Below are 115343 nucleotides of genomic sequence, written 5' to 3'. Positions count from 1 at the left end.
GCTGGCCTTGATGCGCTTCGCGCCGCTGCCGCTGAATCCGGTGCAGTGATCGGTGGCGAGACGATCGCCAAGATGGCTGCCCTCAAGGAGCAGATGGATCTGTCGAAGGCGAAGATGGACGCCTTGACGCTGAGCGCGAAGGCCCAGCTCCTGCCGACGATCATCAACCTCACCAATGCGCTGAGCGGCAACGTCGCGATGAAGCCCTTGATGATGGACTTTTACAACGCGGTAGGCGTCGTGATGAAGGCCACGGCCTCCGCGATCGCTACCGTCGTGGTCGGTTTCGAGCAGGTATCCGAGGTCATCGCGACCACTGCGATGGTGACGTATTACGCGTCGTCGGGTCAGTTCAAGATGGCCTACGACTCGGCGAAGGTCGGGTATGAAAACCTCAAGAAGCAGGGCGAAGGCTATTCGCAATTCATGCGTAAGTTATGGTCGGACACGACCGCGCCCGATGCGCATTTGCCGGGGCAAACGGGTACCAACCAGATCAATTTCGCGAAGGGTGAGAACGGCGCGCATCCGAAGGCGTATCACGACGACGCTGCGACGAAGTTCCTGCAGCAACTGCGAGATCAGGCCGCAGAACTGCAGTCGCAGTTGGCCACGACCGACAAGTTGACGAACGCCGAAAAGGAGCTCGCCAAGTTCAACCAGCAGATCAGCGACTGGAAGGGCAAGACGCTCACTGAGGATCAGAAAAGCCTGATCGGGCATCAGGTCGAGATTCGCATTCAGTTGCAGAAGAACATCGAACTCGAAAAAGAGGTCAAGCACCGCGAGGATGTGGCGAAGCTCCAGGAGCGTTCCGCGCAGCTGGCTCAATCCATTGCGGCATTCCAGAAAGGCCAATCTGAGCAGTATTCGCGCGAGCTGGGCGCGATCGGGATGGGTGCGGACGCCCTGAAGAACGTCCAGGCCATCAAGTCCATTTACAAGGAATATCAGCGCCTGCAGGAGCAGCTTGATAAGGCGACGCCGAAGGAGCTGATCGGCGGCCCGGATTACCAAAAGGCGGCCGGCGAGATTCAGGCCGGGCTGCAGCGGTCCCTGCAGGACTACGACGAGTACTACGCCGCGCTGAAGCTGAAACAGGCGAACTGGATCAACGGCGCGTCGACCGCGCTTGCGAACTATATGGACGAGTCGCAAAACAAGATGAAGCAGACCGAACAGCTGTTCAATACCGTAACGAGCGGGATGGAGTCTGCCTGGGTCAACTTCACGCAGACCGGGAAGCTCAGCTTCACGTCGCTGGTGAACTCAGTAATTGCGGACCTCGCGCGCATGTCGGCAAAGGCGGCGATCAGTGGGCTTCTCGGAAACTTCGCGTCGATCGGTGGCTCTCTGATCGGCGGCTTCTTCGGGGCGAATGCCGGTGTTGCCGCACCCGTCTCGAGCGCGTTGCCGGGTGACTCACTCGACAACATGATCAACCTGACGAACGGATTCGGCACCGGCCATGCGGACGGCGGATACATCACCGGGCCTGGCAGTGGCACTAGCGACAGCATCATTGCTCGACTGTCGAATGGCGAATTCGTGGTGAACGCAGCTGCGACGTCGAAGTACCGCGGCTTGCTCGAGGCGATCAACGGCAAGCAGCCGGTTGCGGCCGCGCCGCGATTCGCGACGGGTGGCTACGTCGGTTCCTCGACGCCGGTTTCGGGTAGCTCCGGCAACGGCATGACGGTCATCGTCGATGCCCCGGTCACTGTAACGGGCGGCAATGGCACGTCCGCCGCCGAACAGCAAAACAGCGCCGAGCTGTCCAAGAAGATCAAGCAGGCCGTTCAGGCATTGTTGCAGAACGAGCGTAGGCAGGGCGGCGTGCTGTGGAAGCTACAGAACGGATTGAATTAAATGCCGGCCACCTTTATTTGGATTCCCACCGTCGCGCAGTATGCCGGAACGACAAAGCTGCGCGTGCGCAAGTCGCAATTCGGCGACGGGTACGAACAGACGGTGCCGGATGGAATCAACAATCGTGTGCTGTCGTACGCGGTGCAGTTCGTCGGCGGCGCCGACACGATCTCGGAGATTGTCGCCTTCCTCGATGCGCACGTCGGCGTCGGGTTCTATTGGACTCCTCCGCTGCGGCAGCAGTCGCTTTTCAAGTGCGACACATACGCCGACTCCATCCCGGATAACGGCACGTATGCCGTGACGGCGACGTTCACGCAGACATTCGACCTCGGATCATGACAGCACTTCAAAAAATTAATCAGGGCACGGCGCCGGCCGGCTCAGACGGCGATACCGTGCGCTCGGCATTCTCGAAGGTAAATTCGAACGTCGACGTGCTTAATACGCAAGCGGCGCTCACGTCGTCTGCGGTGATCACCGCACCGCAGGCGCTAACGAGCGCGTACGTCGGAAAGCGTGTGAATATCAACCTGACGAGCGCTGGCACGATCAACATGCCGGCAGCCTCGACATGCGCCGCTGATCAGGTGACGCTTCTGCGCAATATCGGCACGACCGTCGTGACGCTGGCGATCACAACAGGGTCCGGCGATACTGTCGCGCTATCGAAGCTGAATCCGGGTGAGATGGCTCTGATGGACACCGACGGCGTTCACGCATGGAACGTGCTAATGCGTGGTCGGACGAACAGCGACAATGAAGTTGTCAACGGTAGCTGCACGGTCGGTGGAGCGCTGTCGGTTGCCGGTAACGAAACCGTCGGCGGAACGTTGGTAGTTGTTGGGGCTATAACTGCGTCCGGCGGATTTTCTGCGCGTCCAACGTTCGCGGGGGCAACTCCATGGGACTCCGCGAATCTGAATCCGGTTTCCATAACCGGATCTCAGACAGTGACGGGGGCAAAGACATTCTCGAACACGTTTACGCTGTCGCAAGCAGCAACCGTTAGCCCGTCTCTCGTGCTAAATGCGAACGGCTATGCTCCGTCTCTTAGAAGTATTACGAGCACCTTCTCGACTGATTTTGTGAACAGTGCAGGAACCGCAGTCAATTTTTCTGTTTTCGATTCTGGAGCATCGTCTGCACGAGTGGCATTCTCGGTCGGTGATGCCAGCAACGTCGACAAGGTAACAGTCAAGAATTTTGGCATCAGCCAAGGCAATGGAGTTGTTTTTCTTCCAAGCTCGAGCGCCAATACTCCGCTGTTGTTCGGAACCTATGGTGGAGGCGTATCGGGTTCTGTCTCCGTTAGTGGTGCAACGACTGCGTTCAATACGAGTTCCGACTATCGCCTTAAGCAGAATTACAGGGCGATCGAGAATGCTCGGGCGTCTATTCGAAAGATTCGCTTTTACACTGGTGAATTCAGGGCTACTCCGGGCGAACAGCATGACTATGTAATCGCGCATGAGTTGCAGGAGATTATCCCGACCGCGGTGACAGGCGAGAAGGATGCGATGGGAGATTGGCACCCGGTATATCGCCAAGGATTCAATCCGACTACGCAGACGCTCATCGATGTGCAGGTTGGTGAAGGAGAAGATGGAGAGCCGATCTTCGAAAAACAGGTGGTAGCCGTGCCGACTCCTGTCGAGCCTGGTGACGTCATCGACGTGGTGCAAGAAATTGCTCCGCAGGCAGTCGACTACTCGAAGTTGGTTCCACGCATTGGCGCAGCCGTACAGGAGATCGATACGGATGTCGAAGACATTAAGGGGAAGTTCGCCGCTCTGCTATTGCGTGTTGAAGCCTTGGAGGGCAAGTGACGATTGCATCCGACATCCAGAAACTCGTGCCCGGTGCACTGATAGAGCTATTCGAGGTGGATTGCACTGCAATCGGTGGCGATATGCTGCGCTTTCACGGGCATCTGCAATCGACCTCGATCTGGTGGCAGGGAAACGAGTACAAGCCGTGGCCGATTCAGGCAAGCGGATTCGAGCACACGTCTAGCGCGCAGCAGCCGTCGCCGACGCTTTCTGTCGGAAACGTCGGCGGCACGATCTCGGCGCTATGCGTCTTCCTTGGCGACATGGTCGGCGCGAAGGTGCGGCGCCGGCGCACGCTGACGAAATATCTGGATTCGGTGAATTTCCCGTCCGGCAACCCGACTGCAGATCCGACGCAAGAGATGGCGCCTGAGCTTTGGTACATCGAGCAGAAGACCGGCGAGACGAACGCGCAGGTCGATTTTATGCTCTCGTCGGCGCTCGACTTTGGCGGCCAGCAAGTGCCGGCTCGGCAGATCGCGTCCGGCTGCCAGTGGCGGTATCGGGACGCAAATTGCGGCTACACCGGCACGGCGTATTTCGATGCCAAGGACCAGCCCGTGAGCGATCCAGCGCTCGACCGATGCAGTAAGAAGATGAGCGGCTGCCAGTGTCGCTTCGGCGTCAACAACCCGCTTCCGTTCGGGGGCTTCCTCTCCGACACGCTGTCCTGACCTTTCCTCAACCTGCATCCACATACCCGCCTCGGCGGGTTTTTTTATGGACGAACGAATCAAGGCTGCGATCGCTGCGCACGCACTCGCTGAATACCCGCGCGAGTGCGTCGGCTTCATCGTCCAGACTGACGCCGGCGAAGTCTATTTGCCATGCATCAACCGCGCACCGAAGCCGGAAGACGACATGGCGGTGTCTGGCGAGGACTACGCGCGCGCCGAAGATATGGGCGAGATCGCAGCGTTCGTTCATTCGCATCCAGGCATGCCGGCGCGCCCGAGCGGCGCTGACAGGGCGATGTGTGAGCAGAGCGGTATCGCGCGCTGGATCATCGTTTCGCTCGGTGTGCAGGCCGATGGCTTGATCGCCGTCGACGACTGGTGCGAATTCGGGCCGTCCGGTTTCATCGCGCCGCTCATCGGGCGCCAGTTTGTGCATGGCGTGCACGACTGCTACGCGATTGTGCGCGATTACTACCGGCTCGAGCGCGGCGTTGATCTCCCTGATTTCGAGCGAAGCGACGAGTGGTGGGATGACGGTCATTCGTCGCTATATCTCGACAACTACCGCGCCGCAGGGTTCGAAGACGTGGGGCACGATGCGCCGCTCGAAGTCGGCGACGTGCTGCTGATGCAGATCCGCAGCCGCAACGGCGTGCCCAACCATGCCGGCGTCTATCTCGGCGACAGCCAATTCATCCACCACATGCACGGGCGCCTGTCTGGCCGCACGGTGTGGGGCGGCATATGGGCGCAAAGCCTGCACACGGTGTTGCGCTACAAGGGGTAATCAATGAGCGACACGCTTCGTACCGTACGCCTCTATGGCGTGGCGGGGACCAAGTTCGGCCGCGTGCATCGCATCGCCGTCTCGTCGACTCGCGAAGCCATGCGTGCGCTGTGTGTGACGGTTCCCGGATTCGAGAAATTCATGATGGGCGCCAAGGACAACGGCCTGACATTCGCCGTGTTTCATGGCCGCCGGAACGTCTCGGAAGACGAGCTCGAGCATCCGGTCGGGAGCGATGAAATTCGCGTTGCGCCGATCCTGATCGGCAGCAAGAACGGCGGCCTGTTCCAGACCATCATCGGGGCCGCGCTGATCGTGGTTGGTGCATTCACGAGCGCATATGGAGGATCGACGCTGATCGGCCTTGGCGCTTCGATGATGCTCGGCGGCGTCATGCAGATGCTGAGTCCGCAGACGAGCGGGCTCGCCGGCGCTGGCCCGAACAACGGAACGTCGTACTACTTCAATGGGCCGGTCAACAGTGCGGCGCAGGGCGAGCCGGTGCCTTTGGTGTACGGCCGCATGGTGGTCGGCTCGAAGGTAATCAGCTCTGGAATTTTTGCACAGGACAAGAACTGATATGCGCATTCGAGGCTCGAAGGGCGGCGGATCGAGCGGTACGCCAACGCAGTCGCCGGATAGCCTACACTCGATCGCCTATGCGAAAGTGCTCGACGTTCTGTCCGAGGGGCCGATCGGCGGTCTTGTGAGCGGGTTGCAGTCCGTGTATCTGAACGGCACGCCAATCCAGAACAGCGACGGCTCGACGAACTTCGCGAACTACAGTTTCGACGCGCGTACGGGCACGCAGGATCAGACCTATCTCGCCGGGTTCCCCGCCGTCGAGAACGAGATCGCCATCAGCACGCCGCTGACGTCGGATGCTCCTTGGGTTCGCCAGGTGCAAAACACGCAGCTCACGGCCGTACGGTTGCGGTTCGGCGTCCCAGCGCTGCAGGTGTCGGACGCGACGACCGGCAATGTCACGGGCTACCGAGTCGAATATGCGATAGATCTCGCCGTCGACGGCGGCTCGTACTCGCAGGTCGTTTCCGGTGCGTTTGATGGCAAGACGACGTCGCTCTACGAGCGCAGTGTTCGCATCGAATTGCCGGCCGCGACTTCGAGCTGGCTTGTGCGTGTGCGCCGCATCACGCCGAACGCGCATAGTTCGCTGATCGCGGACACGATCAATATCGAAGCGATTACCGATGTCATCGATCGCAAGTTGCGTTATCCGATGAGCGCCCTCATCGGCCTCACGTTCGATGCGCAGTCGTTCAGTTCGGTGCCGACGCGTTCCTACGACATCTACGGTCTGTTGATCCGCGTCCCGACCAACTACAACCCGGTGACGCGCGCATATACCGGCGCTTGGGACGGTACGTTCAAGACTGCATGGTCGAACAACCCTGCATGGGTCTTCTACGACCTCGTGCTGAACGCGCGCTATGGGCTTGGCAACCACGTCGACGCATCAATGGTCGACAAGTGGGGGCTGTATCAGATCGCGCAGTATTGCGACGTGATGGTCGCAGACGGGAAGGGCGGCCAGGAACCCCGGTTCACGTGCAACTGCGTGATCCAGTCGGCGGCCGACGCGTTCAAGGTGCTGCAGGATCTCGCGACTACGTTCCGCGGCATCGCGTATTGGGGTCCGGGATCAGTCGTAGCGAACGCGGACATGCCGTCCGATCCAGTCTATGTGTACACCGCGGCGAATGTCGTTGGCGGCCAGTTCAAGTACGTCGGCTCTGCACTCAAGACTCGCTACACGACTGCGCTGGTGAGCTGGAACGATCCAGCGAATCAGTACAAGCAGGCCGTCGAGTATGTGCCTGATGAGGACGGGATCGCGCGCTACGGCGTCACGAAAGCGCAGATCACCGCGTTCGGGACAACGTCGCAAGGGCAGGCGCACCGATTGGGGCTCTGGACACTGCTGACCAGCAGGTACGAAACGAACACGGTTTCGTTTTCGGTCGGACTCGACGGTACGCTCTGCGCACCTGGGCAAATCATCGCCGTCGCGGATCCGGCGAAGGCCGGCAAGAGAATGGGTGGCCGCATCCGCGCGGTGAACGGCGCCGTGATCACGCTCGACAAAGCACCGAGCGTCTCAGCCGGTGACGTGTTGACCGCGATCCTGCCCACTGGCGTAGCGCAGAGGCGCACCGTCAGATCGTCTGCTGGCGACGCAATCACGGTGGACAGCGCCTTCGATACAGATCCGGTCGTCGGGGCCGTGTGGATGCTTGAAAACACGACCCTCAATGCGCAGCTGTTCCGAGTGATCAGCGTGCAGGAGGCATCTGACAACGACCAGATCACGTACACGATCAACGCTGCCCAGCATGAGCCCGGCAAGTATGCGGCGATCGACAATGGTGCGGCGATTCAGGTTCGGCCGATCACGGTCATCCCGCCCTCGGCACAGGTTCCGCCGGCTAACGTTCGGCTCTCGACGTACTCGGTGATCGACCAGGGCATCTCAAAGGCCGTCATGGTCATCGCATGGGATGCTGCTGCGAATGGTGTGAGCTACCTTCCGGAGTGGCGCAAGGATAACGGCGAGTGGGTGTCAGCTAACCAGACGGGCGGCCTGCAGGTTGAGGTGTCGGGCATCTACCGCGGCACCTACAGCGCGCGCGTCCGTGCCGTCAACGGGATGGGGGTGACCTCTGTTCCCGCCTATTCCGCTGACACCACTCTTACCGGCAAGACGGGGCTCCCGCCGGCTGTAGCGTCGCTCTCGACCGCCACGCAGGTGTTCGCGATCGAGGTTGACTGGACGTTCCCAGCCGACGGGACTGCTGGCGATACGCAGCGCACCGAGATTTGGTACAGCAGGACAAACGATCTCAGCACTGCGACGAAGCTCTCGGACTATGCGTTTCCGCAAGCGCGCGCGAGTTTGATGGGCCTCGCAGCAGGCCAATCGTTCTTCTTTTGGGCGCGCCTTGTTGATACGTCCGGGAACATCGGTCCTTGGTATCCGTCTGGCGCTGGTGTGAATGGGCAAAGCAGCAGCGATGCGACGCCGATTCTTGAGTACCTCACTGGGGCTATCACGAAGACACAGCTGGGTACTGATGTCCTGACTCCCATCGACGCGATTCCCGGTTTGCAGCAGGACGTAAGCGATAACGCGGCAGCGATCACGATTGAGCAGCAAGCACGGTCCACTGCTGACGCAGCGCTCTCGACGCGGATCGATCAGGTGAGTGCTCAGGTCGTTATCCCACCAATGGCTGGCGACAGTGGGGGATATGCCGGATCGACAACGGTCTATGCCGGGGTGTGGTCTGAACAGTCTGCGCGGGCTGAGGCGGATTTGGCGCAGGCGCAGAAAACGGATACCGTTACCGCTCAGATGCAGTCATCCGTGGCAGCGCTGTCTGCTGCCGTGCAGACCGAGACCACGGCGCGAATTGCGGCTGACTCAGCCACGGCGGCACAGATTACGACCGTACAGGCGCAGGTCAATAGCAACACGGCTGCAGTCCAAACGAACGCTGCTTCCTATGCCGACATCAACGGCCGAGTCGCTGCCTCCTATCAGATCAAGACTCGGGTCACGACAGGGGGGCGCACGTACATGGCCGGTATCGGCGTTGGCGTAGATAACACTAGCGGCACGGTCGAGTCCCAGGTGCTGGTGGCAGCACAGCGCTTTGCGATCCTCGACGACGCCGGATCGACGGTGTCGTCGCCGTTCGTGGTGCTGGGTGGCCAAGTATTTCTGTCGCAGGCGTTCATCGGTACCGGCTGGATCACGAATGCGATGATCGGCCAGACGATTCAGTCGACAGCCGTGGGCGCAAACGGTCAGCCGCTCTGGATTTTGGATAAGGCCAATGGCATTACGTTCAATGGCCCGAACGGCGGAAGTGGTTATCTGAACATCAACTCGAGCACGCTAACGGTCTACGACAGCAACGGCACGCTGCGCGTGCGCCTGGGGATCTGGTAATGACGGCAGGTTTGCAAATATGGGATGGCTCTGGCCGCTTGCTGCTGGATGCCACATCGCGCGCGGGCCGAGTGATGGGCATTGTGCGAGCGGAGGGCGTAGCGGGCAGTGCGTCCGCCGACCTGTCGAGCGGGACGCCTTTCTGGGCGTTCATGCCCGATTGGATCTTCAAGCGGGTATCGGGTGCCGAGCCGTCTCCCATCGTGTCAATTGGGTCAAGCGGAATCAGCTGGACATACAGCCCGAACTCTGGCGGATCGAATGCCTATAACCCGGTTCCGGGATGGCTTGTATTTGGAGTGTATTAAGGATGACTGCAGGCTTTCAGGCATTCACGGATACCGGGCTGTATCAGATCGATGGAATGACGCCGAACTATCAGTTGGTCATGTCTTCGTCAGCTGCATCGACAAGCACGACATTGCTGTTGGCGAGAAACGACGCTGGAAATCCTTTTTATACGACGCTTCCAGCGGTGTCGTTTACGTTCACGGCGAATCAAGCACCGATGTACGGTGTATATGCCGAAGGTGGAGTGGGAATAACCCTCTGGAATGCAACGGCATCTGGCAATACGTACACGCTCACATTCATCACCGAGCAGCCATGCACCGTTCACTTCTTCATGTTTGACAAGGTTCCTCCGCCGAGCGGCAATTTCGGTCTGCAGGTATTCAGCTCGAATGGAACGTTAATCGCGGATTCGTCGAGGCCGTTTCTTCGGGTTATCGATGTCATCTATAAGGAGTATTTGCCTGGAACTGGATGGGTTGTTACTGGTTCTCCATATCCGACGTGGGAATCAAAAACGTACAGCACTCCTATTATTGTGTCAGCCATCTATTCAGTGCATAAGGCTTGGAGCTATGACCCTGCCGGCGTTGAGCTGACATCTATTCGAGTTAGTGGTAACACAGTGTCGTGGGGGACGACGATGTACGGGGGTGGCAAGACATCAAACTTCTCGGGGTTCAGTGAGCAATATCACTCGCGCTTCATGGTGTTGGATGGAACTGGAATCGTGTGATTGGCCGCTTTCGAGCGGCCCTTTGTTTTTTGGGGGAATGGATGCAAGTTAGTCCGACGGAGGCAGCAAGCTACGCCGGTAGCGGCGTGGCTCTTGGAGCGTCGCTGACACTTACTCAAGTGGGTGTGATCGTGGGTATCGCAACAGCAATCCTGACGTTCGCGTCCAACTTGTATTTCCAGTGGCGAGACGACCAGCGCAAACAGCGCGAATCCGATCTGCGGATCGAAGATATGGAGAAACACGATGGCTAGTGCGCCGAAGAAAACTCTTGCGGGTGTTGTTGGGGCTGCTGCGGCAGCCCTTTTGCTTTCTATCGTGCCGCGATTTGAGGGGCAGGTGCTCGTCGCGCAGCCGGATCCGATCGGCATCGTGACTGCGTGCAACGGCGATACGAAGGACGTGAAGCTCGGGCAGCGCTTCACGCCGGAAGAGTGCCGCGCTCGGCTCGAGCAGCGTTTGATCGAGCATGCCGATCCGGTGTTGAAGTGCACCCCGGCGCTGAAGGGGCACCCGTACCAACTCGCGGCCGCGGTGAGTTTCGCCTACAACGTCGGGCCGCGCGCGTACTGCGCGAGCACAACTGCTCGCCGGTTCAATGCGGGCGACTTGCGCGGCGCGTGCCGCGCGATGAACGAATCGGACAGCGGCAGGCCGCAGTGGGTGACGGCCGGCGGTCGCGTGCTGCCCGGATTGGTGAAACGGCGCGCAGACGAGCGCGCGCTCTGCGAGAGGGGGCTGTGATGCTGAGAATCATCATTCCGTACCTGATTGCTGCGATCCTCGGCGCGTCGGCTGGGTTCGAGGTCGAGCACCTGATCAGCGCGCGGCGGATCGCCGATATGCAGTCCGATGCGGCGATCGCACAAACGAAGGCGGTCGAGGCCGCCCGTATAGAGGAACAACGCCGCACCACGGCGCAAACGGAGATCGCAAATGACGCGAACCAAAAACGTACGGCCGCGCTCGCGGATGCTTTTGCTGCTCGTGCTGCCGCTGGCAGCCTGCACCAGCGCGTCGATCAGCTCGTCGCCGGCGCCCGCCATCCCGCCGCTACGACCGGAGGCGCGCCAGCCGGCGACGCCCTCGATCTGCTTGCCGACGTGCTCGGCCGCGCTGACCAGCGCGCGGGCGACTTGGCAGAGTACGCTGACCGCGCCCGCATCGCCGGCCAGCAGTGCGAGCGCGACTACGACGCGCTGACTGTGGGGACCGCCCAATCGAAGAACTGACGTAGCGCAGGATTACTTGCGCGCAGTGCGGCCGGCGATGTCCGGCCGCAAATGGATTGTGTGGATCATGAAAAGCTCTGTAAACTTCATATAAACGAAGTGAAGTTCATCAACTAGCGCCTGAGACCGAAAATGAAAAAAATCCTCGCAGCACTGGCATTCCCACTTTGCATTTCCATGGCCGCATGCGGTGGCGGAGACGGTGATTCGCCCGCGGCACCCAGCAAGTTTGCGGTGAGGCTGACGTTCTCTGGTGTTCCGCTCGTCTCGGCGCCGAAGACGGCGCGCATGGCGGCGACTGACGTGGCATCTGGCGCAAGTGCGACTGACTCGTCGTCCGCCGGCCAGGCGACGGTGAACGCCCTGCAGCAGAAGTTCAGCGACGCCGGTACCGGCATCACTGTCTACCCCGGCGTGATCGATGGAACGACGCTGCATCAGATCGTGATGTCAGTGAATAACGGCGTCGGCCCGACCGATGACGAGATCAAAAATGCGAAGATTCCGGTCGTGAGCTCGGAATGGATGGTCGTAAATTTCCAGCTGGATGATATGCAAACGGGCCGCAATGACCCGGCTCAAATCGCTGCGCTGGATCAGTTCAAGAAAGACCTCATCGTCTTTCAGAATCGCGCATATATCGAAGGGAAAAACATCTACAAGGTTGCGCCGATCCGCACCTGCGACCTCCCGGCCGGGCAAACCGCTGCCGATGGCCTGATTGACGTCCTTCTCGATGTTCCTGGGAGCGGGTATGTCATGGGTGTCGACAGCGCTCCGGATGCATCGCATATGGGTGCGGACTGCCGGACGCCGGATCAGGCAACGCTGGACGCACACGTCAGCGCGATCGTGACGCCGATCGTCGCCAGCTACAACGCGGTCAATGCGTACGTGAACGACTGCCGCGCCCATCCGGAAAACCATCCCGAGGGTTGCAAAGGGCTGTAACACATCGGGGGCGTTTGCCCCTGATGGTTGTGAGATCAGGGGTGCCTCCTTGTAGGCTCTCGTGACGCACCGGATCTATCAAGCGGGTCATCGGTCCTACGTCCTTCGCTCCTCGTCCTGCAACAGCCGACGCAGCTTGTACAGCGCGACGAGGTGTGCCCCTCCCGTATCCTCGTTCCAGACCGTCTGTACGATCTGGCGGTATTCTTCCGCTTCTGCGATCACCTTCCGCATGCGCACGATCTCGATGATGAGCGTGCGCACCTCGTGCCCGTCGGGATACCGGCGCCATATTTCCCGGAGCTGGCGCGCGGTTGGCGACTGGATCGAGGGCAGCGGCGGCTTCGGCATGACGGCGTAAATACTGTATGGATATACAGTTTATCGCGGAGTAAGATGGGGCCGTCAACTCGAAAAAGTGGGGACAGCATGTGCACCAACTACGTGGCACCAGGCGAAGACCCCGGCTTGAGCGAGCTGCGGATCGACAGCTTCGTCGACCTCTATCGGCGGCACCCATGGAAGCCAGAGATCTACCAGGACTACGACGCCCCGATCGTCGGCTATGTCGACGGGCAGTTCAAGCCGCTGATCGCCGGTTTTGGCTTCTGGCCGCGCACTCTGCAGCAGGCCAACATCGAGAAAGCGAAGGAAGAGGGCCGGAAGCCGCCGATCATGCGCAGCACGATGAACGTGCGCGACGACAACCTCGGGAAGTCGCCGCTGTACGGGCCGGCGTGGCGCGCCGGCCGGCGCTGCCTGATTCCGGCGAAGTGGATCTACGAGCCGAACTGGGAGACGGGCAAGCACGTCCGGTATCGGATTGGCCTAGCCGACTGGCGGCCGCTGTGCGTTGCTGGTATCTGGCGCACGCTGCAGCGCCCAGATGGTACCGAGCACCACACCATGGCGATGATCACGGTCAACGGCGACGAGCATCCGGTCATGAAGCACATGCACAAGCCAGGCGACGAGAAGCGGTCGGTCGTGATCCTGCGCCCCGACGACTGGGAGGAGTGGCTGACCACGTCGAACGTCGAAGCCGCGCGCGCGATGTTGCAGCTTTATCCAGCCGACGATATGAATGTTGAGCCGGTTTCGGACGCCGTTTCTTGAAATCTGATCGATTTTAGACGCTGTACTTTCCCTAAGCGTCGGTATCATCTTGGCCGTTATCTTTTCCTTTATTAAAAATCTGTCTATTGATTTCGTCTACAGCATTTTGACGGGTTTTTGCGCGAAATGCTTCCATTTCATGGTCGGTCCACTTGTATTTTTTCCCGTCGGGCGCCACGATATCGCCTTTTGAATTAACATATAAATGTTTGATATCTGCTTGGATTGCCTTATTGAGTGCAGAAATCGATGGTCTTATTTTTACGGATTCTTCGATTGCATTTACTCGACCGGTGAGTGAGCGGGTATTTTCTAGTATTTCAGAAAGGATATCCTTTTCGTCTCGCTCGGGAACGTCAAAAGCAGGCTCGTTTTCGTCTAATGATTTTTTGAATTCTTGGGTGAATTGTGGCCAGTAGGTCTCAAAAGATCGTTCGAGTACCTGATGAGATAGCATTTGGTCAACTGGAAGGCAACCATTGAGGGTGCGAACCAGCTGCCACATGCTTTCTTTTTCCGGGATCGTGTGATTGAATTGTGCGAGTGGATTTTCGACGTCTGCCGGTGTAAGGTCTATTAAAAAAGTGCAAACCCGGCTTGCGGATAGCCCTTTTGCTAGGGCGCCGGACTCGAAAAGTATCCACGGCTTGTTTTTATTTTCTTGCGTGAGACAAACAATACCGATTGATGTGTCTTGGAGCTGCGTTTGAATCTCGTTAAACCAAATCGCGCCGCGATCGATATTTTGGGTGGATACCCAAGGGCGAGCAGCTTGGATGACGCATCTAATCCATTCGTCCAAGACCTCTGCAACTGCCCTGCTGCGCGCACCAGACCAACTGATAAATATTTTCATGACTTCGATGCCCCGAATGGTCGATTATGTAAGTTTTCTGAAAATTTGACGACGCTCGACCTTGTACGCTTGTTTGAGCGGCATCAGGTTAGGATCATAGCGCGGACGCGCGTACGGCGCCACGCGCAGACCCTGGCGCGGACATCTGGTGGAAGGCCTGTTTCGTGACAGTCTAAGGGGCGACGATTTCGGTACGCTGACGCCAGACTAGGGCAAATTTCTTGGAAGATGGGCTAAAGGGGCATTGCCGAGTCTAGTTCGGACACTACTATAGATTCCAATGTTCCTCCCTAACCTTTTGATTTGTATGAATTATGTATAAGGATTGTGATTCCTGTTGTCGTGGGTTCGAGTCCCATCAGCCACCCCAAAGAATTCCTAGCGGTATCAAGTTGTTGAAAACGGCACTGTCCTTCAGGACAGTGCCGTTTTTGTTTTGGCATTCCCGAATTGGGAATTGCGCGCGGTAACGCTTTACGAGCTATGTGAAGTCGCAGGGGCGGGCAGCCGTCGCCGGACGCATGCCGATCCCGCAACGCACTGGGTCCGCCTTTGCCGGGTCACGAATACGTGCGCCGGCTCCCAGTGCCGAGTCCGTCGCGCGGCAGCGGTGCGCTGCCGGAAACGGCTCGCGGCCGAGCAGTCGCTTCTCGTCGCGCCGTTGAAGCCGCGCGCGTCAGCCGACGCAAGCCACCCGAACCCGGCCCGGGACCCGCGGCGAACCCAGACAGCGTCCCTCATCGAGCGGAGTTTGACCCGCGGCGGTCGCCGTCCTAGTTGTCTTGAACGGCCGCGTCACCGGTCTGGGCAATCTTGGATAGCACGCGCTTCTGATATGCATACCAGGACATCAGGCAGTCTTTATCGCGGCAATTTTTTTCTCGAAAGTTCCATTGCCGCCTCGTTCTATTATTGAACGCCGTTTTGTCTACCGCGGCCTCCTTGGCCTGACGGTACGTGTCGGCGAGGTCGCGGTCAGCTGCCGCCAAATCCGGATCGTGACAGATCAGAAACTCTGGAATCGACTTCGCCTTGCTGCAGTCGAAGCTCGTTTGCTGGACGGGGCCGTTGGCAGAGTCATGCTGAGCGTCGGTGGCGGGTGTGGTCGTGGTCGGTGGTTGCAGCACTTGCGATGACGATGTTGCACCGACCGGAGCTTGGCTCACGGTCTGACTTGGCGCTCTCTGGCCGAACGGAATCAGTTGCCCGGCTACGGCATCTTCCACCATTCCATTCAACAGGGATCCCGGCGCAACACGTATGGTTTCCGTCTTTACCACCATATCTCCGGCCATAGTCTGCGATTTTGCGAATTCACAGGGCGCTTGACACGCGACGCGCGTCGAAAAATTCGGATTATCTTCGTCGATCAACAGCAGGATGTACGTGCCGTCGCGAAGGCCGACGTATCGCATCATGACCAAAGGCTTGGCCGTCTTTCCGGCACGAATATCATCTTCGCTTAGGCCCGGCTCGTAACCATAAGTCCCGTCCTGATTGATGGCGTAATTATGCCGAGGCGCGGGCGGGGCAGTGGTGGTCGTTTGCGTCGGAGAAACCTGAGAGGCCGGGGCAGTGTCACTGGCCGCGGCAGGTGCCGCCGTTGTGGTTGCCGAATGAGTGTTGTCCTGCTTCGAATTACATCCCGCGAGAGCTGCAACGACAAGCAGCACAGGGCCAATATGTTTCATGGTCTTCCTCGTTTCTTGTTTGATTTAGTATTTCCATTGCGACTAGCAGATTTCGCTGCACGCACATGCGCCTAAGGTGCGCTTGCGAGTCGATCATGTCAGTCGGCCGCGGGCATCGCAAGCGGCCCATCGCATAGCCGAGCCCGCTACCTACGGTCTGGTTCAAGGTTATTTGTTTTGTTAACTAATTTGATGCTAAATCAGTATGCCGGTGTTGACTTGGATCAGTCGGTGGCTGAAGGTGTCAAATCAGCATTTTTTTCTGATGGACACAAACGGGGAAGCAGCACGATCGCTTTTGGCGCCCCTATTTTCAGCATGATTACCGCCGCAATATCACCGCCAATTCGACCGCGGTTTATTCTGTCGATATCCGACACAAGGTTTATGGAGGAACGAGCGCCTTGGAATATGCCGAAAACGGACCGAACGGCGGGCAGCCGAGCGAGGCGATCGCCATGGTTTCAGCGGAGGAGCGCTACCGCTCGCTGGTCGACGCAATCCGCGACTATGCGATTTTTCTGCTGGACCCGACTGGCCATGTCGCCAGCTGGAACGCCGGCGCGGAGCGTATCAAAGGCTATCGCGCCGACGAAATCATCGGCCAGCACTTCTCGGTCTTTTACCCATCCGACGCGCAACAGCGCGGCTATCCGGCGGAAGAACTCGCTCGCGCCGTCACGCTCGGACGCTGGGAGGACGAAGGGTGGCGCATACGCCGCGATGGTTCGAGGTTCTGGGCCAACGTCGTCATTACGCCGCTGCGAGACCGCGACGGCATGCTGGTCGGCTTCGCGAAAGTCACGCGCGACCTGACCGAGCGCCGCAGCAATGAAGAGAGACTGCGTCAGAGCGAAGAGCGCTTGCGTTTGCTGATGGACGCGGTCGAGGATGCCGTTTTCATGCTCGACCCGGACGGTCACATCACCAGCTGGAACGCCGGTGCGAAGCGGCTCAAAGGTTTCGAACCGGCGGAGATCATCGGCCACCACGTGTCGCGTTTCTATCCGGCGGAAGACATCGCGGCGCGCAAGCCGGAGAGGGAACTGGCGACCGCGGCCGCACAGGGCCGGGTGGAGGACGAGGGCTGGCGGCTGCGCAAAGACGGATCGCGTTTCTGGGCCAACGTCGTGATTACGGCGGTCTACGGTCCGGCCGGCAAATTGCTGGGCTTCGCGAAAGTCACGCGCGACATGACCGAGCGTAATCGCCTGAAGCAACTGGAGTACGCAAGCGAACTCGCGTCGCGTATCGAGACGGCCCGCGAGGAAGAAAAGAAGCGGATCTCGCGAGAACTGCACGACGACCTCGGCCAACAACTGACGGCGCTGAAGATGGGCCTGAACAGGCTCGTGACGCAGGATGACGCGACGCCGAGTGCCCAAGCGGCCCAGCTCGCCGACAGCATGCGCGCCGCGCTCGACCGCGCGATCCTGTCGGTGCGGCGCTTGTCGGCCGGCTTGCGGCCGGCGATCCTGGACGATCTCGGCCTGCTTCCCGCGCTCGAGTGGCTGGTGGACGACTTTCGGCAACGCTCCGGCTTGCGGGTGCTGTTCCACACAGAGCGTTGCGATGTGAGATTCACGGACGCCGCGTCGACGGCGTTGTTCCGCATCGTCCAGGAGGCGCTCACGAACATTGCGCGGCACGCATGGAATCCGACCGAAGTCCGGATCGCATTCCGTTGCACGGAATCGCAATGCGACCTGTCGATCGAGGACGACGGCGAGCCGGCCCCGTCAACCGAGCGCCCGCCGGCTGCGGTTCACTCGTCGGGGCTCGCCGGCATTCGCGATCGCGTGCGACGGCTTGGCGGCACGAGCGTCGCGGAGCCTTTACCGTCGCGGGGCTTCGGCATCAGTCTGTCGGTCCCGCGCAGATCGGTCACGACCGACTGAGGCCAACGGCACAACGTCGTCGTGCCGTGCTCCAGGACGTCGAGATCGAACCGGCCGCCACTACCGACCCGATCGAACGTCACATACCGCAATAGCGCGCGAGCAAATCCGCTTCCGTCTCATGCACCTCCACCGGCACGCGCGTCGCGCCCGCGTGCGCCAGATAGCGCGCGCGATGCTGCCCGTTCCGGAACGACGCAACGCCGGTCTTCGACAGACTCGGGATGCCGAGCAGCGTCCGCGGCCGCGTCTCGCGGAACGTGATGAACGGCATGTCCGGAATCCGCGCCTTGTCCGGGTCGAGAAATTCGCGAATGCCGGCCGCCTTGCCGGGCGGCCAGTCCTGAACGGACGGCAGCACGTAATCGGTCGTGTCGCGGTCCGCGCACGCGAGCAGCCGACGCAGGTCGATGGTCACGACGCGATGTCGCGAGTCGTCGGATCCGAATACCCGCTTGAGGTGCGTATAGGCGTAGGCGGCGTGTCCGGGCAACGGAACGATCCAGACGTCGACGCCGTCGTGTTGTGCCTGAGCGAGTGTCATGGTTTGCATCGTATGGCGGTGATTTCTATAGCTCGACTGTCGCAGTGCGGCGGCCTCCGTCCGCAGCGGAATGCGGCGACAGGGGCGCACGAGCAGCTAGCGTGCAATCCGCGCCGCGCTCGTCGACGCGTTCGCGATCATTCCGAGAATAACGGCACCGTGCGTCCGGAATTTATTCCCACGAGCGAAATTCACACAAGATTCACGCGGTGCAGCGCGCATCCGGACGCGCCGGCACATCGCGGACGCGGCGCGTGCCGCGCGGAGGGAAGCAACGGAATTCGCCGACGAAGGGTGCAAGCGTCGCTGTCGCCGAGTGCGATCGACACTGGCGCTTGCCGGTTGCAAGGGTGAGTTGTCGCACAGACGGTTGCGCGCGCCACGATCACAATCCGACGAGTTGACCGTTCTCCCCGGCCCGGTCAACGTTTCCCCGCTCGCTCGTGCAGGAGCGGGGACTTTTTGCAGGCCGGATGCGTCAGTGGCTGTCAGGGCTCGAGCGAGCGCTCGGGACGACCGCGTCTATAGGTTGATGATGCCTATTTCCGCCGATGCGCCGCCGGGGCGTCTCGGCCCGCCAGCCGTCAGCGCGCGCGCTACGCTCCGGCCCGCTCACCCAGCCTGTTCGACGCTCGTTTCCCAACCGTCGTAGTTGCCGCCGAGCGCGCGCACCTCGCGGTTGATCTCGAGCGTATGGCGCGTGATGTCGGCCAGCGCCATCGTCCCTTCGTGCGCGAAGCGCACGGCCGATTTGCCGTCCTCGGTCGGCGCGACCGATTCGACCAGATAGCCCTTCGATTCGGCCCAGTCGGCGAACTGGTGCGCGTCGCTCGGATCGGGGAAGTAGGCCCAGTGCGCCACGCGCCGGCTCACGTCGCCGACGTCGCCTTTTTGCAGCAGGGCGTCGAGCCCGCGCATGTCGCGCATCAATTGCCAGTCGTCGTCGGTCGGGTAGAGCGTGCGCCAGTAGGTCTCCTTGTCCGGATCCTCGTGGTATGCGTATTGAAGTGCGTAGGCCGTCTGGTCGGCCAGCGCGTCGACGATCCCGGCCGCGGTGTCTTCGTCGAACGACACGTAAAACAGGAAATCCTGGTTGTTGTCGACGGTGATGCGGCCGACCTGTACGCCGTTGCGCCCGGTCACCGCGGCGTCCAGCAGCGTCTCGACGCGCGTGAGTTCGGCGAATTCGTCGCTGCCGGGCAGGCCGTCGGGCGTCGGATGCGCGAGCGCGACGCGCACGCTGAGCAGCGACGTGCGCGGGTCGGTCTCGGCGATTTCCGCGAACGCGTGATTGAAGCTGATGAAAGCCTGATGGTCGCCCATTCTGGCCGGGAAGGTTCCCCAGGCGTCGGTCATGTGTTTCTCCGGTGCACGATGGTCTGTTGACGGTTGCAAAGCGTCTCAATGTATCATCGAAAATCGCGTCGGCCGAAGCCGCGCGCGCGGCCGGTCGCAACCGTTTCGAAGGAGAGGTCGATGTCGATGTTCGCGGTGAATGGTGTCCGAATCGATGTGCGCAGCGCGCGGGTGACACACGTGCGCTGGGCGGCCGTCAACCCAACGGACCGCTCGTGGGCCGCGGCGCCCAGCGAGGCGACGGTCGCGGAGGTCGCCCGCGCGCTCGCCGCCGGCGCCGACGTGTTGGCCGTGTTCGACGAAGCGGACGCAACGGCCGTCGGGCCGAGGTTGAAACGCGTGCTGTACCGCGACGCATCCGAAGGGATCGAGCTCGACATCGACGCGACGAACGAGTCGCGCACGCTGCGCGACCTTCCGCAAATCTGACGGCAACTGCGGTGCGCGCCCGCACTGCGCAGCGCCGCACGACGACCCATCCCGCCGCGGCAGCAAACGCGATGCCGCCGGTCTCCAGCGCGCCGTTGGCGCCGCACCGCGCTCGCTGCCCGCGTACGTTCGTGCCGGTCCGGCACGTCGCAAAAAAATTTCCGAACCGATGTCGATTTCAGTCGAGCCCGTTCGTCGTGTCATCGGCGGCGGATGCATCGCGCGTCCGTTCCGTTTCCGATACGACAACTCACTGAAGGAGCGACACCCATGACCACGTCCGTCAAACCGATCCCGGAGGGGATGCGTACGCTTACGCCGCACCTGATCTGCGCCGGCGCCGCCGATGCGATCGAGTTCTACACGCGCGCGTTCAACGCCACCGAACGGTTCCGCCTGATGCTGCCCGACGGCCGGCTCGCGCACGCGTGTCTCGCGATCGGCGATTCGACGCTGATGCTCGTCGACGAAATGCCCGAGCACGGCGCGCTCGGACCGAAGGCATTGAAAGGAACGGCCGTCTGCCTGCATCTGTTCGTGCCGGACGTCGATGCGGCGATCGCGCAGGCTGTCACCGCCGGCGCGAAGGTCACGATGCCGGCGGCCGACATGTTCTGGGGCGATCGCTATGGTCAGGTCGAGGATCCGTTCGGACATCGCTGGTCGCTCGCAACGCATCAGCGCGACCTGACGCCGGAGCAGATCCGCGACGCAATGGCCAGCGCGCCGCCTTGCGGCAACTGACCGCAGCAGGCAGGCCCCGCGGGGCCGACGCAGCGGGCTGAACGCCGCAGCCCCGGCCGCGCGCCGCCGCGGCATCGGCATCGGCAGCGGCGTGCCGGCGCTCAGCCGCCGGTGGCCTTGCCGCGCCGCTTGTCCTCGTACATGCGCCGGTCGGCCGAATCGAGCAGGTCGGCCACCGTGCGATGACGGGCGGGATCGTAAGCGACGTGGCCGACGCTGAAGCGGATCGCGTAACCGCGCGCGTCGTCCGCGTTGCGCCGCTCGAGCGCCTGCTTCACGCGTTCGATCGGCTCGCCGACGTCGGCCGGGTCGATCGCGCTCAACAGCACGACGAACTCGTCGCCGCCGAGCCGGGCGATCACGTCGCTGTCGCGCAGCGTGCCGGTGAGCGTCTGCGCGAACGCCTTCAGTGCACGGTCGCCTTCCGCATGGCCGCAGCGATCGTTGATCGCCTTGAAACCGTTCAGGTCGAAGAACAGCAGTGCCGCTTGCCGGCCCGTGCGCTCGCACAGGCCGAGCACCTGACGCGCGAGAATCTCGAAGCCGCGCCGGTTTGTCAGTTGCGTCAGCTCGTCGGTGGTCGCGAGATGGAGCGCCGCGATTTCGCGTTCGGTCATGTGGGCGAGATCGCCGAGCAGCGCGAGCTCGTCGGCGCACAGCTCACGCGGCCGCGTATCGATCAGGCACAGCGTGCCGACCGGCGCGCCGTTCGGCGCGGCAAGCGGACGGCCTGCGTAGAAGCGAATGCCGGGCTGGCCGGTGACGAGCGGGTTGTCGTGGAAACGATCGTCGTTGAGCGCGTCCTTGACGACCATCGTGTCGTCCGCGAGCAGCGCATGCGCGCAGAACGACACGTCGCGCGAAGTCTGCGTGGCGTCGAGCCCCGGATGACTCTTGAACCACTGGCGGTCCTCGTCGACGAGGCTCACGACAGCGATCGGCACGTCGAACAGCCGGCGCGCGAGGCGCGTGATGCGGTCGAAGCGTTCTTCGGGCGGCGTGTCGAGAATCGACAATGAATGGAGTGTGGCGAGCCGGGCCGTCTCGTCGGCCGGTTTGGAAGCAATCTGCATGGGTCTTTGTCTCGGGTGCCGGCATGGGCAGCCGGTCATCGAACGAATGTCGCCTCGCGCGGACACGACGTAGCAGGCGGGCGGCGGTTGCTGCCGAAGGCGCGCCGACGAGCGACTGTGAATCAGTATCGCGCATTCTCCATCGCGCCGCCAGAACGGGCTGGGCGCTCAAGCCGCCCGCTGCGAGGCCGTAAACAGGGGCGAGATCAATCGTTCCGCTATCGCCTCATGGTCCGTTTTCTGTATGCAGCGTATCTCGCGTTTGCGCTGTATCTGCTCTATCCGATGGTCCAGAACACGCTGGCCTTCAGTGCGGGCTGTATCGTCGGCGCGCTGCCGGGCGGTGCGCGCGACGTGCCCAAGCCTTCCGCGAGCGACGCGCATCCCGGGCAATGTGTCGCGACGGCGCAGAGCGGTGGACGCTCTTCTGCCGAGATCCACTGACGTCGCTCGTTCGTACCGGCTGCGCTAGCGTCGTGCGTGCGGGGCTGGCCATTCGGCCAGGTTGATGCGTGCGCCGTCCACGCGGATCATGGACGACGTCGCGGTGCTTGCCGACTGCGGCGTGCGTGAACGGCCACGGCGATCGCGCCGATGCGGCGCGTCAATACGATGAGCGATACGGCGTGGCCTGGTCGAAACGGCTTTGCCAGTGCGTGAGATAGCGCGACGCCAACTGCGGGTTGTTCCACACGACGATGACGTTCTCGGAGTTGCGCGCCGCCGCGGACGCGCTGTAGTTGAACGATCCGGTCTCGACGTGTTCGGCGTCGATCACGAGGTATTTGTCGTGATGGATCGCATACACGTCGATCGTGCGCGTCGGAATGCCCGCGTTGACGAGCAGGTTCAGCGCCTGCTTGCTGTTTTTCGCGCGATTGCCCTTGTCGTCGACGACGACCGCCACGTTGACGCCGCGCCGCTTCGCGGCGAGCAGTGCGCGCGTGACGGCGGGCGACGTGAACGAGTAGGCCGCGACACGGATCGAGCTGCGTGCTGCGCCGATTGCCTTCAGCACGAGCGCTTCGGCGCCTGCGTCGGGCGAGAACGCCGACTCGACGACCTGGGTGGCGGGCGCCTCGTGCGTCGGGGCCGGCAACAGGCGCGACACGAAATCGATCGCCTGCTGCAGCAGTGACTCGGTCTGCGTCTTTCCGAATGCCGCGTACGGCGTGACGAGCAAGGAAGAGGCAACGCAAACGGCGGCAAGGCGATTTCGCGACAACATCGTGGACAACGGATGATTTTGAGACAAGGGGCGTGAGTGTAACGCAGACAGGGCGGCGCGGCCACGCCCGGATGTGGATGCAACGGACGACGTGGCGGGTGCGGGTACCGGGATCGCCCGCGGCAACGTGCGGCGCGCGGGCAGCAGGCGGTCCGTAAGCGTACGCGCGGCCCATCTGAACGGCGCGCGCCGATGTGATAGCGTTCCTGCTTTCCACCGACGCGACAGGAACAGCATGGAATACCGCACACTTGGCGATTCGGGCATCGAAGTCAGCCTGATCGGTCTCGGCACGATGACGTGGGGCGAGCAGAACGCGGAGCGCGACGCGCACGCGCAGCTCGACTACGCGATTGCGCAGGGCGTCACGCTGATCGACGCCGCGGAAATGTATCCGGTGCCGCCGAAGCCCGAAACGCAGGGACGCACCGAGCAATACATCGGCACGTGGCTCGCGCAGCATCGCGCGCTGCGCGACAGGCTCGTGCTCGCGACGAAGATCGCCGGCCCGGCGCGGCAGCCGCACAATCCGCGTCATATCCGCGGCGAGGGCAACCAGTTCGACCGCAAGAACCTGACCGAGGCGCTCGACGGCAGCCTCAAGCGCCTGCAGACGGATTACGTCGATCTCTACCAGCTCCACTGGCCGGACCGCAGCACGACGACGTTCGGCCGTCCCGCGTATCCGTGGATCGATGACGCGTATACGGTGCCGATCGAGGAGACGCTCGCGGTGCTCGCGGATTTCGTGAAGGCGGGCAAGGTGCGCGCGATCGGCGTGTCGAACGAGACGCCGTGGGGCGTCGCGCAATTCCTGCGCGCGGCCGAGAAGCTCGGGCTGCCGCGCATCGCCAGCATCCAGAACCCGTACAGCCTGCTGAACCGGACCTTCGAGAACGGGCTGTCGGAATTCACGCATCGCGAAGGCGTTGGCCTGCTCGCGTATTCGCCGCTCGCGTTCGGCTGGCTGTCCGGCAAATACGAGAACGGCGCCCGTCCGGCCGGCGCGCGCATCACGCTGTTCGAGCGCTTCCAGCGCTACAGCAAGCCGCAGGCGGTCGAGGCGACGTCGCGCTATGTCGCGCTCGCGAAGCGGCACGGCCTGTCGCCGGCGCAATTCGCGCTCGCGTTCGTCAACAGCCGGCCGTTCCTGACCAGCAACCTCATCGGCGCGACGTCGCTCGAGCAGTTGAAGGAGAACATCGGCAGCGTCGACGTCAAGCTGTCCGACGAGATGCTCGCCGAGATCGACGCGCTGCACGAACGGCAGCCGAACCCCGCGCCGTAAGCGTCCTCGATCAACGCGCGGTATCGCTATCGATGCTGCGAGGTCGCTTCATGGCGCAGCGTGGTCAGCGCATCCCGAGCCGGATGCGCGCGCTCGGCTGTGCGGCAAGACCGAACGGCGCCAGCCCATCAGGTACAGTCCAGGCGCGAGCTGGTTGCCGGGCGGCGAGCGGCTGCTGCACTTCGCACGGCTGCCTGTTGGAGGTCGAGCACGCGATGAAGGAAATCGGCGCGCTGCAAGCGCTGTATGGCAGCGTGTTGAAGATTGTGTGCCCGGAGGGATTCTTGAGCGAGTTCCTGCCCGGCGCGCTCGCCGCCTTCAAGGCGCGCCGCGCCGGTTTCTCGTTGTGGCGCCCGTGCGCGCGTTTCGCGATCATCTGGTCGACGCGATGAGCGCCACGCCGACCGCACGCCGCCGGCGACGCCCGGCCGTGAGATAATTGCGAATCCGCCTTCCGTGCCCGTGCGGCTCGCCGAGCCGCATCGCCCCTGTTCGACGCCAAATTGAAGAACCTGATTGTCACCCTCGATCGCGCCGGCGAGTTCGACGAGATCATCGACGTGCGCACGCCGCTCGAGTTTGCCGAGGACCACATCCCCGGCGCGCTCAACGCGCCCGTGCTGAGCAACGAAGAGCGCGTGCTCGTCGGCACGATGTACCGCCAGGTGTCGCCGTACGAGGCGACGCGCGTCGGCGCGGCGATGGCCGCGCGCAACATCGCGCGCCACCTCGACACGACGTTCGCCGACCGGCCGCGCAACTGGCGGCCGCTGGTTTATTGCTGGCGCGGCGGCAAGCGCTCGGGGTCGATGACCGTGATGTTCAACATGATCGGCTGGCAGGCGCGCCAGCTCGACGGAGGCTACAAGTCGTACCGCCGCGCGGTGTGTGAGGCGCTCGATACGCTGCCGACGCGTTTCCGCTATATCGCGCTCGTCGGCCATACCGGCTGCGGCAAGACGCGTCTGTTGCAGGCGCTGGCCGATGTTGGCGCGCAGACGCTCGATCTCGAGGCGCTCGCGTGCCACCGCGGTTCGCTGCTCGGCGCGCTGCCGGGCGTTCCGCAGCCGTCGCAGAAGATGTTCGACACGCGGCTCGTCGAGACGCTCCGGCGCTTCGATCCGGCGCGGCCTGTCTTCGTCGAATCCGAGAGCCGCAAGATCGGGCTCGTGCAATTGCCGCTCGCGCTGCTGCAGGCATTCCACGCGGGGCCGTGGGTGCAGGTCGACGCGGCGCGCAACGAGCGCATCGCGTTCCTGCTCGACGATTACGGCCATCTGTTCGACACGCCTGACGCGTTCAAGGCGCAGCTCACGCGACTGATCGGCCTGCACAGCCGCGAAGAAGTCGCGCACTGGAGCGCGCTGATCGACGCCGATGCGCGCGCCGACCTGTTCCGCGCGCTGATCGACCGGCATTACGATCCGGCGTATGCGCGGACCTATCGTTCGTCGTACGACAGACCGAACCGCGTGCTGACGTTCACGTTCCGGCCGAACGCAGCGGACGCGCGCGATCAGGCGCGCGCGCTGCTCGATGCGCTCGCGCAGGCCGGCCTGCCGGCATCGCCCGCGGGCGATGCGGCGGCGCGTGCCGATACCAATACCGATACCCACAACAACGCAACGACTCCCACACGATGACAACCACACGCACTCAACCGAATCCGGCGCTCGGCTGGATGACCTTCCTGCTGATCGCGGTCGCAGGCCTGTTCTACGTGAAATGGTTTCCGTACTACAACAAGGCGTTCCTGGCCGCCGAGCATCATTCGATCGGCCAGTCGATCCTGATGGGGGCGGCGTCGGCGCCGCCCGAGCCGTCGCTGAAGGCCGCGCTCGACTACGCGTGGGCGTACGGCAAGGCGATCTGGCAGGCGATGGTGCTCGGCCTGCTGCTCGGCTCGGCGGTGCAGGCGCTGCTGCCCGCGCACTGGGTCGCGCGCGTGCTCGGTAAGACGGGCTTCGGCAGCGTCGCCGCGGGCGGCCTGCTGTCGCTGCCGGGCATGATGTGCACCTGCTGCGCGGCGCCCGTCGTCGCGGGCCTGCGCGAGCGGCATGCGTCGCCGGGCGGCGCGGTGGCGTTCTGGCTCGGCAATACGGTGCTGAACCCGGCCGCGCTGGTGTTCATGGGCTTCGTGCTCGGCTGGCACTGGAGCGCGCTGCGGCTCGTGCTCGGCATCGCGATGGTGTTCGGGATCGGCTATCTGCTGAACCGGCTCGCGCGCCCGGACGACCGCAGCATCGACGACACGCGGCTCGCCGCGCTGGTGGCCGAGCAGGCCGCGGCCGGCAACGCGTTCGCGCGCTGGATGAAAATCCTCGCGCGGATGACCGTGCGGCTCGTGCCCGAATACCTCGTGCTCGTGCTGCTGCTCGGCGCGGCGCGCGCATGGCTGTTCCCGCATATCGGCCCGGACATCGGCAACCATGTCGGCTGGATCGTCGCGTTCGCGGTCGCGGGCGCGCTGTTCGTGATTCCGACGGCGGGCGAGGTGCCGATCATCCAGGCGATGCTGTCGCTCGGCATGGGCGTCGGCCCGGCCGCCGCGCTGCTGATGACGCTGCCGCCGATCAGCGTGCCGTCGCTCGCGATGCTTGCGCGCGCGTTCCGGCCGGCCACGCTCGCGCTCGTCACGGCGCTCGTCGTCGCGTTCGGCATCGCGAGCGGGCTGCTCGCGATCGCGCTGGGGTTCTGACCGCGGGCCGCGCGGGGTCGAAGACGTCCGGCGGCGATTGCGGTGCGAAGGCGTCTTCGGGGGCGCGCGCCTGCCCCCATAATCACCTTATTCATCCGGCGCCGCCGCTTCGCGCGGGCGGCGCCATTCACAAGAAGCAATCAGGAACTCGCATGACCCAACCCAAGATTCATCCTCGGCTCGAAAAGGCGCTGACGCGCGGCGATCTCGCGATTCGCCAGGCCAATTCGGCGCGCGCGACCGCCGTGCTGTCCGCGCTCGGCGCGATGATCGTCGAGGCGTCCGCCACGATCGGCGTCGAGGCCAGCGTCGACATTCCGCAGGGCGAGCGCATCTACGATCCGGTGAACGGCCTGTGGCCGCAGAAGATGCTCGTGTCGTTCGACGGCCCCGTCGAGGACGCGGAGCCGGAAGAGCTGCGCACGGTCTATCTGCTGGCCGACGATCCGGGCACGCAGTTCCGGGTCGAATGGCATCGCGCGGACGGCAAGCTCGGCCGTCACGAGGGCGGCCCACTCGCGACCGTCGCGTTCCTGACCGACGTCGAGATTCCGTGGAGCGACGAAGACGAGTGACGTCGTCGTCGGCTCGGCACACCGGCCGGCGCGGTATGCGCGTGCGCGTCAGCGCATCATCCGGCGCCGGAACAGCCGCGCGGACAGCAGGAAGCTGCCGATCGCATAGGCGGCCAGCACCGCCACGTGCAGGCCGACGTGCGACGCGGGCCGGCCGAGCATCGCGGGCCGGATCAGTTCGACCGCGTGCGCGAGCGGCAGCGCATGCGCCGCGTGCTGCGCGATCTCCGGCAACTGCGTGAGCGGGAAGAACACGCCGGACAGCAGCAGCATCGGCGTCAGCACGAGCGTCTGATAAAACATGAAGAAATCGTATGACGGCGCGAGCGCGGTGACGACCATCGCGGCGCTCGCGAACGCCAGGCCGGCGAGCGCGATCACCGGCAGCGCGGCGAGCATCGACGGAAAGCTCGCATAGCCGAGCAGGCCCGCGACGATCATGATCGCGGAACCCGACAGCATCGCCTTGCTGGCCGCCCAGACGATCTCGCCGAGCACGATGTCGCCAAGCACGAGCGGCGTGTGCATGATCGCTTCCCAGGTGCGCTGCACGTGCATCCGCGAGAAGCCCGAATACATCGACTCGAAGCTCGCGGACATCATCACGCTCGACCCGACCGTGCCCGCCGCGAGGAACGCGATGTACGACACGCCGTCGACGCGGCCGACCATCAGTCCCAGCCCGAACCCGAGCCCGAACAGGTAGATCATCGGATCCGCCAGATTGCCGATCATCGAAGCCATCGCGAGCTTGCGCCACACGAGATAGTTGCGGCGCCACACGGCGGCCCAGTTGGTCGCGTTCGCCGGCATCGCGATCGCAAAGCGCGATTCGCGCGGCGGCGCGGGCGTGGCGGAGGCGGAATAGTTGCGTACGTCCATGAGCGCTCAGTCCTGCATCTCGCGGCCGGTCAGCCGCAGGAACACGTCTTCCAGATTGGCGGGGCGATGCAGATAGCGCAATCCGGCGCGGCCCTTGAGTCGAGCATTGAGCGGATCGGGGTCGCTCACGTAGCAGAACAGCGTCTCGCCGCTGATCTCGGTGCGTTCCGCGAAGGCGGCCAGCTCGTCGCGCAGCGCGGCCGGATCGGCGCCGTAGATCTCGATCACGTCGCAGCCGATTTCCGATTCGATCAGCGCATGCGGCGCGCCTTCGGCGATCTTGCGACCTTCCTCGATCACGCACAGGCGGTCGCACAGGCGCTCGGCTTCTTCCATGAAATGCGTGGTGATCAGGATCGTCTTGCCGTGCGCGAGCAGCGAGCGCAGCCGCTCCCACATCAGGTGCCGCGCCTGCGGGTCGAGGCCGGTCGTCGGCTCGTCGAGCACCAGCACGTCGGGGTCGTTGACGAGCGCGCGCGCGAGCGTCAGCCGCCGCTTCATGCCGCCCGACAGCTCGCTGACCTTCGCGTCCGCCTTGTTCCCGAGCTTCGCGAACGCGAGCAGCGACGGCACCAGCGCGCGGGCGTCGTGTGCCGACACGCCGAAATAGCGGCTGAACACCAGCAAATTCTCGCGAACCGTGAAATCCGGGTCGAGATTGTCGAATTGCGGCACGACGCCGACCCGCTGGCGCGCCCGGCGCGCGCGCGCCGGAACCGGTTCGCCGCATAGCGAGATCGCACCGGCGTCCGGATACGTGATGCCGAGCAGCATCTTCAGCGTCGTGGTCTTGCCGGCGCCGTTCGGCCCGAGCAGGCCGTAGCATTCGCCGGCATGGACGCGAAAGGACAGGCCGTTGACGACGAGCTTGCCGCCATAGCGCTTTTCGACGTTCTGGAAATCGATCGGTGCGACGGACATGGGCAATGTTGTCGTTGGATGCAGCGTGGCGGACACGTCCGGCGACCGTGCGCGCCGAAGCCGGGCGCGAACCGATGCGCCGGTTGACGGTCGCACCGGCATGACGGGAAAGCGCGATACGGCGCGCAACCTGCGCGTGACGCGAACGGGCGGCACGACCGGGCCATTCTAGTGCATTGCCTGCACGCCTTCAGGGCGTGTGCGCGCAGCGCGGTGCCGGCGCATGCCGATCATGCACCGCATCATCGCGGATCGGCCCCACGGGGCGAATCAGCGTTTTCCATCCCTTGCGTCCCGAATTGCGGCGCACCATGATGAATGCGTAGGGTTCGTTGTCTCGTATGGGAGGGCTCATGGCTAGCTACAACAAGATTCTGCTGTGTTATGACGGCACGCTCGAGGGACGCAAGGCATTGCGCTGCGGTGCCAATCTCGCGCTGGACCTGAAGGCCGAGACGCACCTGCTGTCCGTCGTCGACATGCGTTCGAGCATTGCGCAAAGCGCCGGATTGTTGACCGATGTCGCGTGTGGCCGCTTCGAGGAAACGGCGCGCGAAATCCTGCAGGAAGGCGTGGACTGGCTGCGCGAACGCGGATTGCAGGCGGAAGGGCATTTCGCGTTCGGCTACCCGATCGACGAGATTGCCAACCTCGCCGCGGAACTGAAGGTCGACCTGATCGTGGTCGGGCACCGCTGCCGCAGCGGGTTGTCGAGATGGTGGATGGGCTCGGGCAATACGCAACTGCTCGACCGCGTGAACTGCAGCATCCTGGTGGCGTGCTCGTCCGCCGAAGAGCAGAAGGCCGAAATCGCACGCGAGCGCGAGGCGGCTACCGCGAGCGGTAAATAGTGGGCTAATGGCACGAGGATGCACGCGTTTGCCGCATGACCAGCTCGCTGGCTTCGCGATGAGCGCGTGCCGTGTGCCGCATCCGCGGCACCGCCTACCGGCAACGCGCGCTCAGCCGTGCAGGTCGATCGCGGACAGCTTCCACGAAAACAGCCCGACGCGGTGGAGAATCGCCGCGTAGCGCGTCCCATCCGCGTTGCGCTGGTACGTCACGACGAATTCGTCGATGTTCCGGTAGCCCGCGCTCGTTTGCTGTGTCCGACCGGGATCGCTCGCGCCGGCTGGGGCGGGAGCTGGCACCGGGACCGAGGTGGCGCCGCTGGCGGCTGCCGGCACGCTCGCTGGACTGCCGGCGCTCGACGGTGGCACAGCCGGCGCGCTGGCTGGCGCGGTGCCTGACGGCGACCTCGACGGCGAGCCGGCCCATTCGGGAGGCCGTTCGCCGGGACTACCGCGCGGCGGGATGCCGCTCATCAGCGCCGCAACGCCTTCCGGGGTCGCGTAGGCGTCAACCAGCGGCCCGATCAACGCTGAACCGATCAACGCGCCGATCGCGGCGAACGGATTGTTCTGCCGTTTGGCGTCGATCCGGCGCATCAACTCGTCGGTGACCTGCTGCTTCAGGCTGATGCGCAGCGACGGGAAATCCACATACTCGCTGACCGCCTGCGCATCGCGCGCATCGATCGCCGATTTCAGGCGGCCGAGCGCGACGTAGGGCGACGCATACGCGCAGCCGATCGCCGCGATGACGACGGCGGCCAGCACGACGATCAACAGGGGTTTGAGCCGCCTGGGGCGGCCCGGTGCGTAATTCACAATGCCTCCGGTGCGGGAACGTTCCGCAATCAGAGACTGCCTTGCGCGATCGAACGTTCCTCGGCAATGCAGTGATCGATCATCCGGCACACCGCGTCGATCGTCCCGACCATGATCAGGCGCGACGAACCATGATAGACGCGCACCGGCGCGCGGCGCGCCGGTTCCGCGTGGTTCAGACCGGCGTTCAGCGATACCCGCGCGAATGCGGGCAGCGCCGACGGCAGCAACGACGCTTGCCGTTCGACTGCTTCTTCTTGACCGGTGGGCGCCGCGGCGGTCAGCGGCGCGCACGGCGTGCGGCCGCGCAGGTGGCGCAGGCGACCGAATTGGCGGAAAGGCAGCAGGCGGGCAAGGCGTTCCATGGTGTTCTCCTGAGCGAGACGGATGGTCAGAATTCGCCCGAGCGAATCAGCCCGACGGCGATGCCTTCCAGCGCGAATTCCGCGCTGCCGGCCTTGACGAAGATGTTTTCGTAATCAGGGTTCTCCGCGATCAGCTCGAGGCCGCCGGGCCGGCGCTTCAGGCGCTTGACGGTGACATCGTCGCCCAGACGCGCGACGATGATCTGGCCGTCCTTCGCTTCCGTGCGCTTCTGCACGGCGAGCAGGTCGCCGTCGAGGATGCCGGCGTCGCGCATCGACAGGCCGCGGACCTTCAGCAGGTAGTCCGGCTTGCTGGAGAACAGCGCGGGATCGCACGCGAAGTGCTGCGAGATGTGCTCCTGCGCGAGGATCGGGCTACCTGCCGCGACCCGGCCGACGAGCGGCAGCGACAGCTGCATCAGGGCCGCGTGCGGCAGCGTGAACTGGTGCGGCGCGTCGTCGCCGCCGAGCAGGCGGATGCCGCGCGACGCGCCGGCCGCCAGTTCGATCACGCCCTTGCGCGCCAGCGCGCGCAGGTGCTCCTCGGCTGCATTGGGCGAACTGAATCCCAGTTCGGCCGCGATCTCGGCGCGGGTGGGCGGGAAGCCGGAGCGCTCGATCGCGCGGCGGATCAAGTCGAACACTTGCTGCTGGCGTGCGGTGAGTTTGGTCATGGCTCAACTGTATGGATAGACAGTGAGCTGTATTTTTATACAGTACCCGGGGAATTTCAAGTGTTACCTGAGGTTCGTCGCGATCGCGTCGATTCCGGCGCGATGCGCGATCCGGCGACGTCCGGACGCCGGTTCGTCCGCTGTAACCGTCGATGCCGTCTGCTTTAGCACTTTTCAATATTAAAAAATGAGGAACGATTATTTTTAATCATGTAACCCGTTCGATAGACTGGCTCGCATCTCGCAATACCGACAACATGACCGACAACACGGGAGAAGCATCGATGGTGAAGCGCAATACGGGACTGGCGGGCGGGGCGCGCCGCTTGATCGCAACCTTCGCGCTGGGCGCGGCCGCGGCGCTGGGCGTCGTCGCGCAGGCGCATGCCGATACGACTTTCCTGAACGTGTCGTACGACCCGACGCGCGAGCTGTATCAGGACTTCAACCAGGCGTTCGGCAAGGAATGGAAGGCGAAGACGGGCGAGACCGTCAACTTCAAGCAGTCGCACGGCGGCTCGGGCGCGCAGGCGCGCTCGGTGCTCGACGGGCTGCAGGCCGACGTCGTGACGCTCGCGCTCGCGTACGACATCGACGCGCTCGCGAACAAGGGGCTCGTCAGCAAGGACTGGCAGAAGCGCCTGCCCGACAACGCGTCGCCGTACACGTCGACGATCGTGTTCCTCGTGCGCAAGGGCAATCCGAAGGGCATCAAGGACTGGGACGACCTGACGAAGCCGGGCGTGTCGATCGTCACGCCGAACCCGAAGACCTCGGGCGGCGCGCGCTGGAACTATCTCGCCGCGTGGGCGTACGCGGTGCACAAGCCGGGCGGCAGCGAGCAGGCCGCGAAGGACTTCGTCACGAAGCTCTACAAGAACGCGGGCGTGCTCGACTCGGGCGCGCGAGGCGCGACGACGAGCTTCGTGCAGCGCGGCATCGGCGACGTGCTGATCGCATGGGAGAACGAGGCGTTCCTGTCGATCAAGGAATTCGGCGCCGACAAGTTCGAGATCGTCGTGCCGTCGGTGAGCATCCTGGCCGAGCCGCCGGTCGCGATCGTCGACAAGGTGGTCGACAAGAAGGGCTCGCGCAAGCTCGCCGAGGCGTACCTGAACTACCTGTACAGCCCGCAGGGCCAGGAGATCGCCGCGCGCAACTATTACCGGCCGCGCTCGAAGAACGTGCCGGCGGAGCTGACGAAGCAGTTTCCGAAGCTGAAGCTGTACACGGTCGACGACACGTTCGGCGGCTGGACGAATGCGCAGAAGACGCATTTCGCCGACGGCGGCGTGTTCGATTCGATCTACAAGCCGCAGTGACGACATAACGACAGCGGCGCGCGACAGCAGCGCGCCGCACCCCCGGCGCTCGCGCCGGACCCATGTGATTCGACCCAGCAAGAGCATCCGATGACGACGTACACCTTTCGCAAGCCGAGCGCGCTGCCCGGCTTCGGCGTGACGCTCGGCATCACGGTGGCCTATTTGAGCCTCGTGGTGCTGATTCCGCTTGCCGCCACGTTCCTGAAGACCGCGACGCTCTCGTGGGACCAGTTCATCGCGGCCGTCGCGTCGCCGCGCGTGCTCGCGTCGTACCGGCTGACGTTCTCGGCGGCGCTGGGCGGCGCGCTGATCAACGCGGTGTTCGGCTTTCTCGTCGCGTGGGTGCTCGTGCGCTACACGTTCCCGTTCAAGCGCGTCGTCGATGCGATCGTCGACTTGCCGTTCGCGTTGCCGACGTCAGTCGCCGGCATTTCGCTCGCCGCCGTCTACGCGGCCAACGGCTGGGTCGGCCAGTATCTCGCGCCGTTCGGCATCAAGATCGCGTTCACGCCGCTCGGCGTGCTGGTCGCGCTGACCTTCATCGGGCTGCCGTTCGTCGTGCGCACCGTGCAGCCGGTGCTCGAGGATTTCGAGCGCGAGCAGGAGGAGGCCGCCGCGTGCCTCGGCGCGTCGCGCTGGCTGACGTTCCGCCGCGTCGTGCTGCCGGCCGTGCTGCCGGCGCTCCTGACCGGTTTCGCGCTCGCGTTCGCGCGCGCGCTCGGCGAATACGGCTCGGTGATTTTCATCGCCGGCAACGTGCCGATGAAGTCCGAGATCACGTCGCTCCTGATCATCACGAAGCTCGAGCAGTACGACTACGCGGGCGCGACCGCGCTCGCGGTCGTGATGCTCGTCGTGTCGTTCGTGATGCTGCTGCTGATCAACACGCTGCAGTGGTATCTGCAGCGCCGCACGAGCCGCGCCGCATCGTCCGGCCGCGCCGCGAGCGCGCCCGCGACCGCCGCCACCGCCGCCGCAGGAGGCCAACGATGAGCCAGGAGGCCACCGCCGTGCTGAAACCCCCGTCCACCGCCGCGCAGGCGCGCGCCGCGAAGCGGCTCGACCCGGTCAGCGAGCCGCGCGCCGTGCGCTGGCTGCTCACCGGCATCGCGCTCGCGTTCCTCGCGTTCTTCCTCGTCGTGCCGCTCGCGGCCGTGTTCTTCGAGGCGCTGAGAAAGGGCGCCGGCTTCTATCTCGAGTCGCTCGCCGATCCGGACGCATGGTCGGCGATCAAGCTGACGCTGACCGTCGCGGCGATCGCCGTGCCGCTCAACCTCGTATTCGGCGTGTGCGCGTCGTGGGCGATCGCGAAGTTCGAATTCCGCGGCAAGGCGCTGCTGACGACGCTGATCGACCTGCCGTTCTCGGTGTCGCCGGTGATCTCGGGCCTCATCTACGTGCTGCTGTTCGGCGCGCAGGGCTGGCTCGGGCCGTGGCTGCAGGCGCACGACGTGCAGATCATCTTCGCGGTGCCCGGCATCGTGCTCGCGACGATCTTCGTCACGTTCCCGTTCGTCGCGCGCGAGCTGATTCCGCTGATGCAGGCGCAGGGCAGCGACGAGGAGGAGGCCGCGCGCGTGCTCGGCGCGTCGGGCTGGCAGATCTTCCGCCGCGTGACGCTGCCGAACGTGAAGTGGGGCATGCTGTACGGCGTGATCCTGTGCAACGCGCGCGCGATGGGCGAGTTCGGCGCGGTGTCGGTCGTGTCCGGACACATCCGCGGCGTGACCGACACGATGCCGCTGCACGTCGAGATCCTGTACAACGAGTACAACTTCGCGGCCGCATTCGCGGTGGCGTCGGTGCTCGCGCTGCTCGCGCTCGTCACGCTCGCGCTGAAGCTGCTCGCGGAGCGCCATCTCGCGGCCGATCTGGCCGGCGCGCGCGACGCGGCTCCCGCGCATGCCGGCCCCGCCGTCACTTCGTCGAATTCGTAAAGAGGCAACCAGAATGGGCATCACCGTCAGTCATCTGCACAAGCGCTTCGGCGATTTCACCGCGCTCGACAACGTCTCGCTCGACTTTCCTGCGGGCGAGCTCGTCGCGCTGCTCGGGCCGTCGGGCTGCGGCAAGACCACGCTGCTGCGCGTGATCGCGGGCCTCGAGCACGCGGACGCGGGGCAGGTCGTGCTGCAGGGCCAGGACGTCGCGTCGGTCGGCGCGCGCGAGCGCCAGGTCGGCTTCGTGTTCCAGCACTACGCGCTGTTTCGCCACATGACCGTGTTCGAGAACGTCGCGTTCGGGCTGCGCGTGAAGCCGCGCCGCGAGCGGCCGTCGGAGGCCGTGATCCGCGACAAGGTGCACGAGCTGCTGAAGCTCGTGCAGCTCGACTGGCTCGCGCAGCGCTATCCGTCGGAGCTGTCGGGCGGCCAGCGGCAGCGCATCGCGCTCGCCCGGGCGCTCGCGGTCGAGCCGAAGGTGCTGCTGCTCGACGAGCCGTTCGGCGCGCTCGACGCGAAAGTCCGCAAGGAGCTGCGCGGCTGGCTGCGCCGCCTGCACGACGACCTGCACATCTCGACGATCTTCGTCACGCACGACCAGGAGGAGGCGCTGGAAGTCGCGGACCGCATCGTCGTGCTGAACCACGGCCGCGTCGAGCAGGTCGGCAGCCCGCAGGACGTCTACGATCATCCGCAGAGCGCCTTCGTCTACGAATTCCTCGGCGCGGCGAACCGGCTGCCGGGCACGGTCGCCGAACACGGCTTCGTCGCCGAGGGCGCGGCCGCGCCGATCGCGGTCGACGCCGATTTCGCCGGGCCGGCGCATGCGTACGTGCGCCCGCACGACCTGCAGCTGCGGCCGGCCGGAGACCAGCAGAGCGGCATCGCGGTGGACGTGCGCCGCGTCGTGCCGCTCGGCGGCTCGGTGCGCGTCGAGCTGGAGGCGCGCACGGGCGGCGCGCTCGAGGCGGAACTCGATCGCGACGCGTGGCAGGCGCTCGCGCTGCGGGTGGGCGACGGCGCGACGGCCGTGCCGCGCGCGGTGCGCGTGTTTCCCGCGCGCTGACGCGCGCGTGCAGGGCAAGGGCGGCAACTGTTTCGATTCGACGATCAAACAAAAGACAGCCTAAGAGGCATACCCATGAACTTTCAGCAATTGCGTTTCGTGCGCGAGGCCGTGCGCCAGAACATGAACCTGACCGAAGTCGCGAACGTGCTGTACACGTCGCAGTCGGGCGTATCGAAGCAGATCAAGGATCTCGAGGACGAGCTGGGCGTCGACATCTTCATCCGGCGCGGCAAGCGGCTGACCGGGCTCACCGAGCCCGGCAAGGCGGTGCACCAGCTGATCGAGCGGATGCTGCTCGACGCGGAGAACCTGCGCCGCGTCGCGCGCCAGTTCGCCGACCAGGACAGCGGCCACCTGGTCGTCGCGACCACCCACACGCAGGCGCGCTACGCACTGCCGAAGGTGGTTCGGCAGTTCACCGAAGTGTTTCCGAAGGTGCATCTCGCGCTGCGCCAGGGCAGCCCGCAGCAGATCGCGCAGATGATCCTGAACGGCGAGGCCGATCTCGGCATCTCGACCGAGGCGCTCGACCGCTATCCGGACATCGTCACGTTCCCGTGCTATTCGTGGCATCACACGGTGGTCGTGCCGAAGGGCCATCCGCTCGTCGGCCGCGAGAACCTGTCGCTCGACGACGTCGCCGAGTATCCGATCATCACCTACGACCAGGACTTCACCGGCCGCTCGCATATCGACCAGGCGTTCGCGCAGGCGGGCGCGGTGCCGGACGTCGTGCTGACCGCGATCGACGCGGACGTGATCAAGACCTACGTCGAACTGGGGATGGGCATCGGCATCGTCGCGGCGATGGCGTTCGACCCGCAGCGCGACACGGGGCTCGTCGCGCTCGACACGCAGCACCTGTTCGAGGCGAGCACGACGCGGGTCGGCCTGCGCAAGGGCGCGTTCCTGCGCGCCTATGCATACCGGCTGATCGAGATGTTCGCGCCGCATCTGAGCGAGGCCGAGATCGCCGGACAACTGCGCGAGCCGGTCTGACGCGCCGCTTCCGGGACGCCCGCGCGGCGTCCCGTTCCATCGTCGCCGCAATCGCGCGCGCAATCGCACGTTCTCGCGCCGGCGGCCGGCGCGCTCCGCATAAACCCTTAAATATTGATCAGACGGGTTGCGCGCGGACAAGAAACGGTCCAGCATACCTCTCACTCCGCCGGCAGCCTGCCGGCGGTTGCGCGTGAACGCATCGCCCGCGCTCCGGCGGTCGGCCCTCTGCCTCGCACCCATTCCGTGGTACCGACAGCTTCGATTGCCATTGCCCGGCTGGTGCGCCGCAAACGTTTGCTCGCATTAAAACAACAGATGCCCCGCGGGGCCCAACGCCAGGAGATGTGTATGAATGTCCGCCTTCGCCGTCGCTTCCTGACCGCCGCCGTCGCCGCGGTCGCGCTCGCCGCCGCGCCGTTCGCCCATGCGGAGACGGCCGGCAAGCCGAAAGTCGCGCTCGTGATGAAGTCGCTCGCCAACGAGTTCTTCCTGACGATGGAAAACGGTGCAAAGGAATACCAGAAGCACAACGCGGCCCAGTTCGATCTCGTCACCAACGGCATCAAGGATGAAACCGACACCGCGAGCCAGATCCGCATCGTCGAGCAGATGATCGTGTCGAAGGTCGATGCGATCGTGCTCGCGCCGGCCGATTCGAAAGCGCTGGTGCCGGTCGTGAAGAAGGCGGTCGACGCCGGCATCGTCGTCGTCAACATCGACAACCGGCTCGATCCGGACGTGCTGAAGGCCAAGCGCCTGAACGTGCCGTTCGTCGGCCCCGACAACCGCAAGGGCGCGCGCAAGGTCGGCGACCTGCTCGCGAAGAAGCTGAAGGCGGGCGACCAGGTCGGGATCGTCGAGGGCGTGTCGACGACGACCAACGCGCAGCAGCGCACGGCCGGCTTCCAGGACGCGATGAAGGCGGGCGGGATGAAGGTCGTGTCGGTGCAGTCGGGCGAGTGGGAGATCGACAAGGGCAACGCGGTCGCATCCGCGATGCTCAACGAGTACCCGAACCTGAAGGCGCTCTTGTGCGGCAACGACAACATGGCGATCGGCGCAGTGTCGGCCGTGCGCGCGGCCGGCAAGCAGGGCAAGGTCTACGTGGTCGGCTACGACAACATCAACGCGATCAAGCCGATGCTGAAGGACGGCCGCGTGCTCGCGACCGCCGACCAGTATGCGGCGAAGCAGGCGGTGTTCGGCATCGACACGGCGCTCAAGGCGATCGCCGAGCATCGCAAGCAGGCCGACATGTCCGGCGTGGTCGAGACGCCGGTGGATCTCGTGACGAAGTGACGCCGCCCGGATCACGGCCGCCGCCCTCAAGAATCCGCAGCGACGGCCGTTATCCGGTGTGAGCGCGATCACGGCCACTGCGTGCCACTTGTGAGCGTCAATGCCGCGTGCCGTCCACTGCGCGCGGCCGCAACCAGGATCGCGATGGAATCGACCTTCCAACCCTCCCGTTCTGCCATCCCCGTGCTGGCCGTCTCCGGCATCGGCAAGACCTATGCCGAGCCGGTGCTCGCGGACGTCTCGCTGACGCTCGCGTCCGGCGAGGCGCTGGCGCTCACGGGCGAGAACGGCGCCGGCAAGAGCACGCTGTCGAAGATCATCGGCGGGCTCGTCGCGCCGACGGCCGGCACGCTGCAGCTCGACGCTCGCGCGTATGCGCCCGCGAGCCGCAAGGACGCCGAAGCACTCGGCGTGCGGATGGTGATGCAGGAGCTGAACCTGCTGCCGACGCTGTCGGTCGCCGAAAACCTGTTCCTGAACCGGCTGCCGCGCCGCTTCGGCATCATCGACCGCCAGCGCCTGCGCGACGACGCGCGCGCCGCGATGGCGCAGGTCGGGCTCGACGACGTCGATCCGGACACGCCCGTCGGCGCGCTCGGGATCGGCCACCAGCAGATGGTCGAGATCGCGCGCAACCTGATCGGCGACTGCCGCGTGCTGATCCTCGACGAGCCGACCGCGATGCTGACCGCGCGCGAGGTCGAGCTGCTGTTCGAGCAGATCGACCGGCTCAAGGCGCGCGGCGTCGCGATCGTCTACATCTCGCACCGGCTCGAGGAGCTTGCGCGGGTGGCCGAGCGGGTCGCGGTGCTGCGCGACGGACGGCTCGTGCATCACGGCGACATGGCCGCGACGACGACCGACCGCCTCGTCACGCTGATGGTCGGGCGCGAGGTCGGCGAGCACATCGACCTCGGCGCGCGCAGCTTCGGCGCGCCGCGGCTCGTCGTGTCGGGCATGACGCGCATGCCGGCCGTGCAGGACGTGTCGCTCGAAGTGCGCGCGGGCGAGATCTTCGGCATCTCGGGGCTGATCGGCGCGGGGCGCACGGAGCTGCTGCGGCTGATCTATGGCGCCGACACGCCGGACTCGGGCGTGATCGCGGTCGGCCAGCCGCTCGAGCCGGCTGAAATCCGCTCGCCGGTCGACGCGGTGCGGCACGGCATCGCGCTGATCACCGAGGACCGCAAGGGCGAAGGCCTGCTGCTGTCGCAGTCGGTCACGGCGAACGTGTCGCTCGGCCAGCTCGACCGGCTTGCGCGCGCGGGCGTCGTCGACGCGACGCGCGAGACGGCGCTCGCCGAGCGCCAGATCGACGCGCTGCGCATCCGCACGCACGGCGCGTCGCAGCCGGTCGGCGAACTGTCGGGCGGCAACCAGCAGAAGGTCGTGATCGGCCGCTGGCTCGCGCGCGACATGGGCGTGCTGCTGTTCGACGAGCCGACGCGCGGCATCGACGTCGGCGCCAAGTTCGAGATCTACACGCTGATGGGCGCGCTCGCGCGGGAAGGGCGCGCGCTCGTCGTCGTGTCGAGCGACCTGCGCGAGCTGATGCTCATCTGCGACCGGATCGGCGTGATGTCGGCCGGCCGCATGACCGCCGTGTTCGAGCGCGGCAACTGGACCCAGGATGCGCTGCTGGCCGCGGCGTTCGCCGGCTTCGGCCGCGACGAGGCCGCGCGTCATCCGGCAGCCGGAGCGGCGCAGGATGCCGCGTCCGGCGCTTCGACGACAGGACCTTCGCAATGACCCAGCCCCCCGTTACCCCGACCGACGCCAACCCGCAGCAGCCCGTCACGGGGCGCCGCGCGCGCACGCTGTCCGGCACGCGGCTCGGCATCTCGAACTACCTCGGGCTCGCCGGCGCGCTCGCCGCGATGATCGCGCTGTTCTCGGCGCTGAGCTCGCATTTCCTGACCTACGATACGTTCAGCACGATCGCGAACCAGATTCCCGATCTCGTCGTGATGTCGGTCGGCATGACCTTCGTGCTGATCATCGCCGGGATCGACCTGTCGGTCGGCTCGGTGCTCGCGCTCGCCGCGTCGATGGTCAGCGTCGCCGCGCTCAAGTGGCAGTGGGGGCCGCTGCCCGCCGCGCTGATCGGCATCGCGGCCGCGACCGCGACGGGCACGCTGACGGGCGCGGTCACGGTCGGCTGGCGGATTCCGTCGTTCATCGTGTCGCTCGGCGTGCTCGAGGCCGCGCGCGGGCTCGCGTACCAGCTGACGAATTCGCGCACCGCCTACATCGGCGACGCGTTCGACTTCCTGTCGAACCCGCTCGCGCTCGGCATTTCGCCGGCGTTCCTGATAGCCGTCGCGGTGATGATCGTCGCGCAGTTCGTGCTGACGCGCACCGTGTTCGGCCGCTATCTCGTCGGCATCGGCACGAACGAGGAGGCGGTCCGGCTTGCGGGGGTAAACCCTCGGCCGTATAAAATCCTCGTATTCGCGCTGATGGGCGCGCTTGCCGGGCTCGCGTCGCTGTTCCAGATTTCGCGGCTCGAAGCGGCGGACCCGAACGCGGGCAGCGGCCTCGAACTGCAGGTGATCGCGGCCGTCGTGATCGGCGGCACGAGCCTGATGGGCGGGCGCGGCTCGGTGATCAGCACGTTCTTCGGCGTATTGATCATCTCCGTGCTGGCCGCCGGGCTCGCGCAGATCGGCGCGAACGAGCCGACGAAGCGGATCATCACCGGGACGGTGATCGTGGTGGCTGTCGTGCTCGACACTTACCGCAGCCGGCGCGCGCGCGCCCGGTAGGAGCCGCGCACGGCAAGGAGCCGCGCACGGCAAGAACAACAGAGAACGGACCAGAGAGAAACGGGAAATGGCGACGATCAAGGATGTAGCGGCCATGGCGGGCGTATCGTTTACGACCGTGTCGCACGTGGTGAACAATTCGCGGCCGGTGTCCGCGGACGTGCGCGCGAAAGTCGAAGGGGCGATCCGCGAGCTGAATTACGTGCCGTCGGCGGTCGCGCGCTCGCTGAAGGCGCGCGCGACGGCGACCATCGGGCTCGTCGTGCCGAACAGCACGAATCCGTATTTTGCCGAGCTCGCGCGCGGCATCGAGGACCAGTGCGCCGCCAATGGCTACTGCGTGTTCTTCTGCAACTCGGACGACGATCCGGTCAAGCAGCGCAACTACCTGCGCGTGCTGCAGGAAAAGCGCATCGACGGGCTGATCGTCGCATCGGCCGGCGAGGACACGGTGCTCGCGCAGACGCTCGCCGACGCGCATGCGCCGCTCGTGGTCGTCGACCGCAACATCGAGGGGCTCGCCGCCGATCTCGTGCAGATCGACCACGAGCGCGGCGCATATCTGGCGACCCGCCACCTGCTGGAGCTCGGGCACGCGAAGATCGGCTGCATCACCGGGCCGACGGACACGGCCGTCAGCGCGATGCGCGTGCACGGCTTCATCCGCGCGATGGCCGAGCGCAGCGTCGACATCGTGCCGGGCGCGATCGCGGAAAGCGACTTCTCGTGCCTCGGCGGCTATCACGCGGCGTCGCGGCTGTTCGAATCGGTGCGGCCGAGCGCGATCTTCGCCGGCAACGACCTGATGGGTGTCGGCGCGCTGCGCGCGGCGGCCGAGCGCGGGCTGCGCGTGCCGGACGACTGCTCGATCATCGGCTTCGACGACATCGAATTCTCCCGCTACACGTACCCGGCCTTGTCGACGGTCGGCCAGTCGGTGCGCGCGCTCGGCGAGATGGCCGCGCAAACGCTGATCGAACGGATCGGCGGCGGGGCGAGCGCCGCGCCGAGCCGGCGGCGCGTCGTGTCGCCGCGCCTCGTGCTGCGCGAATCGACCGCCATCTACCGCGAACCGGCGCCGGCCGGCAACCGCGCATGACGGCGCGCGTCACATCCGGCGCGCCGCAGGCGGGGCGCGTGACGGTCATCGGCAGTCTCAACATGGATCTCGTCGTGCGCGCGCCGCGGTTGCCGCTGCCCGGCGAAACGCTCGCCGGCCACGCGTTCGCGCAGGCCGCGGGCGGCAAGGGCGGCAACCAGGCGGTCGCCGCCGCGCGGCTCGGCGCGCAGGTCGCGATGATCGGCTGCGTCGGCGCGGATGCGCACGGCGCCGCGCTGCGCGCCGGTCTCGAAGCCGAGGGGATCGACTGCGCGGGGCTCGCGACGAGCACGACGGCGTCGACCGGGGTCGCGCTGATCGTCGTCGACGACGCGAGCCAGAACGCGATCGTGATCGTCGCCGGCGGCAACGGCGAGGTGACGCCGGACACGATTGCACACCATGACGCAGCAATCGCCGCGGCCGACGTGCTGATCTGCCAGCTCGAAACGCCGGCGGACGCGGTCTTCGCGGCGCTGTCCGCCGGGCGCAGGCTCGGCCGCACGGTCGTGCTCAACCCGGCGCCCGCGGTCGCGCCGCTGCCGGCCGGCTGGCTGCCGCTCGTCGATTACCTGATTCCGAACGAGGTCGAGGCGGCCGCGCTGACGGGCCTGCCGATTCGCGACCCGGCCGACGCCGAAGCCGCCGCGCGCGCGCTGCAGGCGGGCGGCGCGCGCAACGTGCTGGTCACGCTCGGCGCGCGCGGCGTGCTGGCGCTGACGGCCGACGGCGCGGCGCGCCACTACCCGGCGCCCGCGGTGCAGGCGGTCGACACGACCGCCGCCGGCGACACCTTCATCGGCGGCTTCGCCGCGCGGCTCGCGGCCGGCGCGGACGTCGACGCCGCGATCCGCTTCGCGCAACGCGCGGCGGCGATCTCCGTGACGCGCGCAGGCGCTCAGCCGTCGATCCCGACACTGGCCGAACTGGCCGATTGACCACTCGGCCCGATGATTCCGGGCCGTTTTTGCGTCATTATTGATTGATTCGAAATTAACTGACGAATTGTTTGGAAAATTTCGGTAAACACCATCAAGTCGTGCGAATTGTTGTCGTAATTGCATCGAGGGAAGCCCATGCTTCCGGGCGATGGGCGTGGCCCATCAACGAAGACGCAAGACAGGAAAAATGATGGTGTTCAAAGACCTGACGATCCGCGCGCGCATCGGCTTCACGATCGCGTTTCTGGCCGGGCTGCTGTGCCTGATCGGTGTGCTGGGGTTGTTCGGCATGGGGCGCGCGAACGACTCGAACCGCGAAATCTTCACGAACCAGATGCCGAGCGCGGTCAACCTGGGGCTCGCCGAGATGTACGCCGCGCGCGAACGCCTCGCGCTCGATCGCGCCGCGCTGCTGGCCGGCACGCCGGAATCGGCGGCGGCGGTCGAACGCAGCCGCGCGATGCGCGCGCAGTCCGATGCGTGGTGGCAGAAATACCTCGCGCTGCCGCGCGACGGCGAGGAGGACAAGCTCGCGCAGGACGTCGCCGCGAAGCGCCAGGCATTGCAGCGCGAGTGCGACGGCTTCGCGGGCGTCGTGGCGGCGAACGAGCATGACCGGATCGCCGACGGCGCGAAGCAGCTTCAGGTGCGCTACAACGACCTCACGGTATCGGGCGAGGCGCTGCGCAATTTCCAGTTCACCGCCGGGCAGGCCGCGTTCGACCGGGCCGAGTCGACCTACGCGACGCTGCGGATCGTGTCGATCGTCACGCTCGTGGCCGGGCTCGTCGCCGCGCTGGTGTCGTACGTGACGCTGAGCCGCGCGATCGGCCGCCCGCTCGCCGACGCGCTCGCGCACTTCGACGCGATCGCTGCGGGCGATCTGCGCCGCCGCATCGTCGTGACGCGCCGCGATGAAATGGGCCAGTTGCTGGAGGGCCTCGGCAAGATGCAGGTCGGGCTCGTCGAAACCGTCAGCACGGTGCGGGGCGGCAGCGAATCGATCGCGACGGCGGCCAAGCAGATCGCGGCCGGCAACATCGACCTGTCGTCGCGCACCGAGGAACAGGCGTCGGCGCTGCAGGAAACCGCGTCGAGCATGGAGCAGCTGACCGGCACCGTGAAACAGAACGCGGACAATGCGCGCCAGGCGAGCGCGCTGGCCGCGAATGCGTCGGAGATCGCGAACAAGGGCAACGTCGTCGTCGGGCAGGTGGTCGGCACGATGGGCGAAATCAACCAGAGTTCCGCAAAGATCGCGGACATCATCGCGATCATCGAAGGGATCGCGTTCCAGACCAACATTCTTGCGCTGAATGCCGCCGTCGAGGCCGCGCGGGCCGGCGAGGAAGGCCGCGGCTTCGCGGTGGTCGCGGGCGAGGTGCGCAGCCTCGCGCAGCGCTCGTCGGGGGCCGCCAAGGAGATCAAGACGCTGATCGACGCGTCGGTCGAGCGCATCCGTTCCGGCTCGGCGCTCGTCGACGAAGCCGGGCGCACGATGACGGAAGTGATCGGCGCGGTGCAGCGCGTGACCGACATCATGGGCGAGATCGCGGCCGCGTCGGAGGAGCAGAGCGGCGGCATCGACCAGGTCGCGCGCGCGGTCACGCAGATGGACGAGGTGACGCAGCAGAACGCGGCGCTCGTCGAGGAAGCGGCCGCCGCCGCGCAATCGCTCGACGAGCAGGCCGCGCGGCTGCGCGAGACGGTCGCGGTGTTCCAGCTCGACGACGGCGCGGCGCGACCCTCGGTCGCAGCCGGCGCCACGCGCCAGGCGCCGCGCGCGAAGCCTGCGCCCGCTGCGCAGCCGGCCGCGGCAGCCGCACCTTCCGTGCCCGCTGGGCCGACCGCCGCGCCTGCCACGCGCAGCGAGCGTGACGCCGCACCGAAGCGCACGGCACCGGCGCGCAAGCCGGCGGCCGCAGCGAGCGCGCCGTCCCCGGCTGCGGCAACGGCCGGCGTCGACGATTGGGAGACGTTCTGATACGCGCATGCGCGCGCCTGCCGTCTGCATCAATCCCCATTTGACGAAGTCACACGGACGCCCGCGCATGCGGGCGTCGTCGTTCGTGCGGCCGGTCGAATGTGACACCGTCCGTGAACATTCACGCGTCGACGCGCGATGTGCATCCGCGCTACGGGTATCTCCTGACGATGCGAAAAAAATTTGTAACGGTGGGCGCGACGTGTCGTCGCAAACGTCTGCTCGAACGTCTATGAAGAAGGGGGCGTGAAGGGGAGTGTGAACGGCGCGGCGACGACGGCGAAGCCATCCGACGCACAAGACGTTCCGGTGCTCGACGAGACGCGACGGATGCAGTTTCGGCAGCTCGGGAGATCGATTGTAGAGCGACGAAAAGCGTTGTCCAAGTCATGTGTCGTCGATGACGAAGTTCACACAACGAGTTCGTGAAAAAAAATAAGAAAGGGTTTAGGATGAATTCGAACGCGCTTGCTTCAGCGCAGTCACATGAAGGCAGGCACGTCTTCAGACATAGGCGAGGGAGGTAGCATGGATATTTACAGCAGCTTCGCGAACCGCTTCGAAAAAACGCGAGAGGAAGAGTTCTCGCTGGAGGAGTATCTCGCGCTCTGCAAAAACGATCCATCCGCGTATGCCACGGCCGGCGAACGCATGCTGGCTGCGATCGGGGAACCAGAACACATCGATACCCGCAACGAACCGCGCCTGTCGCGGATCTTTGCGAACAAGGTCATCAAGGTCTATCCCGCGTTCCGCGAGTTCTACGGAATGGAGGAAGTGATCGAGCAGGTGGTCGCGTATTTCCGCCACGCTGCGCAAGGGCTCGAAGAGAAGAAGCAGATCCTCTATCTGCTCGGCCCGGTGGGCGGCGGCAAGTCGTCGATCGCCGAGCGTCTCAAGCAGCTGATGGAGCGCGTGCCGTTCTATTCGCTGAAGGGCTCGCCCGTCAACGAATCGCCGCTCGGGCTGTTCGACTACGACGAGGACGGGCCGATTCTCGAGGAACAGTACGGCATTCCGCGCCGCTATCTGAAGAGCATCCTGAGCCCGTGGGCGGTCAAGCGCCTGCACGAATACAACGGCGACATCCGCCAGTTCCGCGTCGTGCGCCGCTATCCGTCGATCCTGCGGCAGATCGCGATCTCGAAGACCGAGCCGGGTGACGAGAACAACCAGGACATCTCGTCGCTCGTCGGCAAGGTCGACATCCGCAAGCTCGAGCAGTACGCGCAGGACGACGCCGACGCGTACAGCTACTCCGGCGGCCTGTGCCTCGCGAACCAGGGCCTGCTCGAATTCGTCGAAATGTTCAAGGCGCCGATCAAGGTGCTGCACCCGCTGCTGACCGCGACGCAGGAAGGCAACTTCAAGGGCACCGAGGGCTTCGGCGCGATCCCGTTCGACGGGATCATCCTCGCGCACTCGAACGAGTCGGAGTGGAAGGCGTTCAAGAACAACCGCAACAACGAGGCGCTGCTCGACCGGATCTTCGTCGTGAAGGTGCCGTACTGCCTGCGCGTGTCGGAAGAGATCAAGATCTACGAGAAGCTGATCCGCAACTCGTCGCTCGCCGAGGCCGTGTGCGCGCCGGGCACGCTGAAGATGATGTCGCAGTTCTCGGTGCTGTCGCGCCTGCACGAGCCGGAAAACTCGAGCCTGTTCTCGAAGATGCAGGTGTATGACGGCGAGAACCTGAAGGACACTGACCCGAAGGCGAAGTCGTACCAGGAGTATCGCGACTACGCGGGCGTCGACGAGGGCATGACCGGCGTGTCGACGCGCTTCGCATTCAAGATCCTGTCGCGCGTGTTCAACTTCGATTCGAGCGAAGTGGCGGCGAACCCGGTGCACCTGATGTACGTGCTCGAACAGCAGATCGAGCGCGAGCAGTTCCCGCCGGAAACCGAGCAGAAGTACCTGTCGTTCGTGAAGGACGTGCTCGCGTCGCGCTACGCGGAATTCATCGGCAAGGAGATCCAGACGGCCTACCTCGAATCGTATTCGGAGTACGGGCAGAACATCTTCGATCGCTACGTCACGTATGCGGACTTCTGGATCCAGGATCAGGAATTCCGCGATCACGACACCGGCGAGAGCTTCGACCGCGCCGCGCTGAACGCGGAGCTGGAGAAGATCGAGAAGCCGGCGGGCATCAGCAATCCGAAGGATTTCCGCAACGAGATCGTGAACTTCGTGTTGCGCGCGCGGGCCGCGAACGCCGGCAAGAACCCGGTGTGGACGAGCTACGAGAAGTTGCGCGTCGTGATCGAGAAGAAGATGTTCTCGAATACGGAAGAGCTGCTGCCGGTCATTTCGTTCAACGCGAAGGGGTCGGCGGAGGAACAGCGCAAGCATGAGGACTTTGTGAACCGGATGGTCGCGAAGGGCTATACGCCGAAGCAGGTCAGGCTGCTTTGCGACTGGTACCTGCGTGTGCGCAAGTCGTCATGACCCGCATCATCGCGCAGCGCCCGTGCGGCGAGGTCGCACGGGCAACTTCAGAGACGCCGCCCGCATGACGGGAGACGGCACGGCGAGCGTCCCGGCATATCGACATTCAAGCGGGAGACCGGGTGTGCTTCATCAAATCATCGACCGCAGGCTAGCCGGCAAGAACAAGAGCATTGCCAACCGCGAACGCTTTCTGCGTCGCGTCAAGAACTACATTCGTCGCGCCGTGTCGGACGCGGTGCGCGATCGTAGCATCAAGGACATCCAGAGCACGCAGAGCATCACGATTCCGCGCAAGGACATCGCGGAACCGACGTTCCGCCACGGCCCGGGCGGACGCCGCGAGTACGTGCATCCGGGCAACGAGGACTACGTGCGCGGCGACAAGATCCCGCGTCCGCAAGGCGGCGCGGGCGGCGGCGGCAGCCAGGCGAGCAACGAGGGCGAGGGGCAGGACGACTTCGTGTTCGAGCTGTCGCGCGACGAGTTCATGCAGTACTTCTTCGACGATCTCGAACTGCCGCGCCTCGTGAAGACGCACCTGCTGACGGTGCCGAGCTGGAAGAACGTGCGAGCGGGCTGGGCGGCGGAAGGCACGCCGAACAACATCGACATCGTGCGTTCGCTCAGAAGCGCGCTCGGCCGCCGCATCGCGCTCGGTTCGCCGCTCGTCAACGAGCTGCATGAGCTCGAGGCGCAGCTCGAAGCGCTGAAGCGCGACACCGAGGATCGCCGCGCGGAGATCGCGACGCTGGAGGACCAGATCCACCATCTGAAGGGCCGCATCTGGCGCATCCCGTTCATCGATCCGTTCGACCTGCGCTACATCAACCGCGTGAAGCAGCCGCAGCCGTCGAGCCAGGCCGTGATGTTCTGCCTGATGGACGTGTCCGGCTCGATGGACGAGCAGCGCAAGGATCTCGCGAAGCGTTTCTTCATCCTGCTGTACCTGTTCCTCAAGCGCAACTACGAGCGCATCGAGGTGGTGTTCATCCGCCACCACACGCGCGCGGAGGAAGTCGACGAGGATACGTTCTTCCATTCGACCGAAAGCGGCGGCACGGTCGTGTCGAGCGCGCTCGAGCTGATGCGCAAGGTGATGAACGAGCGCTATTCGCCGACCGAATGGAACATCTACGGCGCGCAGGCGTCCGACGGCGACAACTGGACCGACGATTCGCCGAAGTGTCGCAAAATCCTGGAAGAGGATATCCTCACGAAGACGCGTTACTTCGCGTACATCCAGGTCGCGCCCGAAGAGCAGAATCTGTGGCTGGAGTATGCGCAGCTGATGCAGTCGCAACCGCATCTCGCGATGAAAAAAGTGGAATCGGCTGCCGATATCTACCCGGTGTTTCGCGAATTGTTCGAAAAGCAGGTGGAAATGTCATGACGAGCCGCCACCTGCACAGCGAATCACGCGGCTACCAGCCGCGCCGATCCGGCGACGACACCGCAGGCCATGCCGCGACGCAGCAACGCGGCCACGCCGAACCGTCGACGCCGCCCGCCGACATGCCCGGTGCCGGGCAGAAGGAAGCGCGTATGAACGTTGCCGAACGCAAGCCGCTGCCGTGCCCGTCCGACTGGACCTTCGAACTGCTCGAGGAATACGACACGCACATCGCGCAGGTTGCCGAGCAGTATGAGCTCGACATCTACCCGATCCAGCTCGAGCTGATCAGCGCCGAGCAGATGATGGACGCGTACGCGTCGGTCGGGATGCCGGTCAACTACCGGCACTGGTCGTTCGGCAAGCACTTCCTGTCCACCGAGAAGAGCTACCGCCGCGGGCAGATGGGTCTCGCGTACGAGATCGTCATCAACTCGAATCCGTGCATCGCGTACCTGATGGAAGAGAACACGATGACGATGCAGGCGCTCGTCATCGCGCACGCGGCGTACGGTCACAACTCGTTCTTCAAGGGCAACTACCTGTTCCGGTTGTGGACCGATGCGCACGCGATCATCGATTACCTCGTCTACGCGAAGAACTACGTCGCGGAATGCGAGGAGCGCTACGGCCTCGACCGCGTCGAGGAACTGCTCGACTCGTGCCACGCGCTGATGAACTACGGCGTCGACCGCTACAAGCGGCCGCAGAAGCCGTCGCTGTCGAAAGAGGCGGCGCTGCGCCGCGAGCGCGAGGCGTACCTGCAGTCGCAGATCAACGAACTGTGGCGCACGCTGCCGCAGAAGAAGCCCGAGCTGGCCGAGGAGCAGGAAGAGCGCTATCCGCCGGAGCCGCAGGAGAACCTGCTGTATTTCGCGGAGAAGAACGCGCCGCTGCTCGAGCCGTGGGAGCGGGAAGTGATCCGCATCGTGCGCAAGATCGGCCAGTACTTCTATCCACAGCGGCAGACGCAGGTGATGAACGAAGGCTGGGCGTGTTTCTGGCATTACACGCTGCTCAACACCCTGTACAACCAGGGGAAGCTCGCCGACGGCTTCATGATGGAGTTCCTGCATTCGCACAGCAACGTGATCTACCAGCCGCCCGTCACGAAGCCGTACTACAGCGGGATCAACCCGTATGCGCTCGGCTTCTCGATGATGAGCGACATCCGGCGGATCTGCGAAGCGCCGACGGACGAGGACTACAAGTGGTTCCCCGAGCTCGCGGGCAGCCCGTGGCTGCCGGCGATGCACTACGCGATGCGCAACTTCAAGGACGAGAGCTTCATCGCGCAGTACCTGTCGCCGCACCTGATCCGCGAGATGCGCCTGTTCTCGGTGCTCGACGACGACATGCGCGACGCGCTCGAGGTGTCGGCGATCCACGACGACTCCGGCTACCAGTACGTGCGGCAGTCGCTGTCGCGGCAATATGACATCCACCATCGCGAGCCGAACATCCAGGTGTGGTCGGTCAACACGCGCGGCGACCGCAGCCTCACGCTGCGCCACTTCATGACCGACAACCGGCACCTGTCGAACGACAGCGACGAGGTGCTCAAGCACATGGCGCGGCTGTGGCAGTTCGACGTGTACCTGGAAAGCGTCGACGAGGCGGGCACCGTGCGCAAGCGCTACGAGTGCCGCTACACGCCGCCCGAAGTGCGCCTGTGAGGGCGCGCGCCTCCACCTTGCATCCGACGCCAGCCTGCGGGCTGGCGTTTTCATTGGATGACCGGGAAGCGGGAGAAAAATTTTCTACATCCGGACGAACCCGGACAGTCCCTATCTTTACAATTCGCTAAAATTCGCTTGCGCATCGCGCCGGAACCGGTGCCATGCGTGTCCGCTCGCGGTGGTCCTGCGGCCGCCACGCCCAAAAGCACTACAAAGGAACAGACCAACCCATGGACGTCCAGACCGACCAAGCCGTGCCGTCCGCGCACGACACCCGGCGGCGTGTGTTCGCCATCGTCGGCGCCTCGTCGGGCAACCTCGTCGAGTGGTTCGACTTCTACATCTATTCGTTCTGCGCGCTGTACTTCGCGCCGGCGTTCTTTCCGAGCGGCAACACGACGACGCAGCTGCTGAACACCGCGGGCGTGTTCGCGGCCGGCTTCCTGATGCGTCCGATCGGCGGCTGGCTGTTCGGCCGCATCGCCGACCGGCACGGCCGCCGCGCCGCGATGATGATCTCGGTGCTGATGATGTGCGGCGGCTCCCTCGTGATCGCGGTGCTGCCGACCTATGCGCAGATCGGCGCATTCGCGCCGCTGCTGCTGCTGATCGCGCGCCTGTTCCAGGGGCTGTCGGTGGGCGGAGAGTACGGCACGAGCGCGACCTACATGAGCGAAGTCGCGCTGAAGGGCCGGCGCGGCTTCTTCGCGTCGTTCCAGTACGTGACGCTGATCGGCGGCCAGCTGTGCGCGCTGCTCGTGCTCGTGATCCTGCAGCAGACGCTGTCGGCCGCCGAGCTGAAGGCGTGGGGCTGGCGCATCCCGTTCGTGGTCGGCGCGGCCGCCGCGCTGATCTCGCTGTACCTGCGCAAGTCGCTCGACGAGACGTCGACGAGCGAGTCGCGCGACAAGAAGGACGCCGGCACGATCCGCGGCGTGTGGCAGCACAAGGGCGCGTTCCTGACGGTGGTCGGCTTCACCGCGGGCGGCTCGCTGATCTTCTACACGTTCACGACGTACATGCAGAAGTACCTCGTGAACACGGCCGGCATGCACGCGAAGACCGCCAGCAACGTGATGACCGTCGCGCTGCTCGTCTACATGCTGCTACAGCCGGTGTTCGGCGCGCTGTCCGACCGGATCGGCCGCCGCATGTCGATGATCCTGTTCGGCGCGTGCTCGGTGATCGGCACGGTGCCGCTGATGCACGCGCTGAAGGACGTGCAGAGCCCCGTCGCGGCGTTCGTGCTGATCACGGTCGCGCTTGCGATCGTCAGCTTCTACACGTCGATCAGCGGCCTCATCAAGGCCGAGATGTTCCCGCCGGAAGTGCGCGCGATGGGCGTCGGCCTGTCGTACGCGGTCGCGAACGCGCTGTTCGGCGGCACGGCCGAGTACGTCGCGCTGTGGTTCAAGTCGATCGGCAGCGAGGAGACGTTCTACTGGTACGTGACCGTGCTGTGCGCGGTCTCGCTGATCGTGTCGTACCGGATGCGCGATCCGAGCAAGGAAGGGTATCTGCGTCACGAGCCGTGATCGGTGCAACGGCGCGGCCGCCGGTGCGGCCGGCATGACGCCACGGAACGGCGCGCCGCGATGTACGTGGCGCGCCGTTTTTTGTTCATGGCCGGTTCGCGTCGCTGGTCGCCGCGCGTAAGCGCATCGCGCATCGCGCGATATCGTTATCGAAATCGCTTCGTTGTCCGCGGTCGGCGCCAGCGCTTATGCTGGGCGCGTAGTTCGTGTGACACCTCCTTGACTGGGATTCACGCCCGCTGCTTGCAGCGGGCGTTTTTTTGTTCCCGCTCCGTCACGCGGCCAGCAGTGTCAGGGACACCAAATATAATGGCGCGCGCGCGGCTCACGCGCGACAACCCATACCAAGATCCCATGAGAGAACAACCAACATCCAGGCCGTGGCTGACGATCGTGCTGGCCGTCGTCAATATCGCGATATTCGTGCTGATGTGGCGCGCCGCATCGTACGGCGACCTGTCGAACCCGCTGCTGCTCGACTGGGGCGCCAATTTCGCGCCATACACACTGACGGGCCAGCCGTGGCGGCTGCTGACCAGTGCGTTCCTGCACGGCGGCTGGCCGCATCTGCTGCTGAACCTCTACATGCTGGTGGTGCTCGGCACCGTGCTGGAGCGCGTGGGCGGATCGACGCGATTCGGCGTCACGTATCTGCTGTCCGCGCTCGGCGGCTCGCTGGCGAGCGCGCTGTGGTACGGGTATCACGAAGTCGGCGGCACGAGTCTCGCGTTCGGCGTCGCGCTGACGACGAGCGCGATACGGCCGGTCGTCAGCGTTGGCGCGTCGGGCGCGCTGATGGGACTCGCGGGCGCCGCCGCGGCGCTGGTGCTGCGACGCCGGCGCGAGGCCGGAGCCGACGCGCAGGTGCCGATCAATCTCGCCGCGGTCGCGCAGGTCATCGTGCTCAACCTCGGGTCGGGCTTCGTGATTTCCGGGATCGACCAGGCCGCGCATGTCGGCGGCGTGATCGTCGGCTTCGTCGCCGGCTGGCTGATGTATGGCGGCACGCGTGCGTCGCGCGTCGTCGTGCCGCTCGCGCTCGCGGTGCTCGGCAGTGCCGGGATGCTGGCCGCGGCGCAGCGCGCGGGCAGCGACGAGTTGCAGAGCTGGCGCGTCGCGACCGATCGCGCGCTCGCGCACGACGCCGCGAAGCGGCAGGCGCAACAGCAGGCGGCCGCGATCGCCGCGCAAATTCGCGACGACGAGCAGCATCGGCCCGCGCCCGTGTCGCCGGAGCAGGCCGCAGGCACCGTCATCCCGGTGGGCAAGGCGCCGTACGCGATGGTGATGGGGCCGTCCGGCAAGCGCCTGTATGTGACCGACAACGACGCGAACACGCTCGTCGTCGTCGATGCGCAGCGCCAGGCGGTCGTGCGCACGATCGCGGGCGAACCGTTCGCGACCGGGCTCGACGGCTGCCCCGGCAACATGTGCCGCGGCCGTGGCGCGAGCGGCCTCTATGTGAGCCCGGACGAACGCTATGCGTACGTCGCGTCGATGCGCGAGGACGGTCTCGTGCGCATCGACCTGACGAGCGGCGCCATCGTCGACGGCGTGACGCTCGGCCGGTTTCCGCGGGCGATCGTCGCGTCCGCGTCGCACGACCGGCTGTTCGTGCTGAACAGTGTCGACGACACGATCTCGGTCGTCAGCCTCACGCAATGGCCGCAGGTCCTCGCAACGCTGAAACTGGGCGACGGCGACGCGTCGGGCGTCGATTTCGGCCGGCAACTGTCGATGTGGCTGTCGCCCGACGGCAAGCGGCTGTATGCGTATGCGTTCGAGAAGAGTGCCATCGTCGCCTTCGACACGGCGACGAATGCGCCGGTGCAAACCTATCCGGTCGATGCGGATTTCATCGAAGCGAAGCCGGGCGCGAACGGTGCCGGCGTGTGGTTCTACAACGCGTCGTCGGTGCAATGGCGGGACGCGTCGACGCTTGCCGTACGCAGCGCTTATCCGGTGTGCGACACGTCGATGCACAGATTCGACGGCAGCGGCGACGGCTCGCTGATCGCCGTCGCCGGCTTCGACGGCAAGCCGCTGCGCGTGATCAAGACGGCGACGCGTCGCACGGTGGGCGAGTTTCCGGTGGCGGGCGGCGCCGGGCAGGTGATCTTCGCGCCTGACCGCCGCACGCTGTTCGCGCTGGGCGCCGCGGGCACGCTGTCGTTCCTGAGCATGGACCGGTCGCTCGACTATCTGCAGGGCACGGGCGACGGCGAGTTTCTGTGCGCGGCGTCCGCCGACGGCAGCGGGGATGGCGGGGATGCCGGCGACGAATGACCGCGCTCGCGCGTCATCACGAAACCCGCAGAGCAAAGCAGCATTTCTTGGTTCGGATCCGCACGGCCCGCTGATACGTTAGCGGCTTCGCGACGATACACCGCGTTGCGATGTTCCTCGAACCGGGCCGCCGTGTGATCCGCGGCGGCTCACATAACAAACAGGTCGTGCTCATGAAAATCCACACTCTCGCTACGTGGCTCGTCGGGGTTGCGCTCGTCGCCGCAGGCAGCGCCGCGCACGCGGACCGCCTCGACGACATCAGGAAGGCCGGCGTGCTGCGCGTCGCGACGTTCGACAGCAATCCGCCGTTCGGCTTCGTCGACGCGAAGACCAACCACATCGTCGGCCTCGACGTCGACTACGCGAAAGCGCTCGCCGACAAGCTCGGCGTGAAGCTGCAACTGCAGCCGACGAACCCGGCGAACCGCATTCCGTTCCTGACGTCCGGCAAGGTCGACCTCGTGCTTGCGAACTTCACGATCACCGACGAGCGCGCGAAGCAAGTCGATTTCAGCATCCCGTATTTCTCGTCGGGCCAGCAGTTCCTCGCGAAGAAGGGCGTGCTGAAGTCCGCCGAGCAGCTGAACGGGCTGCGGGTCGGCGCGGACAAGGGCACGACCAACGAGATCACGCTGCGCGAGAAATATCCGAAGGCGACGATCGTCGCGTACGACGACACGCCGTTCGCATTCGCCGCGCTGCGCGCCGGCAACGTGCAGGCGATCACGCAGGACGGGCCGAAGCTGATCGGCCTGCTCGCGAACGTGCCGGACAAGCAGAACTACGAGATCCCGGCGTTCGCGATCTCGAACGACTACATGGGCGTCGGCGTGCCGAAGGGCGAGACGCGCCTGCTCGGCTTCGTCAACGACACGCTGAAGGGGCTCGAGACGAGCGGCCGCGCGACGCAGATCTACGACGCGTGGTTCGGGCCGGCGACGAAGACGCCGCTCACGCGCATCTTCCGCATCGGCGACAAGACCTGAGCGCGCGACACGACCCATGACACGCGCGCCGCGATGCGCCGCCGGGCCGACCGGCGAGTGTATCGCGGCGCATTTCGTTGACTTCCGATCGCGGGCGCTACGCGTTCGCGCCACACGCATGCTCGGGCTGGCTCCCAAATACCTGTCCTGGCTCTGCCAGGGCTTCCTGCTGACGCTCGGCCTGTCGGCCGCGTCGGCGCTCGCCGCGATCGTCGGCGGTCTTGTGCTGTCGATCCTGCGCCATACGCGCCGCCCGGTGCTGCGCGCCGCGGTGGCGGCCTATGTCGTCACGTTCCGCAACACGCCGCTGCTCGTGCAACTGCTGTTCTGGTACTTCGGCGTCGCGTCGTTGCTGCCCGACACCTGGGTCGCGTGGCTGAACGCGGGCCATGCATGGCATGCGGGCCCGTTCACGCTCGCGTGGCCGTCGTTCGAGTTCGTCGCCGGCTGGGTCGGGCTGAGCGCGTATACGGCCGCGTTCGTCGCGGAGGAGTGCGAAGCAGGCCTGCGCGGCGTGCCGCTCGCGCAGCGCGACGCGGCCGCGGCGCTCGGCCTCACGCCGCTGCAGGCGCTGCGCTACGTGATCCTGCCGCAGGCGGTGCGCATCGCGTTGCCGCCGCTGTTCGGGCAGACGATGAATCTCGTGAAGAACTCGTCGCTGGCGATGGCGATCGGTGTCGCCGAGCTGTCGTATGCGTCGCGGCAGGTCGAGACCGAGACCTTCAAGACCTTCGCCGCGTTCGGCGTCGCGACCGTGCTGTACGTGGCCGCGGCGGCCGCGATCGAGGCGGTCGCGTATGCGTCTGCGCAATGGCGCGACCGGCTGGGTGCGGGGCATTGACGATGGAATTCTCGCTGTTCGCCAACAATCTTCCATACCTGCTCGTCGGCGCGTTCCCGGACGGGCCGCTCGGCGGCGCCGCGCTGTCGCTGGTGCTCGCGATCGCGTCCGCGTGCGCGTCGGCGGTGCTGGGCGTCGCGCTCGGCGTCGCGATGGCGCTCGCGCGCGGCTGGGCGCGCGTGCTGCTGCTCGCGTTCATCGGCTTTTTCCGCGCGATTCCGGTGCTGATGCTGATCTTCTGGACGTATTTCCTGATGCCGATGCTGCTGCACACCGACGTGCCGGGGCTCGCGACGGTCGTGTGCGCGCTCGCGCTGATCGGCGGCGCGTATCTCGCGCACGCGGTGCATGCGGGGATCGTCGCGGCCGGCGCGGGGCAATGGCAGGCAGGGCTGTCGCTCGGCCTCACGCGCTGGCAGACGGTGCGCTACGTGCTGCTGCCGCAGGCGATCCGGATCATGACGCCGTCGTTCGTGAACCAGTGGGTGTCGCTGGTGAAGGACACGTCGCTCGCGTACATCGTCGGCGTGCCGGAGCTGTCGTTCGTCGCGACGCAGGTGAACAACCGCCTGATGGTGTATCCGGCGCCGATCTTCCTGTTCGTCGCCGCGATCTACCTCGTGCTGTGCACGTCGCTCGACGGCGCCGCGCGCTGGCTGCTGTCGTGGCGGCCGCGTGCGGAACGCCACGCGCGCACCACGGCCGAGCGGGTGCAGCCGGCGCGCGGCGCGACCCGTTGACGCCGGCGGGCGCCGTGCGCGTCAGGACGCGGTGTAGTGCGTGTTGAAGACCGCGCGCAGCGTCGATTTGTCGCTGGCGAAGTCGGCCCACAGCGGGCCGTCGGTCTGCGCGAACGCAAACGGCGCGGTGTTGATCGACGCGAGGCGGAAGCGCCATTCCGCGGCTTCCTGGCGGAACGCGGTGCGCTGCATGTCGGACAGGCCCGTTTGCGCCTCGGCAAGCGTGACGAGCGGGTCGACCGGCTGGTCGGCGACCCGCACCTCGAAGTGCAGGTGCGGGCCCGTCGCCGCGCCGGTCATGCCGACCGACCCGATGCGCTCGCCCTGCCTGACCCGCTCGCCGACCTTCAGCCCGTGCGCGAACGCGGACAGGTGCGCGTAGTAGGTCGAATAGCCGTCCGCGTGATCGACGATCACGTAGCGGCCGTAGCCGCCCGGATCGGTGCCGACGAACGACACGGTGCCGTCGGCCGCCGCGTCGACGCGCGTGCCGGACGGCGCGGCGAGATCGACGCCGGTGTGGAACGCCATCGCCTGCGACAGCGGATGGACGCGCTCGCCGAAGAACGAGCTGATGCGGGTCCACTTGACGGGCATCGTGAACGCGGCGGCTTCGAGCGGCGCGCCGTCGAGCGTGTAGTACGCGCCCTTGTCGGCGCCCGGCGGCTTGAACCACAGCGCGCCGAACGTGCGGCCCGCGACGCGCAGCTCGAGCGCGGTGACGCGGGGCGCGCCCTGGGTTGTGTCGAACGCGAGGCGGTAGTAGTCGCCGCGATGCGCGCTTTCGCGCATCGGCACCTTGCCGCTGACGATGTCGCCGAGCTGGATCCGCACTTCCGGCGGCAGGTCGAGACGGTTCAGCGTATCGGACAGCGTCAGCTCGATGTCGCCGGCGCGCAGCCCGTGCTCGGGCTCGGGCGGCGCGAGCGTGAACAGGTTCGCATAGCCGAGCATGTCGTTGCGGTGTGCGCTGAGCGGCGCGAACAGGCCCGGCTGCGCGTTGCGCTCGCCGATCGCCTGGACGAGCTCGTTCGTGATGAAATGCTGCGCGGTGGGAAACGGGGTGTCCGACAGCACGCGTTGCGGCATCGCGGCCGCGCCGGTGTCGACGGCGCCCGGCAATTGCGAGACGGCCGGCACCGTGACGGCGAGACCGAGCGTGGCGAGGGCGCCGAGCACGGCGGCCGGCAGCATCGCGCGCACGAGCTGCCACGCGCGCGCGGGACGCGGCGCGGAAGAATCAGGAATTGCGGCAGACTTGACCAAGGGTGTCCACATCCAGGAAAACGGTTCGAGGAAAGGGTGTGGGCTGGGGCCGCCGAAAGGACGGGTGGCGGGCGTGCAACAAAACAGGCCCCGTCAGGGGCCCGTGTCGTTTCCGTCCGACCCAACAGCGCGGGAGGCAACCCGCTTCGAACGGCGGCGCGATTGCCGGGTCAGGACCCGGTTATCACGAAGACGCTAAAAATAGATGACAGCGCCAGTCTACCGATGTTCCGCAAAATGCAGAAAATTTTAAACGGGGTCGGAAATGTTGTTTCGCAGAGCGGGAAATTGGGATGACTTCGGTGTTTTTTGCGTATCCGGACCTCATTCCGGCAATTTTTGCGCGCGGCGCCGGAGCGCGGCGGACGTGCGCACCGCATCGAAGCCGGCGTCGAGGATCGCCTCGGCGTCGTTCCACAGATTGCCGCGCAGGCGGTTGGTCCAGATCATCGACGCGAACACGCCTTCGAGCAGCGACACGAGGTAGACGGCCGCGAGATGCACGTCGAGCTCGGCCGCGACTTCGCCGCCCGCGGCCGCGCGGCGCAGCAGCGCCTTCGTGATCCGCAGCATCTGCAGCTCGAGCAGCAGGCGGCGGCGCAGCAGCGCGCCGTTCTCGTCGCATTGTTCGCACTTCGTATACAGGATCACGAGCACGCGCTGCATCGAGCCCGGCTCGCCGCATTGCTCGAGATAGTGCGACGCGGCGCGCCGCAGCGTGTCGAGCGCGGGTTGCCCGTCGCCGGCCTCGAAGCCCTCGGACGTGCGCGCGAACGCGCGGTCGCACATCGCCAGGCACACCTCCATCTTGTTCTTGTAGTGCCCGTAGACGGCGCCCCGGGACATGCCGGCGGCCTCCGCGAGGTCCGCCATCGCCGTTTGGGCAACGCCTTTCTCGAGCAGCACGAGTTCGGCGGCATCGAGGATCCGGTGCTTGATGGCGAGAGATTCTTCCCGGGTCTTGCGGGCCATGGCGTGAATTTCCTTACAGTTCGCTGTCGTTTTATTGAGACAGTAGGCCAATCGTTCGACAACGTGCATATTTAATCAGACATGACTGATTATAATCAGCCACCCTGAGCCGCCGCATTTTACTGGCGGCGCACGATCCGAGGTCACAGATGAACAACACGGGTTTCGGCACGCGGCGCGGCGCGCTCGCGATGCTCGCGCTTGCGGCCATGCTGGTCGCGGGCGGATGTGGCAAGGGCGGGCCGGATACCGCGCCGCCGGCCGTGCGAAGCGCGACCGTCGTGACGGTGCGCCCGACCGCGGTGCCGATGACGGTCGAATTGCCCGGGCGGCTCGACGCGTATCGGCAGGCGGAGGTGCGCGCGCGGGTCGCGGGCATCGTCACCGCGCGCACCTACGAGGAAGGGCAGGAGGTGAAGCAGGGCGCGGTGCTGTTCCGCATCGATCCCGCGCCGCTGAAGGCCGCGCGCGACGCGGCGCAGGGCACGCTCGCGAAGGCGCAGGCCGCGTCGCTCGCGGCGACCGACAAGCGCCGCCGCTACGACGATCTCGTGCGCGACCGCGCGGTCAGCGAGCGCGACCACACCGAGGCGGTTGCCGCCGACGCGCAGGCAAAGGCCGAGGTCGCGTCGGCGAAGGCCGAACTCGCGCGCGCGCAGCTCCAGCTCGACTACGCGACCGTCACCGCGCCGATCGCGGGCCGCGCGCGGCGTGCGCTCGTCACCGAGGGCGCGCTGGTCGGCCAGAACGAGGCGACGCCGCTCACGACCGTCGAGCAGCTCGATCCGATCTACGTGAACTTCTCGCAGCCGGCCGCGGACGTCGACGCGCTGCGCCGCGCGGTGACGAGCGGCCGCGCGACGGGGATCGCGCAGCAGGACATCGCCGTGACGCTGCTGCGCCCGGACGGCACCGCGTATCCGCTGAAGGGCAAGCTGCTGTTCCGCGATCTCGCGGTCGATCCGACCACCGACACCGTCGCGATGCGCGCGCTGTTCCCGAATCCGGACCGCGAGCTGCTGCCCGGCGCCTACGTGAAGATCGCGCTCGACAACGCGGTGGACCGCCAGGCGATCCTCGTGCCGCGCGATGCGCTGCTGCGCACGGCCGACCGCGCATCGGTGCGGGTGGTCGGCGCCGACGGCAAGGTCAAGGACGTCGAGGTCGCGGCCGACCAGATGAGCGGCCGCGACTGGCGCATCACGCGCGGCCTGAAGGGCGGCGAGCGCGTGATCGTCGACAACGCCGCGCAATTCTCGCCCGATACCGCGGTGCAGCCCGTCGAGCGGGCAGGGCCGGCCAAGGCGGGGCAACGGCAACCCGCGGCCGCCTCCGCTCCCGGCGCAACCGCCCGCCAAACCTGACCGGCTCGAATCAACATGGCACGTTTCTTCATCGATCGCCCCGTGTTCGCGTGGGTGATCGCCATCTTCATCATGCTGGGCGGCGTGTTCGCGATCCGCGCGCTGCCCGTCGCGCAGTACCCGGACATCGCGCCGCCCGTCGTCAGCATCTACGCGACCTATCCGGGTGCGTCCGCGCAGGTCGTCGAGGAATCCGTCACCGCGCTGATCGAGCGCGAAATGAACGGTGCGCCCGGGCTGTTGTATACGTCCGCGACGAGCAGCGTCGGCACGGCGTCGCTGTACCTGACGTTCAAGCAGGGCGTGAATGCCGATCTCGCCGCGGTCGAGGTGCAGAACCGCCTGAAGACGGTCGAGGCGCGGCTGCCCGAGCCCGTGCGGCGCGACGGCATCCAGGTCGAGAAGGCCGCCGACAACATCCAGCTCGTCGTGTCGCTGACGTCCGAGGACGGCCGGATGAACGCGGTGCAGCTCGGCGAATACGCGTCGGCGAACATCGTGCAGGCGCTGCGGCGCGTCGAGGGCGTCGGCAGGGTGCAGTTCTGGGGCTCGGAATACGCGATGCGGATCTGGCCGGACCCGGTCAAGATGGCCGGCGACGGGCTCACCGCGTCGGACATCGCGTCGGCCGTGCGCGCGCACAACGCGCGCGTGACGGTGGGCGACATCGGCCGCAGCGCAGTGCCGGACAGCGCGCCGATCGCGGCGACCGTGTTCGCCGACGCGCCGCTGAAGACGCCCGCCGATTTCGGCGCGATCGCGCTGCGCGCGCGGCCGGACGGCTCGGCGCTGTTCCTGCGCGACGTGGCGCGCATCGAGTTCGGCGGCAACGACTACAACTACCCGTCCTACGTGAACGGCAAGGTCGCGACCGGCATGGGCATCAAGCTCGCGCCGGGCTCGAACGCGGTTGCCACCGAGCAGCGCGTGCGCGCGACGATGGACGAGCTGTCGAAGTTCTTCCCGCCGGGCGTCAAGTACCAGATCCCGTACGAGACGTCGTCGTTCGTGCGCGTGTCGATGAACAAGGTCGTCACGACGCTGATCGAGGCGGGCGTGCTGGTGTTCCTCGTGATGTTCCTGTTCATGCAGAACCTGCGCGCGACGCTGATCCCGACGCTCGTCGTGCCGGTCGCGCTCGCGGGCACGTTCGGCGTGATGTTCGCGGCGGGCTTCTCGATCAACGTGCTGACGATGTTCGGGATGGTGCTCGCGATCGGCATCCTCGTCGACGACGCGATCGTCGTCGTCGAGAACGTCGAGCGGCTGATGGTCGAGGAAGGGCTCGCGCCGTACGAGGCGACCGCCAAGGCGATGACGCAGATCAGCGGCGCGATCGTCGGCATCACCGTGGTGCTGACGTCGGTGTTCGTGCCGATGGCGTTCTTCGGCGGCGCGGTCGGCAACATCTACCGGCAGTTCGCGCTGTCGCTCGCGGTGTCGATCGGCTTCTCGGCGTTCCTCGCGCTGTCGCTGACGCCCGCGCTGTGCGCGACGCTGCTCAAGCCGGTCGCCGACGGCCATCACGAGAAGGGCGGCTTCTTCGGCTGGTTCAACCGGTTCGTCGCGCGGGCGACGCAGCGCTATGCGCTGCGCGTCGGCGGCATGCTGAAGAAGCCGGTGCGCTGGCTCGTCGTGTACGGCGCGCTGACCGCGGCTGCGGGGCTGATGCTCACGCAACTGCCGACCGCGTTCCTGCCGGACGAGGACCAGGGCAACTTCATGGTGATGGTGATCCGGCCGCAGGGCACGCCGCTCGCGGAAACGATGCAGAGCGTGCGCGAGGTCGAGACCTACGTGCGCACGCAGGAGCCGGCCGCGTATACGTTCGCGCTCGGCGGCTTCAACCTGTACGGCGAAGGACCGAACGGCGGGATGATCTTCGTGACGCTGAAGAACTGGAAGGAGCGCCAGCGCGCGCACGACCAGGTGCAGGCGATCGTCGCGCGCATCAACGCGCGCTTCGCGGCGACGCCGAACACGACGGTGTTCGCGATGAACGCGCCGGCGCTGCCGGATCTCGGCTCGTCGAGCGGCTTCGACTTCCGGCTGCAGAACCGCGGCGGGCTCGACTACGCGGGGTTCGCCGCCGCGCGCGAGCGGCTGCTCGCCGAAGGCGGCAAGCAGCCGGCGCTCACCGACCTGATGTTCGCGGGCACCCAGGACGCGCCGCAGCTCAGGCTCGACATCGATCGCGCGAAGGCGTCCGCGCTCGGCGTGTCGATGGAAGAGATCAACACGACGCTCGCGGTGATGTTCGGCTCCGACTACATCGGCGACTTCATGCACGGCACGCAGGTGCGGCGCGTGATCGTGCAGGCAGACGGCCGGCACCGGCTCGATCCGGACGACGTGAAGAAGCTGCGCGTGCGCAATGCGCGCGGCGAGATGGTGCCGCTCGCCGCGTTCGCGACGCTGCACTGGACGCTCGGCCCGCCGCAGCTCACGCGCTACAACGGCTTCCCGTCGTTCACGATCAACGGCTCGGCCGCGCACGGCCACAGCAGCGGCGAGGCGATGGCGGCGATCGAGCGGATCGCGGGCGAGCTGCCGGCCGGCATCGGCTACGCGTGGTCGGGGCAGTCGTTCGAGGAGCGGCTGTCGGGCGCGCAGGCGCCGATGCTGTTCGCGCTGTCGGTGCTCGTCGTGTTCCTTGCGCTCGCGGCGCTGTACGAGAGCTGGTCGATTCCGTTCGCGGTGATGCTGGTCGTGCCGCTCGGCGTGATCGGCGCGGTGCTCGGCGTGACGTTGCGGATGATGCCGAACGACATCTATTTCAAGGTGGGGCTGATCGCGACGATCGGGCTGTCCGCGAAGAACGCGATCCTGATCGTCGAGGTCGCGAAGGATCTCGTCGCGCAGGGAATGTCGCTCGTCGACGCGGCGCTCGAGGCCGCGCGGCTGCGGCTGCGGCCGATCGTGATGACGTCGCTCGCGTTCGGCGTCGGCGTGCTGCCGCTCGCGTTCGCGTCGGGCGCGGCGTCCGGCGCGCAGATGGCGATCGGCACCGGCGTGCTCGGCGGCGTGGTCTCGGCGACCGTGCTCGCGGTGTTCCTCGTCCCGCTGTTTTTCGTGATCGTCGGCCGGCTGTTCAACGTCGGCGCGCGCCGCCGCGGCGCGTCGCAGCCGACGACGATGGAGGGTTCGCATTGATGGTCGCGCTCAATCGCCGCATGGCGGGCCGCGTTCCGCTCGCGCTGGCCGCCGCGCTCGCGCTCGCGGGCTGCTCGCTCGCGCCGCGCTACGAGCGCCCGGCGGCGCCGGTGCCGGGCAGCTATGCAGCGCCGGACGGCGGGCAGGACGGGGAGGGTGGCGCGCCCGCTGCATCGGCATCGGCATCGGTCGATGCCGCGCTGCTCGACGACTGGCGCGCGTATTTCACCGATCCGGCGCTGCAGGCGTGGATCGATGCGGCGCTCGCGAACAACCGCGACCTGCGGGTCGCGGCGGGCCGCGTCGAGGAAGCGCGCGCGCTGTACGGCGTGCAGCGCGCGGACCGCCTGCCGTCGCTCGACGCGAACCTCGGCTACGAGCGCACGCGCGTGTACGACCCGGTCGTGCGCCAGAGCGCGGTGAGCGGGCTGTATCGCGCGGGCGTCGGCATCAGTGCCTACGAGCTCGACCTGTTCGGCCGCGTGAAGAGCCTGTCGGACGCGGCGCTCGCCGAGTACTTCGCGACCGCCGAAGCGCAGCGCACGGTGCGGATCGGCGTGATTGCCGAAGTCGCGAACGCGTATGTGGCGGAGCGCTCGCTGCACGAGCAGCTCGCGCTGGCGCAGCGCACGCTCGACGCGCGCGAGCGGATCGCGTCGCTGACCCAGCGCCGCTATGCGGCGGGCACGAGCGACGCGATCGAACTGCGCTCCGCCGAGATGCTGGTGGCGGCCGCGCGCGCGGCGCAGGCCGCGCTGCAGCGCGAGCATGCGCAGGCGGTGCGCGCGCTGCAGCTGCTCGCGGGCGATTTCGCGCGCGTGGCGCCCGGCGACGGGCTGACGCTCGACACGCTCGCGATCGCGCCCGTCGCGCCGGGCGCGCCGAGCGCGCTGCTCGAACGGCGGCCGGACATCCGGCAGGCCGAGGCGCGCCTGAAGGCCGCGAACGCGCAGATCGGCGCGGCGCGCGCGGCGTTCTTCCCGCGCATCACGCTGACGACCGACATCGGCTCGGTCAGCGACGCGTTCTCGGGCCTGTTCGCGAGCGGCACCGGCGTGTGGGCGTTCGCGCCGCGACTCACGCTGCCGATCTTCGCGGGCGGGCGCAATCGCGCGAACCTCGACGTCGCGACGGCGCGCAAGCACATCGCGGTCGCCGAATACGAGAAGAGCGTGCAGGTCGCGTTCCGCGAAGTGGCGGACGCGTTCGCCGCGCGCGACTGGATCGACGCGCAGCTCGCCGCGCAGCAGGCAGTTTACGAAGCGGACGGCGCGCGGCTGAAGCTCGCCGAGCGCCGCTACGGCAGCGGCGTCGCGACCTATCTCGAACTGCTCGACGCGCAGCGCAGCACGTTCGAATCCGGGCAGGAGCTGATCCGGCTGAAGCAGCTCAGGCTCGGCAACGCGATCACGCTGTATCGCGCGCTCGGCGGCGGCTGGACGCCCGCCGAAGGCGCCCACGCCGCCGCGTGATCCGCCCGCCGGCCGGCGGCACGACGCAGCACCGGCCGGCCCCCGTCGCACTTTGATCAGACAAATCCCGACAAAATCGAAGGGCTTTCCGTTAATCGTATTGAGAATGATTTGCGTTTGCGTTAAATTTTGCGGCATCTCAAAATTGGACGGAGCGAATCGATGGCAATGGCGGAAGTGCTCGAACGGCCGGCGGCGGCAACGGCGAATGCGTTCCTCGGCAGTTGTCCCGATCTTGCACCGCGCGCGGCCGTGCCTGCGGGCCGCGGCGCGCCGCACGCGCAGGGCGCGCTGCTCGACGTGCTGATCGCCCACCGCGCGATGCTCGTCAACGTCGCGCGCAGCTTCGTCGGCTGCGCGAGCCGGGCCGAGGACGTCGTGCACGACGTGTTCGTGAAGCTCGTCGATTTCCCGAACCAGGATGCGGTGCGCCAGCCGGTCGCGTACGTGACGCGGATGGTGCGCAACGCGTCGATCGACGCGTGCCGCCGCCAGAACCTCGAGAGCCTCTACCACGCGGACGAGGACGACGGCTTCGACGTGCCGTCGCCGGAGCCGACGCCCGAAGCGGCGCTGATGACGCGCGACACGCTGCGGCGCGTGTCGGCCGCGCTCGACGACCTGCCGGCGCGCAGCCGCGCGGCGTTTGAGATGGTGCGGCTGCGCGACGAGACGCTGCAGAGCGCGGCGCGCGCGCTGAACGTGTCGCAGACGCTCGTGCATTTCATGGTCCGCGACGCCGAGCGCCACTGCGCCGAATGCCTCGATGCGTGCCATCGCGGCGTCGCGTGCCCCGTGTTCTGCGGCGGCCGCGCGCGGCGCCGGTAAAAAAGCGCGCCGCCCGATCGTCTATCCGACAGGGGCGGCCGAACCGCTCCGCTTCCTTCAACCGCCTTCAGCGATTTCCGACCGAGTTTCGACCATGACGCAAGCCACGACGCCTTCCGCCGACACCGACGACCTCGTCTACACGGTCGTCATCAACGACGAAGAACAGTATTCGATCTGGCCGACGTTCCGTGCCGTGCCGGCCGGCTGGCGCGAAGTGGGCGTGCGCGGCCCGAAGGCCGACTGTCTCGCGCACATCGAGACCGTCTGGACCGACATGCGGCCCGCGAGCCTGCGCCGCGCGATGGACGGCGAAACCGCGCGGCGCGCGTCGTGAGCGGCGCCGAGGGCCCATCTGAAGAGGACCTTGCATGACCCTGCTTGCCTTGCCGACGCTCGACGACCTGCGGATCGAGCCGGGGCTGCCCACCGTCGTGTCCCCGAAGGGCGGGGACGGGATGTCGATCGACGCGCTCGCGCCGCTCGCGCGCGCGATCGCCGCCGACACGCTCGAGCGAGCGGGCGGCGTGCTGTTCACCGGTTTCCACGTGCCGTCGATCGATGCGTTCCAGCAGTTCGCGGCCGCGTTCGGCGATCCGCTGATCGGCTATGAATACGCGTCGACGCCGCGCAGCCAGGTCGAAGGCGCGGTGTATACGTCGACCGAATACCCGCCGCACCGCGCGATCCCGCTGCACAACGAGCAGTCGTACACGCGCGAATGGCCGATGCGGATCTGGTTCCACTGCGCGCTCGCGGCGCCGAAGGGCGGCGCAACGCCGATCGCCGACAGCCGCGCGGTGTATCGCGCGCTCGACCCGGCGCTCGTCGCGCGCTTCGCGCAGCGCGAGCTGCTGTACGTGCGCAATTTCGGGCAAGGGCTCGACCTGCCGTGGCAGCAGGCGTTCGGCACCGACGACGCGCGCGAGGTCGAGCGGATGTGCGCGGCGCGCGGCATCGACTGCGCGTGGCGCACCGACGACGACGGCGAGCTGCTGCTGCACACCCGCGAGCGCTGCCAGGCGGTCGCGCGGCATCCGCGCACGGGCGAGCCGGTCTGGTTCAACCAGGCGAACCTGTTCCATCTGTCCGCGCTCGACGAGGACATGCAGGAAGCGCTCGTCGACGCGGTCGGGGTCGACAACGTGCCGCGCAACGTCTACTACGGCGACGGCGCGCCGCTCGAAGCCGACGCGCTCGTCGAGATTCGCGCGGTGCTCGACCGGCAGCGGATCGTGTTCCCGTGGCAGACCGGCGACGTGCTGATGCTCGACAACATGCTGACCGCGCACGCGCGCGACCCGTTCGAAGGGCCGCGCAAGGTCGTCGTCGCGATGGCGCAGAGCTACACGGTCCCGCGCGGCCGAACGGAGGACTGATGACGCGTCGTACCGCCGCGCTTGCCGCGCGGGGGCTGACGGTGGGCTATCGCGACCATGTCGTGATCGACGGTCTGGACCTGTCGATCACGGCCGGTCGCGTGACCGCGCTGTGCGGCCCGAACGGCTGCGGAAAAAGCACGCTGCTGCGCACGCTCGCGGGCCTGCAGCCGGCGCTGGCCGGCCACGTCGACGTCAACGGCAAGCCGCTCGCGTCGTTCAAGCGGCGCGCGCTCGCGCGCGAGCTGACGATGCTCGCGCAGTTCAACCAGATTCCGTCCGGCCTGACCGTGCGCGAGCTCGTCGCGTACGGGCGCTATGCATACGGCGGCTTCCTGCGCGGCTTGTCGCGCGCCGATCACGTCGCGATCGACGAAGCGCTCGAAACGAGCGGGCTCGCCGGCGACGCGGGCCGCGACGTCGGCGCGCTGTCCGGCGGCGAGCGGCAGCGCGCGTGGATCGCGATGGCGCTCGCGCAGCAGGCGCCGATCGTGCTGCTCGACGAGCCGACCACCTATCTCGACATCCATCACCAGCTCGACATCCTCGACGCGCTGCGCGCGCTGAACCGCGCGCGCGGGCTGACGATCGTGTGGGTGCTGCACGACCTGAACCAGGCCGCCGCGTACAGCGACGAGATCGTGCTGATGCGCGCGGGCCGCGTCGTCGCGCAGGGCAACCCCGACGCGATGCTCGACCCGGCGCGCCTGCGCGCGGCGTTCGGCGTCGAGATGCTGAAGCTCGCGCATCCGCAGACGGGCGCGCCGATGTGCGTGCCGGCGTACGGGCCGTCCGTCGCTGACGCAGCGCCGCCGGCCGCCGTGTTCGACCGGGATCTCGCCACATGACGACATTCGCGATGCGCAGACGCCGCGCGGCAACCGTCGGCGGCAACGTGGCGCAGCGAAGCCGCGCCGGCGCGCTGGCGATCGGCATGCTGCTGCTGATCGCGTGCGTCGCCGCGCTGCGCGCCGCGCCCGACCTGCGCGCGTGGTGGGGCGCCGCCCCCGGTAGCGACGCGGACGCGCTCGCGCGCGTGGTCCTGTTCGACCTGAACCTGCCGCGCGTCGCGGCCGCGCTCGTCGCGGGCGGCTGCCTCGGCATCGCCGGCGCGCTGTTCCAGTCGGCGACGCGCAATCCGCTCGCGTCGCCCGACCTGCTCGGCGTGACGGGCGGCGCGCAGCTCGGCCTGCTCGCGGCGATGCTCGTGCCGGCGCTCGCGGGCGTCGCGTCGGTGCCGCTGCTGTTCGTCTGCGGGCTGGCCGCCGCCGCGTGCGCGATGCTCGCGGCGGGCGGCTGGCGCGCGACGCCGCTGCGGCTCGTGCTCGCGGGCAGCGTCTGCATGCTGCTGTTCGCCGCGCTGTCGACGCTGCTGCTCGCATTCTTCGAGCAGAACATCGCGGGCGCCGCGCTGTGGGCGAACGGCAGCCTCTATCAACCGGGCGCAACCGGGCTGAAGCTCGCGGCGAGCTGGCTCGTGCTGCCGCTCGCCGCGCTGCCGTTCGTGATCAGGCCGCTCGATCCGCTCGCGCTCGGCGACGACGCGGCGGCCGCGGCCGGCGTGCGCGTCGATGCGGCGCGGATCGCCGCGACGGTCGTCGCGGTCGCGTTCACGAGCGTCGCGGTCAGCATCGCGGGGCCGCTGTCGTACGTCGGCCTCGTCGCGCCGAACCTGCTGCGCCAGATCCGCGGCGCGCGCGCCGCGCGGCTCGCCGCGCTGGTGCCGCTGTCCGCGCTGGCGGGCGGCGCGCTCGTGCTCGTAACCGACAGCGCGGTGCTCGCGTCGGGCCTCGACGCGACGCTGTCGACCGGCGTCGCGATCTCGCTCGTCGGCACACCGCTGATGCTCGCGCTGATCCGCCGCGGCGCAGCGTGGTCCGGCGTGCTGCATGCGGGACCCGAGCGCGCGGCGTCCGGGCGCGCGACGCGCGTGGTCGGCTGGCTCGACGGGCTGCGCTGGCCATCGCGCACGGCGCTGTTCGCGCTGGCGGGCGCGCTCGTGCTGCTCGCGGGCACGTCGGCCGGCCCCGAATGGCTGACGCCCGCGCGCTGGCAGGCGGCGCTGTCGGGCGCCGACCCGCTCGCGCGGATGCTGATCGACCTGCGCCTGCCGCGGCTCCTGTGCGCGATGCTGGCCGGCGCGCTGCTCGCCGCGAGCGGCGTCGCGATGCAGAGCGTCGTGCGCAATCCGCTGGCGGGCCCGGAAGTGCTCGGCGTCACGCAGGGCGCGGCGCTCGTCACGCTGTTCGCGCTCACGCGCTGGCCGCTCGCGGGCGGCGGCGTGCTCGCCGGCGCGGCGCTGGCGGGCGGCGGGATCTCGCTGGCGATCACGCTGGCCCTCAACCACCGTCATCGCTACGCGCCGCTTGCGGTCGCGCTCACCGGGATCGTGATCGGCACGCTGTGGACGACGCTCGCGCAATGGCTGATCACGCAGGAAAGCGTGCAGCCCGCGCGCTTCGTCGTGTGGCTGATCGGCGGCACCTACGGACGCAGCTGGGGCGAAGTCGCGATGCTGCTGCCGTGGTGCGTGCTCGCGGTGCCGGTGTTCGCGTGGCTCGCGCAGCCGCTCGACATGCTCGCGCTCGGCGACGACCAGGCGGCCGCGCTCGGCCTGCCGATCGCCGCGCTGCGGCCGCTCGCGCTCGTGATCTCGACGCTTGCCGCGTGCGCGGCGGTCGCGGCGGTCGGGCCGGTCGGCTTCATCGGGCTGATGGCGCCGCACGTCGCGACGATGCTCGGCGCGCGGCGGCATCGCACGCGCCTGTGGCTCGCGGCCGCGTGCGGCGCGCTGATCCTCGGGCTCGCGGACGTCGCGGCCCGCACCGCCGTCGCGCCGCGCGAAGTGCCGGCCGGCGTGCTGACCGCGCTGATCGGCGCGCCGTACCTGCTCGGCCTGCTGATCGTCGAGGCGCGCCGCGCGCGGCGCGTGGGGCGATGACGGCGGCGCCCGGCTGCACCGCCGACACCGGCGCCACGCGGTTTTCCGCGTTCGCGCCCGAAGCGCTCGGCGCGCATCTCGACGTCGTGTGGCTCGGCCGCCCGCACGAGACGCACGCACCGGGCCGGATCGTCGTGCCGGTCGAGGCGCTGGCCGATCATCGCGACGCGCTGCTCGACGCGATGGTCCGCCACTACGGCGGCGATCCGGCCGTGCATGCGCGCGCGCTGCTGTCGCAATGGAGCAAGTACTACTTCGGCCGCGCGGCGCCCGCGGGCGTCGTCGCCGCGCTGCTGCTCGGCCGGCCGCTCGACATGGCGCCCGAACGCACGTTCGTCGTGCTCGACGACGGGATGCCCGCAGGGCTGGTCTTCGCGCACGACGCGCTCGGCGAACCCTGCGACGATCCGGCGCCGCGCTACGCGGGGCTCGTCGCGCATCTCGGCGCGGTGATCGACCTGCTGGCCGAGATGGGCCGCGTCACGCCGCGCGTGCTGTGGAGCAACGCCGGCAATCTGCTCGATCATCTGTTCGGCATGTACCGGACGCTGCCGTGCGTCGCCGATCCCGTGCGCGATGCGTGCTGGCTGTTCGGCGGGTCGTGCGTCGACGGCGAATCGAACCCGCTGCGCACGCCGGTGCGCGACGCCGTGCCGCGCTCGCCGCTGCTGCCGACGCCGTTCCGCGCGCGCCGCGTGTGCTGCCTGCGCTACGAAATCCCTGGAGAAACGCAACTGTGTGGAAGCTGCCCCTTGCTACTGACGATGGACGACGCGGCGCTGGCCGGGCAGGACTCGAGCCGCTGATGCACGCCGGCCGCCGCCGTTCGCTCGGGATGCTGGCCGCGCTCGCCGCCGCGTGCGCGGCGCCGCGCGATGCGCTCGCGAGCGATGCACGCGCGGCCGGGCGTGGCGCGGGTATGGCTACGGCCACGGCCTTGCAGGCCGGCCGCTCGCTGGCCGGCAATCCGGTCGTCTCGCAGGCCAGCGCGACGATGCCGGCGCGGGCGCAACGCGTCGTCGCGCTCGAATTCATGTTCGCGGAAAGGCTCGCGGCGCTCGACATCACGCCGGCCGGGATGGTCGACACCGCGTTCTATCCGGGCTGGCTCGGCTACGACAATGCGCGCTTCGCGCACGTGACGGACGTCGGTTCGCGGCAGGAGCCGGGGCTCGAGGCGATCGCGGCGGTCAAGCCCGACCTGATCATCGGCGTCGGTTTTCGGCATGCACCGATTTTCGCGGCGCTCGACCGGATCGCGCCGACGATCCTGTTCCAGTTCAGCCCGAACGTGAACGAAGGCGGCGTGCCCGTGACCCAGCTCGACTGGACCCGGCAGATCTTCCGCACGATCGGCGCGGTGACGGGGCGCAGCGCGCGTGCGCAGGCGGTCGAAGCGCAGCTCGACGCCGGCCTCGCGCGCAACGCGAAACGGCTCGCGGCGGCAGGCAGGCAGCGAACGCGTCGCGCTGCTGCAGGATCTCGGGCTGCCCGACCGCTACTGGGCGTATACGGGCAACAGCACGGCGGCCGGCCTCGCGCGCGCGCTCGGCCTCGATCTGTGGCCGAAGAAGCCGACCCGCGAGGGCACGCTCTACGTGACGTCGGCGGACCTGCTGACGCAGCGCGACCTGGCGGTGCTGTTCGTGACCGCGACCGGGATGGACGTGCCGCTCGACGCGAAACTCGATTCGCCGGTCTGGCAATACGTGCCTGCGCGCAAGCCAAACCGGATCGCGCTGATCGAGCGCAATATCTGGGGCTTCGGCGGCCCGATGTCGGCGCTGAAGCTGGCGGACGTGATGACCGATACGCTGCTGAAACTGCCGGCCGTGCGCTGACGCGTGCGGCGGGAATTCACGTCGGACAGCGGGGTAGCGCGGTTGAGAAGGGCATGGTGCGCGAGGGTTCGTTGCGCGTTCGTCGCGAGCGCGATCACGTGAGTGGGTCGGTAATCGGGCCACACGTTTCGCGTGTCGGGGACGGGCGGGGTGCTGGCGCGCGGCACCGGCGGGCTGCCCGCGATGCACGCTACCACCTTGCGCGCGCCCGAAAGACTTTTCCATGGCGGGCGCGCTCGCAATAGCGGGGCGAACCCGCGCTGGTTCGATTGCCGAGCGACACAGCGCCGTCCGTCATGCACGGCATAGCCTGCGGCAACTTCCCCGTGCCACGCATGCGCCCAACAGCGAATCGAACCCAACGCCAGTACACAGCAAGCGCGACGCACATCCGGCCACCAGCAGCCGGCCGCCGCGCTCGCGCTGCACAGGCAAGCCCATCGCCGCAATCGCTGCGCGCCTGCCACCGATCATCGAGACCGCCGGCGCGACCAACACGACGATGCAGGCCGGCGTGCCCCGACGATCACGCACTCAGCGCGTTCGCGCCGTCGCGCGCTCGCGCGGGCGCCGTATCGCTGACGATCCGCCCGTTGTCGAGCTTCAGCACGCGGTCGGCGAGATCGAAGTAGCGGTCGTCGTGCGTGATCACGACCACCGCCTTGCCGCGCGCGCGCAGCTCGGGCAGCAGTTGTTCGTAGAACACCGCCTTGAACGTCGGGTCCTGGTCGGCGGCCCATTCGTCGAACAGGTAGAACGGCCGGTCTTCCAGATACGCGACGACGAGCGCGAGCCGCTTGCGCTGCCCGGTGGACAGCGCGCGGGTCGAGAACGCGCCGTCGACGACCTTCACCTTGTGGTCGAGCGCGAGCTTCGCGACCAGCGCGTTCGCGCGCGCGTCGGCCTGCGCGCGCGCCGGATCGTCCGGGTCGACGATGCCGAGCAGCGCATCGAACAGGTGGAAATCGTTGAACACCGCGCTGAAGCGCTGCCGGTACGCGGCGCGCTCGCGCCAGCCGACCGGCCGGCCGTCGACCTCGATCGCGCCTTCCTCGGGTTCGTAGAGGCCCGTGAGCACCTTCGCGAGCGTGGTCTTGCCGCTGCCGTTGCCGCCGACGATGAATACGAGCTCGCCGGGCTTCAGCGTCAGGTCGATCGGCCCGATGCGGAACATCCGCTCGTCGCGCTCGTGGAAATACGAATGCGTGACGCCGCGCAGCGTGACCGCGCCGGCGGGCGCGATGGCGGACACGGCGGCCGCCGGCGCGTCGCTCGCGGGCGGCGCGGTGCGCAGCGCGCCGAATTCGGCCATCACGTCCTCGATGCGCGCGAGCGACACGCGCGCCGCGTTGACGGTGGGCAGGTTGTTCAGCAGGCCGTCGAGCGGCACCAGCATGAACAGGAACACGACGACGTAGCCGGCCGTCGCGCCCGGGTCCGCGTGCACGCCGAGCTGCGGCCAGAACGCGGCCGCGCCGAGGAACGCATAGAACAGGAAGATGATCCAGCCGACGCCGACCGCATACGCGCTGAACGCGCGGCGGCGGTGGTCGCGCACCTCGCCGATCGCCGCGCCCAACTGGCCGTCGACGAACTGGCGCGCGCGCGCGTCATGCAGCTTCAATTCCTTCGCGCCGGAGAACAGCGCGCCGAGATAGCCGAACAGCTTGTCCTGTGCGCGGCCGGCCGCTTCGAGCGACGCGATCGCGCGGCGGTCGCCGGTGTGATAGCCGAGCGAGCCCGCGACGATCGCCGTGAGCGCGAGCACGCACACGGGCCACGACAGCCACGCGAGATAGCCGAGGCAGCCGAACACGATCGAGCCGTGCATCACGAGGTTCGGCAGCGCGAAGAACAGCATCGACACGTTGGTCGCGTCGTCGGTCAGCACCGACTGCACGGGCGCCGCGCCGATGCGCTCGACGTCGCGCAGCTCGGCAGCTCCGACGCGGCGCGCGAGATGCGCGCGCAGCCGCGCCATCGTGTCCTGCGACAGCCGCGCGAACAGCACGCCCGACACGATCCGCGTGACGAGCGCGACCACCGCGCACAGCGCGAAGCGCCACGCGAGCGCGGCGTCGGCCGCGACCGGCTGCGCGAGCGCGCGGTTCAGCGTCGCGACGAGCAGCACGCTCGCGACGCCGTTCAGCACGCAGGCGACGAGCGCGAGCGCGAGCGCGGCGCGGCTTTCGCGCAGCAGCGCGAGGATCAGGCGCGCGGCGGGGCGGCCGGGGGAGGCGTCGAGGGACGGCGGGGAAGAGGGCTCGTGGGCGGCGGTCATCGGCAACGTCGGTTAATGAAGGGCAGGCGAGAAAGGCTGGTGAAACGCGCGCAACCGGCAGGGCCGGCGCGAACGGCAGCGCTGCGGCAGCCGCGTGGTCGCGGCGTCTCTCCCTGATAGACGAACGGGCGCCGCAAATATTTAGCAGCGCAGGCATTTGGCAGCGCGTGCGAACTCGCCATGCGCGGCCTGCGCGCGGCCGTCGTGCGCAAAACGGTAAAAAACCGGCCGCGCCGTTCGTCACACCAGTGAAGCCGCCCAGTGCGGCGCCGTGAGTTGGCCGTAGCGGCCGGACCTTGAAGGACTTCACGCCCATGACGAGTTTCCCGACTGCGTTGCATCACCGAATCCGCGAGCTGGCGCGCCGCGCGCCCGACGCGCCCGCGCTCGCCGTCTCCTTTCCGACCGAAATCCGCCTGACGCGCGGCGCGCTCGATGCGCGCGCGTCGCGGCTCGCGCGGCGGCTGCGCGCGGCAGGCGTCGGCGCCGAGGTGCGGGTCGGCGTGTGCGTCGAGCGCTCGTGCGAGCTGTTCATCGCGCTGCTGGCCGTGCTGAAGGCGGGCGGCGTGTTCGTGCCGCTCGATCCGCGCCATCCGGCCGCGCGCCTCGACTGGATCGTGCGCGACGCGAACCTGCGCCACGGCATCGTCGACGCGGCGGGGCGCGCGGCGCTCGGCGCGCCGTTCGCGCATGCGTTCGACGTCGCGGAAATCGATGCCAATGCAACGGACGCGTGCGTCGATGAAGACGACGCGCCGGTTCATCCGCGCGCGGCCGCCTACATGATCTACACGTCCGGCTCGACCGGCACGCCGAAGGCGGTCGTCGTCGAGCACGGGCCGCTCGCCGCGCATTGCGATGCGCTTGCGGCCGCGCTGCCGATCGCGGCCGGCGACCGGCTGCTGCATTTCGCGTCGGTCAATTTCGACGCCGCGCACGAATGCTGGCTCGCGCCGCTCGCGGTCGGCGCAAGCATCGCGGTCGCGCCGCCGCAGCCGTTTGCGCCGGACGCCGCGCATGCGCTGATGGTGCGCGAGCAGGTCAGCGTCGCCGCGTTTCCGCCTGCCTATCTGCGCGAGTTCGCGGCGCTCGCCGCGCGCGACGGCGTGCCGCCCGCGCTGCGCGTGCTCGCGTTCGGCGGCGAGGCGCTGCCGCAGCAGGCATTCGAGTTCGTGCGCGACACCTTCCCGGCGGTGCGGCTCGTCAACGGCTACGGGCCGACCGAAGCGGTGATCTCGCCGATGCTGTGGCCGGTCGAGCCGGGCGAGACGCCCGCGCTCGCCGCGGGCGACGCGTTCGCGGCGCTGCCGATCGGCCGGCCGATCGGTCCGCGCGTTGCCCGCGTCGACGGTGGCGACGGCGCGGCGGCCGGCGAGCTGCTGCTCGGCGGCGTCTGCCTCGCGCGCGGCTATCACGGCCGCCCGGCGCTGACCGCCGAGCGCTTCGTGCCCGATCCGGACGGCGCGCCCGGCGCGCGCGTCTATCGCACCGGCGATCTCGCGCGAGTGCGCGGCGACGGCGCGTTCGATTACCTCGGCCGCCTCGACGATCAGGTGCAGGTGCGCGGCGTGCGCGTCGAGCCGGCGGAAATCGCCGCGTGCCTGCGCGCGCATCCGGCCGTCGCGGACGCGGCCGTGGTCGCGGAAGCCGACGGCGGCCCGACGCGGCTCGTCGCATGCGTCGCGCTGCGCACGGAGGCCGACGACGCGGCGCTGAAGGCGCACGTCGCCGCGCAGTTGCCGGCCGCCTGGCAGCCGCACCGGTACGTGCGCTGCGACGCGCTGCCGTACACGCTGAACGGCAAGCTCGACCGCGCGGCGCTGCGCGAGCGGATCGCCGCGGACCTTGCGGACCGTTTGGACCGCGCAGCCGGCGACGCGCCGCGCACGGACACCGAGCGGCGCACCGCTGAAATCTGGCAGACGCTGCTCGGCCTCGACGCGCCGCCGTCGCGCGACGACCGGTTCCTCGCGCTGGGCGGCGATTCGCTCGCGGCGATGCAGCTTCAGGCGGCGATTCGTGCCGAATGGCGCGTCAACCTGCGGCTCGACATGCTGTTCGCGGACCCGGCGCTCGCCGCGCTGGCCGACGCGATCGACCGCGCGGAGCGCGAAACCGGCGCGCCGCTCGTCGCGATCGCGGCGCGCGCCGGTGCGCCGGCCGGCGCACCGTATGCGGAGCGCGCGGCGTCGCTGGCGCAGCAGCGCTTCTGGGTGCTCGCGCAGACGCGCGACGCGAGCGCGGCCTATCACATCGCCGCGCACTGGACGATCGACGGCGCGCTCGACCGCGCCGCGCTGCAGCGCGCGCTCGATCACGTGATCGGCCGGCACGACGCGTGGCGCACGACGCTCGTCGAAAACGACGACGGCGTCGTGATGCAGCGGATCCACGCGCGCCTGCCGGTGGCGATCGCCGAAGTTGACCTGCGCGGCCTGCCGCCGGCCGGCCGCGACGCGCAGGCGGCGATCTTCGCCGAGCGCGACGCCGGCGCGCCGTTCGACCTGGCCGAAGGCCCGCTCGTGCGTGCGACGCTCATCGCGCTCGCCGACGACCGTCACCGGCTGCTGCTGACCGCCCATCATGCGATCACCGACGGCTGGAGCTCGCGCTGCGCGTTCGAGGAGCTGACGGCGGCCTATTGCGCGTATGCGAAGCGTCGCGAGCCGGCGCTGCCCGCGCTGCCGATCCAGTACGCGGACTATGCGGACTGGCAGCGCGACATGCTCGCGGGCGGCGAGGGCGAGCGGCAACTGAACTACTGGCGCGCCGCGCTGCAGGACGCGCCGGGCCCGCTCGCACTGCCGGTCGACCGGCAGCCGGGCGCGACGCGCACGCTGCACGGCGCGCGCGCGTCGCTGCGCCTGCCCGACGCGGTCGCGGCCGACGTGCGCCGGCTCGCGCGCGACGCGCACGCGACGGTCTTCACGGTGCTGATGGCCGCGCTCGACGCGTGGCTGTCGCGCCTGACCGGTGCGACCGACGTCGTGGTCGCGGTGCCGGTCGCGCACCGGCAGCGTCCGGAAACGCGCCGCTGCTCGGGCTGTTCCTGAACACCGTCGCGCTGCGCGTGCGCGTCGCGCCGACGCAGCCGTTCGCCGCGCTGGTCGATGCGGTGCGTGCGGCGGCGCTCGATGCGTATGCGCACCAGGACGTGCCGTTCGAGCGCGTCGTCGACGCGGTGAAGCCGCCGGTGCGGCGCGGCGACGAATGGCTGCGCGTCAAGTTCGCGCAGCAGTTCGACGCGCGGCTCGACAGCGCGCTGCCGGGCGCGACCGCGGTCGCGACGCCGGGGCCGGACCTCGCCGCGCGCTTCGATTTCGCGCTGGATTTCACCGACGATGCGAGCGGCATCGAACTGGTCACCGCGTATGCGACCGACTGCATCGACGCCGACACCGCGCGCGCGTGGCTCGCCAGCTATGCGGCGCTCGTCGCGGCCGCCGCGCGCGATCCGCAGACCGTCACGGCCGAGCTGCCGTGCGATGCGGCGCCCGCGTCGCGCCAGCCGCGCGACGGCCGCGCGCTGCGCGTCGAGCATGCCGACGTCGTCGCGGCGTTCGCGCGGCAGGCCGCCGCGTATCCGCATCGCGTCGCGCTGGCCGATGCGGCGGAGTCGCTGACGTTCGCGGAACTCGACGACGCGTCGGATCGCGTCGCCCGCGCGCTCCAACTGCGCGGCACGGCGGCCGAGGAACCGGTCGTCGTCTGCATCGAGCGCTCGGCGCGCTTCGTCGTCGGCCTGCTCGGCGCGCTGAAGGCGGGCGCGCTGGCCGTGCTGCTCGATCCGGCGCAGCCGGCCGAGCGGCTCGCGGCCGCCGCCGCCGATTGCCGCGCGCGCTCGGCGCTCGTCGCCGGCGACGCCGCATGGCCGGCCGGCACGCTCGCGCAGGCGCTCGACGTCGACGCGCTCGCGGCCGACGCGACGCTCGCGCAGGCGGGCGCCGCGCGCATCGCGCCGCACCCGGACCAGGGCGCGTACCTGATCTACACGTCCGGCTCGACCGGCACGCCGAAGGGCGTCGTCGTATCGCATCGCGCGCTCGCCGATTACGTGCAGGGCATGCTCGACGAACTCGCGTTCGCGCCGGACGCGTCGTTCGCGATGGTGTCGACGGTCGCCGCCGACCTCGGCCATACGACGCTGTTCGGCGCGCTGTGCGCGGGCCGCACGCTGCATCTGCTGCCGGCGTCGTGCGCGTTCGATCCGGATGCGTTCGCCGACGAGATGCGCCGCCGCGACGTCGGCGTGCTGAAGATCGTGCCGAGCCATCTGCAGGCGCTGCTCGAAGCCCGCGCGCCGGCCGACGTGCTGCCGAGCCATGCGCTCGTGACGGGCGGCGAAACGCTCACGTGGGCGCTGGTCGCGCGCATCGCCGCGCTCAAGCCCGCGTGCCGCGTGATCAATCACTACGGCCCGACCGAGGCGACCGTCGGCGCGCTCGCGTGCGACACGGCGTCGATGGCCGACGATGGGCACGACGGGGCGCGGGGCGTGCCGCTTGGCGGACCGCTGCCGAATGCACGCGCGGTCGTGCTCGATGCGTTCGGCGCGTGCGTGCCGGCGGGCGCGACCGGCGAACTCCATCTCGGCGGGCCGGGCGTCGCGCGCGGCTACTGGGGCCGGCCGGCGGCGACCGCCGAGCGCTTCCTGCCCGATCCGTTCACGCCGGGCGCGCGCGTGTACCGCACCGGCGACCGCGTGCGGCTGCGCACGGACGGCCGCATCGACTTCCTCGGGCGGATCGACGACCAGGTCAAGATCCGCGGCTATCGCGTCGAGCCGGGCGAGGTGAGCGCGGCCGTGCGCGCGGCCGACGGCATCGCGCAGGCGGAAACGCTGGCGGTCGAGCACGACGGCCGGCTGCGGCTCGCCGCGTTCGTCGTCGCGCGCGACGGCGCGGCGTTCGACGAGGCCGCGCTGCGTGCACGGCTCGCGGCGGCGCTGCCGGACTACATGGTGCCGGCGCAGATCGTCGCGCTGCCGCGCCTGCCGGTGACGGCGAACGGCAAGGTCGATCGCGCGGCGCTGCGCGCGCTGGCCGCCGCGCCTGCCGCGAGCGTGCAGGGCGATGCGCCGCGAGGCGCGGTCGAGACGACGCTCGCGGAAATCTGGCAGGCGGTGCTGAAGGCGCCGCGCGTCGGCCGCGACGACAACTTCTTCGAACTCGGCGGCGACTCGATCCTCGTGCTGCAGGTGATTGCCCGCGCGCGCAAGCGCGGCGTGCGCTTCACGCCGAAGCAGCTGTTCGACGGCCCGACGCTCGCCGAGTTGGCGCGCGTCGCGAAGACGGAAGACGTGGCGCAGCCCGCCCCGGTCGCACAGGCCGCGACGACCGTGGCCGCCGCGCGCGTGCTGACGCCCGCGCAGCAGCGCTTCTTCGCGCTCGACGTGCCGCATCCGGGCCACTGGAACCAGGCGGTCGCGTTCGACGTGCGCGGGGCGTTCGACCCCGCCGCGTTCGCGCGCGCGTTCGACGCGCTGCTCACGCATCATGAAGCGTTCCGCCGGCGCTTCACGCGCGGCGCGAACGGCGCGTGGCAGGCCGACGACGCCCAGCGCCCGTACGACGCGCTGCCGTTCGTCGAAGTCGCCGCGCGCGACGACGCCGACGCGCTCGCGCGCTTCGATGCGCTGCAGCGCCGGCTCGATCTCGGCCGCGGGCCGCTCGCCTGCGCGTGCGCGGCGCGGCTGCCGGACGGCGCGACGCGGCTGTTCGTCGCGATCCACCATGCGATCGTCGACGGCGTGTCGTGGCGAATCCTGCTCGACGATCTCGACACCGCGTACCGCGCCGCCTGCGAGCAACGGCCGATCCGGCTCGCGCTGCAGGGCCTGTGCGCCGACGCGTGGGCCGCGCGGCTCGCGCGCGCGGCGACCGATCCGGGCTCGCCGTTCGCGAACGAGACCGCGTACTGGACCGGCATGGCGCACGGCGACGACGTCGCGCCCGACCATCCGGACGCGCCGGCGACCAACGCGGACGCGGCCGTCGTCGTGCAGACGATCGACGCCGCGCTGACCCGCGCGGCGCTCGCCGACGCGCACGCCGCGTACCGCACGCAGACGATCGAGCTGCTCGCCGCCGCGCTTGCCATGGCGCTGGCCGACGGGCGCGACGCGGCGTCGTGCCGCGTCGAACTGGAAGGGCACGGCCGCGAGGCGCTGTTCGACGATGCGGATGCGAGCCGCACGATCGGCTGGCTGACGAGCCATTACCCGGTGTCGCTGCCGGTCGCGGCGAGCGCGCGCGACACGCTGTGCGCGGTCAAGGACGCGCTGCGCGCGGTGCCGCACAAGGGGCTCGGCTTCGGCGTGCTCGCGCACTACGGCGACGCGGCGACGCGCGCGGCGCTGGCCGCGGTGCCGCGTCCGCGCGTGACCTTCAACTACCTCGGCCAGTTCGACGCGCCGCGCGACGCGACGCTCGTGCCGCGCTTCGGCGGCGCCGGCGTCGAGCGCGATCCGCAGGGGCCGCTCGGCAACACGCTCGCGATCCATGCGTATCTTGACGAGGACCGCGACGGCGGACGCACGCTGAAGCTGCACTGGGTGTACGGCGCGCCGCAGTTCGAGCGCGCGACGATCGACGCGTTCGCCGCGCGGTTCGCGGCGGCGCTGCGTGCGCTCGTCGATGCGTGCGCGGCGCGCATCGCCCAGCGCGGCGGCGGCGCGACGCCGGGCGATTTCCCGCTCGCGCACGCCGCGGGCCTCACGCAGGCGGCGATCGAGCGCGCGCCGCTCGACTGGCGCACGATCGACGACGTGTATCCGCTGTCGCCGATGCAGCAGGGCATCCTGTTCCACGCGCTGTTCGCGCCGGGCCATGCGAGCTACGTGAACCAGCTGGTCGCGACCGCGACGGCGCTCGACGCCGACCGGCTCGCGGCCGCGTTCGACGCATCGATCGCGCGGCACGACATCCTGCGCACCAGCATCATGCCGGACGAAGCGGCGCCGCTGCAGCGCGTGCACCGGCAGGCGGCGCTGCCGGTCGAGCAGCTCGACTGGCGCACGCGCGGCGCGGCGCTCGATGCCGACTTCGACGCGTGGCTCGCGGCCGACCGCGCACGCGGCTTCGACTGGAATGAGCCGCCGCTGATGCGGCTCACGCTGATCCGCGTGACGGACGACGCGTGGCGCATCGTGTGGACCCGCCATCACGTGCTGCTCGACGGCTGGAGCACCGCGCGGCTGCTCGCCGACGTGCTGCGCGACTACCGCGACCCGGACGCCGTGTCGCCGTTCGCGAGCCGCCCGGCGCTGCGCTACCGCGATTTCATCGCGTGGCTCGGCGCGCGCGATCGCGACGCGGACGAGCGCTTCTGGACCGGGCGCCTCGCGCGGCTCGACGCGCCGACGCTGATCGCCGAGCGCACTGCCGACCGCGCGGCGGCACGGATGACGACGCGGCGCGCGACGATCGCCGCCGACGCGACGGCGCGCGTCGCGCAAACGGCGCGCGCGCTGAAGCTGACCGTCAACACGCTGGTGCAGGGCGCGTGGGCGCTCGCGCTGCAGCGGATGACCCACCAGCCGGCGGTCGCGTTTGGCGCGACCGTCGCGGGGCGTCCGGACGCGCTGCCGGACGTCGACGCGGTGCTCGGCCTGTTCATCAACACGGTGCCGGTGATCACCGCGCCCGCGCCGCAGCAGCGCGCGGCCGACTGGCTGCAGAGGCGTTGCAGCGCGACAACGCGGCGGCGGCCGAGCACGCGCATGCGCCGCTCGCCGACATCCAGCGCTGGGCGCGCGGCGCAGGCGGCGCGCTGTTCGACACGCTGGTCGTGTTCGAGAACTATCCGGTCGACGACACCGCGCACGACGCGGACCCGCGCGCGCTCGCGCTGCGCGACGTGCGCAGCATCGAGGCGACCGATTTCGCGCTGACGCTCGTGATCGAGAGCGGCGCGGAGCTGACGATCGACTACGGCTACGACACCGCGCGCATCGACGCGCGGCAGGTCGAGACCTGGCATCGCGCGTTCGCGTGCGCGCTCGACGCGCTGGCGAGCACGCCCGATGCGCGGCTCGGCGCGCTGTCGATCGGCGACGACGCGGCGCGCGACGCGCTCGCCCAGCGCGACGCGACCGCCCGCGCGTGGCCGGCGCACCAGCAATTGCCGCTGCACGCGCAATTCGAAGCGGCGGCCCGCGCGACGCCCGGCGCAGTCGCGCTCGAATACGCGGACGCGCACGGCAGCCTGCACCGGATGACCTATGCCGAGCTCGACGCATGCACGTCGCGGATCGCCGCCGCGTTGCGCCGGCAGGGCGTGCAGCCCGACACGCCGGTCGCGCTGTGCGTCGAGCGCTCGTTCGACATGGTGAGCGCGCTCGTCGGCGTGCTGAAGGCCGGCGCGGCGTATCTGCCGGTCGATCCCGACTATCCGGCCGAGCGCATCGCGTACCTGCTGCGCGATGCGCGGCCCGCGGTCGTGCTGACGCAGGCGCACCTGCGCGCGCAGGTCGAAGCCGCGCTCGGCGACGCCGCCGGCACGCGGCTGCTGACGGTGGCGGACCTGCTCGCGCAGGACATCGCACCGGACGCGATCGAGCCGGTCGCGGCCGCCGATGCGCAGCTCGCGTACCTGATCTACACGTCCGGCTCGACCGGCAAGCCGAAGGGCGCGGGCAACACGCACGGCGCGCTCGCGAACCGGATCGCGTGGATGCAGCACGCGTACCGGCTCACGCACGACGACGTCGTGCTGCACAAGACGCCGTTCGGCTTCGACGTGTCGGTGTGGGAATTCGTCTGGCCGCTGTCGCAGGGCGCGAAGCTCGCGATCGCCGCGCCCGGCGACCATCGCGACCCGGCGCGCCTCGCGGCCGCGATCCACGCGCACCGCGTGACGGTGCTGCATTTCGTGCCGTCGATGCTGGCCGCGTTCGCCGCGCATCTCGACGATTTCGGCGCGGCTGCGCAATGCGGCAGCGTGCGGCTGATCGTCGCGAGCGGCGAGGCGCTTGCGCCCGAGCTGGTCGCGAAGGTCGCGCGCCTGTTGCCGCGCGCGACGCTCGTCAACCTGTACGGGCCGACCGAGGCGGCGATCGACGTGTCGCACTGGACCTGCGGTGCGGCCGATGCGCATGCGCACGCGGTGCCGATCGGCCATCCGATCGCGAACCTGCAGCTGCACGTGCTCGACGCCGCCTGGCAGCCGGTGCCGGCGGGCGCGACCGGCGAGCTGTACCTGGCCGGCGCGGGCCTCGCGCGCGGCTACCTCGGCCGGCCGGGACTGACGGCCGAGCGCTTCGTGCCCGATCCGTTCGTGCCGGGGGCGCGCATGTACCGCACCGGCGATCTCGCGCGGCGACGTGCGGACGGCGCGCTCGACTACCTCGGCCGCGTCGACACGCAGGTGAAGCTGCGCGGCCAGCGGATCGAGCCGGGCGAGATCGAGGCGCTGCTGCGCGCGGCGCCGGGCGTGCACGACGCGGTCGTCGTGGTGCGCGACGAGCAGCTGATCGGCTACGTCGCGCGCGGCGACGCGGGCGTGCTCGACCCGGCCGCGCTCCTCGATGCGCTGCGCGCGCAGTTGCCGGCCTACATGGTGCCGTCGCAGCTGATCGCGCTCGACGCGCTGCCGGTCACGCCGAACGGCAAGTGCGACCGCCATGCGCTGCCGGCGCCGGTGCGCGACGCGGCGGCCGCGGCCGAGCTCGCGACCGACACGGAGCGCGCGCTCGCGGCGATCTGGCAGCGCGTGCTGCGCGTCGACGCGATCGGCCGCGACGACGACTTCTTCCTGCTCGGCGGCCATTCGCTGCTCGCGACGCAGGCCCATGCGCAGGCGAACCTGCACTGGGGCCTTGCGCTGCCGCTGCGCACGCTGTTCGACACCCGCACGCTCGCGCGCTGCGCGCAGGCGCTCGACGCGGCCTGCGCGGCGCGCGGCGCGACCGACGCGGCGAGCGCGATCGACGCCTTGCTCGGCGAACTGGAAATTCAATAAGGACGACGGATGACGACGGTTCAACCCGACTGGCTGGCGCTCGCGACGCGTTTCGCGCAACTGCCCGACGCGCAGCGCGCGGTGTTCATCGACAAGCTCGGCGCGGCCGGCATCGATTTCCGCGTGCTGCCGATTCCGCCGCGCACACCGCGCGGCGAGTGCGTGCCGGCGTCGTTCGCGCAGACGCGGCTGTGGCTCCATCAGCGGCTGATCGATGCGAGCGACGCGTACCACATCACCGAGCGGCTCGCGCTGACGGGCCCGCTCGACGCGCATGCGCTGCGGCTCGCGTGCGACGCGCTGATCGCGCGCCACGAGGCGCTGCGCACGACCTTCGACGAAGCCGCCGACGGCGTCATGCAGACGATCCATCCGCCGCTGCGCTGCCCGTGGCGCGACACCGATCTCGAGGCGCTGCCGGCCGCGCAGCGGCGCGCGCAGGCCGAGCGCATCGCGACGGCCGACGAAGCCGAGCCGTTCGACCTCGGCACGCCGCCGCTGGTGCGCGCGCACCTGATCCGCCTTGACGCGACGCATCACCGGCTCGCGCTGACCGTGCATCACATCGTGTCGGACGGCTGGTCGTCGGGCGTGATGCTCGACGAACTCGCGGCGTTCTATCGCGCGTACGCGACCGACACGCCGGTGCCGCTCGCGCCGCTGCCGATCCAGTACGCGGACTACGCGCTGTGGCAGCGCCGCTGGCTCGACGCCGGCGAGCGCGACCGGCAGCTCGCGTTCTGGCGCGAACGGCTCGACCCGCAGCGCGGCGTGCTGGCGCTGCCCGGCGCCGCCGCGCGGCCGGCCCGCCGCAGCGCGCGCGGCGCGCGCCACGTGTTCTCGCTCGACGCGCCGCTCGCCGCGCGGCTGCGCGCGTTCGCCGCGGCCACCGGCGCCACGCCGTTCGCGGTGCTGCTCGCCGCGCTCGACGCGCTGCTCGCGCGCGCGAGCGGCGACGCGCGAATCTGCGTCGGCGTGCCGGCCGCGAACCGCGAGCGCGCGGAAACGGCCGGGCTGATCGGGTTCTTCGTCAACACGCTCGCGATCGACGTCGACGTGACGCAGGGCGACGGCTTCGCGGCGCTCGTCGCGCGCACGCAGCGCGCGCTCGTCGACGCGCAGATGCACCAGGACGTGCCGTTCGAGCAGGTGGTCGACGCGCTCGGCGTGCCGCGCAGCGCGAGCCACCATCCGCTGTTCCAGGTGATGGCCGCGTACGGCGAGCGCCGCGCGCTGCCGCCGCTCGGCGCATCCGGCAACGCGGTGGAAGTGGCCGTGCTGCCGTCCGGCACGCCGTCCGCGAAATTCGACCTGACGCTCGGCGTCGAGGCGACGCCGTCCGGCACGTTCGACGCCGCGTTCGTCTATGCACAGGATCTGTTCGACGCCGACGCGATCGCGCGGCTGGCGCAGCGCTTCGTCACGCTACTGGCCGATGCGCTCGCGCGGCCCGACGTGCCGGTCGGCGATCTCGACTGGCTGCCTGAAGCGGAGCGCGCGCAGCTCTTCGCGTGGAATGCGTCGCCCGACGCGGGTGACGAAGCGCCGTTCATTCCCGTGCACGCGCGGATCGCCGCGCATGCGCTGGCGCGCCCGGATGCGCGCGGCGTGGCCGACGTCGATCGCGCGCTGACGCGCGGCGAGGTCGATGCGCGCGCGGCGCGGCTCGCGCGCCGGCTGGTCGCGGCCGGCGTGCGCCCGGAAATGCGGGTCGGCGTCGCGCTGCAGCGCTCGGTCGACCTGCTCGTCGCGCTGATCGCGGTGCTGAAGTCCGGCGCGGCGTTCGTGCCGCTCGATCCCGCGCATCCGCGCGAGCGGCTTGCGCAGATCGTCGGCGACGCGCGCATCGAACACGTGCTGACCGACGCGCACAGCGCAGCCGCGCTCCCCGAATTGCCGTCGCTGCGCGTGTGGCGCGCGGATGCGATCGACGCGCTCGACGACGCTGCGCACGTCGCGCTGCCGGACGTGCTGCCGGGCCATGCGGCGTATGCGATCTACACGTCCGGCTCGACCGGCGCGCCGAAGGGCGTGATCGTCGACCACGCGTCGTTCGCGCGGCACTGCGCGGCGATCGCCGAGCGCTACGGCGCGGGCGAGGACGACGTGTTCCTGCTGTTCCAGTCGGTCAACTTCGACGGCGCGCACGAAGGCTGGTTTTCGCAATACATGTCGGGCGCGGCCGTGTCGGTGACGGCCGACGTGCTGTGGCCGCCCGCGCAGACCTGCGCGATGATGGTGCGCGACGGCGTGACGATGACCTACGTGCCGCCCGGCTGCGCCGCGCAGCTCGCCGAATGGGCGCTCGCGCACGGCGCGCCGCCGACGCTGCGCTCGCTGACGGTGGGCGGCGAGGCGACGTCGCGCGAGGCGTTCGCGATGCTGCGCCGCGCGCTGCCGAACGTGCGGGTGGTCAACGGCTACGGCCCGACCGAGACGGTCATCACGCCGACGCTGTGGATGTTCCGACCGGGCGACGACCTCGCGAAGCTCGGCGACGCCGCGTATCTGCCGATCGGCACGCTGGTCGGCGCGCGCACCGCGCACGTGCTCGACGCGCGCCTGCATCCGCTGCCGGTCGGCGTGATCGGCGAGCTGTATCTCGGCGGCGAGGGGATCGGCGTCGCGCGCGGCTATCTCGACCGGCCGGCGCTGACCGCCGAGCGCTTCGTGCCCGATCCGTACGGCGCGCCCGGCGCGCGCCTGTATCGCACGGGCGACCTCGTGCGGCGCCGCGCGGACGGCGTGTTCGACTTCATCGGCCGCGTCGATCACCAGGTGAAGCTGCGCGGGTTGCGGATCGAGCTCGGCGAGATCGAGGCGCAGCTCGCCGCGCACGACGCGGTGCGCGAAGCCTGCGCGGTCGTGCACGGGCATCGCGGCGACGCGCAGCTGGTCGCCTATGTCGAGCTGACCGACGACGCGCGCGCGGCCGCGCAGCCGGTCGATGCGGCGACGCTCGACGCGCACCTGCGCCGCACGCTGCCGGACTACATGGTGCCCGCGCAGATCATCGTGCTCGACGCGCTGCCGCGCAACGCGAACAGCAAGGTCGACCGCGCGCGGCTGCCCGCGCCGGTGCGCGTCGAGCGCGCGTACGAAGCGCCGCGCGACGGTGACGAGGCCGCGCTCGCGGCGATCTGGCAGGACGTGCTGAACGTCGCGCGGGTCGGCCGCGGCGACCACTTCTTCGAGCTCGGCGGCCATTCGCTCGCCGCGGTGCGGGTCGCGACGCGCGTCGCCGAGCGGCTCGGCCGCGACGTGCCGGTGCGCGCGCTGTTCGAGGCGCCGGTGCTCGCGCAGTATGCGCGGCAGGTCGCCGATGCGCCGCGCGCGGCGCACGATGGCGCGCCCGGCGCGGCGGCGCTGCGGCCCGACGCGCACGGCGTATGGCCGCTGTCGCCGGCGCAGCTCGGCCTGTGGTTCCTGTGGCGCGCGCAGCCGGACAGCGCCGCCTACGTGATTCCGGTCGCGCTGCGCATGCGCGGCCCGCTCGACACCGATGCGCTGCGCGCCGCGTTCGCGGACGCGGCGGCGGCCCATCCGGCGCTGCGCACGCGGCTCGTCGCGCGCGACGGCGCGCTGCCCGGGCAGCGGATCGACGCGCCGGCGCCGGTCGCGCTGCCGGTCGTCGACCTGTCCGCTTCGCCCGACGCGCTGGCGCGCGCGACCGCGCTGACCGACGACGACGCGCTGACGCCGTTCGACCTCGGCGCCGCCGCGCCGTTGTGGCGCGCGCGCGTGCTGCGGCTCGCCGACGACGATCATGTGCTGTCGATCGCGATCCATCACATCGTGTCGGACGGCGAATCGATCGAGCTGTGGCTGGATGCGATCCGGCGGCATTACGTTGCGCGGGTGCAGGGCGTCAACTTGCCGGTGGTCGCCAGCGCGCCGCTCGTGCTGCCGGCGCCGGGCGCGCCCGCGCGGGTTGCGTACTGGCGCGACGCGCTGGCCAACCTGCCGCGGCGCGTGCTGCCCGAGCGCGCCGACGCACCTGCCATTCCGCAATGGCGTGCGACGCGCACCGCGTTCGCGTTCGATGCGACGCTGATCCGCGCCGCGCGCGACGCCGCGTCCGCCGCGCACGCGACGCTGCCGATGCTGCTGCACGCGGCGCTCAACGCCGCGCTGTTCCGCGCGACGGGCGCGGCCGACCAGCCGGTCGGCGTGCTCGCGTCGACGCGCGAGCTGACCGGCGACGCCGCGCGCGACGCGCTCGGCCTGTTCATCAATGCGGTGGTCGTGCGCACGCGCCTCGACGCGGCCGACCGCCGCGCGGACGTGCTGGCCCGCGTGCGCGACGCGGCGCTGGCCGCCTATGCGCATGCGGACGTGCCGTTCGCGGACGTCGTCGCCGCGCTCGGCGCGCCGCGCGCGACGGCCGCGAATCCGCTGTTCCAGGTGATGTTCAACTACCTGCGCCCGACCGGCGCGGCCGCGCGCGACTGGGCGGGCCTGTCGCTCGCCGGATTCGACGACGTGCGGCACAGCGTGGTGTTCACGCTCGAGCTCGACGTCGTCGAGCATCCGGACGGCCGCGTGAGCGCGGCGTTCTCGTATGCGAACGAACTGCTCGACGCTGCGTTCGTCGCTGCGCTCGTCGACGTCTATCACGACGAGCTCGCGCGTTTCGCGGTCGCGCCCGAAGCGCGGCTCGGTGTGCCGGACGCGCGGTTCGCGGCGTCGACGGCCGCGCGTGCGCGCGTGGCCGACACGGCGCCGCAAGCGCGCCACGCCATCGCCGCACTGGCCGCGCTGTGGTCCGACACGTTTGCGTGCGCCGCGCCGCCGCCCGATGCCGATCTGTTCGCCGCCGGCGCGACGTCGTTCGACGTGGTGCGCTTCGTCGATGCCGCGTGCCGCGCCGGTCACGTGCTGACGGTGGCCGACGTGTTCGCCGCGCCGACGCTCGGCGCGCTCGGCGCGCGACTCGACGCGACGGCCGAAACGGCGCAGGAGGCGCGCGATGCCGGCTGAAGTGCGTGCGAACCGCTTCGCGCGATTCGATACCCGTCGCGTCGCGTTTCCGCCCGGCCGCCGCGCCGTGCGCGAGACGCGCCGACATCCGCGTCGTGCAGCCGCCGTGCCCGCGCGCGCGGCGCAACACGTTGTTCGCCGGCCGTCACGTCTGACGCGCCGGTTTCACCGACAAGGGAGCTGAGAGACATGCAGAGAGAAACCGTATTCGACCTGATCGGCGTCGGCTTCGGGCCGTCGAACCTGGCGCTTGCCGTGCGGCTCGCGGAGCGCAGCGGCACGCGCGCGCTCGCGCATTGCTTCGTCGAGCGGCAGCCGGCGTTCGGCTGGCATCGCGGCATGCTGCTCGACGACTGCCGGATGCAGATCTCGTTTCTGAAGGATCTGGTCACGATGCGCGACCCGACGAGCCGCTACACGTTCATCAACTACCTGTTCCAGCGCGGCCGGCTGAACGAGTTCATCAACCTGAAGAACTTCTATCCGACCCGCGTCGAGTTTCACGACTACCTGAGCTGGGTGGCCGACGCGTTCGACGAGCACGTCCATTACGGCGAGACCGTGACCGGCATCGAGCCGGTGCGCGGCAGCGGCGCGCGCATCGACGCGCTGCGCGTGCTGTCGCGCGACGCCGCCGGGCACGAGCGCCAGCGCGTCACGCGCGCGCTGTCGGTCGGCGTCGGCGGCGCGCCGGCGATCCCCGACGCGTTCGCCGCGCTCGGCCAGGACCGCGTGATCCATTCGTCGACGTACCTGGCGGACATCGGCCGGCTCGCGGGCGCCGGCGAGCGCCGCCGCATCGCGGTGATCGGCGCGGGCCAGAGCGCGGCCGAGGTGTTCATCGACCTCGCGCGGCGCTTCCCGCACGTCGACGCGAGCCTCGTGATGCGCGCGGGCGCGCTGAAGCCGGCCGACGACAGCCCGTTCGTCAACGAGATCTTCAGCCCGGCGTTCACCGACGTCGTCTACGCGCAGCCGCAGGACGCGCGCCGCGCGCTGCTCGAACGCTACCGCGACACGAACTACGCGGTGGTCGACCGGCCGCTGATCGAGCAGATCTACGAAATGCTGTACCTGCAGCGCATCGACGGCGCGCCGCGCCACGCGCTGCTCGCGAACCGCGCGATCGAGGCGGCCCGGCCGCGCGCACCGCGACCGGCCAGATCGAGCTGACGCTGCGCGACCGCCTGAGCGGCGACACGCATACCGAGCGCTTCGACGGCCTCGTGCTCGCGACCGGCTACCGGCGCGACACGCACACGGCGCTGCTCGACGGGCTCGCGCCGCATCTGGGCGACGCGCTCGCGCGCGGCGACGTGACGCGCGACTACCGGCTCGACACGCCGGAGCACTTCGCGCCGCGCATCTATCTGCAGGGCTGCTGCGAAGGCAGCCACGGCTTGTCCGACACGCTGCTGTCGGTGCTCGCGCGCCGCGCGGACGAAATCTGCGCGTCGCTCGAAAGCGGGCGCGCGCAGCCGGACGACGACGTCCGGCCGCCACGGACACGACAGGAAATCGGGGTGAGCGCGGGCCGGCTGGCCGTAGCGCTTTGACAAAAAGGGCGGCCGGGAGGCCGCCAAACAAGTGGAGCAACGAAAGATGGAGTGGGTAACAGGGACACGTCGAGGGACACGTCGAGGCACGCGTCGAGGCACACATCGGCGTGCGATCGCGGCCGCGGCAGGCGTGGCGTTTTATGCGGCGGCAGGCCAGGCGATGGCCCAGGCGGCGCCGAACCCTGCGGCGAAGGCGGACCCCGCCGCGCAGGCAAACGGCGCGGCGCCCGGCACGCTGCCGGCGATCAGCGTCAACGCGGCGTCGGAAGGCAGCGGCACGGTCGGGCTCGTCGCGCGGCGCAGCCGGACCGGCACGAAGACCGACACGCCGATCAGCGAAATCCCGCAGACGATCAACGTCGTCACCGCGCAGCAGATCGAGATGACGGGTGCGACCGACGTGAACCAGGCGCTGCGCTATATCCCGGGTTTCTCGTCGTACGGCTCGGACAACCGTTCCGACTGGTACGCGGCGCTGCGCGGCTTCACGCCGACCGCCTACGTGAACGGGCTGCAGGTGCCGAATACGATCAACCTCGCGAGCTGGCGCGTCGACCCGTACATGATCGACAGCATCACCGTGCTGCGCGGGCCGACGTCGGTGCTGTACGGCGCGGGCGACCCGGGCGCGATCGTCGACGTGCAGACCAAGCTCGCCGACGGCGAGCGCGTGCGTGAAGCGGGCGTCGAGATCGGCAACTATGCGCGCAAGCAGTTCATGTTCGACGTCGGCGACAAGCTCGACGCCGACGGCAAGTACGCGTACCGCTTCGTCGGCGTCGCGCGCGACGGCAACGCGCTGACCGGCCCGAACAACGACCAGCGCGTCGCGCTCGCGCCGTCGTTCCGCTGGCGGCCGAACGCGGACACGTCGCTGACGGTGTCGGCGACCTATCTGCAGGACTGGGGCGACATCTCGTCGAACTTCCTGCCCGCGCAGGGCACGGTGCTGGGGAACCCGAACGGGCAACTGTGTCGAAGGACGTGTACCTGGGCGACCCGGGCTTCAACCATTACCGCAAGAAGCAGTGGTCGCTCGGCTACCAGTTCGAGCACAACCTGAACGCGATCTGGACGGTGCGCCAGAACGTGCGCTGGATGCACCTGTCGCTCGACAACGGCTCGGTGTGGGGCGCGGGCTTCGTCGACGGCAGCACGACCGACGTGTCGCGCTGGGCGGGCCTGTTCCAGATGAACTACAGCCGCTTCGACATCGACAACAACGCGCAGGCGCGCTTCGCCACCGGGCCGCTCGAGCACACGCTGCTGCTCGGCTTCCAGTACAACCGGCAGACCTCGACCGACAGCGAATGGGTCGCGGCGGCGCCGGCCGTGAATCTCTACAACACCGTGTCGCCGCCGGTGACGAACGCGATCTTCTCGGACCCGAACGCCACCTTCCGCACCGACACGTACACGACGATGAACACGTTCGGCGTGTACGCGCAGGACCAGGTCAAGTGGAACCGCTGGGTGCTGACGCTCGGCGGCCGCGAGGACTGGGTGAACATGCGGCAGGACGACCGCGCGGGCGGCACGCAGTCGAAGGCGGACGTCACCGCGTTCAGCGGGCGCGTGGGCCTTGCGTTCCAGGGCGACTACGGGCTGTCGCCGTACGTCAGCTACGCGACGTCGTTCAACCCGCTGATCGGCGTGAACCTGTTCGGCGGCGGGCTGGCCAAGCCGACGCGCGGCAAGCAGATCGAGCTGGGCCTGCGCTGGCAGCCGCCCGGCAAGAACCTGATGCTGAACGCGGCGATCTACCAGATCAACCAGACCAACGGGATCACGCCGACGCCGACGAGCCTCGATCCGGCCGGCACGACGTCGGTGCAGACGGGCGAGGTGCGCTCGCGCGGCATCGAGCTGAGCGCGACCGGCAAGGTGAGCCCGAACCTGTCGATCATCGCGTCGTACGTGTACCAGGACGTGAAGAACATCAAGGCGAACGACGCGTCGCTGAACAACTGGCCGGTCGACATCCCGCGGCCCCGCCAGATGGCGTCGCTGTGGGCCGACTGGACGTGGCACACGGGGCCGCTCGCCGGCTTCGGGCTCGGCGGCGGCGTGCGCTACCAGAGCGCGTCGGCCGGCGCGGCCGACAACTCGCTGTCGGTCGCGAGCTACACGGTCTACGACGCGGCGATCCACTACGACGTGCGCAACTGGCGTTTCGCGGTGAACGCGACGAACCTGTTCAACCGCCGCTACATCAGCGGCTGCCAGTCGTATTCGGTCTGCATGTTCGGCAACGAGCGCACCGTGGTCGCCACCGCGAAATACAACTGGTGACGGCGCGCGCCGCGGCGTGCGGGCCGGCCTTCGCGGGGGCCGGCGCCTGCGCGTCGCGGCGGCGGCGTCCTTTTCCCATCACGACCCATGCCGAAGAAAAATCTCGTCTACATCCAGTCGCTGCGCAACGGCGCGGCCGATCGCGCCGGACAGCCGGTCGCTTACAAGGGCGGCACGCGCTACATGAAGGCGCCGCTCGAATTCCTCGTCGAGCGGCTCAACGGCTCGGCGCTCGGCGAGCGCTACACGCTCGCGGGCGTGATCGTCGACGACGACGACGGCTCGCCCGCCGACTGCGCGAAGCTCGCCGACTACGGCTTCGCGCGCACGCCCGGGCGGCCCTGGCTGCTGCCGGACGGCCTCACGGTGCAGGGCCGGCCGGTCGACGAGCTGTTCTGCGCGATTCCGTCGACGTACCGCCGGCTGCCGCGCGATGTCCACGCCGTCCACGCCGCGAGTGAGCGCGCGGCGGGCAAGGCGGCGTTCGAGCGCCGGCTGCTCGAGCGGCTGCTCGAACTGAACGCCGACGTCGTCGTGCTCGACGGGCTGCTCGTGATCCTCGACGAGCTGGTGCGGCCGGGTGCGCGCTTTCACCGGCGCATCGCGAACATCCACCCGGGCATCACCGAGGACGGCTCGCCGTTCCAGCGGCGCGGCGCGTACGCGACGCTCGATGCGCTGCACGGCGCGCGCGGCGAGCGGGTCGACTGGGCGAGCGGCGCGACGTCGGCGATCGAGCCGGTGACGATGACGGGCGCGTCGTTCCACTACGTCGACAACGGCATCGATTCCGGCGAAGTGATCTGCGACGTGCTCGACACGCCGATCGCGCCGGACGACACGATTCTCGAACTGCGCTGGAACAACTTCCAGCGCAGCCTGTTTCCGGCGCTCGAGCGGGGGCTTGGCATCCTCGCGGACCGCCACGACGCGGGGGCCTTGTGATGACCGACACGCTGACGAACCCTGCCGATCCGGCGGATGCTGCCGATTTCGCCGCGCCTGCGCGTGAGGCGGCATCCGCATCCGCATCCGCGGCGCACGACGCCGATCGCGTCCTCGACGCATGGCGGCCCGACGATCCGCCGGCCGCGCTGCTCGCCGAATTCGCCGCGCTGTTCAACACGGACACGCCGCGCGCGTCGGCGACGCTCGCCGTGCCGCTCGCGGGCGCCGATCCCGCGGCGGTCGCGGCGTATGTCGGGCGCGCGGTGCGCGAGGGCGTGATCGACGACGCGCGGCCCGTGGACGGCCGGCTGCACCTGAGCGCGTCGCGCGCGACGTTCTGGCAGCATCCGCAGCCGTGGCTGAAGGCGCCGGGCTCGGGCGGCATGCCGCTGCGCTATGCGGTGACGAACGAGCGACGTCATCCGGTGCGCGCGCCGAGCTTGCCCGGCGAGATCTACGCGCGCTACATGCCGCAGGTCGGCATGACCTTCAGCCTGCGCACGGTCGACGTCGACGCGCACGCGGACCTGTTCAGCGGCTGGATGAACCTCGATCGCGTCGCGCAGTTCTGGGACCAGCGCGGCACGCGCGACGAGCACGCCGCGTATCTCGCGGAACGGCTCGCCGATCCGCACATGCACCCGATGATCGGCTACTTCGACGACACGCCGTTCGGCTATTTCGAGTTCTACTGGGCGAAGGAGGACCGCCTTGCGCCGTTCTACGACGCGCACGACTACGATCGCGGGCTGCATCTGCTGATCGGCGATTCGCGCTTCCAGAGCGCGGGCAAGCTGCACGCGTGGTGGAGCGGGGTGCTGCATTACATGTTCGTCGACGAGCCGCGCACGCAGCGGCTCGTCGGCGAGCCGCGCGTCGATCACGTGCGGCATATCGCGTACATGCACCGGCTCGGCTTCCATACGCTGAAGGAGTTCGATTTCCCGCACAAGCGCGCGGCGCTGGTGATGATCGACCGGGATACGTTCTTCGAGACGTTCCGGTTGCCGTGACGGGGCGGCGCGACAGCGGCGCGAGCGCACGGGTGTCGCGAGGTTGCCGGCGAATGCGGAGGCTCGCGCGGACATCGCCGGAATAGGGCGTCTGTGCGCACGCGCGTCGGCATGCCGGCAATTCGTTCGATGCCGGAGGCGAAGCCGACTGCGGTGATTCCCGTGTTTCGCCGGAATGCGAAAGTTCTATCTGGAAAATCGCTGACTCAGCCAGCTATGGTTTTGCGAATAAACAATATGAGAAACGCGAAATCATTAATCGCATTTCCATTTTAGATGCCGCGATTTGTATAAATTCGGTCAATGGGACGAGTTCGAATTTACGAATTCGTCGCCTCGATCCAACGGCCTGCCCAGTTATAACCGAACCTTTTCTCTCATCGCGATACGCTCTGGTCGGCGATATGGCTGGCGCCCGGCTGCAACCTGTCGCGATCGAAGCAATATGGATAAATCTGCATTTTCCGGGCAATAAATCCATCGGAGAGAAAACGTGAAAAAGATAATCGTGAGCGCAGGCCTGGCGGCATTGGTGGCGTCTTCGGCGGCGCACGCTTTGCGGATCGACGAAGCGACCTTCAAGTATTACGGCGGCGATAGCGCAGACCTGGCGAACAGCATCAAGACGCACAACGACCAACTGCGCGCGTTCAGTTATGAGACGCCGTGGCTCGCGGTCGGAGAGGTCGGTGGCTGCACCGCGACATGGCTTGGCGACAACGGGGGATGGACCTACGTGCTGACTGCCGCGCATTGCGCCGGCTATCAAGGCACCGAGACAGCCGTAACCAAGCGCTTCACGACGCTCGATCGCCGCGTAGTCGCATCGGGCCGGGGCACGGCGTACGTGCCGCCGCAGCGGATCAACAAGCCGGCGGGAATGGGCGGCGCGTCGACCGATATCGCGATCCTGAAGCTGCCGACGCTCCACCCGATAGCGGACGTGCTCGGCAAGCCGGTCGAGCGGCCGATCCTGAACGACGATCCTCACGAGAAAGACCGCGACGTCATTTTCGTCGGCTATGGAAGCTGGGGTGTCGGCGCGAAGGGCAGCGGTTCGTACTGGCCGGCGAACGGCGAGCGACGGCTGTACGGGCGCAGCCGGATCGACAGCATCTTCGAGCTCGGCTACGGAATCGGCGCGAGCTATCGCTCTGCCGGGCCGTCCCCGTTCTGGACGCGCACTGCGTCGGGCGATAGCGGGTCGGCCTGGTGGCAGATTCGCGATGGCAAGCCGGTCATCATCGCGACGACCAATGGCGGCGGCGACAACTATTCGACCGGCGCGCGCGTATCGAAGTACGTGGACTGGATCAAGTCGGTCTATCCGGAAGCGCGCTTCCTGTCGGCCGAGCAGCCGGCGGGCTGCATCGTCAGCCTGCAGACCGCCGCGAGATATTGCCTGCCGGTGGGGCAGCGCTCCGGTTATGCATTGCCGTCGTGGATCTATGCGCACGACGTGTTCGTCGATGCGGCACCGGGCACCGCGGTGATGCTGTCGGATTGGGACAACCTGTCCTACAACCGGATCGCGACGTTCGTCGGCACGGTCGAGAACGGCGGTCTCAAGCAGGTGAAGGCCGTCAACGGACAGGTGCTCGATTTTTCAAGGCCGCATTCGATGCGCGTCGTGCGCGATACGACGCCGCTCGGCTGTATCGTCAGCCTGACGTCGGGCGCGAAGTATTGCCTGCCGGCGGGGCAGCGGTCGGGGCGTGCGCTGCCGTCCTGGATTTATGCAAACGAAGTCCAGGTTGAAGCGGCCGCGGGGATCGCGGTGATGCTGTCGGATACGGACGACCTCGCGTTCAACCGCGTCGCGACCTTCACCGGCTTGACGCAGAACTGGGAGTTGAAGAAGGCGAAAGCCTGGAACGGCGAAGACCTCGATTTTTCGCGACCGAAGTCGATGCGCGTCGTTCAGCAATGATGTCGGGGCGTTGAGGTGCTGCGCGGCATGGGCGCGAAGCCCGTGCCGCGTGCCATGCCGGCGGCGTCGCCGGTTCCGCGAGAAACGCGCCGCGGAAGGCGTCGAGATGTCCATCGGCGTCGCCGCCGAATTCGCCGGGTAGCAGCGTAACCACGCCGGGTCGTGCGTTCACTTGAACCCTGGCGTACACAAAAGATGTACGGCGGTTGAAAAGTGAACAAATGCCCCGGAAGTCCTTGATATCGATAGATATCGAAGCGACGCCCAACCGTGTTCGCCGAGCCGGCACATGCCGGAGACCGACACACAGCCGCAGGCACCGCGCCTCCCGCTCCCGCGCGCCGGTACGGCCTCGCAAGCGCGCTGCCGCCATGCTCGGCACCCCAACTCAACCGGCAACTCCAGGTTGCCGCCGCGACCACTTACTCGCTATTCGGTTGCCGTGAGCCGGACTATCCTTGACCGACCCTTCCGAACCCGACCCAGGAGCCGCCCCCATGACCCACAGCGTGATTCCCGCAGGCCTCGCCGACGAAATGACCGCCATCCGGCACCGCATCCACGCCCATCCCGAGCTGGGTTTCGAGGAATTCGCGACGAGCGATCTCGTCGCCGAACGGCTGCAGGCGTGGGGCTACGCCGTGCATCGCGGGCTCGGCGGCACGGGCGTCGTCGCGCAACTGAAGGTCGGCGATGGCACGAAGCGTCTCGGCCTGCGCGCGGACATGGACGCGCTGCCGATCCACGAGGCGACCGGCCTGCCGTACCAGAGCACGATTCCCGGCAAGATGCATGCGTGCGGCCACGACGGCCACACCGCGATGCTGCTCGCGGCGGCGAAGCATCTCGCGCGCGAGCGGTGCTTCTCGGGCACGCTGAACCTGATTTTCCAGCCGGCCGAGGAAGGGCTCGGCGGCGCGAAGAAGATGCTCGACGACGGCCTGTTCGAGCAGTTCCCGTGCGATGCGATCTTCGCGATGCACAACATGCCCGGCTTCCCGACCGGCCGGTTCGGCTTCCTGCCGGGGCCGTTCATGGCGTCGTCGGACACCGTGACCGTCGACGTGCAGGGGCGCGGCGGCCACGGCGCGGTGCCGCACCAGGCGATCGATCCGGTCGTCGTGTGCGCGCAGATCGTCGTCGCGCTGCAGACGATCGTGTCGCGCAACGTGTCGCCGCTCGACATGGCGATCGTCACGGTCGGCGCGATCCACGCGGGCGACGCGCCGAACGTGATTCCCGAGCACGCGCAGATGCGCCTGTCGGTGCGCGCGCTGAAGCCGGACGTGCGCGACCTGCTGCAGGCGCGCATCACCGAAGTGATCCACGCGCAGGCCGCGGTGTTCGGCGCGAGCGCGACGATCGACTACCGGCGCCGCTACCCGGTGCTCGTCAACGATGCGCAGATGACCGCGTTCGCGCAGCAGGTCGCGCGCGAGTGGGTCGGCGACGCGAACCTGATCGACGACATGGCGCCGCTGACCGGCAGCGAGGATTTCGCGTTCCTGCTCGAGCAGCGTCCGGGCTGCTACCTGATCATCGGCAACGGCGACGGGGAGGGTGGCTGCATGGTGCACAACCCGGGCTATGACTTCAACGACGCGGTGCTGCCGACGGGGGCGTCGTACTGGGTGAAGCTGACCGAGGCGTTTCTGGTGTGACGGGACGCTGGCGGGGAAGGCGAGGTCTCGCGACGCAGCCCGCTATTCCGGCACGACTTCCGGCGTCTCTCCGCTCGCTCGATCGGCCTGCTCAACCTGATCGAACGCCTCGCCGCGAAACAACGCCGCGGCCGCATCCGGGTTCGACGGCCAGTACATGTGCATGTACGTCGCGACGATCGGGCCGGCCCGATACACGGCCTCGCCGCTGCCGCTCGCGCCGTCGCAGCGTGCCGCCGTCGCCGCCGCCGCGAGCGGCGTGTCGAGCCGCGAATAGTGGAACGTATGCCCGCGCATCGGCCCGGTGCGCGTATCGAGCTGCTGCATGCCCAGCGCAGCGAAGCGCCGCTGCATCGTCGCGCGGCCCGGCAGCAGGCCGAGCATCGGCGTCGTCGCGCCGTCGACGTCCGTCAGCGCATCGCACAGATACACCATCCCCCCGCATTCGGCGACGATCGGCTTGCCGGCCGCCGCATGCGCGCGGATCGCGCCCGCGCTCGTCGCGTTCGCCGCGAGCGCCGCCGCATGCAGCTCCGGATAGCCGCCCGGCAGGAACAGCGCGTCGCAGTCGCCGGGCACCGGCTCGTCGGCGAGCGGCGAGAAGAACCGCAACTGCGCGCCGAGCGCGTCGAGCAGCGCGAGATTCGCCGGATAGATGAACGAGAACGCGGCATCGCGCGCAATCGCGATCCGCTTGCCGGCGAGCGCGCGCGGCAGCGGCCCGGCGGCGTCCGGTTCCGCGAACGCGACCGCAGGCGGCAATTCCGCAAGCGCCGTATTCGCGAGCACGTCGGCCGCGCGATCGAGCCGCGCATCGAGATCGTCGATGTCGTTCGGCTGATGCAGGCCGAGATGGCGCTCCGGCAGCGCGATGCCGGCATCGGCAGGCACGTGCCCGAGCCAGCGCAGGTCGTCGGGCAGCGCCTGCCGCAGCAATTCCGCGTGACGCGCGGAGCCGACCCGGTTCGCCAGCACGCCGTGAAACGGCAGGTCCGCGCGAAATCGCGCAAGGCCGAACGCGATCGCGGCGAAGGTCTGCGCCATCGATTTCGCGGAGATCACCGCGACGACCGGCACGCCGAACGCGACGGCCAGATCCGCGCTGCTCGGCGTGCCGTCGAACAGCCCCATCACGCCTTCGATCAGGATCAGGTCGGCGTCGCGCGCGGCGTCGGCGAGCAGCGCGCGGCAGCCGGCTTCACCGACCATGCCGAGGTCGAGCGCGTGCACGGGTGCGCCGCTCGCGCGTTCGAGCAGCATCGGGTCAAGAAAATCCGGGCCGGTCTTGAACACGCGCACGCGGCGGCCGAGCCGGCGGTGCAGCCTTGCGAGGCCGGTCGTCACCGAGGTCTTGCCCTGGCCGGACGCGGGCGCGCTGACGAACAGCGCGGGGCAGGCGGGCATGGTTCAGAACTCCACGCCGCGCTGCGCCTTCACGCCTTGCTCCTTGTACGGATGCTTGACGAGCCGCATCTCGGTGACGAGGTCGGCCGCGTCGATCAGCGCGTCGGGCGCGTGGCGGCCCGTCACCACGACGTGCAGCGAAGCAGGGCGCGCGGCCAGCGTCGCGAGCACTTCATCGAGCGGCAGGTATTCGTACTTGAGCACGGTGTTCAGCTCGTCGAGGATCACCATCTGGTAATCGCCGCTCTCGATCATCCGGCGCGCCTCGTCCCAGCCCTTGCGGGCGGTCGCGATGTCGGCGTCGCGGTTCTGCGTGTTCCACGTATAGCCGTCGCCCATCGTCACGAAATCGCAGTGCGCGACCGCGCCGAGGAAATCGCGCTCGGACGTGTGCAGCGCGCCCTTGATGAACTGCACGACGCCGAGCCGCATCCCGTGGCCGAGCACGCGCACGGCCATGCCGAACGCGGCGGTGCTCTTGCCCTTGCCGTTGCCGGTGTGGACCATCAGCAGGCCCTTTTCGTTGACGGCGGCGGCCTGCTTCTTCTCGTGGCCGGCGCGGCGGCGCTCGGTCATCCGCTGGTGCGCTTCGGGATCGGTTTTCATCGGGAGTCGTCCTGTCGAAAGAATGGGTTCAAAGCGGGCCGGCGAGCGCGACCGTCACGCCGTCCCGCGCGAGCTTCGGGCCGAGCAGCCGGCCGCGCGGCGCGGCGAGCCGCGCGCACGGCTCGGCGACGCCGGCCACGCCGAAGCGGGCGAGCGCGGCGGGTGACGGCGTGCTCTGCGCCAGTTCGGGGTGGGCGGCGAGCTGCGCCGCGTCGAAGGCGACGAGCGGCCAGCCGCGCCGCGCGCAGAGCGTGCGCAGCGCGCGTGCGCGCGATTTGCCGGCGAGCGTCGCGACCACGGCCGGCTGCGCGTGCGGGTGCCGCGCGAGCGCCGCGCGGACCGCGGCGTCGAGCTGTGCGGCGGTGACGCCCGCGCGAAAGCCGAGACCGAGCGCGACCCGCATCATGCTGGCTCCGGCGGCGCAGGTTCGGCCGGTGCGGCCAGTGCGGCCTGCACCGCGGGATCGGCGGCCAGCGCCGCGACGCGGCCGACCACGACGATCGCAGGCGAGCCGATGCCGGCCGCGCCGATGCGCTCGACGAGGGTCGCCAGCGTCGCCAGCACGTGCCGCTGCTCGGGCCGCGTCGCCGATTCGATCGCCGCGCACGGCGTGTCGTCCGGCAGGCCGCCCGCGCGCAGCGCGGCGGCGATCGCCGCGAGGCGGCGGATGCCCATGTAGATCACGAGCGTCATGCGGGTCGCGGCGAGCGCGCGCCAGTTGGGCTCGTCATCGCCCGCGCCGTGCCCGGTGACGAAGATCACGCCCTGCGCGTCGCCGCGATGCGTGACCGGGATGCCGAGGGCGGCCGGCGCGGCGATGCCGGCGGTGATGCCGTGCACGACCTCGACCGGAAAGCCCGCCGCGCCGAGCGCGATCAGCTCTTCGCCGCCGCGGCCGAACACGAACGGGTCGCCGCCTTTCAGGCGCGCGACGCTGCGGCCCGCGCGCAGGTGCGCGAGCATCGCGGCGACGATCGCGTCCTGCGGCGTCGACGCGTGGCCGCCGCGCTTGCCGACGTGCTCGATGCGCGCATCGGCGCGCGCATGCCGCAGCACCTCGGGGTTCACGAGATCGTCGACGAGCAGCACGTCGGCCGCGCCGATCGCGCGCACGGCCTTGAGCGTCAGCAGGTCGGCGTCGCCGGGGCCCGCGCCGATCAGCCAGGCGCGGCTCATCGGGGGCGGCACGGCACGCACCGCGGCATGGCAGGGGAAACGAAACGGCGAGCGGCACGGGGGCCGGCAGACAGGCAGTGCATGGGCGGATCGGGCGAAGCGCGTGGGCGCGGGCAGACGGCGCTCCGGTCCGTCCCCCGCGGACCGGGCGTTCGGCGAGCGCATCGCTCGCCCCTTGCGTCGGCCGGTATCCGGGCTGGCCGCTTGCCAGGCCGCGGCCTTCCCACCCGAAGCAGGCGGGCAGTGGCATCGTGGGCGGCATGGGCGCGCGCGCTGAAAGCGCGTCGCGCGGGCGGCGTACCGTTGCGGGGACAGCACAGGCCGGGCGGATGTCCGCCTCCTGTTTCCCGTTTAACTGCACCTGCCGGAAGGCGGGCGCGGGCACCGAACGCGGCGCATACGATAGCACAGCGCCCGGCCCGCGCGAACCGGCCATGCCTGCCCCCGCGGCCGCGCGCGGCGGGCCGCCGTGTGCGGTCGCGGCGCCCGGCGGCGGCCCCGCGATGGCCGGTTTTGCCTTGACGCTGCCGGCACCGCCCCCTACACTCGCACGCGTTTCGGTGCTCGCGCGCGCCCGCCGGCGTGCGCAGTTAAACGGGAAGCAGGGAGCCTGGCTGCACCGCAGTCGCGCCAACCTGTGCTGCCCCCGCAACGGTAAGCGAACGCACTGCGCCCGCCGCGATGCAGCGCCGCTTCGCCGCATGCCTCCCGCGCATGCGGACGACCGCCACTGGACGCGTGATGCGTCCGGGAAGGCGAAGCGGCGTGTTCGTCAGCCCGGATACCGGCCGAGACGAGGGGTTCAGCGCCGCGGGGATGCGGCGCATCGTCCACGGCCGCAGCACGCCCGACGCCCGAGCGTTTTCCACTTCCGTCATCGATCGGAGCGTCGCACGCGTGCGCGCGGCCGGGCGCGGCGAGCGGCGGGCCGCGCGGGCAGGGCAGGCGGCAGCCGTGTTGGCATTCATCATGTCGACCGTTCGCCAGGGAGCACCATGCTCGACTCGCTTTTCCGCCTGTTCAACGACAGCCCGTCCGGGCTGCGCGGCAAGATCATCGTCATCTATTCACTGCTGGCCGCCTTCAACGTCGGCGCGTGGATCTGGGCGTTCATCGCGTTCCACGGCCAGCCGGTGCTGCTCGGCACCGCGCTGCTCGCGTACGTGTTCGGCCTGCGCCACGCGGTCGACGCCGACCACATCGCGGCCATCGACAACGTCACCCGCAAGCTGATGCAGGAAGGCCGCAGCCCGCTCGGCGCCGGCCTGTTCTTCTCGCTCGGCCATTCGACGGTCGTGATCGTGATGTCCGTCGTGGTCGCGCTCACAGCCGCGTCGCTCGCGCGCTTCGAGAGCATGAAGGCGTGGGGCGGCGTCGTCAGCACGTGCGTGTCGGCCTTCTTCCTGCTGCTGCTCGCGACCGCGAACCTGCTGATCCTGATCTCCGTGTACCGCACCTTCCGCGCGGCGCGCCGAGGCGAAGCGATCGTCGACGCGGATCTCGACATGCTGCTGAACCAGCGCGGCGTGCTCGCGCGCCTGTTCCGGCCGCTGTTCCGCCTCGTGTCGCGCAGCTGGCACCTGTATCCTGTCGGCTTTCTGTTCGGCTTCGGCTTCGACACCGCGACCGAGATCGCGCTGTTCGGCATCTCCGCGACGCAGGTGCAGGGCGGCCTGTCGTTCTGGTCGGTGATGGCGCTGCCGGCGCTGTTCACCGCGGGCATGACGCTCGTCGACACGACCGACGGCATCCTGATGATGGGCGCGTACCGCTGGGCGTACGTGCGGCCGATCCGCAAGATCTACTACAACATGACGATCACGTTCGTGTCGGTGCTGGTCGCCGCGCTGATCGGCGGCATCGAGGTGCTCGCGCTGCTCGCCGACAAGCTGTCGCTGCAGGGCCCCGTGTGGGCCTTCGCGTCGATGGTGGCGTCGCACTTCGGCATGCTCGGCTACTTCGTGATCGGCCTGTTCATCGCGTGCTGGGTCGTGTCGGCCGCGATCTACCGCCTGAAGCGCTACGACGAGATCGACGTGACGATCTCCGCCTGACTCCCTTTCTTCGATACAGGATCTTTCATGACCATGCGCAAGCTGCCCGTCACCATCGTCACGGGCTTTCTCGGCAGCGGCAAGACGACGCTGATGCGCCACATGCTGCAACACGCACAAGGCCGCCGCATCGCGGTGATCGTCAACGAATTCGGCGAGCTCGGCATCGACGGCGAAATCCTCAAGGGCTGCGGCATCGGCTGCGAGGACGCGCAGGGCGACGCGTCCGGCCAGCTCTACGAGCTCGCGAACGGCTGCCTTTGCTGCACCGTGCAGGAGGAGTTCTATCCGGTGATGGAGGCGCTCGTCGAACGCCGCGCCGACATCGATCACGTGCTGATCGAGACGTCCGGCCTCGCGCTGCCGAAGCCGCTCGTGCAGGCATTCAACTGGCCGACGATCCGCAACAGCTTCACGGTCGACGCGGTCGTGACCGTCGTCGACGGCCCGGCCGCCGCGAGCGGCCAGTTCGCCGAGAATCCGCAGGCGGTCGACGCGCAGCGCCGCGCCGATCCGAACCTCGACCACGAATCGCCGCTGCACGAGCTGTTCGCCGACCAGCTGTCGGCGGCCGATCTCGTGATCGTCAACAAGGCCGACCTCGTCGACGATACGCAGCTCGCGCAGGTCGAGGCGGCGATCCGCGAGGAAATCCCGCCGCAGGTGAAGATCGTGCGCGCGACGCGCGGCGAGCTCGATCTGGCGATGCTGCTCGGGCTCGAATCGGCGTCCGAGGAAACCATTCACCTGCGTCACGACCACCACGGCTCGGCCGACGACGAGGATCACGATCACCATCACGACGACTTCGACTCGGTCGTCGTCAGCGGCGACGCCGGCTCGCGCGACGCGACGATCGCGGCGCTCCAGCGCGTCGTCGAGACGCACACGATCTATCGCGCGAAGGGCTTCGCCGCGCTGCCGGACGCGCCGATGCGGCTCGTGATCCAGGGCGTCGGCCGCCGCTTCGACAGCTATTTCGACCGCCGCTGGCAGGACGGCGAAGCGCGCGCGAGCCGCTTCGTGCTGATCGGCGAGGATCTCGACGCGGCCGCGCTGCAGCGCGCGTTCGACGCGGCGCTCGCGGCCGAGCTGCAACAGGCGTAACCGGCGATGCATCTGCTGCGCACCACGCCGGGCGGCTTCGTCGACGATACGCAGGGCGTCGTCCGGATCGACCAGCAGCCCGCCGAGATCGTGATCCTGAGCTCGGCGGACACGACGCTGTCGCTGCTCGCGAGCGTCGTGCCGCGTCTGCCGGCGGGCTTCCCGAGCGTGCGGCTCGCGAACGTGACGTTCCTGCGCCAGCCGGCGTCGGTCGATTTCTACGTCGACGACGTGCTGCAGCATGCGAAGACGGTCGTGATCGACCATCTCGGCGGCGAGGCGTACTGGCCGTACGGGATCGAACAGGCGATGTCGCTCGCGTCGCGTCGCGGGCAGCGGCTCGCGATGTTCTCGGGCGACCTGCAGGAAGATCCGAACCTGATCGCGAAGAGCACGGTCGCGCCCGGATTGTGCCGCCTGTGGTGGCGCTACCTGCGCGAGGGCGGCGCGCACAACGCCGAGGCGCTCTTGCGCAGCATCGCGTTTCACACGCTCGGCTTCGGCGACGAACCGGCGCCGCCGCGCCCGCTGCCGGCCGCCGCGCTGTATCACCCGGCGCGCGACCCGGCGAGCATCGACGACTGGCTGCCGCGCTGGACGCCCGGCGCGAGCGTCGTCGCGATCCTGTTCTACAAGGCGCACTGGCAGGCCGCGAACACCGCGGTGTTCGACGCGCTCGCCGACGCGCTGATCCGCGAAGGGCTGAATCCGCTGCCGATCGCGGTGACGTCGCTGAAGGACGCGGTGAGCCGCGAGGTGATCGCGCGGCTTTGCGACGCGCACGACGTCGCGCTGGTGCTGAACACGACCGCGTTCGCGGCCGGCGCGATCGACGGCCCCGAGCCCGACATCCTCGCGGGCGATGCGCCGGTGCTGCAGGTGATCCTGTCCGGCGGCAACCGCGACGCATGGGTCGCGGACAACCAGGGCCTGCATGCGCGCGACATCGCGATGCACGTCGCGCTGCCCGAGGTCGACGGGCGCATCGTCACGCGCGCGGTGAGCTTCAAGGGGCTCGCGTACCGCTGCGCGCATACCGAGGTCGACGTGGTGCGCTACCAGCCCGACGCGGAGCGCATCGGCTTCGTCGCGGCGCTCGCGCGCGGCTGGTGCCGGCTGCGCACGCTCGACGATGCGGACAAGCGCGTCGCGCTGATCCTCGCGAACTATCCGCAAAGCGAAGGCCGGATCGGCAACGGCGTCGGGCTCGACACGCCCGCGTCGGCGCTCGGCGTGCTCGCGATGCTGCGCGACGCGGGCTACCGGGTCGCGGACCTGCCGGCCGACGGCGACGCGCTGATCGCGCGGCTCACCGAAGGCGTGACCAACGACCCGGCGATGCACGCGCTGCGGCCCGCGTTCCAGAGCTTCGCGCTCGCCGATTACCGTACGCATTTCGCGCAACTGCCGGCGGCCGTGCGCGATGCGATGAACGAACGCTGGGGGCCGCCCGAAGCGGACCCGACGCTGCGCCAGGGGCGCTTCACGATCGCGGGCTGGCGCGCGGGCAACGTGTTCGTCGGCATCCAGCCGTCGCGCTCGCGCGGCGAGAACGACTACGCGAGCTATCACGATGCGGACCTCGTGCCGCCGCATGCATATCTCGCGTTCTACTTCTGGCTGCGTCACGCGTTCCGCGTCGACGCGGTGATTCACCTCGGCAAGCACGGCAACCTCGAATGGCTGCCGGGCAAGAGCGTCGCGCTGTCCGATGCATGCTGGCCGGACCTCACGCTCGGGCCGCTGCCGCACCTGTATCCGTTCATCGTCAACGATCCGGGCGAGGGCAGCCAGGCGAAACGGCGCGCGCAGGCGGTGATCGTCGATCACCTGATGCCGCCGCTCACGCGTGCCGAGAACTACGGCCCGCTGCAGGACCTCGAGCGGCAGGTCGACGAATACTACGAAGCGCTGATGGTCGATGCGCGGCGCGCGAAGCTGCTGCGCAAGAGCATCCTCGCGACGATCGCCGAACACCGGCTGCACGACGAGCTGAGCGTCGCGCCGCCGCGCGACGCGAGCGACGAGGATGAACTGCTGACGCGCGTCGACGCGTGGCTGTGCGAGCTGAAGGAAGCGCAGATCCGCGACGGGCTGCACGTGTTCGGCCTGTCGCCGGTCTCGCGCCAGCGGCGCGACACGCTGCTCGCGCTCGCGCGCTTTCCGGTCGGCGACGGCCAAGCAGGCGCGCGCCGGGCTGATCGGCGCGCTCGCGCGCGATCTCGCGCTCGGTGACGATTTCGATCCGCTCGCCGCCGACTGGGCCGCGCCGTGGCTGGGGCCGCGCCCGGCGCTGCTGCAGGCGGTCGATGAATCGACGTGGCGTCATGCGGGCGATACGCGCGAACGGCTCGAACGGTTTGCGCAGGCATGGCTCGATCGCGTGTGCGCGACGGCGCCCGGCGACGCATGCGCGCCGCCGCCCGGCGTCTGGATGCACACGCTGCCGGTGATCGAGCGCATTCGTGCGACGCTGATGCCCGCGCTCGACGCATGCGGCGGCGAGGAATTGCGCCAGCTGCTGCGCGGGCTCGACGGCCGCTTCGTGCCGCCGGGGCCGAGCGGCTCGCCGTCGCGCGGCCGCCCCGACGTGCTGCCGACCGGCCGCAACTTCTACTCGGTCGACACGCGCGCGGTGCCGACGCAGGCCGCGTGGTCGCTCGGCCTGAAATCCGCGCAGCAGCTGATCGAACGGCATCTGCAGGATCACGGCGACTATCCGCGCGCGATCGGCCTGTCGGTGTGGGGCACCGCGACGATGCGCACCGGCGGCGACGACATCGCGCAGGCGTTCGCGCTGATCGGCGTGCGGCCGAAATGGGCGCACGGCAGCCACCGCGTGACCGACTTCGAGATCCTGCCGATCGAGATCTTCGAGCGGCCGCGCATCGACGTGACGCTGCGCGTGTCCGGCTTCTTCCGCGACGCGTTCCCGAACCTGATGCATCTGTTCGACGCGGCCGTGCAGGCGGTCGCGGCGCTCGACGAGCCCGAGCACCTGAACCCGATCCGCGCGCGCATCGAGCGCGAGCGCGCGAAGTGGATCGAGCAAGGCGTGCCGCCCGACGAGGCGCGGCGCCGCGCGGGCTGGCGCGTGTTCGGCGCGCGGCCCGGCAGCTACGGCGCGGGCCTGCAGGACCTGATCGACCAGCGGCGCTGGCAGACCGACGCGGATCTGGCCGACGCCTATCGGCAATGGGGCGGCTACGCGTATGCGCAGAACAGCGCGGGCGACGCCGCGCCCGACGTGTTCGGCGAGCGGCTCGCAATGATCGACGTCGTCGTGCAGAACCAGGACAGCCGCGAGCACGACATCCTCGATTCGAACGACTACTACCAGTTCCAGGGCGGCATGACCGCGGCGGTGCGGCATCTGTCGGGCCGCCAGCCGAGCCTGTATCACGGCGACCACGCGAACCCGGCCGCGCCGAAGATGCGCACGCTGCGCGAGGAAATCGCGCGGGTGATCCGCTCGCGCGTCGTGAACCCGAAATGGCTCGACGGCGTGAAGCGGCACGGCTACAAGGGCGCGGCGGAAATGGCCGCGACGGTCGACTACCTGTACGGCTACGACGCGACCGCGCGCGTGCTCGCCGATCATCAATACGCGCTCGTCGCCGACGCGTACCTGTTCGACGACGCCACGCGCGCGTTCCTCGAACGGCACAATCCGCGTGCGCTGCAGGGCATCTGCGAGCGCTTCGTCGAGGCGATGCAGCGCGGCCTGTGGCAGCAGCCGGGCGACTATCGCGAGCGGATCGAGGCGGTCTGGCTCGCAAGCGAACATCATCTGGAAGGAGGTCGGCGATGACCGATCCGACGCACCGCCTGCGCGCGGTGTCTCCCGCCGTATCTCCCGCCGTATTCCCGTTCACCGCGCTCGTCGGGCAGGCGGCGCTGCAACAGGCGCTGCTGCTCGCGGCGATCGATCCGTCGCTCGGCGGCGTGCTCGTCAGCGGGCCGCGCGGCACCGCGAAATCCACCGCCGCGCGCGCGCTCGCGGCGCTGCTGCCGGAAGGGCAGTTCGTGACGCTGCCGCTGTCGGCGAGCGACGAGCAGGTGACCGGCTCGCTCGATCTTGCGCATGCGCTCGCGGAGAACGGCGTGCGCTTCCGGCCGGGGCTGCTCGCGCGCGCGCATCGCGGCGTGCTGTACGTCGACGAGGTGAACCTGCTGGCCGACGGGCTCGTCGATACGCTGCTCGACGTCGCCGCGAGCGGCGTCAACATCGTCGAGCGCGATGGCGTGTCGCACGCGCACGATGCGCGCTTCGTGCTGGTCGGCACGATGAATCCGGAGGAGGGCGAGCTGCGGCCGCAACTGCTCGACCGCTTCGGGCTGATGGTCGAGCTCGAGAATTGCTTCGACGCCGCGCAGCGCGAGCAGATCGTGAAGGCGCGGCTCGCGTTCGATCTCGATCCCGATGCGTTCCGCGCGCGTCACGACGACGCGCAGCGCGCGCTGGCCGGGCGGATTCGGGCGGCGCGCGAACGCCTGCCGGCGCTGACGTTCGGCGATGCGGTGCATGCGCGGGTCAGCGCGCTGTGCATCGACGCGGCCGTCGACGGCCTGCGCGCCGATCTCGTGATGCTGCGCGCGGCGCGCGCGCTGGCGGCGCTCGAACAGGCCGCCGCGGTGACGGTGTCGCACGTCGAACGCGTGGCCGACGCGGTGCTGCGCCACCGGCGTCATGCGGATGCGCCGCGCGCGCCGGATGCATCGCCGTCGCGCGACGACGGCGCACGCGACGGCCGTGCGCCGCCGGACCCGCATTCGCGGCGCGACGAGCGCGGGGGCGCGCACGCGGCGGGCGGCGCTGCGCCGTCGCCCGATGGCGACTGGGGCTACCTGCCGCCCGAACCCGCCGGCTTGCAGGCGGTGAAGGGCGTGGTGCCGCTGCCGCTAAAAAAACGCTGAGCCATCGAGCAGGCGCCGCCGCGACTTCGCTTCGCGGTCCTCGATGGCAGCAGGGCGCCGCCGCGCGCGTGCCCGGCGCGGCCCCTGCCGGCACGGCGCTCGCCTGGCCGGCGACGCTCGCCGCGAAGCGTGGCGAGCCGCTGCATGCCGCGCATCTGCGGTTCCGGAAACAGGCGGGCGCGCCGCGCGCGCTGCATTGCTTCGTGCTCGACTGCTCGGCGTCGATGCTGTCGTTCGAGCGGCTCGCGATGGCGAAGGGGCTGATCGTCGCGTATTTCGATGAAGCGGCGCGCGCGCGGGCGGAGACGGCGCTGATCTGTTTCGGCGGGACCGGCGCGGAACGCCGGTTCGGGCCGGCGGTGCCGAGGTGGTGGAACGCGCGCTGGCTGGAGCCAGTGGGCGGCGGCGGCGGCACGCCGTTCGCGGACGGGATCGATGCCGCCGCGCGGCTGCTCGCGCGGGAGGCGCGCCGCGAGCCGGACAAGCAGCGGTGGCTGTGGGTGCTGTCGGATGGGCGCACGCGCGAGATGCCGGCGCGGCCGGCTGCCGCCGATCATGTCGTGTTCGTCGACTTCGATCGCGCGGCGGTCGCGATCGGGCAGGGCAGACGGCTCGCCGACGCGTGGGGCGCGCAGTGGCTGGCCGCGGCGACGCTGCATGCGCAGGCGGGCGGCTGAGCGCGCCTGCGGTGAGTGGTGCCGAGTGGTGTGGAGCGGTGCCGAGCGGCGGCGCTGCGCTATGATCGCCGTTTCAGCTCACCGGAACGCCAGCCATGCAAATCTTCGTCGATGCCGACGCGTGTCCCGTCGTGATCAAGGACATGTTGTTTCGGGCCGCGCGTCGCGCCGAAGTCCACGTGACGCTGGTCGCGAACCAGTATTTGCGCACGCCGCCGTCGCCGCACATCAAGGCGCTGCAGGTGCCGGCCGGTTTCGACGAGGCCGACGCGCGCATCGTCGAGCTCGCGCAGCCGGGCGATCTGGTCGTGACGGCCGACATTCCGCTCGCCGCCGCCTTGCTCGACAAGGGCGCTCATGCGCTCGACCCGCGCGGAAACTGGTTCAGCCGCGAGAATATCGAGGAGCGCCTGTCGACGCGCGCGATGATGGAACAGCTGCGCAGCGCGGGCATCGATACGGGCGGCCCCGCGCCGTTCAGCGCGCGCGATGCGAACGCCTTCGCGTCGCAGCTCGACCGCTTCGTCGCGCGCCACGGCAAGCCGTGACGTCGCGCGTGCCGAAGCGGCGGCCGCAGCAGGCGACCGATTCGCCGCGACGCCGAGGTCGCGGCATGAACGACCGATAGGAGGACCTGGATGTCACTGACCCAACTGCTCGTTCCCACCTTCACCCAGATGCTGCGCGCGCAATCCGCGTGGCTCGACAAGGCGCTCGCGCAGCGGCAGGCCGCGGGCGACGCGGGCGATGCGCTGCTGACGCTGAAGCTCGCGCCCGACATGTATCCGCTCGCGGCCCAGATCCGCTTCGCCTGCTTTCAAGCGCTTGAGCCCGTCTGCCGGCTGCGCGGCGAAGCGCTGCCCGACGCGCTGCTCGCGTTGCGCGAAGCCGGCTGGCAGGCGGACGCGCAACCGGGCACGCTGAGCGATGCGCAGGGCATCGTCGCCGGCACGATCGCGTTTCTCGGCGAGCTCGCGCCCGACGCGCTCGATGGCGGCGCGACACGGCCGATCTCGCTGCAACTGCCGAACGGCACCGCGTTCGACATGACGGGCGAGCAGTACGCGCGCGACTGGGCGTTGCCGCAGTTCTACTTTCACGTGATCACCGCGTACGCGATCCTGCGCAACCAGGGCGTCGAACTCGGCAAGGCGGACTACGTGTCGTACATGCTCGCGTACGTGCGCCCGGACACGATCCCGCAGGGCTGAGCGCGCGGGCCGGGGGCCCGCGATGCGCGGCGATCGCCGCGATCGCCGCAACCGACGCCGCGCTCAGCGATACCAGCGCGGCGTGTACACCCACTCGCGTCCGTCGCCGATCGCGAATCGCCGGGTCGTCGACGAGCCGACGATCACCATCGTGCGCATGTCGACCTGCTCGGCGCGCAACGCGCCGAGCGTCGTGTTGACGAGCGTCGCACCGGGCCGGCCGATGTCGCGGCCGAGCACGACGACGGTGTCCGGCGCGCGATGCGCGCGCACCACGTCGAGCGCGCGATCGAGCTGCCATGGCCGCGCGCGCGAGATCGGGTTGTAGAACGCCATCACGAGATCGGCCTCGGCCGCGTGCGCGAGGCGCGTCTCGATCACGTCCCACGGCTTCAGGTTGTCCGACAGCGAGATCACGCAGAAGTCGTGGCCGAGCGGCGCGCCGGCCTGCGCGGCGGTCGCGAGCGACGCGGACACGCCGGGCTCGACGCGCAGGTCGACCGCGGCCCAGCGCGGATCGCGCGCGTCGTCGAGCGCTTCGAGCACGGCCGCGGCCATCGCGAACACGCCCGGGTCGCCCGACGACACGACCGCGACGCGCCGGCCTTCGGCCGCCAGCTCGAACGCGTGGCGCGCGCGCTGCATTTCCTCGCGGTTGTCGGTGCCGTGCACACGCTGGTCCGCACGGAACGGGCCGGCCATGTTCACGTAGGTCGTGTAGCCGAGGATATCGGTCGCGTCGGCCAGCGCCGCGCGCGCGGCAGGCGTCAGCCATGCGGCGGCGCCGGGCCCGAGGCCGAGCACGGTGAGGCGGCCGCGCGCGCGGCCGAGCGTCGCCGGATCGACCGGATGCGCGGCGACCGCGCAGGCGAGCCCGTCGAGCGGCGCGTGCCGCGTGTGCGGCACGCGCAGTGCGCGCAGTGCGCGTTCGAGCACGTCGGACGCCGCCGCATCGGGATCGGCATCGACGTCGGCATCGACGAAGCGCAGCGGCGCGCCCAGCGCATCGGCGGCCGCTTCGAGCGCCGCGTCGCCGATCATCGCCGCCGGCGCGACGAGCGCAGCCAGCGCTTGCGGCGCGAGGCCCTGTGCGTCGAGCAACGCGCCGATGCGCGCATCGAGCGGGGCGGTCTCACTGGTCGATGACGGCAGACGCGCGCCGATGCCGATCACCACGCTGCGCGGATGGATCACGAGTTCGTCGCGCGCGCCGCGCCATGCAAGCGGCGTGACGCGGATCGCATGCGCGGCCGCGTCGTCGCGCGGCAGCGCGACGTCGTCGAGCCACGGCGCGGCGCCGTCGATGCGGGTCGCCGCGCCCGCGAGCAGGTCGGACACGAAGCGCTTGCCTTGCGCGAGATCCGCGAGCGCGTAGCCGTCGGGCGGATTGAGCACGCATGCGCCGAAGCGCAGCTCGCCGCTCGTCGTGATCGCGGGCGCGACGCCGAGCCAGTCGGCCAGCTCGCGCGCGATCAGGTTCACGCCGGTCAGGCCGCCGAGCAGCGGCACGACGGCCGAGCCGTCTTCCGCGACTGCCAGCACCGGCGGCTCGACGCCCTTGTCGGCGAGCGCGGGCGCGATGCAGCGGATCACGATGCCGGCCGCGCACAGCGCGACGATCGGCAGGCCGCGCGCATACAGCTCGCGCAGGTGCGCGCCGAGCTCGTCGAACGGCACGTCGGCGGCGACGCGCGACGCGAGGCCGTGCACCTGCGCGCCCGGATAGCGCGCCTGGATGCGCCGCGCGGTGTCGAGCGCGCCGGCGCCGAGCACCACGATCGCGGGCGGGGTCGTCATCCTTGCCATTTTTCCCCCGGCACGACGAGCAGCGAGAAATACGGCGACGCCATCGGATCGACCGCGTCGAGCGGCACGATGCGCTGGTTCGCCATCGTCGCGCGCTCGACGTACAGCGCGCGCTTCGCGAGGCCGAGTTCGTCGAGCACGCGCCGCACCTTGTCGAAGTTGCGGCCGAGCTTCATGATCACCGCCGCGTCGGCCTGCGCGAGCCGCGCGCGCAGCTCGTCCTCCGGCAGCACGCCGGACAGCACCGACAGGCTCTGGTTGCGATACACGAGCGGCTGGCCGAGCACGGCCGTGCCGCCGAGCATCGAGCACACGCCGGGCACGACCTCGGTGTCGTAGCGCGGCGCGAGCCGGTCGTGCAGATACATGTACGAGCCGTAGAAAAACGGATCGCCTTCGCAGATCACCGCGACGTCGCGGCCCGCGTCGAGATGCGCGGCGACGACGTCGGCGGCCGTGTCGTAGAAGTCGGCGATCACGGTTTCGTAGCAGAGCGGCGGCGGCAGCGCTTCGGTCGTCACCGGGTAGACGAGCGGCAGCTGCACCTGCGCGTCGCGCAGATGCGCTTCGACGATGCCGAACGCATTGCCTTTCTTGCCCTTCGCGACGAAATACGCGACCACCGGCGCGGCCTGCAGCAGGCGCACCGCCTTCAGCGTCATCAGTTCGGGGTCGCCCGGGCCGACGCCGAGGCCGAACAGGCGTCCGCGCGCGGCCGTCATTCGACCTCCGTCGCGAGCGCGTTGACCGCGGCGGCCGCCATCGCGCTGCCGCCGCGCCGGCCGAGCAGCGCGACGTACGGCACGCCGCGGCTGTCGGCGGCGAGCAGCGCCTTCGATTCGGCCGCGCCG

General features: G+C 68.6%; 84 protein-coding genes, 6 pseudogenes and 2 riboswitches (2 of these 92 running past the window's edge). Of the genes and pseudogenes, 68 read left to right on the top strand and 22 right to left on the bottom strand.

Features of this window, described 5'->3' with window-relative positions; all coding sequences use genetic code 11:
* The 13 genes from WJ35_RS04095 to WJ35_RS04040 form a co-directional block, all read left to right on the top strand.
* Positions 1 to 1869 carry the 3' portion of a phage tail tape measure protein gene (locus WJ35_RS04095; protein ID WP_155121855.1) on the top strand. It extends 975 nt beyond the left edge of the window, so 1869 of the gene's 2844 nt are visible here — the last part of the coding sequence; the start codon falls outside the window, past its left edge; it ends in the stop codon at positions 1867 to 1869.
* On the top strand, positions 1870 to 2211 hold the full coding sequence (locus tag WJ35_RS04090) for a phage tail protein (RefSeq protein WP_069238781.1): 342 nt from the start codon (positions 1870 to 1872) through the stop codon (positions 2209 to 2211).
* Positions 2208 to 3698, top strand: a complete 1491-nt coding sequence (locus WJ35_RS29505; RefSeq protein ID WP_080484223.1) for a tail fiber domain-containing protein — start codon at positions 2208 to 2210, stop codon at positions 3696 to 3698. The genes WJ35_RS04090 and WJ35_RS29505 overlap by 4 nt, the downstream gene beginning before the upstream one ends.
* A complete protein-coding gene (locus WJ35_RS04075; protein ID WP_059694698.1) occupies positions 3695 to 4375 on the top strand; it encodes a phage minor tail protein L in 681 nt (226 codons plus the stop codon). The genes WJ35_RS29505 and WJ35_RS04075 overlap by 4 nt, the downstream gene beginning before the upstream one ends.
* A 46-nt stretch (positions 4376 to 4421) precedes the next feature.
* Positions 4422 to 5165: a C40 family peptidase gene (locus tag WJ35_RS04070; protein ID WP_059694696.1), complete on the top strand. Its 744-nt coding sequence runs from the start codon at positions 4422 to 4424 to the stop codon at positions 5163 to 5165.
* Between the two features lie 3 nt (positions 5166 to 5168).
* Positions 5169 to 5744, top strand: coding sequence for a tail assembly protein (locus tag WJ35_RS04065; protein WP_069238779.1), 576 nt, complete (start codon positions 5169 to 5171; stop codon positions 5742 to 5744).
* 1 nt (position 5745) lies between these two features.
* On the top strand, positions 5746 to 9138 hold the full coding sequence (locus WJ35_RS04060; protein ID WP_069238778.1) for a host specificity protein J: 3393 nt from the start codon (positions 5746 to 5748) through the stop codon (positions 9136 to 9138).
* Positions 9138 to 9446: a hypothetical protein gene (locus WJ35_RS32010; protein ID WP_230459669.1), complete on the top strand. Its 309-nt coding sequence runs from the start codon at positions 9138 to 9140 to the stop codon at positions 9444 to 9446. Before WJ35_RS04060 ends, WJ35_RS32010 begins: the two co-directional genes overlap by 1 nt.
* Positions 9447 to 9448: 2 nt before the next feature.
* A complete protein-coding gene (locus tag WJ35_RS29495; protein WP_080484221.1) occupies positions 9449 to 10165 on the top strand; it encodes a hypothetical protein in 717 nt (238 codons plus the stop codon).
* 41 nt (positions 10166 to 10206) lie between these two features.
* Positions 10207 to 10419: a phage holin gene (locus WJ35_RS32705; RefSeq protein WP_034193187.1), complete on the top strand. Its 213-nt coding sequence runs from the start codon at positions 10207 to 10209 to the stop codon at positions 10417 to 10419.
* Positions 10412 to 10909, top strand: a complete 498-nt coding sequence (locus tag WJ35_RS04050) for a lysozyme (RefSeq protein WP_069238777.1) — start codon at positions 10412 to 10414, stop codon at positions 10907 to 10909. Before WJ35_RS32705 ends, WJ35_RS04050 begins: the two co-directional genes overlap by 8 nt.
* Positions 10909 to 11397 (top strand): DUF2514 family protein, encoded by a 489-nt coding sequence (locus WJ35_RS04045; RefSeq protein ID WP_069238776.1) that lies wholly within the window; start codon positions 10909 to 10911, stop codon positions 11395 to 11397. Before WJ35_RS04050 ends, WJ35_RS04045 begins: the two co-directional genes overlap by 1 nt.
* Positions 11398 to 11529: 132 nt before the next feature.
* On the top strand, positions 11530 to 12348 hold the full coding sequence (locus WJ35_RS04040) for a hypothetical protein (protein WP_069238775.1): 819 nt from the start codon (positions 11530 to 11532) through the stop codon (positions 12346 to 12348).
* A gap of 96 nt (positions 12349 to 12444) precedes the next feature.
* On the opposite strand, the gene WJ35_RS04035 is transcribed toward WJ35_RS04040, so the two are convergent.
* Positions 12445 to 12699: a hypothetical protein gene (locus WJ35_RS04035; protein ID WP_059461727.1), complete on the bottom strand. Its 255-nt coding sequence runs from the start codon at positions 12697 to 12699 to the stop codon at positions 12445 to 12447.
* 78 nt (positions 12700 to 12777) lie between these two features.
* Here WJ35_RS04035 and WJ35_RS04030 point away from each other — a divergent pair, with 78 nt between their 5' ends.
* The gene (locus WJ35_RS04030; protein ID WP_069238774.1) at positions 12778 to 13464 is read left to right on the top strand and encodes an SOS response-associated peptidase; all 687 of its coding nucleotides are present in this window, start codon (positions 12778 to 12780) and stop codon (positions 13462 to 13464) included.
* Positions 13465 to 13495: 31 nt separating this feature from the next.
* Here WJ35_RS04030 and WJ35_RS29490 read toward each other — a convergent pair whose 3' ends face one another.
* A complete protein-coding gene (locus WJ35_RS29490; protein WP_080484219.1) occupies positions 13496 to 14320 on the bottom strand; it encodes a toll/interleukin-1 receptor domain-containing protein in 825 nt (274 codons plus the stop codon).
* A gap of 773 nt (positions 14321 to 15093) precedes the next feature.
* Entirely contained in the window at positions 15094 to 15822 is a 729-nt protein-coding gene (locus WJ35_RS04025; protein WP_041493960.1) for a lysozyme inhibitor LprI family protein, read from the bottom strand.
* Between the two features lie 647 nt (positions 15823 to 16469).
* Here WJ35_RS04025 and WJ35_RS04020 point away from each other — a divergent pair.
* Entirely contained in the window at positions 16470 to 17909 is a 1440-nt protein-coding gene (locus WJ35_RS04020; protein WP_034193189.1) for a PAS domain-containing sensor histidine kinase, read from the top strand.
* Between the two features lie 79 nt (positions 17910 to 17988).
* Here the strand turns inward: WJ35_RS04020 and WJ35_RS04015 are convergent, their stop codons facing one another.
* Both WJ35_RS04015 and WJ35_RS04010 read right to left on the bottom strand, forming a co-directional pair.
* Positions 17989 to 18453, bottom strand: coding sequence for a plasmid fertility inhibition factor family protein (locus WJ35_RS04015; RefSeq protein ID WP_011884706.1), 465 nt, complete (start codon positions 18451 to 18453; stop codon positions 17989 to 17991).
* Positions 18454 to 19065: 612 nt separating this feature from the next.
* Positions 19066 to 19809, bottom strand: coding sequence for a DUF695 domain-containing protein (locus WJ35_RS04010; RefSeq protein WP_014722976.1), 744 nt, complete (start codon positions 19807 to 19809; stop codon positions 19066 to 19068).
* Between the two features lie 120 nt (positions 19810 to 19929).
* Between WJ35_RS04010 and WJ35_RS04005 the strand changes: the two genes are divergently transcribed.
* Both WJ35_RS04005 and WJ35_RS04000 read left to right on the top strand, forming a co-directional pair.
* Positions 19930 to 20238 (top strand): hypothetical protein, encoded by a 309-nt coding sequence (locus tag WJ35_RS04005; RefSeq protein WP_011884709.1) that lies wholly within the window; start codon positions 19930 to 19932, stop codon positions 20236 to 20238.
* A 270-nt stretch (positions 20239 to 20508) separates the two neighbouring features.
* The gene (locus WJ35_RS04000) at positions 20509 to 20982 is read left to right on the top strand and encodes a VOC family protein (protein ID WP_069238773.1); all 474 of its coding nucleotides are present in this window, start codon (positions 20509 to 20511) and stop codon (positions 20980 to 20982) included.
* Between the two features lie 101 nt (positions 20983 to 21083).
* On the opposite strand, the gene WJ35_RS03995 is transcribed toward WJ35_RS04000, so the two are convergent.
* A complete protein-coding gene (locus tag WJ35_RS03995; protein WP_011884713.1) occupies positions 21084 to 22055 on the bottom strand; it encodes a sensor domain-containing diguanylate cyclase in 972 nt (323 codons plus the stop codon).
* Positions 22056 to 22283: 228 nt separating this feature from the next.
* Here WJ35_RS03995 and WJ35_RS03990 point away from each other — a divergent pair, with 228 nt between their 5' ends.
* Positions 22284 to 22499 carry a hypothetical protein gene (locus WJ35_RS03990; RefSeq protein ID WP_046427098.1) on the top strand — a complete coding sequence of 72 codons (216 nt, stop codon included), beginning with the start codon at positions 22284 to 22286 and terminating at the stop codon, positions 22497 to 22499.
* Positions 22500 to 22659: 160 nt separating this feature from the next.
* On the opposite strand, the gene WJ35_RS03985 is transcribed toward WJ35_RS03990, so the two are convergent.
* On the bottom strand, positions 22660 to 23283 hold the full coding sequence (locus WJ35_RS03985) for a phospholipase D family protein (protein ID WP_069238772.1): 624 nt from the start codon (positions 23281 to 23283) through the stop codon (positions 22660 to 22662).
* Between the two features lie 235 nt (positions 23284 to 23518).
* Here WJ35_RS03985 and WJ35_RS03980 point away from each other — a divergent pair, with 235 nt between their 5' ends.
* The 5 genes and pseudogenes from WJ35_RS03980 (at position 23519) to WJ35_RS03960 (ending at position 27844) form a co-directional block, all read left to right on the top strand.
* A complete protein-coding gene (locus WJ35_RS03980; protein WP_060237313.1) occupies positions 23519 to 24571 on the top strand; it encodes an NADP(H)-dependent aldo-keto reductase in 1053 nt (350 codons plus the stop codon).
* Between the two features lie 160 nt (positions 24572 to 24731).
* Positions 24732 to 24921: pseudogene (locus WJ35_RS03975) on the top strand (LysR family transcriptional regulator); the annotation flags it as partial.
* Between the two features lie 153 nt (positions 24922 to 25074).
* A complete protein-coding gene (mnmH, locus tag WJ35_RS03970; protein WP_069238770.1) occupies positions 25075 to 26214 on the top strand; it encodes a tRNA 2-selenouridine(34) synthase MnmH in 1140 nt (379 codons plus the stop codon).
* Positions 26211 to 27269 carry a permease gene (locus WJ35_RS03965; RefSeq protein ID WP_060238848.1) on the top strand — a complete coding sequence of 353 codons (1059 nt, stop codon included), beginning with the start codon at positions 26211 to 26213 and terminating at the stop codon, positions 27267 to 27269. Before mnmH ends, WJ35_RS03965 begins: the two co-directional genes overlap by 4 nt.
* A 152-nt stretch (positions 27270 to 27421) precedes the next feature.
* Positions 27422 to 27844, top strand: coding sequence for a hypothetical protein (locus tag WJ35_RS03960; RefSeq protein ID WP_060238845.1), 423 nt, complete (start codon positions 27422 to 27424; stop codon positions 27842 to 27844).
* A gap of 48 nt (positions 27845 to 27892) precedes the next feature.
* Here WJ35_RS03960 and WJ35_RS03955 read toward each other — a convergent pair whose 3' ends face one another.
* Positions 27893 to 28726: an ABC transporter permease gene (locus WJ35_RS03955; RefSeq protein WP_060238843.1), complete on the bottom strand. Its 834-nt coding sequence runs from the start codon at positions 28724 to 28726 to the stop codon at positions 27893 to 27895.
* A 6-nt stretch (positions 28727 to 28732) separates the two neighbouring features.
* Positions 28733 to 29647 carry a nodulation factor ABC transporter ATP-binding protein NodI gene (gene nodI, locus WJ35_RS03950; RefSeq protein WP_060238840.1) on the bottom strand — a complete coding sequence of 305 codons (915 nt, stop codon included), beginning with the start codon at positions 29645 to 29647 and terminating at the stop codon, positions 28733 to 28735.
* Between the two features lie 353 nt (positions 29648 to 30000).
* Here nodI and WJ35_RS03945 point away from each other — a divergent pair, with 353 nt between their 5' ends.
* Positions 30001 to 30498 (top strand): universal stress protein, encoded by a 498-nt coding sequence (locus WJ35_RS03945; protein WP_069238769.1) that lies wholly within the window; start codon positions 30001 to 30003, stop codon positions 30496 to 30498.
* 111 nt (positions 30499 to 30609) lie between these two features.
* Here the strand turns inward: WJ35_RS03945 and WJ35_RS03940 are convergent, their stop codons facing one another.
* Genes WJ35_RS03940 through lexA form a run of 3 tightly spaced genes read right to left on the bottom strand, consistent with a single transcriptional unit; the run spans position 30610 to position 32356 of the window.
* Positions 30610 to 31317: a DUF2939 domain-containing protein gene (locus tag WJ35_RS03940; protein ID WP_069238768.1), complete on the bottom strand. Its 708-nt coding sequence runs from the start codon at positions 31315 to 31317 to the stop codon at positions 30610 to 30612.
* A 29-nt stretch (positions 31318 to 31346) separates the two neighbouring features.
* Complete coding sequence (locus tag WJ35_RS03935; protein WP_010092467.1) at positions 31347 to 31682, bottom strand: hypothetical protein; 336 nt, start codon at positions 31680 to 31682, stop codon at positions 31347 to 31349.
* Positions 31683 to 31708: 26 nt separating this feature from the next.
* Entirely contained in the window at positions 31709 to 32356 is a 648-nt protein-coding gene (gene lexA, locus WJ35_RS03930; RefSeq protein ID WP_010092466.1) for a transcriptional repressor LexA, read from the bottom strand.
* A 284-nt stretch (positions 32357 to 32640) separates the two neighbouring features.
* Between lexA and WJ35_RS03925 the strand changes: the two genes are divergently transcribed.
* From WJ35_RS03925 to WJ35_RS03835, 19 genes are all read left to right on the top strand, one after another.
* Entirely contained in the window at positions 32641 to 33678 is a 1038-nt protein-coding gene (locus tag WJ35_RS03925; RefSeq protein WP_010092465.1) for a sulfate ABC transporter substrate-binding protein, read from the top strand.
* 90 nt (positions 33679 to 33768) lie between these two features.
* Positions 33769 to 34674, top strand: a complete 906-nt coding sequence (gene cysT, locus WJ35_RS03920) for a sulfate ABC transporter permease subunit CysT (RefSeq protein WP_042583970.1) — start codon at positions 33769 to 33771, stop codon at positions 34672 to 34674.
* Entirely contained in the window at positions 34671 to 35618 is a 948-nt protein-coding gene (gene cysW, locus WJ35_RS03915; protein WP_060238836.1) for a sulfate ABC transporter permease subunit CysW, read from the top strand. The genes cysT and cysW overlap by 4 nt, the downstream gene beginning before the upstream one ends.
* Before the next feature lie 13 nt (positions 35619 to 35631).
* Positions 35632 to 36687, top strand: coding sequence for a sulfate/molybdate ABC transporter ATP-binding protein (locus WJ35_RS03910; protein ID WP_060238832.1), 1056 nt, complete (start codon positions 35632 to 35634; stop codon positions 36685 to 36687).
* Positions 36688 to 36762: 75 nt separating this feature from the next.
* Positions 36763 to 37689 (top strand): CysB family HTH-type transcriptional regulator, encoded by a 927-nt coding sequence (locus tag WJ35_RS03905; protein ID WP_060238830.1) that lies wholly within the window; start codon positions 36763 to 36765, stop codon positions 37687 to 37689.
* Between the two features lie 351 nt (positions 37690 to 38040).
* Complete coding sequence (locus tag WJ35_RS03900; protein WP_010092460.1) at positions 38041 to 38991, top strand: sugar ABC transporter substrate-binding protein; 951 nt, start codon at positions 38041 to 38043, stop codon at positions 38989 to 38991.
* A gap of 144 nt (positions 38992 to 39135) precedes the next feature.
* A complete protein-coding gene (locus WJ35_RS03895; protein ID WP_060238828.1) occupies positions 39136 to 40740 on the top strand; it encodes a sugar ABC transporter ATP-binding protein in 1605 nt (534 codons plus the stop codon).
* Positions 40737 to 41756 (top strand): ABC transporter permease, encoded by a 1020-nt coding sequence (locus WJ35_RS03890; RefSeq protein WP_060238826.1) that lies wholly within the window; start codon positions 40737 to 40739, stop codon positions 41754 to 41756. The genes WJ35_RS03895 and WJ35_RS03890 overlap by 4 nt, the downstream gene beginning before the upstream one ends.
* A gap of 67 nt (positions 41757 to 41823) precedes the next feature.
* Entirely contained in the window at positions 41824 to 42855 is a 1032-nt protein-coding gene (locus WJ35_RS03885; RefSeq protein WP_060238823.1) for a LacI family DNA-binding transcriptional regulator, read from the top strand.
* Positions 42852 to 43793 carry a ribokinase gene (gene rbsK / locus WJ35_RS03880; RefSeq protein WP_060238819.1) on the top strand — a complete coding sequence of 314 codons (942 nt, stop codon included), beginning with the start codon at positions 42852 to 42854 and terminating at the stop codon, positions 43791 to 43793. The genes WJ35_RS03885 and rbsK overlap by 4 nt, the downstream gene beginning before the upstream one ends.
* Positions 43794 to 43986: 193 nt before the next feature.
* A complete protein-coding gene (locus WJ35_RS03875) occupies positions 43987 to 45780 on the top strand; it encodes a methyl-accepting chemotaxis protein (protein ID WP_069239393.1) in 1794 nt (597 codons plus the stop codon).
* Positions 45781 to 46308: 528 nt separating this feature from the next.
* Positions 46309 to 48231, top strand: coding sequence for a PrkA family serine protein kinase (locus WJ35_RS03870; RefSeq protein WP_010092452.1), 1923 nt, complete (start codon positions 46309 to 46311; stop codon positions 48229 to 48231).
* Between the two features lie 124 nt (positions 48232 to 48355).
* Positions 48356 to 49624, top strand: coding sequence for a YeaH/YhbH family protein (locus tag WJ35_RS03865; RefSeq protein WP_010092451.1), 1269 nt, complete (start codon positions 48356 to 48358; stop codon positions 49622 to 49624).
* Positions 49621 to 51300, top strand: a complete 1680-nt coding sequence (locus WJ35_RS03860) for a SpoVR family protein (protein WP_010092450.1) — start codon at positions 49621 to 49623, stop codon at positions 51298 to 51300. The genes WJ35_RS03865 and WJ35_RS03860 overlap by 4 nt, the downstream gene beginning before the upstream one ends.
* 233 nt (positions 51301 to 51533) lie before the next feature.
* On the top strand, positions 51534 to 52838 hold the full coding sequence (locus WJ35_RS03855; RefSeq protein WP_010092449.1) for an MFS family transporter: 1305 nt from the start codon (positions 51534 to 51536) through the stop codon (positions 52836 to 52838).
* A gap of 354 nt (positions 52839 to 53192) precedes the next feature.
* On the top strand, positions 53193 to 55124 hold the full coding sequence (locus tag WJ35_RS03850; RefSeq protein WP_069239392.1) for a rhomboid family intramembrane serine protease: 1932 nt from the start codon (positions 53193 to 53195) through the stop codon (positions 55122 to 55124).
* A 173-nt stretch (positions 55125 to 55297) separates the two neighbouring features.
* Positions 55298 to 56113: an ABC transporter substrate-binding protein gene (locus WJ35_RS03845; RefSeq protein ID WP_060238884.1), complete on the top strand. Its 816-nt coding sequence runs from the start codon at positions 55298 to 55300 to the stop codon at positions 56111 to 56113.
* A gap of 118 nt (positions 56114 to 56231) precedes the next feature.
* On the top strand, positions 56232 to 56954 hold the full coding sequence (locus tag WJ35_RS03840; protein WP_060238797.1) for an amino acid ABC transporter permease: 723 nt from the start codon (positions 56232 to 56234) through the stop codon (positions 56952 to 56954).
* 2 nt (positions 56955 to 56956) lie between these two features.
* Entirely contained in the window at positions 56957 to 57694 is a 738-nt protein-coding gene (locus WJ35_RS03835; protein WP_060238793.1) for an amino acid ABC transporter permease, read from the top strand.
* Positions 57695 to 57715: 21 nt separating this feature from the next.
* Here WJ35_RS03835 and WJ35_RS03830 read toward each other — a convergent pair whose 3' ends face one another.
* Positions 57716 to 58960 carry a M23 family metallopeptidase gene (locus WJ35_RS03830; protein ID WP_060238791.1) on the bottom strand — a complete coding sequence of 415 codons (1245 nt, stop codon included), beginning with the start codon at positions 58958 to 58960 and terminating at the stop codon, positions 57716 to 57718.
* 324 nt (positions 58961 to 59284) lie between these two features.
* Entirely contained in the window at positions 59285 to 59932 is a 648-nt protein-coding gene (locus tag WJ35_RS03825) for a TetR family transcriptional regulator (protein ID WP_059481666.1), read from the bottom strand.
* Positions 59933 to 60081: 149 nt separating this feature from the next.
* Between WJ35_RS03825 and WJ35_RS03820 the strand changes: the two genes are divergently transcribed.
* From WJ35_RS03820 to WJ35_RS03775, 10 genes and pseudogenes are all read left to right on the top strand, one after another.
* Positions 60082 to 61296, top strand: a complete 1215-nt coding sequence (locus tag WJ35_RS03820) for a MexX/AxyX family multidrug efflux RND transporter periplasmic adaptor subunit (protein WP_069238767.1) — start codon at positions 60082 to 60084, stop codon at positions 61294 to 61296.
* 15 nt (positions 61297 to 61311) lie between these two features.
* Positions 61312 to 64449, top strand: a complete 3138-nt coding sequence (locus WJ35_RS03815; protein ID WP_069238766.1) for a multidrug efflux RND transporter permease subunit — start codon at positions 61312 to 61314, stop codon at positions 64447 to 64449.
* On the top strand, positions 64449 to 65921 hold the full coding sequence (locus WJ35_RS03810) for an efflux transporter outer membrane subunit (protein WP_069238765.1): 1473 nt from the start codon (positions 64449 to 64451) through the stop codon (positions 65919 to 65921). Before WJ35_RS03815 ends, WJ35_RS03810 begins: the two co-directional genes overlap by 1 nt.
* A 162-nt stretch (positions 65922 to 66083) precedes the next feature.
* On the top strand, positions 66084 to 66749 hold the full coding sequence (locus tag WJ35_RS03805; protein WP_069238764.1) for an RNA polymerase factor sigma-70: 666 nt from the start codon (positions 66084 to 66086) through the stop codon (positions 66747 to 66749).
* Between the two features lie 94 nt (positions 66750 to 66843).
* Positions 66844 to 67086: an MbtH family protein gene (locus tag WJ35_RS03800; RefSeq protein WP_010092426.1), complete on the top strand. Its 243-nt coding sequence runs from the start codon at positions 66844 to 66846 to the stop codon at positions 67084 to 67086.
* Between the two features lie 34 nt (positions 67087 to 67120).
* Complete coding sequence (locus WJ35_RS03795) at positions 67121 to 68128, top strand: TauD/TfdA family dioxygenase (RefSeq protein WP_060238757.1); 1008 nt, start codon at positions 67121 to 67123, stop codon at positions 68126 to 68128.
* Positions 68128 to 68976, top strand: a complete 849-nt coding sequence (locus WJ35_RS03790; RefSeq protein WP_060238756.1) for an ABC transporter ATP-binding protein — start codon at positions 68128 to 68130, stop codon at positions 68974 to 68976. Before WJ35_RS03795 ends, WJ35_RS03790 begins: the two co-directional genes overlap by 1 nt.
* Complete coding sequence (gene fhuB, locus WJ35_RS03785; protein WP_060238753.1) at positions 68973 to 71069, top strand: Fe(3+)-hydroxamate ABC transporter permease FhuB; 2097 nt, start codon at positions 68973 to 68975, stop codon at positions 71067 to 71069. The genes WJ35_RS03790 and fhuB overlap by 4 nt, the downstream gene beginning before the upstream one ends.
* Positions 71066 to 71875 carry a siderophore-iron reductase FhuF gene (gene fhuF / locus WJ35_RS03780; RefSeq protein ID WP_069238763.1) on the top strand — a complete coding sequence of 270 codons (810 nt, stop codon included), beginning with the start codon at positions 71066 to 71068 and terminating at the stop codon, positions 71873 to 71875. Before fhuB ends, fhuF begins: the two co-directional genes overlap by 4 nt.
* Positions 71875 to 72910, top strand: a pseudogene (locus WJ35_RS03775) (ABC transporter substrate-binding protein). Before fhuF ends, WJ35_RS03775 begins: the two are co-directional and overlap by 1 nt.
* A 526-nt stretch (positions 72911 to 73436) precedes the next feature.
* Here WJ35_RS03775 and WJ35_RS03770 read toward each other — a convergent pair.
* The gene (locus WJ35_RS03770; RefSeq protein ID WP_069238762.1) at positions 73437 to 75191 is read right to left on the bottom strand and encodes a cyclic peptide export ABC transporter; all 1755 of its coding nucleotides are present in this window, start codon (positions 75189 to 75191) and stop codon (positions 73437 to 73439) included.
* A 314-nt stretch (positions 75192 to 75505) separates the two neighbouring features.
* Between WJ35_RS03770 and WJ35_RS03765 the strand changes: the two are divergent.
* The 8 genes and pseudogenes from WJ35_RS03765 (at position 75506) to WJ35_RS03730 (ending at position 99534) form a co-directional block, all read left to right on the top strand.
* Positions 75506 to 85151 (top strand): annotated as a pseudogene (locus tag WJ35_RS03765) (amino acid adenylation domain-containing protein).
* A gap of 9 nt (positions 85152 to 85160) precedes the next feature.
* Positions 85161 to 90131 carry a non-ribosomal peptide synthetase gene (locus WJ35_RS03760; RefSeq protein ID WP_069238761.1) on the top strand — a complete coding sequence of 1657 codons (4971 nt, stop codon included), beginning with the start codon at positions 85161 to 85163 and terminating at the stop codon, positions 90129 to 90131.
* Positions 90132 to 90320: 189 nt separating this feature from the next.
* Positions 90321 to 91687, top strand: a pseudogene (locus tag WJ35_RS03755) (lysine N(6)-hydroxylase/L-ornithine N(5)-oxygenase family protein).
* Between the two features lie 46 nt (positions 91688 to 91733).
* Positions 91734 to 93982, top strand: a pseudogene (locus tag WJ35_RS03750) (TonB-dependent siderophore receptor).
* 87 nt (positions 93983 to 94069) lie between these two features.
* Positions 94070 to 94927, top strand: a complete 858-nt coding sequence (locus WJ35_RS03745; RefSeq protein WP_069238760.1) for a formyltransferase family protein — start codon at positions 94070 to 94072, stop codon at positions 94925 to 94927.
* Positions 94927 to 95943, top strand: coding sequence for a GNAT family N-acetyltransferase (locus WJ35_RS03740; RefSeq protein ID WP_060238726.1), 1017 nt, complete (start codon positions 94927 to 94929; stop codon positions 95941 to 95943). The genes WJ35_RS03745 and WJ35_RS03740 overlap by 1 nt, the downstream gene beginning before the upstream one ends.
* Before the next feature lie 493 nt (positions 95944 to 96436).
* Positions 96437 to 97873 carry a trypsin-like serine protease gene (locus WJ35_RS32580; RefSeq protein ID WP_080484216.1) on the top strand — a complete coding sequence of 479 codons (1437 nt, stop codon included), beginning with the start codon at positions 96437 to 96439 and terminating at the stop codon, positions 97871 to 97873.
* A gap of 497 nt (positions 97874 to 98370) precedes the next feature.
* Entirely contained in the window at positions 98371 to 99534 is a 1164-nt protein-coding gene (locus WJ35_RS03730) for a M20 aminoacylase family protein (RefSeq protein ID WP_069238759.1), read from the top strand.
* Between the two features lie 42 nt (positions 99535 to 99576).
* On the opposite strand, the gene WJ35_RS03725 is transcribed toward WJ35_RS03730, so the two are convergent.
* Genes WJ35_RS03725 through cobA form a run of 4 tightly spaced genes read right to left on the bottom strand, consistent with a single transcriptional unit; the run spans position 99577 to position 102720 of the window.
* Positions 99577 to 100938: a cobyrinate a,c-diamide synthase gene (locus WJ35_RS03725; protein WP_069238758.1), complete on the bottom strand. Its 1362-nt coding sequence runs from the start codon at positions 100936 to 100938 to the stop codon at positions 99577 to 99579.
* Positions 100939 to 100941: 3 nt separating this feature from the next.
* Entirely contained in the window at positions 100942 to 101544 is a 603-nt protein-coding gene (gene cobO, locus WJ35_RS03720) for a cob(I)yrinic acid a,c-diamide adenosyltransferase (protein WP_010092402.1), read from the bottom strand.
* Positions 101545 to 101572: 28 nt separating this feature from the next.
* A complete protein-coding gene (locus WJ35_RS03715) occupies positions 101573 to 101950 on the bottom strand; it encodes a cobalamin biosynthesis protein (RefSeq protein WP_060238717.1) in 378 nt (125 codons plus the stop codon).
* On the bottom strand, positions 101947 to 102720 hold the full coding sequence (gene cobA, locus WJ35_RS03710) for a uroporphyrinogen-III C-methyltransferase (RefSeq protein WP_060238713.1): 774 nt from the start codon (positions 102718 to 102720) through the stop codon (positions 101947 to 101949). The genes WJ35_RS03715 and cobA overlap by 4 nt, the downstream gene beginning before the upstream one ends.
* Positions 102721 to 102905: 185 nt before the next feature.
* Positions 102906 to 103075: riboswitch (cobalamin riboswitch) on the bottom strand.
* Between the two features lie 186 nt (positions 103076 to 103261).
* A riboswitch (cobalamin riboswitch) is annotated at positions 103262 to 103528 on the top strand.
* Positions 103529 to 103715: 187 nt separating this feature from the next.
* Here cobA and WJ35_RS03705 point away from each other — a divergent pair.
* The 7 genes and pseudogenes from WJ35_RS03705 (at position 103716) to WJ35_RS03675 (ending at position 112686) form a co-directional block, all read left to right on the top strand.
* A complete protein-coding gene (locus WJ35_RS03705) occupies positions 103716 to 104774 on the top strand; it encodes a HoxN/HupN/NixA family nickel/cobalt transporter (protein ID WP_060238707.1) in 1059 nt (352 codons plus the stop codon).
* Between the two features lie 27 nt (positions 104775 to 104801).
* The gene (gene cobW / locus WJ35_RS03700) at positions 104802 to 105881 is read left to right on the top strand and encodes a cobalamin biosynthesis protein CobW (protein ID WP_060238704.1); all 1080 of its coding nucleotides are present in this window, start codon (positions 104802 to 104804) and stop codon (positions 105879 to 105881) included.
* Positions 105882 to 105887: 6 nt separating this feature from the next.
* Positions 105888 to 109692 (top strand): annotated as a pseudogene (gene cobN / locus WJ35_RS03695) (cobaltochelatase subunit CobN).
* On the top strand, positions 109689 to 110798 hold the full coding sequence (locus WJ35_RS03690) for an ATP-binding protein (protein ID WP_069238757.1): 1110 nt from the start codon (positions 109689 to 109691) through the stop codon (positions 110796 to 110798). The pseudogene cobN and the gene WJ35_RS03690 overlap by 4 nt, the downstream one beginning before the upstream one ends.
* Before the next feature lie 68 nt (positions 110799 to 110866).
* The gene (locus WJ35_RS03685) at positions 110867 to 111475 is read left to right on the top strand and encodes a vWA domain-containing protein (RefSeq protein ID WP_069238756.1); all 609 of its coding nucleotides are present in this window, start codon (positions 110867 to 110869) and stop codon (positions 111473 to 111475) included.
* 95 nt (positions 111476 to 111570) lie between these two features.
* Entirely contained in the window at positions 111571 to 112023 is a 453-nt protein-coding gene (locus tag WJ35_RS03680; protein ID WP_069238755.1) for a YaiI/YqxD family protein, read from the top strand.
* Between the two features lie 90 nt (positions 112024 to 112113).
* Positions 112114 to 112686, top strand: coding sequence for a DUF1993 domain-containing protein (locus WJ35_RS03675; RefSeq protein ID WP_069238754.1), 573 nt, complete (start codon positions 112114 to 112116; stop codon positions 112684 to 112686).
* 63 nt (positions 112687 to 112749) lie between these two features.
* On the opposite strand, the gene cobJ is transcribed toward WJ35_RS03675, so the two are convergent.
* The 3 genes in view from cobJ to WJ35_RS03660 are tightly spaced (each overlapping or abutting the next) and all read right to left on the bottom strand, a layout consistent with a single transcriptional unit that may run on beyond the window.
* Entirely contained in the window at positions 112750 to 114483 is a 1734-nt protein-coding gene (gene cobJ, locus WJ35_RS03670) for a precorrin-3B C(17)-methyltransferase (protein ID WP_069238753.1), read from the bottom strand.
* Positions 114480 to 115214, bottom strand: a complete 735-nt coding sequence (locus WJ35_RS03665; protein WP_059617458.1) for a precorrin-2 C(20)-methyltransferase — start codon at positions 115212 to 115214, stop codon at positions 114480 to 114482. Before WJ35_RS03665 ends, cobJ begins: the two co-directional genes overlap by 4 nt.
* Positions 115211 to 115343: the 3' portion of a precorrin-8X methylmutase gene (locus WJ35_RS03660; protein ID WP_060238685.1), read on the bottom strand. The gene runs 494 nt beyond the window's last position; 133 of the gene's 627 nt are visible here — the last part of the coding sequence; its start codon lies off the right edge, out of view — the gene reads right to left on this strand; it ends in the stop codon at positions 115211 to 115213. The genes WJ35_RS03665 and WJ35_RS03660 overlap by 4 nt, the downstream gene beginning before the upstream one ends.

It is taken from the genome of Burkholderia ubonensis, from assembly GCF_001718695.1.
GTDB lineage: Bacteria > Pseudomonadota > Gammaproteobacteria > Burkholderiales > Burkholderiaceae > Burkholderia > Burkholderia ubonensis_B.
Note: the sequence above shows the minus strand (reverse complement) of the source record. Positions and strands in the feature narration are given on the sequence as shown.

Coding starts and splice junctions, on each gene's coding strand:
- WJ35_RS04090 (WP_069238781.1), top strand. CDS start 1,870: ATGCCGGCCACCTTTATTTGGATTCCCACCGTCGCGCAGTATGCCGGA.
- WJ35_RS29505 (WP_080484223.1), top strand. CDS start 2,208: ATGACAGCACTTCAAAAAATTAATCAGGGCACGGCGCCGGCCGGCTCA.
- WJ35_RS04070 (WP_059694696.1), top strand. CDS start 4,422: ATGGACGAACGAATCAAGGCTGCGATCGCTGCGCACGCACTCGCTGAA.
- WJ35_RS04065 (WP_069238779.1), top strand. CDS start 5,169: ATGAGCGACACGCTTCGTACCGTACGCCTCTATGGCGTGGCGGGGACC.
- WJ35_RS04060 (WP_069238778.1), top strand. CDS start 5,746: ATGCGCATTCGAGGCTCGAAGGGCGGCGGATCGAGCGGTACGCCAACG.
- WJ35_RS32010 (WP_230459669.1), top strand. CDS start 9,138: ATGACGGCAGGTTTGCAAATATGGGATGGCTCTGGCCGCTTGCTGCTG.
- WJ35_RS29495 (WP_080484221.1), top strand. CDS start 9,449: ATGACTGCAGGCTTTCAGGCATTCACGGATACCGGGCTGTATCAGATC.
- WJ35_RS32705 (WP_034193187.1), top strand. CDS start 10,207: ATGCAAGTTAGTCCGACGGAGGCAGCAAGCTACGCCGGTAGCGGCGTG.
- WJ35_RS04050 (WP_069238777.1), top strand. CDS start 10,412: ATGGCTAGTGCGCCGAAGAAAACTCTTGCGGGTGTTGTTGGGGCTGCT.
- WJ35_RS04045 (WP_069238776.1), top strand. CDS start 10,909: ATGCTGAGAATCATCATTCCGTACCTGATTGCTGCGATCCTCGGCGCG.
- WJ35_RS04040 (WP_069238775.1), top strand. CDS start 11,530: ATGAAAAAAATCCTCGCAGCACTGGCATTCCCACTTTGCATTTCCATG.
- WJ35_RS04035 (WP_059461727.1), bottom strand. CDS start 12,699: ATGCCGAAGCCGCCGCTGCCCTCGATCCAGTCGCCAACCGCGCGCCAG.
- WJ35_RS04030 (WP_069238774.1), top strand. CDS start 12,778: ATGTGCACCAACTACGTGGCACCAGGCGAAGACCCCGGCTTGAGCGAG.
- WJ35_RS29490 (WP_080484219.1), bottom strand. CDS start 14,320: ATGAAAATATTTATCAGTTGGTCTGGTGCGCGCAGCAGGGCAGTTGCA.
- WJ35_RS04020 (WP_034193189.1), top strand. CDS start 16,470: ATGGTTTCAGCGGAGGAGCGCTACCGCTCGCTGGTCGACGCAATCCGC.
- WJ35_RS04015 (WP_011884706.1), bottom strand. CDS start 18,453: ATGACACTCGCTCAGGCACAACACGACGGCGTCGACGTCTGGATCGTT.
- WJ35_RS04010 (WP_014722976.1), bottom strand. CDS start 19,809: ATGACCGACGCCTGGGGAACCTTCCCGGCCAGAATGGGCGACCATCAG.
- WJ35_RS04005 (WP_011884709.1), top strand. CDS start 19,930: ATGTCGATGTTCGCGGTGAATGGTGTCCGAATCGATGTGCGCAGCGCG.
- WJ35_RS04000 (WP_069238773.1), top strand. CDS start 20,509: ATGACCACGTCCGTCAAACCGATCCCGGAGGGGATGCGTACGCTTACG.
- WJ35_RS03995 (WP_011884713.1), bottom strand. CDS start 22,055: ATGCAGATTGCTTCCAAACCGGCCGACGAGACGGCCCGGCTCGCCACA.
- WJ35_RS03990 (WP_046427098.1), top strand. CDS start 22,284: ATGGTCCGTTTTCTGTATGCAGCGTATCTCGCGTTTGCGCTGTATCTG.
- WJ35_RS03985 (WP_069238772.1), bottom strand. CDS start 23,283: ATGTTGTCGCGAAATCGCCTTGCCGCCGTTTGCGTTGCCTCTTCCTTG.
- WJ35_RS03980 (WP_060237313.1), top strand. CDS start 23,519: ATGGAATACCGCACACTTGGCGATTCGGGCATCGAAGTCAGCCTGATC.
- WJ35_RS03965 (WP_060238848.1), top strand. CDS start 26,211: ATGACAACCACACGCACTCAACCGAATCCGGCGCTCGGCTGGATGACC.
- WJ35_RS03960 (WP_060238845.1), top strand. CDS start 27,422: ATGACCCAACCCAAGATTCATCCTCGGCTCGAAAAGGCGCTGACGCGC.
- WJ35_RS03955 (WP_060238843.1), bottom strand. CDS start 28,726: ATGGACGTACGCAACTATTCCGCCTCCGCCACGCCCGCGCCGCCGCGC.
- nodI (WP_060238840.1), bottom strand. CDS start 29,647: ATGTCCGTCGCACCGATCGATTTCCAGAACGTCGAAAAGCGCTATGGC.
- WJ35_RS03945 (WP_069238769.1), top strand. CDS start 30,001: ATGGCTAGCTACAACAAGATTCTGCTGTGTTATGACGGCACGCTCGAG.
- WJ35_RS03935 (WP_010092467.1), bottom strand. CDS start 31,682: ATGGAACGCCTTGCCCGCCTGCTGCCTTTCCGCCAATTCGGTCGCCTG.
- lexA (WP_010092466.1), bottom strand. CDS start 32,356: ATGACCAAACTCACCGCACGCCAGCAGCAAGTGTTCGACTTGATCCGC.
- WJ35_RS03925 (WP_010092465.1), top strand. CDS start 32,641: ATGGTGAAGCGCAATACGGGACTGGCGGGCGGGGCGCGCCGCTTGATC.
- cysT (WP_042583970.1), top strand. CDS start 33,769: ATGACGACGTACACCTTTCGCAAGCCGAGCGCGCTGCCCGGCTTCGGC.
- cysW (WP_060238836.1), top strand. CDS start 34,671: ATGAGCCAGGAGGCCACCGCCGTGCTGAAACCCCCGTCCACCGCCGCG.
- WJ35_RS03910 (WP_060238832.1), top strand. CDS start 35,632: ATGGGCATCACCGTCAGTCATCTGCACAAGCGCTTCGGCGATTTCACC.
- WJ35_RS03905 (WP_060238830.1), top strand. CDS start 36,763: ATGAACTTTCAGCAATTGCGTTTCGTGCGCGAGGCCGTGCGCCAGAAC.
- WJ35_RS03900 (WP_010092460.1), top strand. CDS start 38,041: ATGAATGTCCGCCTTCGCCGTCGCTTCCTGACCGCCGCCGTCGCCGCG.
- WJ35_RS03895 (WP_060238828.1), top strand. CDS start 39,136: ATGGAATCGACCTTCCAACCCTCCCGTTCTGCCATCCCCGTGCTGGCC.
- WJ35_RS03890 (WP_060238826.1), top strand. CDS start 40,737: ATGACCCAGCCCCCCGTTACCCCGACCGACGCCAACCCGCAGCAGCCC.
- WJ35_RS03885 (WP_060238823.1), top strand. CDS start 41,824: ATGGCGACGATCAAGGATGTAGCGGCCATGGCGGGCGTATCGTTTACG.
- rbsK (WP_060238819.1), top strand. CDS start 42,852: ATGACGGCGCGCGTCACATCCGGCGCGCCGCAGGCGGGGCGCGTGACG.
- WJ35_RS03875 (WP_069239393.1), top strand. CDS start 43,987: ATGGTGTTCAAAGACCTGACGATCCGCGCGCGCATCGGCTTCACGATC.
- WJ35_RS03870 (WP_010092452.1), top strand. CDS start 46,309: ATGGATATTTACAGCAGCTTCGCGAACCGCTTCGAAAAAACGCGAGAG.
- WJ35_RS03860 (WP_010092450.1), top strand. CDS start 49,621: ATGACGAGCCGCCACCTGCACAGCGAATCACGCGGCTACCAGCCGCGC.
- WJ35_RS03855 (WP_010092449.1), top strand. CDS start 51,534: ATGGACGTCCAGACCGACCAAGCCGTGCCGTCCGCGCACGACACCCGG.
- WJ35_RS03850 (WP_069239392.1), top strand. CDS start 53,193: ATGAGAGAACAACCAACATCCAGGCCGTGGCTGACGATCGTGCTGGCC.
- WJ35_RS03845 (WP_060238884.1), top strand. CDS start 55,298: ATGAAAATCCACACTCTCGCTACGTGGCTCGTCGGGGTTGCGCTCGTC.
- WJ35_RS03840 (WP_060238797.1), top strand. CDS start 56,232: ATGCTCGGGCTGGCTCCCAAATACCTGTCCTGGCTCTGCCAGGGCTTC.
- WJ35_RS03835 (WP_060238793.1), top strand. CDS start 56,957: ATGGAATTCTCGCTGTTCGCCAACAATCTTCCATACCTGCTCGTCGGC.
- WJ35_RS03825 (WP_059481666.1), bottom strand. CDS start 59,932: ATGGCCCGCAAGACCCGGGAAGAATCTCTCGCCATCAAGCACCGGATC.
- WJ35_RS03820 (WP_069238767.1), top strand. CDS start 60,082: ATGAACAACACGGGTTTCGGCACGCGGCGCGGCGCGCTCGCGATGCTC.
- WJ35_RS03815 (WP_069238766.1), top strand. CDS start 61,312: ATGGCACGTTTCTTCATCGATCGCCCCGTGTTCGCGTGGGTGATCGCC.
- WJ35_RS03810 (WP_069238765.1), top strand. CDS start 64,449: ATGGTCGCGCTCAATCGCCGCATGGCGGGCCGCGTTCCGCTCGCGCTG.
- WJ35_RS03805 (WP_069238764.1), top strand. CDS start 66,084: ATGGCAATGGCGGAAGTGCTCGAACGGCCGGCGGCGGCAACGGCGAAT.
- WJ35_RS03800 (WP_010092426.1), top strand. CDS start 66,844: ATGACGCAAGCCACGACGCCTTCCGCCGACACCGACGACCTCGTCTAC.
- WJ35_RS03795 (WP_060238757.1), top strand. CDS start 67,121: ATGACCCTGCTTGCCTTGCCGACGCTCGACGACCTGCGGATCGAGCCG.
- WJ35_RS03790 (WP_060238756.1), top strand. CDS start 68,128: ATGACGCGTCGTACCGCCGCGCTTGCCGCGCGGGGGCTGACGGTGGGC.
- fhuB (WP_060238753.1), top strand. CDS start 68,973: ATGACGACATTCGCGATGCGCAGACGCCGCGCGGCAACCGTCGGCGGC.
- fhuF (WP_069238763.1), top strand. CDS start 71,066: ATGACGGCGGCGCCCGGCTGCACCGCCGACACCGGCGCCACGCGGTTT.
- WJ35_RS03770 (WP_069238762.1), bottom strand. CDS start 75,191: ATGACCGCCGCCCACGAGCCCTCTTCCCCGCCGTCCCTCGACGCCTCC.
- WJ35_RS03760 (WP_069238761.1), top strand. CDS start 85,161: ATGACGACGGTTCAACCCGACTGGCTGGCGCTCGCGACGCGTTTCGCG.
- WJ35_RS03745 (WP_069238760.1), top strand. CDS start 94,070: ATGCCGAAGAAAAATCTCGTCTACATCCAGTCGCTGCGCAACGGCGCG.
- WJ35_RS03740 (WP_060238726.1), top strand. CDS start 94,927: ATGACCGACACGCTGACGAACCCTGCCGATCCGGCGGATGCTGCCGAT.
- WJ35_RS03730 (WP_069238759.1), top strand. CDS start 98,371: ATGACCCACAGCGTGATTCCCGCAGGCCTCGCCGACGAAATGACCGCC.
- WJ35_RS03725 (WP_069238758.1), bottom strand. CDS start 100,938: ATGCCCGCCTGCCCCGCGCTGTTCGTCAGCGCGCCCGCGTCCGGCCAG.
- cobO (WP_010092402.1), bottom strand. CDS start 101,544: ATGAAAACCGATCCCGAAGCGCACCAGCGGATGACCGAGCGCCGCCGC.
- WJ35_RS03715 (WP_060238717.1), bottom strand. CDS start 101,950: ATGATGCGGGTCGCGCTCGGTCTCGGCTTTCGCGCGGGCGTCACCGCC.
- cobA (WP_060238713.1), bottom strand. CDS start 102,720: ATGAGCCGCGCCTGGCTGATCGGCGCGGGCCCCGGCGACGCCGACCTG.
- WJ35_RS03705 (WP_060238707.1), top strand. CDS start 103,716: ATGCTCGACTCGCTTTTCCGCCTGTTCAACGACAGCCCGTCCGGGCTG.
- cobW (WP_060238704.1), top strand. CDS start 104,802: ATGACCATGCGCAAGCTGCCCGTCACCATCGTCACGGGCTTTCTCGGC.
- WJ35_RS03690 (WP_069238757.1), top strand. CDS start 109,689: ATGACCGATCCGACGCACCGCCTGCGCGCGGTGTCTCCCGCCGTATCT.
- WJ35_RS03680 (WP_069238755.1), top strand. CDS start 111,571: ATGCAAATCTTCGTCGATGCCGACGCGTGTCCCGTCGTGATCAAGGAC.
- WJ35_RS03675 (WP_069238754.1), top strand. CDS start 112,114: ATGTCACTGACCCAACTGCTCGTTCCCACCTTCACCCAGATGCTGCGC.
- cobJ (WP_069238753.1), bottom strand. CDS start 114,483: ATGACGACCCCGCCCGCGATCGTGGTGCTCGGCGCCGGCGCGCTCGAC.
- WJ35_RS03665 (WP_059617458.1), bottom strand. CDS start 115,214: ATGACGGCCGCGCGCGGACGCCTGTTCGGCCTCGGCGTCGGCCCGGGC.